The sequence below is a fragment of the Delftia sp. NA_296.1 genome (genome assembly GCF_052692095.1).
Window position 1 is genome coordinate 226,938 of record NZ_JBQZGF010000008.1, and the last position, 110,670, is coordinate 337,607.

Here is a 110,670-nt window from a genome sequence, read left to right on the forward strand (position 1 = left end):
GTTGACCGTGAAGCCCGCGGCGGCCGTGGCGCCGAAGGTTACGGCCGTGGCGCCGGAGAGGTTGGTGCCGGTGATGACCACGGAGGTTCCTCCTGCGGCTGGCCCTGCCGTGGGCGAGACGGAAGTCACCGTGGGCGCGGCCACATAGGTGAACTGGTCGGCCGCACTGGTGGCGCTGGTGCCGCCCACTGTGGTGACCCGCACGTCGATCGTGCCCGCTGCGTGGGCAGGCGCGGTGGCCGTGATCTGCGTGGCGCTGTTGACCGTGAAGCCTGTGGCGGCCGTGGCGCCGAAGGTCACGGCAGTGGTGCCGGAGAAGTTGGTGCCGGTGATGGTCACCGTGGTGCCCCCACTGGTCGGGCCGCTGGTGGGCGAGATGGAAGTCACCGTGGGTGCTGACACATAGGTGAACTGATCGGCTGCGCTGGTGGCGCTGGTGCCGCCCACCGTGGTCACCGTCACATCGACCGTGCCGGCGCTGCCCGCGGGCGCGGTGGCTGTGATCTGGGTGTTGCTGTTGATGGTGTAGGTGGCGGTCGTGGCGCCGAAGCGCACGGCGCCGGTGCCAGGTGCTGCGGCGAAACCGGTACCGGTGATGGTCACCGTGGTGCCGCCGCCGGTGGGACCTGCCGTGGGCGAGATGGAGGTGACCGACGGTGCCGCCACATAGGTGAACTGGTCGGCGGCACTGGCGGGACTGGTGCCGACGGAGTTGCTGACGCGGATGTCCACCGTGCCCGTTCCGGGTGGCGCCGTGGCCGTGATGCTGGTGGCGCTGTTGACCGTGAAGCCGGTCGCTGCCGAGGCGCCGAAGTTCACGCCCGTGGTGCCGATGAAGTTCGTGCCCGTGATGGTGACCGCCGTGCCGCCCGTCTGAGGGCCTGCCGTGGGCGCGATGCTGGTGATCGTGGGCGTTGCCAGGTAGCTGAATTGATCGGCCCCGCTGATGGCGCTGGTGCCGCCCGTCGTTGTGACGCGCACATCGACCGTGCCTGTACCCGCAGGCGAGGTGGCGGTGATCTGGGTGGCGCTGTTGACGACATAGCTGGCGGTTGTCGCGCCGAATAGCACGGCGGTGGCGCCGGACAGGTTGGTGCCGGTGATGACCACGCTGGTGCCGCCAGCCTGCGGGCCAAAGTTGGGCGAGACGGAGGTCACCGTAGGCGCGGGCAGATAGGTGAACTGATTGGCTGCGGCAGTGACGCTGGTGCCGCCTGCCGTCGTGACGGTCACGTTTACCGTGCCTGATCCTGCCGGTGCCGTGGCCGTGATCTGGGTGGCGCTGTCGACCGTGAAGCTGGTCGCCGGCGTGCCGCCGAAGCTCACTGCGGTCACGATGGAACTGCCGATCACGTTGGTGAAGTTGGCACCCGTGATGACCACGGAGGTACCGCCGGCGGCCAGGCCGGAGGTGGGCGCAAGCCCAGTGGCCGTGGGCGTGGCTGGGGGGAAGGGATCAACGGCCAGATCGTCGAAGGCGAAGTTGCCGCCTTCGCCAACCGTGGCGTCGTTGGATACCCGTACTTCGTCCACATCCGCCAGCGCGCTCAGATCGATAGGGACGAATTGCTGGGTCATGGCCGTCGTCTTGGTGACGATCACGATGGCACCGGACACGGGGCTGCCGCCGCGATAGCCCGCGAGTGTGAACTGGCTCATGGAGCCGTAGGCATGGATGCGCACCTGTGCAAGGCTGAAGCGGTCCGTGCCATTGGCCGCCTTGATGATGGCGTTGCCGTCAAGTGTGGCGGAGGTGATGGCGTCGCCGGACGTGATGATTCCCGGGCTGCCCGTCTGCAGGTCCGCTTCAGCGAAATAGGACCACTGGCCGGTGAAGCGAAGCCCGTTGTAGTCCGGGGCAACATCCAAGAAGGCGCTAGGCGCGGCTCCGGTCCCGAAGTCGATGATGCCCGAGGTCACTGCGGCATAGGCCGGAGCCGCCAGTGCCATCACCAACCCGATGAACCACGCAAACCACATGGACAGCATGCGTGAAGCGGACTTGGGCCTGGGGGTGTGGTTGGTGGGCATGGCGGGCAATGGCTGGAGGTGGAAGAACGTCAGGGCCTGACGGGGAATTCGCCGTACAGGCAGATGCAGAAATTCAGCGCCAGCACGGGTTGCATATTGCTGTGGGCCTGGTTGCCGCCGACGGGCAGCAGCGCTGTGGGCGCCATGGCCGAAGTGGCAGCTCCCGCTGCATAGGTGGGCCTGGCGCTGCCCCGGGGCGGTACGCCTTGCATGCCCTGCGCCAGCAAGTTGCCGCTGGGGATGGCCGCTGTGGCGCCGGCGCCCTGGGCGCTGATGCCGTGGCTGTGCGCCGGTATCTGCGCAAGGGTCAGCGTTTCGGTGGCTGTGCCCAGGGTTTCACCGATGTTGCGGGAGCTCAGTCCAGGTCCCGTGCCGGCGCCCATGGCGGCTCTGCCCTGCAGATTGGGCAGCATGAAGTTGGTGGTTCCGTTACCGCCGAACTGGTTTCCGATGACCGAAAAAAGCGCTGCATTCTGCTGTACCTGTATGGTCTGGCCTGCGCAAAAGGCCCAGTTGACAGGAGCGAAGGAGAAGCCGAATGCGCGGACCTCGCCGTAGAAGGGATCTGCCATATGGATGTTTCCTTGGGGGGAGGCTTGTTCAGTTGCGGGGCGGGAAGATCCCGGAGCTGGCGATGCACCAGTTGATGACCAGCGAGGGCTGCATGTTCTGGTGAGGCTGGCTGCCGCCGCTGGTGCTCACGGCGGGGGCAGCCATGAAGGAATTGGTGGGCGCGCCATAGGCAGACAGGCCATTGGCGGCCTCGGCCATCACATTGCCGCCGGGGACATTGGTGGTGGCCACTGCGGCGCTGGACAGCAGCTGGTGGGTGTGCAGGGGCATCTGGCTGGGCGTCAGCGTGACGTTTTCCGTACCGTCGATCAAGCCGAGCACAACGCCGCCACCGTATCCAATGGGCGCGCGACCACGCAGATCGGGCAGGCCGAAGTTCGTCGAGCCATTGCCGCCGTATTGGGTGCCCAGCAGCGCAAACAAGGCCTGGTTCGTATTGATCGGCAGAATCGCTCCGTTGCACAGCAGCCAGCCCCTTGGGACCTGGCCAAAGGCGAATGCGCGGATCTCTCCGAGAAAGGGTTCCATGAAATGCTCCTGCTATGTGAAGCTGGGGAAGATGCCGAAGAGGCAGATGATGTAGCTCAGCACCAGGCTGGGCATGACGTTGTTGTGCGGCTGCCCGCCGCCGACGATCTGCACCGAGCTGGGTCCCAGGGTGGCGGCAGTCGTGGCAGGTGAGGGGGCGTAGAGGTTGAACCCCGTGACGGCTGCCGGTACCTGCTGTTGTGGCTTGCTGGTGCTGGCGGCGCCGGCCGCCGAGAACGGGTGGGTGTGCCCGGGCAACTGGTTGATGTTCAGCGTTACGTCTTCCGCACCCATCTGCTGGCCCAGAACGCGGTTGCTCCCGCCCGGCAACTGGCCTTGACCAATAGGAAGTCGGCCCTGCAGGTTGGGCAGTGCGAAGTTGGTGACGCCGTCGCCGCCATAGGTGGTACCCAGCAGCGCGAAGAGTGTGTCGTTCTCGCTGATGGCAATCAGCCTGCCGTCGCACAATGCCCAGTTCTGGGGGGCAAAGTTGCCCGCAAAAAGACGGATTTCTCCAATATATGCCTCGCTCATGGCGTCTCCTCCTCCTTGATTGACGTGTTCATGCGTGTGATGAGTGCCTGGTAGCTGGTTTGCCCCGGCTCCGCATCCACGACGGGCCCCAGGAACAGAGCAAAGCGTCCCAGGCGTTCGTGGGAAAGAAGGTAGGTGTCGTGGGTCGGGCGGCCGATGTCAGGCCCCTTGAAGCGCAGCGAGCAGCGCGAGGCCAGCAATCCCTGCGTGACCGTGGCCTTTTCCAGGCGCAGCGCCACGGGCGCGGCACCGGGGAGCTGCAAAGCGAAATCGGTGCCGACCAGGCCGGTGAAATCCTCAAGGCCGGGCATGCGCGCAGGCTGCGGCGCGCGGCGCATATACCAGTACACGCCGCGATCGGCCTCGGTGGCAAAGCCCAGGCGCTGGTAGTGACCGAGGATGGGGTTGTTCTTCTCCACATGCAGGCCCAGGTCAATGCCCAGGGCATCTGACTCATCCGTCAAAGCCTGCAGCAACTGCCGCCCCACGCCCTGGCGACGGTGCCTGGGAAGCAGGGCGATATCCACCACGCGGATTTCCTGCGGGCTGCGGTCCACATACAGCCGGCCCGCTATCTCGCCATCGCGCAGCACCAGATCGAAACTGGGGTTGGCGTAGGCCGTCGAATACTGGGTGTGCTGCGCCATGAACTGCTGGCGAATGAAGGCATTCCATTGCTCCTCGGGCCAGCCGAATTGTTCGCGCTCCTGCTCGCGTGTGGAGGCGAAGATGGCCAGGAGAGCGGCTTCGTCGCCGGAACCAATGGGTTGAAGCGCCAGCGCACCGCAGGATTCGGGGTGAGGGCTGCGGAGACTGGTATTTGCAGGCGCAGTGCTCATGAATGGAAATCGACTGGAGCCGCAGGAGTTCCAGTCGTGAATAATTGAAAAGAGTTGTTAAATCATAGGCAGTTTTTGCAAAGGATTGTCAAATTTCTTTGAGAAAGGATTTTCAGTATGCCAAGAAATTCATGCGAAAGATGAGTGTTCCCATAGGGAAGGAACTGAATCGATTGATATTTGAAATTGACAATGCCCTATCAATGCATTGATGAGTGTTTATTGTTGATATTGATTGTTCATTCAAATACTACAGGATTGCCATTTTGAATATCCCTGAAATCAGTGATATTCAACTCAAACAGCGCGGCGCCGGGAAATCGATCACGCTGCGGATGATCTCGCGCATTTCCGTGATCAGCGGCCGGGCATCGTCGCGGCGCCATTGCACGGTGTAGGTCAGCGGGGCCAGCGCGCTGTGCTTTGCGGCCTCGGCGCTGCCGTCCAGCACGCGCAGGCGGCCGCGTTGCTGCAGGGCCAGTGCCCATTGCTCGGGCATGTAGGTGAAGCCCAGGCCGTCCACCACCATGCCCACCACGGCGCCCCAGCTGTTGCAGGAAAGGCGCCGCTCCACGGCCAGGCCGTGGCGGCCCAGCCAGTCGTCCAGCGTGCGCGTGGCGCCCGAGCCGGTGGGCAGGGCGATCAGCAGTTGCTCGCGCACCAGGCGCCGGGGCAGGCCGGTGCCGGCGCGGGCGATGAAGTCGTCGCTGGCGGCCCAGACAAAGCGCACCTGGGCGACCTGCTCGAAGGCCAGGCTGCTGCGCGAGGACGGCCCGGCAATGACCACGCAGTCCAGCTCGCCATCGACGATGCGCTGCTCCAGCACCTGGCCGATGTCGGTGTGGGGCTCCAGCTGCAGGTCGGGATGCAGCTCGGCCACCCGCTGCACCAGCCGGGGCAGCCAGGTCAGGCCGCTGAGCTCGCCAAAGCCGATGCGGCAGCGGCCCTGCAGGCCCACGCTGCGGCCCGCCGCCTCGCGCAGCTGGGCGGCGCCGTGCAGCAGCTCGCGGATGCGCGGCAGCAGCTGCTCGCCCTGGGGCGTGAGTTCGGCGGCGCGGCCGCTGCGGTCGAACAGCTGCACGCCCAGCGAGGCCTCCAGCTCCGCAATGCGCTTGGACAGCGATGAGACCGACAGGTGCACGCGGTCGGCGGCCACGGTGAAGTTCAGGCAGGTGGCGGCCCAGTAGAAGGCTTCGAGCTGTTTGAGGGTCATGGCGACATTCTTCCAAAATCGAAATATCGATTCCTATTTATTTCGCTTTTCTTTGCAGGTTGGCCCTTCTACATTGGCCGGCAATGCCTGCCAACACCGTCCCCTCCACCACCGCCACCGCTTCCGCAGCTGCTGCACCAGCCCCTGCCCGGCCGCCGCGTCGCCTGCGCCAGGTGCTGTCGCTCGATGATTTCGAGCGGCTGGCGCGGCGGCACCTGCCGCGCCCCATCCATGCCTACATCAGCGGGGCGGTGGAGGACAACGCCTCGCTGGCGGACAACCGCCGCGCCTTTGCCGAGCTGGCCTTCGTGCCGCGCGCGCTGGTGGGCGTGGCACAGCGCGACCCCTCCTTCGAGCTGTTCGGGCGCCGCTACGGCGCGCCGTTCGGCGTGGCGCCCATGGGCATTGCCGCGCTGTCGGCCTACCGGGGCGATCTGGTGCTGGCCCAGGCCGCACAGCAGGCGGGCGTGCCGGCCATCATGAGCGGCTCCTCGCTGATCCGGCTGGAGGAGGTGATGGCGGCCGCGCCCCACACCTGGTTCCAGGCCTACCTGCCGGGCGACCAGGGCCAGATCGATGCGCTGCTGGACCGCGTGGCCGCCGCCGGCGTGCAGACCCTGGTGATCACGGTGGACACGCCCGTGGCCGCCAACCGCGAGAACAATGTGCGCGCCGGTTTCTCCACGCCGCTGCGGCCCGGGCCGGGCCTGGCCTGGCAGGGCATCAGCCACCCGCGCTGGCTGTTCGGCAGCTTTCTCAAGACCCTGTGGCGCCACGGCATGCCGCATTTCGAGAACAACTATGCGCACCGGGGCGCGCCCATCCTGTCGGCCAGCGTGATGCGCGATTTCTCGGACCGCTCCCACCTGGCCTGGCCGCATCTGGCCGCCATCCGCCAGCGCTGGCAGGGGCAGCTCGTGGTCAAGGGCATTCTTTCGGCCGCAGACGCCGTGCTGGCGCGCGATCACGGCGCCGACGGCCTCATCGTCTCCAACCACGGCGGGCGCCAGCTCGACGGCTCCGTGGCACCGCTGCGCGTGCTGCCCGGCATCGTGCGCGCCGTGCCCGGCCTGCCCGTGATGCTGGACAGCGGCGTGCGCCGGGGCACCGACGTGCTCAAGGCCCTGGCCCTGGGCGCGCGCTGCGTCTTCGTGGGCCGGCCCTTCAACTACGCGGCCTCGGTGGCCGGACCTGCGGGCGTGACCCACGCCATGGCCCTGCTGCGCGAGGAGGTGCTGCGCGACATGGCCATGCTGGGCGCCACGCGCCTGGACCAGATCACGCCGGCCTGCGTGCGCCATGCGCAGGCCTGGGATGCGTTCTGAGCGGCAAGACAACGGTATCGGCACAGACAACAGACACAGACACAGACGGAGACACAGCAGTGAGCAAGATTCCCGGATTCCATATCCACGCCCGGCCCGAGGCCGCCCTTGGCGATGCGCTGCTGCAGCGCTACCGCGGCTTTCCGGTCGCCAATGTCAGCGACGCCATGAGCCGCACCACGGGCACCTCGGCGCTGCGGCCTTTTCACCGCCGCCAGGGACCGCTGGTGGGCCGTGCGCTGACCGTGCGCACGCGGCCCGGCGACAACCTCATGGTGCACCAGGCCATCGACATCTGCGGCCCCGGCGACGTGATCGTGGTGGACGCGGGCGGCGCCGGGCCCAACGCCATCATTGGCGAGATCATGCTGGCGCTGATGATGGCGCGCGGCGCGGCCGGCATCGTCATTGACGGGCTGATCCGCGACAGCGACACCATCGGCCAGCATGAGCTGCCCGTGTATGCGCGCGGCGTCTCGCACCGTGGCCCCTACAAGGACGGCCCCGGCGAGCTGCATGTGCCCGTGAGCATCGACGGCATGGTCGTCCACCCGGGCGACCTGGTGCTGGGCGACGGCGACGGCCTGCTGGCCGTGCCCGCCGCCGAGGCCGCCGCCATTGCCGACCGCGTGGAGGCCATACAGCGCGACGAGGCCGACGTGCTCGCCGCCATTGCCGCAGGCCGTGCCGACCGTTCCTGGGTGGCGCGCACGCTGGCCGCCAAGGGGGTGCTGTGATGGACCGCCGCGTTGTCCGCTTCGACTACTGGCTGGACGCGGCCTTCGACCGCATCGTCTCGGCAGCGCCCGGTGTGCAGCTGCTCACCTGCCGGCGCGAGGGCGACGATGCCGCCGCCTGGCAGGCCCTGGCCGGCGCACAGGTCTACCAGATCACGGCCGCCAAGGACGAGCTGCCGCGCCACTGGTTCGCCACGGCGGACCTGCTGGCACGCTGCCCCGAACTGCTGGCGGTATCTTCCAGCGGCTCGGGCTGCGACACCATCGACATCGAGGCCTGCACGCGCGCCGGCGTGGCCGTGATGAACCAGTCGGGTGGCAATGCGGACTCGGTGGCCGAGATGGCCATCGGGCTGATGCTGTCCGTGCTGCGCCGCATCAACGAATCCGACCGCCTGCTGCGCGCCCCGGCCCGGGGCTTCAGCCGCGAGGACGTTATGGGCCACGAGCTGCGCGGCCGCACCCTGGGCCTGGTCGGCGTGGGCGAGGCCGGCAGCCGCGTCGCGGCCCTGGGTCGGGCCTTCGGCATGCAGGTGATCGGCTGCGACCCGGCCTACGACGCAGCCGGCCTGGCGGCGCGCGGGGCCGAGGCCGTCGGCTTCGACGAGCTGCTGCAGCGCGCGGACATCGTCTCCCTGCACTGCCCGCGCGATGCCTCCACGCTGGGGCTGATGGACGCCGCTGCCTTTGCGGCCATGCGGCCGGGCGCCATCTTCGTGAGCACGGCGCGCGGCGGTATCCATGACGAGGCCGCCCTGCACGCCGCCCTGGCCAGCGGCCACCTGGCCGGCGCCGGGCTCGATGTCTGGGACCAGGAGCCGCCGCCCGCCTCCCATCCGCTGCTGGCCCTGCCCCAGGTGGTGGCCACCTTCCACACCGCCGGTGTCACGCACGAGGCCCGGCGCAACAACGCCGAGCTGGCTGCCACCCAGATCGTGCAACTGCTGGCCAATGGCCAGCGGCCCGCGCGCCTGATCAATCCCGAGGTCTGGCCGCATGCGCGCGAGCGCATCGCCCGGGCATTGGACCCGTCCCGTTCCCTGTCCTTTTCCCCGTCCCGTTAGCCGCTTCCTTCACCATGACTACAAAGCCTCTCAGACCACTGCAAGAGGCGACCCAGGAGACAAAGATGACACAGCAAGCAAGGCGCGCATTGTGCGCAGGCCTGGCCGCCGCCTGCATGGCGCTGCCGGCCCTGGCCCAGGCCCAGGCGCAGAGCGAGGCCCCCTATCCCTCGCGCAACATCGAGATGATCGTGGCCTACGGGCCCGGCGGCGGCACCGACCTGGTGGCGCGGCTGCTGGCCCGCCATCTGGAAAAGAAGCTGGGCGGCAGCGTGGTCGTGCTCAACCGCCCCGGCGCGGGCGGAGGCATCGGCTTTGGCGAACTGGCGCGCGCCAAGCCGGATGGCTACACCATCGGCTTCATCAACACGCCCAACGTGCTGACCATTCCCATCGAGCGCAAGAGCAGCTTTCACTGGAGCCAGTACGACCTGCTGGGCAACCTGGTGGACGACCCGGGCGGCTTTGCCATCCACAACAGCAACGCCATCACCACGCTGGCCGGCCTGGCCGCCTACGCCCGGGCCAACCCTGGCGCCGTGACCGTGGGCACCACGGGCACGGGCTCGGACGACCACCTGGCCATGCTGCTGTTCGCCAAGGCCACGGGCACGCAGCTCACCCATGTGCCCTACAAGGGCGCGGGCGAGGTGCGCGCCGCCGCCACGGGCCAGCAGATCACCATCGGCGCCATCAACGTGGGCGAGGTGCTGGCCTACCAGAAGGGCGGCACTCCCATCCGCCTGCTGGGCCAGATGTCGGCCGCGCGCAGCTCGCTGGCGCCGCAGGTGCCTACGTTCAAGGAGCAGGGTATTGATATCGAGCTGGCCTCCCTGCGCGGCCTGGCCGCGCCCAAGGGCTTGCCCGAAGGCGTGCGCAAAAAGCTGGTCGATGCCGTGGCCGCCATCGCGGCCGACCCGCAGTTCAGGCAGCAGGCCGAGGCCATGTACGCGCCGCTGCGCTACCTGGCGCCGCCCGCCTACGCGGCCGAACTGGAGCGCACCGAGGCCGGCTTTCGCAAGCTCTGGACCGAAATGCCCTGGCAGGACGGCAAGCCCTGAAGGCCATGCCCATGCCAACCTTTGAATTCACAAGGACGACCGCCATGCACTGTCTGCCGCGCCGCAGCCTGGCTGCGCTGGCCCTGTGCGCCCTGGCCCTGCCGGCCCTGGCGCAAGGCCCCATCACCCTCATCGTGGGCTGGCCTGCGGGCGGCCCCTCCGACAACGTGGCGCGGCTGGCGGCCACGCGCATGAGCGAGGCCCTGGGCCAGCCCATCACCATCGACAACCGGGCCGGTGCGGGCGGCAACCTGGGCAGCGACGCGGCGGCCCGCGCAAGGCCCGATGGCAACACCATCATGCTGGCCACCGTGGCCTCGCACGGCCTGAACTCCGCGCTCTATGCCAAGCTCAACCACGACCCGCTCAAGGACTTCGCGCCCATCGGCATGATCACCACCTCGCCCAGCGTGCTGCTGGTGCCCGTGGCCTCGCCGCTGCGCTCGGTCAACGATCTGCTGGAGGCGGCGCGCGCCAGGCCGGGCCAGCTCAACTACGGCTCGGGTGGCGTGGGCTCCAGCCAGCACCTGGCCGGCGCCAGCTTCAAGCAGCTCACGGGCGTGGATGTCACCCACATCCCCTACAAGGGCACGGCCCCGGCCATGACCGACCTGATGGCGGGCCGCGTGGACTTCGTGCTCACCACGGGCGCCATCCCCTTCATCCGCTCGGGCAAGCTGCGCGCCCTGGCCGTGGCCTCGCGCCAGCGCCTGCCGGCCCTGCCCGATGTGCCCACGTTCGAGGAAGCAGGCGTCAAGGGCTTCTACACCGACTCCTGGTACGGCCTGGTTGCCCCGGCCGGCACGCCGCGTGCGGCGCTGGAGCGCCTGAACGGCGCACTGGCCACGGCGCTGCGCAATCCCGAGGTGCAAAAGCAGTTCATCGACCAAGGCTCGCTGCCCGTCAAGCCCATGGGCGTGGACGCGTTCTGGCGCTTCGTGCGCGAGCAGATGCCCGTGGCGGCCGAGCAGGTGCGGGTGTCGGGGGCCAGAGCCGAGTGAGCGCAGCCGGGGGCGGCAGCGCAGGATCGGCACGGGGGCGACTGCACAGCCGCAATGCAGCCAGCGTGTCACTGGCAGGTCACTGGCAGGTCACTGGTAGTTGAGCGTGAAGGTGGCCCGTCCGTTGGCCAGGCCCGTGGTGACGGAGGGCTGGGTCTGGACATAGCGCGCCGTCAATGGAATCACGTGGTTGCTGGTGTTTGGGGTGATGATGCCCGCCTGCCACTGGTTGGGATTGCCGAAGTTGGCGGAGTCCTCGCCGTAGCTGATGACCTTGTCGCTGCTGCGGATCTGGATGCCGATGCCGGCAGCCCCTCCGGTCACCGTCAGCACATCGGAGCGGTTGGCGGCATCGTTGGCATCCGTGAGCGTGACGAACGGGCGCAGGGTGGAATTGGCATCGCCCCCGGTGCAGATCAGTTCCAGATCGAATGGCTGGGGCGCGGAGGTAGCGCCTATCCCGTTGAACTGTGACCTGTTGATTCGCTGCAGGTTCACGGCGATGTTGCTCGTCTTCACCCGGCAACTGGCGCCTGTGCGCACCACGGTGCTGCCGGCCGCCATCACGGACCAGATATTGCAAAGGCTATTGCAGTCAAACCGGGCGGTTGCATAGCTGCTGACGCTGAAAGTGCCCGATTGAACGGCGCCTGTCTTGATGAGTTGCATCCATATGGTTTGCTCATGTACATCATCCTTTTGCCATCCCGTGGCTCCTGAATTGTTGGACGTAGTGGTGATGGACATGGTTTTGCCATTGGGGAAATTCCTGGCTTTCCATGTGGCACGCCAACGGATTCCTATTCCGCGCAAAGATGTGGAGTAGATATCGCCGTCCAGCGTAGTGGGGTTCATGATTTGGGGCCATATTTCTGAAGATGGCCCCGAAAGCACACTGTAGGAAATTGTGTCGAGAGTGGATTTGAACATGGGCGATTCCCATAGCACTGATCCATTCATGATATTTCCTGCGGGAACGTTGATGATTTCCGGTAATTGGACGATGGATACTGCCGGGGTAAACATGCCTCCATAAATGGAGCTTACAGAAAAGCAAAGCGTTGCCGGAATGAGAAAATATCTGATTTTTTTCATATGAATGAAACCGGAAACGATGCAGAAGAGTTTGATGGGCGTGCTCCAAAGTCTATTCCTATGATTTATGAAAATCCATAGGATCATTCTTATTTTGGCAATGCTTTTTCATGACTCCAATGCCGTGTTCCGCCCGCTGCCGTGGCGCGGCATGGCCACCGGGGCCGGCATGCGGCACACCTGGCGCAAGCGGCGCCAGCGACGTGGCGGCCGCCTGGGCACGGCCGCCTGGGCATGGCCGCCACGGGCGACGCCTTTGCAAGACGCCTGGGCTGAGCCCGTGGCTCAACCCCGCCTGCGCGCCGCCAGCCCCTGCACCACGGCCGCCAGCCGGTCGATTTCCTCGGTGGTGTTGTAGAAGGCCAGCGAGGGCCGCACCGTGGTCTCCACGCCGAAGCGCCGCAGGATGGGCTGGGCGCAGTGGTGGCCGGTTCGCACGGCGATGCCTTCGGCGTTGAGCGCCTCGCCCACCTCGGCCGTGGTCCAGCCCTTGAGCACGAAGGACAGCACGCTGGCCTTGTCGGCCGCCGTGCCGATCAGGCGAAGGCCGGGGATAGGCGCCAGCGCCTGTGTGCCGTACTGCAGCAGATCGTGCTCGTAGCGCGCGATGCGCTCCATGCCCAGGGCCTGCACGTAGTCGATGGCGGCGCCCAGGCCCACGGCGTCGGCAATGTTGCCGGTGCCGGCCTCGAAGGTGTTGGGCAGGGGCTGGTAGACGGTTTTCTCGAAGGTCACGTCGGCAATCATGTTGCCGCCGCCCTGCCAGGGCGGCATGTCCTCCAGCACCTCGCGCCGGCCCCAGACCACGCCGATGCCCGTGGGGCCGAAGACCTTGTGGCCCGAGAACACGAAGAAGTCCGCACCGATGGCCTGCACGTCCACGGCCATGTGCGAGACCGACTGCGCGCCATCGACCAGGGCCCGGGCGCCCGCCTGGTGGGCCAGCTCCACGATCTGCTGCACGGGCACGACCGTGCCCAGCGCGTTGGAGACCTGGGTGACGGAGACGATCTTGGTGCGCGGGTTCAGCAGCCTGCGGTATTCATCGATGAGCACCTGGCCCGAGTCGTCCACCGGGATCACGCGGATCTTCGCGCCCTTGGCGGCCGCCAGCTGCTGCCAGGGCACGATGTTGGCGTGGTGCTCCAGGTGGGAGACGATGATCTCGTCGCCCTCGCCCACATGCTGCCAGCCCCAGCTCTTGGCCACGAGGTTGATGGCCTCGGTGGTGCCGCGCACGAAGATGACCTCGTTCACGTCGGGCGCGTTGATGAAGCGGCGCACGCGCTCGCGCGCGCCCTCGTAGGCGTCGGTGGCGCGGGCAGCCAGTTCATGGGCTGCGCGGTGGATGTTGGAGTTCTCGTGCTCGTAGAAGTGGCGGATGCGCTCTATCACCGCGCGCGGCTTGTGCGTGGTGGCCGCGTTGTCCAGCCAGGCCAGGGGCCGGCCGTTGACGCGCTCGGACAGGATGGGAAAGTCCCTGCGCACGGCATGCACGTCGAAGGGCGCCTGCACGCCGGCCGTGCCATGCCTTGCCCCGTGCGAAGCCTGCTGGCGCTGCAGGGGGTGGGCCGGCGTGGTGTAGCCGGCGGGCAGCACCACGGGATCGACAAAGTAAAAGCGCGGCTCGGCCGAAGGCACGGCGGACGCAATGCCGGGCCCTTCGGTGGGCACGCCGATGCGCGGCACGGCAGATGCCGCAGGTGCCGTGAACGGGAGCGCGGCCAGCGCATCCAGCGGATCGCCCTGGCGCTGGGGCACGCCCAGCACCTGCGATCCCAGGCGCGGCTCGTAGGCGGGCAGGGCGCTCACGACATGGTCGGGCACGCCGTTGCCGGCCTGGGCATGGGGCAGCAGCGCGGGCGCGCGGTGGGCCAGCGAGGCCAGCGGCGCGGGTGAGGCCGGCAGCAGGTTGCTGCCCGGCGCCAGGCCCTGCGGGATGGGCGTGCCCGGCACGCCGGGGCCCAGGCCTGCGGGGCTGGCCAGCGGCGAGCCGGGCGGCGCCACGTTCACGGGGGCCTGCACGCCAGCAGGCAGGCCGGGCAGGGCAGGAGCCGATCCCGGTGCGGCGGAGAACAGGGCGTTGGCCATGCGCGCCAGCGCCTCGGGGTCGAAGGGCGCCTGGGGCGCCACGGAGGTGATTGCAGACACGGTCAACGCCCGGCCTCTTTACTTGTAGGTGTCGGGATAGTCGTGGTACTTGCCGATCTCGACATCGTCGAGCACGGCTAGCGCGTCGGGCGTGAGCACGGCCAGCGAGCAGTACAGCGAGATCAGGTAGGACGCGATGGCATGGTTGTTGATGCCCATGAAGCGCACCGACAGGCCCGGGCTTTGCTCGCCCGGCAGGCCGGGCTGGTACAGGCCGACCACGCCCTGGCGCTTGTCGCCCACGCGCAGCAGCAGGATCTTGCTCTTGCCATCGGCCACGGGCACCTTGTCCGAGGGGATCAGCGGAATGCCGCGCCAGGTGATGAACTGCGAGCCGAACAGGCTGACCGTGGGTGGCGGCGTGCCGCGGCGCGTGGCCTCGCGGCCAAAGGCGGCAATGGCCAGCGGATGGGTCAGGAAGAAGGCGGGCTCCTTCCAGACCTTGGTCAGCAGCTCGTCCAGGTCGTCGGGCGTGGGCGCGCCGGTCAGCGGGAAGATGCGCTGCTCGTCCGTGACCTGGGCCAGCAGGCCGTAGTCGGGGTTGTTGATCAGCTCGCTTTCCTGGTTCTCCTTGATGGTCTCGATGGTCAGGCGCAGCTGTTCCTTGATCTGGTCATGCGGGCTGCTGTAGAGGTCGGAGATGCGCGTGTGCACATCCAGAATGGTGGAGACGGCGTTGAGGAAGTACTCGCGCGGCTGCTCCTCGTAGTCCACATAGGTGCGCGGCAGCTGGTTGTCTTCCTGCTTGGCCGTGCAGGTGACCTTGATGGCCTCCGGGTTCTTGACGCGGTTGAGGCGGTAGATGCCGGCCTCCACCGGCGACCATTGCAGCAGGTGCGTCAGCCAGCGCGGGCTGATGGTCGAAAGCTGGGGAACGGTTTTGGTTGCGTTGGCCAGTTGCCGCGCGGCGTTGTCGCCTAGCGCGGTCGTGCCGCCCACTGTTGCCGACATGTGCAGACTCCGTGATCAGTTCAGGAAAAAGGGAAGGGGAAGGAGGGGAAACAGGGCCAGTGTCCCGGCCCGCGCACATGTCTTCAACATGCTATAGCCGCCAAGCGCAGGCCGCGCACCAGCTGGTCGTGGGCCACGGTTTCGCCGCGCATGACCAGGGCCGAGGGCTGCACGCCCAGCGAGACGGCCAGCTTCTCCACGGTCAGCAGCGAGGCGATGACGCGGCCGCGCTCTATCTCGCCCACGTAGGAGCGGTTCAGGTCCGAGTGCTCGGCCAGCCGCTCCTGCGACCAGCCATGGGCCTCGCGCGCCTGGCGCACGGCAATGCCGAAGCTGGTGACAAGCCGGGTGCTCATAGGGCCACCTCCCGGGGCTGCTGCGCGTGCTCGCGCGCATGGGCCTGGGTGACATGGGCGCCGGGCGGCACGTCCTCGGTCACCCAGACATTGCCGCCGATGACGGCGCCGCGCCCCAGCGTGACGCGGCCCAGGATGGTGGCGCCCGCGTAGATGACCACGTCGTCCTCCACCACCGGATGGCGCGCCAGGCCCTTGCGCAGGTGGCCGTGCTCATCGGTGGGAAAGCGCTTGGCGCCCAGGGTGACGGCCTGGTACAGCCGCACGCGTTCGCCGATCACGGCGGTCTCGCCGATCACCACGCCCGTGCCGTGGTCCATGAAAAAGCCCCGCCCGATCTTCGCGCCCGGGTGGATGTCGATGCCCGTCTGCGCATGCGACAGCTCGGCCACGATGCGCGCCAGCAGCGGCTGCTCCAGCAGGTACAGCTGATGGGCCAGGCGGTGGTGGATCATGGCCAGCACGCCCGGATAGCACAGCAGCACCTCGTCCACGCTGCGCGCGGCGGGATCGCCCTGGAAGGCGGCCAGCACATCGCTGTCGAGCAGGCGGCGGATCTGGGGCAGGGACTCGGCAAAGGCGCGTGCGATGTCCAGCGCCATGGCGTCGGCGCCCGCTGCCGTGTGGGGCGCGGACAGCCGCAGCTCCAGCCGTATCTGGCCCAGCAGCGCATGCAGGGCCGAGTCCAGCTGGTGGGCCACGAAGATGTCCTCGCTTTCCTGGCGCAGGTCGTGCGGGCCCAGGCGCATGGGAAACAGGGCCGCCTTGAGCTGGTCAATGAGGGTGGAAAGCGCGTCGCGCGAGGGAAACTCGCGCGCCCCGGGCTCCTGGGTGCGGCCGTGGGCCTCGCGCCATTCGCGGCGCGCCGCATGCAGGTTCTGGGTGAGTCCGGCAATGTCGAAACTGGCCATCTGCGTGCTCCTTCAGTCTTGAATCCAGGGCAGGCCGTGGAAGCGCCAGCCGTCGTTTTTGCCGCGCTGCTGACGCGCGTCGATCTCGCCCTCGAAGCCTTCGAGCACGTTGAACACATGGGCGAACCCGGCCTGGGCGGCCGCCTGGGCCGCCAGCACCGAGCGCTTGCCGCTGCGGCACAGCAGCAGGGCCACGGCCTCCTTGCCGCCGTGCGGTGCCAGGCGCGCTTCCAGCTCGCGGGCAAAGCGCGGGTTGCGCGTCAGCGCCGTGCCCGTGGCCCAGGGCACGTGCAGGGTATCGGGCACCTGCCCGACGAACTTGCGTTCCTCGGCCGTGCGCACATCGACCAGCACGGCCTGGCCGGCCTGCACCAGCGCCCAGGCCACGGGCGGGCGCACGCCGCCTGCGTGGCCCAGCCCCTGTGCGCGGGCGTGTTCCTGCGCCTCTTCCAGAGCCTGGGGCAGGGCGGTTTCCAAAGTGAGGGCTGTCATGTCGTCGTCCTTGCGGAGAATTCGCGGGTTGGTGGCTATAGGCACCAATCTAAGAACTTCGCGGCAAGCCACCAACGAACAAGAGCGGCGTTTGATAGAAGCAAAACGTCTATGAAGGCGCCGCGTGGCGCCATGCACGGTTCGGGCGATCAGGCCGTCAGCAGCCGCTGCAGCATCCACAGGTTCAGCGACACCACCAGGGCCGCGCAGCCCCACAGCACCGCCGACATCCTGGGGCCAAAGGCCAGCTCGCCCAGCGTCTTGCGCCGCGTGGTGAACAGCAGCAGCGGCACGATGGCAAACGGCAATTGCAGGCTCAGCACCACCTGGCTGAACACCAGCAGGGCGCTGGCGCCGGTGCTGCCGTACCAGGCGGTGGCCACCACGGCGGGCACGATGGCAATGCAGCGCGTCAGCAGGGCGCGCAGCGCGGGCGACAGGCGGATCTGCAAGAAACCCTCCATCACGATCTGCCCGGCCAGCGTGCCCGTGACCGAGGAACTCAGCCCCGAGGCCAGCAGCGCCACGCCGAACACCGCGCTGGCGATGCCCACGCCCAGCAGCGGGGACAGCAGGTGGTAGGCGTCCGACAGCTCGGTCACCGGCGCCTGGCCGGGCCGGTTGAACGCGCCGGCCGCCACCACCAGGATGGCGGCGTTCACGAACAGCGCCAGCCCCAGCGCCACCGTGGAGTCCAGCGTGGCCAGGCGGATGGCCTGGCGCGTGCCCTGGGGCGTGGTGTCATGCCGGCGTGTCTGCACGATGGACGAATGCAGGTAGAGGTTGTGCGGCATCACCGTGGCCCCCACGATGCCCACGGCCAGGTACAGCATCTGCGGATTGGCCACGATCTCCATGCCCGGCAGCAGCCCGCGCAGCACGGCTGCCACGGGCGGCTGCAGCCACACCAGCTGGGCGGCAAAGCACAGGCCGATCACGGCCACCAGGGCGATCACCACCGACTCCAGGCAGCGAAAGCCCCGGCTTTGCAGCGCCAGGATCAGCATCACATCCACCACCGTGATGCACACCCCGGCCACCAGCGGCAGGCCGAACAGCAGGTTCAGGCCGATGGCCATGCCCAGCACCTCGGCCAGGTTGCAGGCCACGATGGCGATCTCGCAGAAGAACCACAGCACCAGGTTGATGCGCGGGGAAAACTGCGCGCGGCAGGCCTGGGCCAGGTCCCGCCCGCTGGCCAGGCCCAGGCGCACGGCCGCCGCCTGGAACAGCATGGCCATCAGGTTGGAGGCAAAGATCACCGCCAGCAGCGAGTAGCCGAACTGCGAGCCGCCCGCGATGGAGGTGGCCCAGTTGCCCGGGTCCATGTAGCCCACGGCCACCATGTAGCCGGGCCCGGCAAACGCCAGCACGCGGCGCGCGTTGTCCGAGCGGCTGTCGCCGCGCGGCACGGCAATGCTGCGATGCACCTGCGGCAGGCTGGGCGTGCCCGCGTGGCCGTGGTCCGGCTCGATGGCGCCGAAGCGGCCCTGTTCAGCCGCAAGCACGGTGTCGTTCATGGGGGCCTTTCCGCTGGCGGGGGCACGCGGTTGCAGGGGGGGATGCCTATCGGGCGGTTGGCACCAGGCCGCTGGCGGGTGCAATGGCTGCGGCGGCGGGTGCGGCATCGGTGCCTGCGCCGCGCCACAGCGCCACTAGATCTCCGGTCACGATGACCGCGCCGGCCAGCAGAATCAGGCTGCCCACGCAGCGGCGCGCCACGGTGGCAGGTTTCAGGCGCCGCGGCGTGCGGCCCGGAGTGTGAGCCGGAGTGCGGGGGGCGCAGGAGGAAGGCAGAAGGGACATCATGGCAACTCCTTTGCAGGGGAACGCTTGTCTCGGGCCAGCCCCGGGGAAGCCCGCCTGCCCCGGCCGGTGCGGGGCAGGCGGGCGGTCCGCGTCAGGCGTAGGCGCTGCTCATCACCAGCGAGCCGTTCACGCCGGCCGGGAAGAAGCCGCCCTTGGTCGCCGTGTCCTTGGTCAGGTACACGATGTTCAGCACGTCGCCCGGCGAGCGGCTGAAAGCGATGCCGTTGGAATCCAGCGGCACGATGTTGGACGTGGTGGCGTCCCCCGTGATGCCCTGGTCCACGTCGGTGGAGCCATCCAGGCTGTCGCGCGCATCCGAGATGGCGCCGGCCGCCGTGCGCAGCGCGGGCGTGGCCAGGCCCTTGGCGTACAGCACCGTGCGCACCAGACCTGCGTGGTAGGCCTCGGCGGCCAGGATGCCGGCGGCTGCCTCCAGATAGGTCTTGTTGGTGATCAGCGGCGATGCGCCCTTGTAGGCGGTGACGCCCACGTCCTCGAAGATGAAGGCCCCCAGCAGGAAGTTCTCGTCACTCGCATAGGGATCGAAGGCCGTGCCCGCGCCCACCAGCCCGGCCGCTCGCGCGGCCACCGAGAAGGCGCCGTTCGGGTCGGTTCCGCCGATGTCGATCTGCGGCTGCGCCACCGCGGCCGAGCCCAGCGCCGCGCGCAAAAAGGCCACGTGGGCGATCTCGTCCTGGGCGATCTCCTTGGCGTACTGCGCCACCACGGGGTCCTTGAAGGCCACGGCACGGCCCCCCGTGATGGCGCCCTGCGTGCCCACGCCCGACTGCAGGTTGGCGGGCAGGCCGGTGCCGAACACCGCGTAGTGATAGAACTGCGACTCCAGATACTCCAGGTTGAGGGCGAAGTTCAGGATCTCCGCATCCGTGGGCCCGTTGGCCTGCGCATTCGCGTCGCCCCCGCCGCCGCCGCAGGCGGACAGGATCACCCCGCCCGCCATGCCCACGGCCACGCCGCTGGTCTTGCGGAAGAACTGGCGCCTGTCCTCCAGCTTCTTGGCACGTTTTTGCAAAACCCCGATCAACACTGATTCGTCGGACATGATGGTTCCTCTCGGTTCGCGGCAGGCGCGAACGGTCAACGTGAAGAATGCGCCTCCGGCCGAAAGCACACGGGTGTGGCGAAAGCGCGTTCCACTGAAGAGGTGGCCACCTGCTCCAGGGGAATGGGATGCGTCCCCGCTATCCGGCAGTACGCAGGCCGCGCAGGTCTGGATGTGCCGCAATTGAAAGCGCAGGTAACGGTTTGCGGATGCAGCCGTTTCTTTTTCTTTTTTGAATCCAGACCCCGCTGCGCTGCGTATCCAGATCAGCCGGAATCGTTCGGCTTGTCATCAACCCGCTAGGAGCATTCCATGGTCTCGATTCAAAACACCCGCAAGCTGGCCTCGTTCGGCCTGGCCATCGTGATGTCGGCTGCCTCCGTGGCCGCCATGGCCGATGTGATGGTGGGCGGCGCACCCATGCTGCCGTCCAAGGACATCATCGACAACGCCGTCAACTCCAAGGACCACACCACCCTGGTCGCAGCCGTCAAGGCGGCGGGCCTGGTCGATACGCTCAAGGGCCCGGGTCCGTTCACCGTGTTCGCGCCCACCAATGCCGCCTTCGAGGCCCTGCCCGCAGGCACGGTGGACACCCTGCTCAAGCCCGAGAACAAGGGCACGCTGACCACCGTGCTGACCTACCACGTGGTGGCCGGCAAGTGGGATGCGGCGGCGCTGTCCAAGATGATCAAGGACGGCAAGGGAATGGCCAGCATCAAGACCGTCAGCGGCGGCACGCTGGTGGCCAAGTCCAGCGGCTCCAAGATCATGCTGACCGATGAAAAGGGCGGCACGGCCACGGTGACCATCCCCGACGTCTACCAGTCCAACGGCGTGATCCACGTGATCGACAAGGTGCTGCTGCCCAAGTGAGCGACACAGGCAGCGAGCGGGCCGGACACTGACCGCCGTGGTCAGTGGCCGGAGCCTTGCGCCTTCGCCATGCGCCTTGCGGGCGCTCCGCCGGAGGGCGCGCCGCCAGAGGGCGCCCCCCCATAGGTCGATCCCGCATAGATGGCCGCCAGCGTCAGCGCCATGCCGGCCAGCGCCATCGGCGTGGGCCGGGCGGTGAAGAACAGCACGTCGATGGCATAGGTGCCTATGGGCTCGGCCAGCAGGATGAGGCCGGCCAGCGAGGCCTTCACATGCGGCACGGCCGTGCTCACCATGAGCCAGGCCACGCCCTGCACCAGCAGGCCGTACAGCAGCAGCGTGCCGAAATCGGCCGCACTGGCAATGGCCAGCGACTCGCCCTCCAGCCACGCGGCCGCCAGCAGGCAGGGCGCGGCGGCGGCGCACAGCACGGCCATGTTGACGGCCGGATGCGTGGCGTGCGGCGGGGTCTGCCCCTTCTTGATGAAGACCACGCACAGCGCATAGGCCGCCGCCGAGGCCAGGCCCAGGGCCACGCCCAGCCAGTGCTCGGACGCCGAATCCGGGTCTGCGGCCACGGGCAGTCCCGCGCCTGACACCATGAGGATGCCGGTGGCCGCCAGCACCAGCGCCACGAAGTAGACGACCGTGATCCGCTCGCGGAACACCGCCCAGGCCAGCCCCGCCAGAAAGAACGACTGGCAGTTGGTCAGGATGGCGCCCAGGCCCGGCCCCACCATGCGTATGCTCTTGTGCCACCAGTACAGGTCCAGCGCCAGCGCGGCGCCGGCCAGGCAGGCGTACAGCAGGGCCTGGCGCGTCATGCGCCAGCGCAGGCCCCGCCACAGGGCATAGCCGGCCAGCCCCAGGCCGCCCAGCAGCATGCGGTAAAAGCCCATGGCGCTGGTGCCCATGCTGCTGAAAGCCACGGCCACGCCGGACAGGCTCAGGATCAGCCCGCCCACGGCCAGCAGCGCCAGGTAGCTTGTCTTTCCGTTCATGCGCATGGCCCCGTCACGCTTGCCGGTCGGCGGCATTGCGCCGCCGGTATTCGAGCTGGCGCGCCGTCTCGGCCGCGATCTCCGCGCCCAGCAGGCGCTCCACCAGGTGCAGGGCCATGTCGATGCCCGCCGCAAACCCGCCCGAGGTGACGATGGCGCCCTCATCGATCCACAGCCTGTCGGCGCTCACGCGGGCAGCCGGCGCAATGGCGCGCAGGTCTTCCGTGTCCTCGAAGTGCGTGGTGGCCTCGCGCTGGTCCAGGAGCCCTGCCCGCCCCAGCAGGAAGGATCCCACGCAAACGGAGCCCGTCACCTCGCTGCTGCCGGCCACCTGCCGCAGCCAGGCGGCAACCTCGGGTGCGGCCAGTTCGGCCTGCAGCGCGCCGCCGGCCACGATCAGCAGGTCCAGCGGGGGATGGTCCTGCAGGCTGGCCTGTGCCTGGATGCCCACGCCTTCGCGCGTGCGCACGGCGGCGCCGCTGCGGCTGATCATCACGGGCTGAAACGGGGGCGAGGCCGCCAGCCCGCGCCGCACGGCCACGCGCGCGGCCACGTCGAACACCTGCAGCGGCCCTGCAAACTCCAGCAGCACCACGCCATCAAAGACGAAAAATCCAACGGTCCGGGTCTTCATCCACCACTCCTGTCTGTCGAGGAGTGGCAGCTTAGGCAGGCCGCAGCGCGCGGTCTTGGACGGAATTGATCAGGCCGGGCCGCTCAGGGCCGCTCAAGGCCGCTCAGGGCCGCTCAGGGCCGCATGGCCTGGCGGTACTGCGAAGGCGCCACGCCATGCGCGCGGCGGAACCAGTTGGAGAAATGGCTCTGGTCGTAGAAGCCCAGCGACAGTGCCACCTCGCTCAGCGCCAGCGTGCCGCGCAGCAGGCCGCGGGCGCTTTCGGCGCGGCGGGCCTGGTGGTAGGCGTGGGGCGTGATGCCGTAGCGGCGGCTGAAGCTGCGGATGGCGTGCTCGGGACTGAGCCCGCAGACGGCGGCCAGCCGCGCGGCGCCCAGCTCCTGGTCCGCATGGGCGTCGATGAACTCGCGCAGCAGTGCCGCGCTGGCGCCATCGGGCGCATGCGGCCGGCCGGGGCTGTGCACCACGCGGCGCAGCAACGCCAGCAGGGCCTCGTCGGCGGCCAGGCCGTCCTGCGGGCCTTGCAGCAACTGCCGGGCGCAGGCCCGGGTCTGCGGGTCGCGCAGGCTGACGGCGTCGAACCAGCCATCGCGCACGCCCAGCAGCGCGTGCATGCGGGCGGGCTCGACATGCAGCATGTCGTAGGTCCAGCCCTGCTCGCCGCCCGGGCGCCCGTCGTGGATCTCGCCGGCGTTGAACAGCGCGATATCGCCACCCGTGAACTCGCGCTCGGCGCCCCGGCTCCAGCACAGCTCGCGCCCGCCGTGGATGACGGCAATGCCCATGGTGTCGTGGAAGTGGCGCGGATAGCGGTGCTGCACCGCATGGCCGCTGAGGATTTCCACACCGCCCAGCGCGCAGTGGCGGCGGTAGGTCAGGGCGCGTTGCGGGCGCTTGCCGGGTAGGGGCGCGGCCATGGCCGGTGTCAATCCGCGCCGGGGGCCGCTGCCGGCGTCCTGGCCTGCGCGGCCAGCTTGGACAGCCGCCAGCGCGTCAGGTCGTCCGCGCCGGGGCCGGCCTCCACGCGCAGCTCGGAAAAAGGCACGCTGCGGCCCGATTCCTCCTCCACCAGCGCCAGCCGCAGGGGCGTGCCCGATTGCGCGCGCACAAAGCGCATGGGCGGCTGGGCCTGCTGCTGCAGGCGCCACCGGTCGCCGACCTGGGCCAGCGCCTGGATCACCAGGGACAGGTCGCGGCCCTTGGGCGTGAGCAGGTACTCGTAGCGGTCCGGGCCGCTTTGGTAGAGGCGGCGCTCGACCAGGCCGGTCTGCTCCAGCTGGCGCAGGCGGTCGGTCAGCGTGGCATTGGTGATGTCCGTGGACTTTCTCAGGTCGTCATAGCGGCTCAGGCCCAGCATCAGGTCGCGCAGCACCAGCATGGCCCAGCGGTCGCCTACGGCCTCCAGCGCGGTGGCGATCGAGCAGGCCATGCCCTCGAAGCTCTTGGATCGCATGGGGTTTCCCTTGTGTGTTCGCGGTTGTCGCAGGCCTGGAGTGTCTCAGCAAAACGCAAGCCCGGCCCGCAAAGGTGGATTGCGCGCTTGTAACTCTAATGATTGGAGTTTATATTTGGAGCCACTATCAACCACGGCTTTTCAAGCAAGGACTTCCTTCATGAGCACGCATCAAGGCACCGCCATCGTCACTGGCGCCTCCTCCGGCATTGGCGCCGTCTACGCAGACCGCCTGGCCGCCAGGGGCCATTCCCTGATCCTGGTGGCCCGCCGCGAGGACCGGCTGCAGGCGCTGGCGCAGCGCCTGCGCAGCGCGCATGGCCGCGAGGTCGAGGTGGTGGCCGCCGACCTGGCCGACGCCGCCGGCCTGCAGCGCGTGGCGGCGCTGCTGTCGGGTGAGCGTGACATCCGCATGCTGGTGAACTGCGCCGGCCTGGGCGCCCTGGGCCCGGCCGCCCAGGTGGATGCGGGCGAGGTCGATCGCATGGTCATGGTCAACATCCATGCGCTGACGCGGCTGTCGCTGGCGGCAGCGCGGCTGTTCGCCACGCGCGGCCGGGGCACGCTGATCAACATCGGCTCCATCCTGGCCGTGATGCCGGTGCCGGGCGCCTCCAGCTACGGCGCCTCCAAGGCCTATGTGCTGAACTTCACGCGCTCGCTGCAGGCCGAGCTCGCTTCCAGCGGCGTCATGGTGCAGGCAGTGATGCCCAGCCTTGTGCACTCCGAATTCTTCGGCGGCAAGCCCGCGCCGTTTCCCGCGCACCTGTTCATGTCGCCCGAGGCCTTGGTGGATACGGCCCTGGTCGCACTCGATCAGGGCGAGGCCATCTGCTTTCCCACGCTGGGCAGCACGACCGCCTGGCTGGACTTTGACCAATCGCGCGCCAATCTCGTCAAGGCGCTGACGCTCAGCGGCGTGCCGGCAGCGCGCTACCAGGGCGCGGATGCAGGCCAGCCCGCCTGACGCCTGACGGCCCGCCGCGTCGCCACCCCGGATTTCCCGAAACCTCCTCTTTTTTGCACCCGGAGAAAACCATGCCCCTGTGGAAGATCTACCACCCCGAAAACGCCTTCAGCGATGAAGACAAACAGGCCATCGCCCAGCGCATCACGGCCGTCTACGGCGACCTGCCGCGCTTTTACGTGGGCGTGGTGTTCGAGGCCGTCGCCCGCACTTCGTTCTTCATCGGCGGCGAGCCTGCGGATGATTTCGTGCGCATCTCCGTGGACCACATCGCGCGGCAGATCCGCGACGAGGAGACCAAGACACGGTTCCTGGAAGGCGTGCGGCGGCAACTGTCCCCCTTCATCGCAGACCGGGGCCTGCGCTGGGAGATGCATGTGGACGAGACGCCCTTCAGCCTGTGGAGCATCCAGGGCCTGCGCCCGCCCGTGCCGGGCACGCCCGAGGGGGAGAAATGGCGCCTGGACAATCGGCCCTCTCCCCTCTGAGAGCCTGCCATCAGCGCAGCGACAGCCCCGCCGACTGGATCGCGCGGGCGTAGCGCGGGCGCTCGCTTTGCAGGCTCTGGCCCAGGTCGGCCGGGGAGCCGCCCGCCACCTTGAAGCCCATGTGCTCCAGCTGCGCGCGCACATCGGGGGCCTGCAGCACGGTCTGCAGGTCGCGGTTGATCTTGGCGACGATGGGCGCTGGCGTGCCGGCCGGCGCGAAGTAGCCCTGCCAGCTTTCCACCGAGAAGCCGGGCACGCCGGCCTCGGCCATGGTGGGCACCTGGGGCAGGGCTTCGGAGCGGTAGGGCGTGGTCACGGCAAGGGCGCGCAGCTTGCCGGCGCGCACGTACTCGGTCACGGCGGCCAGCGTGATCAGCGTGGCGTCGGTATGGCCGCCCAGCACGTCCAGCGAGGCCGGGCCACCGCCCGGGTAGGGGATGTAGTTGACCTTGGCGCCCGTCTCCTGCGTGAGGATTTCATGCGCCACATGGGCAATGCCGCCATTGCCGGGCAGGCCCAGGCTGATGCTATGCGGCTTGGCCTTGGCGCGCGCCAGGTAGTCGCCCAGCGTGTTCAGGCCCGTGGCGGGGTTGACCACCAGCACCTGCGGATTGACCACGGCCTTGATGATGGGCGTGAAGGCCTTTTGCGTGTCGTAGGGCAGCTGGGCGAACAGCAGGCCGTTGAGCGTGAGGCCCTCGCCCTGCTGCAGCAGGGTGTAGCCGTCGGGCGCGGCCTTGGCCACCTTGGCCGCGCCGATGGTGCCGCTGGCCCCGGCCACGTTCTCCACCACCACCGACTGGCCCCACAGCGCGGCCAGCTTGTCGGCCAGCGTGCGCGTGAGCTTGTCGGCGCTGCCCCCGGGCGCCACGGGCACGATGATGCGCACCGGCTTGTTCGGAAAGCTGTCGGCCGAGGCCAGGGCCGCAGGCGCGTGCAGGGCCAGGGCGGAGAACAGGGGAAGCAGCAGTGCGCGCAGCGCAGACGGGGTGCGGATCATGGTGGGAGTGCCGGAGTGCAGAGAGTCGATGCCCGCAGTCTGGGAGGCTCCTGGCGCGGCGTGAACTAAGCATTGCGGCTATGCATATGCGGCTGCCGCACAACGTGCGTCACGCTTGCGCCACGCATGCGCGCGCAGTGCCCAAAGCTCATATCCATATCTGCAATGCGTCGTTGGCGCCGGGGCGGGAGAGGCCTAACTTCGTGTCCTCCCGCGAACGTCCTCCCAGGCACTCCCATGACACAGACCCATCTCTCCATCGACTTCAGCGGCAGCGACGTGGCCAGCCGCCGCGCAGCCGCCATCACCGGCTTCATCGCCACGGCCCGGCGCCTGCTCCCCGATCCCGAGCGGGCCACGCCCGAGCAACTGCAGGCCGTGGCCCGCGAGCTGGAGGCGCTGGGCCTGCAGCGCGAACTGTTCCCGCACGCGCACTTCCCCGTCTCGGCCAGCAACCCGGCCCAGGTCTACCGGCTCAGCGAAGACCTGGGCGGGCGCTATGCGCTGTACCTTTCCACCGGCCTGCCGGGCAAGTCCCAGCCGCCGCATGACCACACCACCTGGGCCATCATCGCGGGCGTCGAAGGCGTGGAGCGCAACGTGTTCTTCACGCGCGGCAAGACCGACGACCCGCTGCGCGACACCCTGGCGGTGGGGCGCAGCGTCGATGTGGGCAGCGGAACCTCGGTGGTGCTCACGCCCACCGACGTGCACACCATCGAGCTGATCGGCGAGGAACCCGGCCTGCACCTGCATTTCTACGGGCGCGGCCTGGAGCGCATGCCCGATCGCGTGGTCTTCGAGAGCCTGGAGGGCGGCACGTTCCGCACCTTCGGCCCGCCCAAGTCCATTCGCCATGCGCTGGTCACGCCCGCCGCGCTCCGGCAGGCCCTGGCCGACGGCGAGGAAATCGCCGTGCTCGACGTGCGCGAGGCCGGCGTCTTCGCACACCGCCACATCCTGTTCGCGGCGCCCGCCCCGGCCTGGCGGCTGGAGCAGCTCATCGACCGCCTGGTGCCGCGCCGGGGCACGCGCATCGTGCTGGTGGATGGCGACGGCACGCTGGCCCATGAAGCCGCCGCCAAGCTCGTGCGCCTGGGCTGGCCCAATGTCTCCGTGCTGGAAGGCGGCACCGAAGGCTGGGCGGCCGAGGGGCTGGAAATCTTCAGCGGCACCAACGTGCCGAGCAAGGCCTTCGGCGAAGTCATCGAGCATGAAAAGCACACGCCCTGGATCACCTCGGACGAGCTGGGCGCGCGCGTGCAGCGCGGCGACAACATCGTCGTCGTCGACAGCCGCACGCCCGAGGAATTCGCGGCGTTCAGCCTGCCCTTTGCGCTCAGCGTGCCGGGGGCTGAACTGGTCTACCGCATCGGCGAAATCGCCCCGGACCCGCAAACCCTGGTCGTCGTCAACTGCGCGGGCCGCACGCGCTCCATCGTGGGCGCGCAGACCCTGATCGACGCCGGCATCCCCAACCCGGTCGTCTCGCTGCGCAACGGCACCATGGACTGGCTGCTCACCGGCCGCAGGCTGGCCCATGGCCGCCGCACCCCGCTGCCCGAGCCCGGCGCCGTCGCCCTGGCCACCGCACGCGAACGCGCAGCCAGCGTGGCACAGCGCGCGGGCGTGCAATCCATTGATGCGGCCGAACTGGCCCGCTTCGAGTCCGAAGCCACCGAACGCACGCTCTACCGCTTCGACGTGCGCACCCGCGAGGAATACCAGGCCGGCCACCTGCCCGGCTGGCGCTGGGCGCCGGGCGGCCAACTCGTGCAGGCCACCGACGAATACGCGGCCACGCGCGGCGCACGCATCGTGCTGGCCGACTGGGACGGCGTGCGCGCCCTCACCACCGGCGCCTGGCTGGCCCAGCTGGGCTGGGAAGTCTTCACCTACGTTCCGCCCGCGCTGGCCACCCTGGAAACCGGCGCCGAACCCGTGCGCGTGCTCGCCTCCCACGCACCCGCGCCCCAGCTGTCCGTGCAGCAGGCGCAGGAACTGCTGGGCGAAGGCCGGGCCATCGTCTTCGACGTGGACAGCCGGCCTGCCTTCGAGAAGCAGCACATCGCCGGTGCGCGCTTTGCCGTGCCTGATCGTCTGCCCTCCTTCGTGCAGGCCCTGCCGCCGGCCCAGGTCGTGGTGCTGACCTCGCCGGACGGCGTGCTGGCGCGCAGCGTGGCGGCCGAACTGGCGGCGCGCACGGGGCGCGATGTGCGCTCCGTGGTGGGCGGCACTTCTGCCTGGGCTGCTGCCGGGCTGCCGTTGGGGCAGGGGGATGCGGATGTGCTGACGGGGGATGATGACCAGTGGTACAGCCCTTATGCGCATCGGGATCTGGGGTTGAGGGATGCGGGGTTTCGGGCTTATCTGGATTGGGAGTTGGGGTTGGTGGGGCAGTTGGAGAGGGATGGGTGGGCTGCTGAGATTCGGCTGGTGCCTGTCTGAGTTGCTTTTTTTGTCCTTGCCGGGTGGTTGTTTTTCGAGGCCGGGTTTCGGCCCGGCGGCCGACTCCCTTTCTTATCGCGCGCCCTCTATGTCAGGATAGTTGTCGCCTCAGCTTCCCTTTGCAAAGCAGGCGGCACCATAGAGCGCAAGATGAAGCAGATCCGTTACACCCCTGAGCAAAAACTCTGGGCACTCGAGCAAATGAAGCCACCGCTGAACCGCACCGTGGTTGAGCTGGCCAAAGAAACCGGCATCACTGCCGTCACCCTGCGCACCTGGCGCGATGCGGCCCGCCAGGAAGGGCAATGCGTGCCCGCTGGCCAGCCCAGGGAGCGCTGGAGCAGCACCAGGAAATTCCAGGCTGTCCTGCAGACAGCGCCGCTCAGCGAAGAGGAGATCGCGACTTACTGCCGAACCAGGGGCATCCTGCCCGAGCAGCTGCAGCAATGGCGCCAAGCCTGCGAGCAGGCCAACGGCGGCGCAGGTCCTGTACATGAACAGGGCCGTGTGATCAGCGCTGACACGCAGCAGCAGTTACGCAATCTCGAGCGGGAACTGCAGCGCAAGACCGAGGCGTTGGCGGAGGCAGCAGCATTGCTGGTTCTCAGAAAAAAAGCGGATGCGATCTGGGGCAAGGACGAGGACGTCTGATCAACACCCAAGATCGCAAACAGGCCATGGAGTTGATCGACGAAGCCATTGGCAGTGGCGCCCGGCAAGGGCCGGCATGTGCTGTGCTGGGCCTGAGTCTTCGTACTATCCAGCGCTGGCGAACCCGGCCCTCGGATGGACGCCCAGGTGCCCGGCACGAACAACCCGCCAACAAGCTCAGCGAAGCCGAGCGTCAGGCTGTGCTCGATGCCGCCAACCGTGCCGACTGCGCCAGTCTCACGCCGCACCAGATCGTGCCCAAGCTGGCCGACGAGGGCCTGTACTTGGCCAGCGAATCGACGTTCTACCGCGTGCTCAAGGCCGCTGGCATGAATCGGCGACGGGGACGCAGCAAAGCGCCGGTGGCGCGGCCCTTGACCACGCACAGAGCGGACGCACCCAACCAGTTGTGGTGCTGGGACATCACCTGGATGCCCAGCACCGTCAAAGGCCGCTTCTTCTACTGGTACATGGTCAAGGATGTCTACAGCAGGAAGCTCGTCGCCAATGAAGTGCACGAAGCCGAATCCTCGCAGCATGCATCCCAACTGCTGCACAAGGCCTGCCTGCGTGAGCAAACGGCAGGTAGCCCGTTGGTGCTGCACTCAGACAATGGCTCGGTAATGAAGGGCTCGGACCTGCTGATGGCAATGCAGACACTGGGTGTGGTGCCGTCATACAGCCGGCCTCGGGTCAGCAACGACAACGCCTACGCCGAGGCCTTGTTCCGCACGGCCAAATACTGTCCGCTGTGGCCCGAGCGCCCGTTCGACAACGTGCGGCAGGCCAGGCAATGGGTGCTGCGCTTTGCAGATTGGTACAACGAAGAGCATCGCCACAGCGCGCTGAAGTATGTAACGCCAGGCCAGCGTCACAGAAGGCAGGACCGGCGGTTGCTGCAGCAACGCATGCAGCTGTACGCGCAGGCCAGAAAGCGCAACCCGCAGCGTTGGAGCGCGGGGCCGCGCAACTGGCATCTGCCGGATGAGGTGTACCTCAATCCGGAGCGTGCGCAACATGAGATGAGCAGGCGAGTGGCCTGACGACTGACGCGACAACTACCTTGACACACGCCGCGCCAAAGGAAAGTAGGCAAAGCAAAGGCGACCCGAATGTCCGCGACCCTCCGCTTCGCTACGGGCAACCTGCGTCGTGGCGGTTGCGGGGTTCGCCGTGAAACTCTCTTCGCGCTGCGCGCTACGTTCAGACATCACGGCGAGTCAGATCACGAAGCAAGCCTGTCCTTCGGCAGGCTTGCAACCCCGCAACCGCCACGACGCAGGCGCTGACATACGGGGGTGGGGAGAAGGGGGCGCGCTGCGCGCTGCTGGCGCTGGCGCTGGCGCTGCGGCTCAGGGGGTTGCCGTGCGCCGGTCCAGAACCTTGTCTATCAGGCCCCATTCGCGGGCTTCTTCTGCGGTCATGAAGCGGTCGCGGTCCAGGTCGCGTTCCACCTCTTCGTAGCTGCGGCCGCAGTGCTGTGCGTACAGGCGCGTCACGCGGTCCTTGGTGCGCAGCATTTCCTCGGCATGGATGCGGATGTCCGAAGCCTGGCCCTGCACGCCGCCCAGCGGCTGGTGCACGTGCAGGCTGGCGTTGGGCAGGGCCATGCGGTGGCCGGGCTCGCCGGCCATGAGCAGGAAGGAGCCCATGGAGCGCGCCGTGCCCATGCACAGCGTGTGCACGGGCGACTTGATGAACTGCATGGTGTCGTACATGGCCAGGCCGCTGGTGATCACCCCGCCCGGCGAGTTGATGTAGAGGTGAATGGGCTTGTCCGGGTTCTCCGCCTCCAGGAACAGCAGTTGCGCGCAGACCAGGGCAGAGACCGCATCGTTCACCTCGCCGTTGAGAAAGATCACGCGGTCGCGCAGCAGGCGCGAGTAGATGTCGAAGGACCGCTCTCCGCGCGCCGACTGTTCGACAACCATGGGGACGAGCATCATCGATTCGCGCATGGGCGAACTCCTGTGTGTGGTGGTGAAAAAGAAAGGGCTGCGGCCCTGCGCCGCGTGCCCCGTTGCCGGGGCCCTCAGGCCGCCTGCATCAGGTCAGGTGCATCAGGTTGCGTACATCAGGAAGCCGCCGTCGTTGGCCGCTTCCCTGGCGGGCTGCACCCGCGCATCGGTCAGCACATGGACGATGCGCAGCAGCGTGCCTCCATCGGCGCCGGGGCTGATCTGCAGGTCCACCGTGCTTTCAAGAAAGGGCGGCTCCGCCTCGCGCAGCCGCAGGCGCAGTTCCTGCTGTGGCACCTGCTGCAAAGGCTCGGCATGCTCGGTGCCCGGCAGCCACTGCGCGCGCAGCTCGGGAATGCTCAGCGCGCGCCAGACCTTCTCGGGCGGGGCGTCCAGCGCGTACTCCTGCACCAGCTCGCGGGCCGCATCGTCGGTGTCCATATTGCTCATCTTGTTCATTGGTCCATGTCCTTGAGCAAGCCCTTGAGTGCATCCACGCGCTGCGGCCAGTAGGCGCGGTACTTCGCCAGCCAGCCCGCAATCAGCGCCAGCCCTTCGGGATCGACCTCGTAATGCATGAAGCGCCCCTGGCGCTGCTCACTCACCAGCCCCGCATTGCGCAACACGGCCAGATGCTGGGACATGGCCGACTGGCTGATCTCCATCCCCTCGCGCAGCGCGCTGGCATGCATGCTGCCAGCGGCCAGCTTCTCGAAGATGGAGCGGCGCGTAGGGTCGGCCAGGGCCTTGAAAATGTCGTTCTCGGGCATGGCAACACTTTAGCAACCACTTATTTCAAACGCAAGCCCCGCACGCCAATCCCGCCGCCACGCCCTCATCCGCAAACCGCTTGGCCGCCTTCAGCAGATAGCTCACGGCATAGAGGATGGGGTCGTCGGCCTCATCCCCATTCAGATGGTCCACCACCTCGATGGCATAGCCCAGGTTCACCGCCGTGTCGTGCAGCAGGCCCAGCAATTCCTTGTCCTGCGGCTCCAGCGACTGCGCCTGATCGGCCTTCACGTAGTAGATGCGCAGCAGGTCCCGGCAGACGCAGTTGATGGCCGTGACCTTGTGGCTGGCGTGCAGCTCCAGCACTTCGAGGGCAGCGCCCAGGTGCAGGACGGCGTCTATGGCAAGGTCGTCGAGCCGAGGCGTGGCAGAAGCAGCCGTTGAAGGATCGGGATGATGAGGCATCCTGCGATGCTCGTTGAATCGGCGAGGGGCGTCTCTACGGAATTCGTAGAACGGAAGGCAAGCGGTGATGATTGTCTTCAGCCTGGATGCAAAGACTGCGGCCATTCGGAGGAGCAAATATGGAACGGACTACACGGCCGACCGTGGAGGCGTCGCATCGGATTGCGCAAGTTCTCGGCGTGCCTTCTTCTTACCCTTTACTGCCAGGACAATGACCTTGCCGAGGTGATCCTGGCGTGGAGCAAGCTGGCTCGCGGCAGTAGGGCGCAAGCGAAATAAAGCTCTGCTGGGTTTGGTGGCTGGGCGATGGGGTCGAACGGGCTGCCGGGGCCTTGCGCAGCCGTAGGGAGATCTGTTGGCAGGACTGAGCGGCAAGAGATGGCTGACTGCGTATTGATGTCGCTGATGGAGGCAGCTCTTCTCAGAGGGCCCGGCCGCAAACGGCCAAAACAGGTCAAGTGTTCGAACCCCATATGCGTCTTCTCAAACCAGCATCGACTGCTGGGCAGAGATTCCTGCCATCGCACCTTGCGATGAGGCCAAGGTGACCGAGTGCATGAGCGGGTTGGCAAGGTCGCCAGCGGCGTAGACGCCAGGCATGCTGGTTTCCCGGCGCTCATCCACTTTGAGGGCGGTGCCCAGGGGCGTATCGACCATGGCGAGGCCCAGCAATTCATGCAGACGTGCGGACGGCTTGTTGCGTGGATGCGCAAACAGGATATCGACCGCGACTGGGGGTCCGGCGTCGAGCTTGACAGTGGCGTTATGGCTCTCGTCATGATCGATTTCGGTGACTCGGCCATCGATGACAGGGATGCTGCGGCGCGCCAGATCGGCCCGGATATCGGGTGGAATGTCGTGACCATGGGCGAAGACCGTCAGCGTTTCGGTCCAGTCGTGGTACAGCCTGACGTAGTTGTGCGACGGAGGACCAGACCAGATTAGGCCCCAATGCCGACCGGCGACTTCAAAGCCGTCGCAATAGGGACAAGGCACGATTGATGTACCCCAGCCTTCGGCAAAGCCGGGAACTTCAGGCATCTGGTCGGTGACGCCATAGCTCAGGATGAGGCGCCGTGCCTTGAGGGTTACGCCATCGCCAGTGAGGACGGAGAAATCGTCAATGGCTCCAGACACACTCTCGGCGCGGGCATTGACCAGACGGACCGTGGGATACCGCGCCAGTTGCTGCCGAGCCTCGGCCAGGATGTCCAGCGGTGGCTTGTGATCGTGGCCGAGCAGGCCATGCGAGTGGTCAGCGAATCGATTACGCGGTAGGCCAGTATCTAGAACTGTGACCTTTCGGCGGGCACGACCGAGTTGCAGGGCGGCGGCGAGGCCGGCAAAGCTGCCGCCGATGATGATGACGTCATTCACGGTGATGTACTCCTTGTGGTGGATGGAAAGGATTGCGCGCCGTGACGATCCACGCCGCGCCGTCGGTCATCACTGACCGTTCAATGGTGAGGCCCTCAAAGGCAGCACGAATCGAGGCCAAAGCATGGGTACGGAGTTCGTTGGGCTGGTCAGCGAGCACGCGCGAAAGAGGACCCGCTTCGACCGCCAACTGCACTGCGTCGTCAATCGCTGCGTCCCGTGTCTCGCCTTCGCCGAAGGGCACAGAGGCGTCCAAGGGTGCGATAGCAATCTCGGTGAACCCAGCCGTCGTCAGAATGCGGGCCACCCGCCCCTGATCGCCGAAAGAAAATGGGCCGGGCGCTTCGGAGTGAGGCGCGGCGGTCGACGGGACTATTGCCTTGATCGCATCCATTGGGAGGCGCACCCACCCGTTCTCGGCCACGCCGCGCCAGCACACAAAAGCGACCCGGCCTCCTGGCCTGAGTGCCCGGCGCATATGCGCGAATGTCCCCGCTGGATCGTCGAAAAACATCACCCCGAAACGCGAAAACAGAATGTCGAATGCGCCCTCGGGCAGCTTGGCGCTGCTGGCGTCGGCTACCTGAAATCGGGCCGTCGTGTCTGGCGGTGCCAGCGCTCGCGCTCGTTCGATCAGCGACTCGGAGACGTCCACGCCCAGCACCCAGCCCTGCGCGCCAACGAGGCTTGCAAGCGCAAAACTCGACGCGCCTGAGCCGCAGCCGATATCCAGCACGCGCTCGCCCTTCACGGGTGCGGCTGCCTCAATAGCGGCCTGTCCAAAAACCGCCAGCATGGCGTCGAGCCGGGCCTGGTTGACGACCCATCGCTCCCCGCTTGGGCCGTTCCAGTCGGCGATCTGTTGGGCGTTTTGCTTTGCCATTGCAGTTTCCTCGTCTTGTTAAGGTTTTACCGGGGCCTTCCGTTGGACCGGCAAGGGGCGGAACAGACCGATGCAGCCCGCTGCTGCGAAGTCCAGTCCTGTGTTGGTTGCGCCATATGGCATCCTCGGATCGGCACCAATTTCTGTACTAGCATGTACATTAATGTGCATGGGATATATTGAACCGTCAAGTACATTAAATAGACCATGGCTCGCCCTCCTGTTTCTGACTCCAAGCCTCAACGCGGGCGACCGCGCGATCCCGAGCGCGGCAGGCGCATCCTGGAAGCGGCGCAAAAGCACTTCAACGAGCATGGCCTGGAACGTGCCAGCGTGGACGCCATCGCTGCGGACGCCGGGGTGTCCAAGATGACCGTGTACAGCAACTTCGGCTCGAAGGAAGGGCTCTTCCATGCCGTCGTGCGCGACAAGACGGTGGCAGTAATGGCAGGAGTCGCGGGCGCAGGAGAGCTGGACCCAAACCAGCCGGAACAGGCGCTTTTGGCGATCGGCGCCCGGTTTCTGGAGCTATCACGCGGGGAGGACGCTCTGGGGGCCTTGCGTTCCGTCTACGGCGTCGCGGGGGCGCAGCCAGAAGTGTGCCAAGGGCTCTACAAGGAAGGCCCGGAGCGTGTGAACGGCGAGCTGGCGGCCTACCTTCGCCTCGCCCATGCGGCAGGTACGCTGAAGGTGCGCAATCCCCTGCAGGCAGCTGACTTGTTTCTGTCGATGTTCATGGGCTCCGGGCACATCCGCGGATTGCTGAAGCTCAAGATGCCGGATTCCCGAGAAAACAAGGCTCTTCTGCACGAGGCCGTACGGGTCTTCATGGCGGCGTTCGGCACGTAGGCCACACAAGAGGACTGGGGTCGCGAACACGGGCGGGAAGCGAAGAGATCTCTAAGCAATATTCAGGAGGCAAGAGCCGTGTTCTGGAGCTGCTCAGCAGCTCAAGTCCAAAGGTTCCAACTTCCGCGTCAGAGCGATCTGAATTTCCGATATGGATCGCCAGCCGACTCCTGGCCGGCAACTTCAGGCTGGTTGCGTTCTGTTGGCACATACGCAACGAGCGACAACTACCGAGCCTGAACCTGACATAGCCTGCAAGCGCCACTCCTGTATCAACGGCAACCGGCTACGGAACAAGTTGCATCCATAGATCCGAAAGCTGAATTGACATGTGCCCTCAGGAATTCATCGGGCCACCACAACCAGGCGCGGCACCACCTCATCGTCATCGCCGGGCAGCAGTTCAAGGCCTTGAAGACCGCGCTCTCGACGCGCTTGGTCAGGTCTTCGTAGCTGAATGCAACAAGGCATTCGAAGCCGGATATGGCGAGTGGATCGCGGCGCAGAACGCCCGCGTTGAAGCCCACGGCATCCCCGGTGCCGACCTGCGTCCGTGGTGAGTCTGGACGACTCCGACGCCATCGCCAGCAGCCCCCATGTCAGACCTCGTGCCATCCATGGCGTCAACACCCCGCTGGCCGTCTTCTCGCACATGCCGGCAATGGCCCAGCAAGCCCCTGTTCTTTCTCAGTGACCAACGTGCCACACCTCGGTCTTGAGAGCGCCAAAACCAAAATGCCGCCATGACTGCACCCTCGGCCTCCCCCCCATTCCTTCGACAAACTTGCGCTTTCGCCTGTGACGCTCGTCAATCTTGAGCGGCTCGGCTACACCCGCGAGCAAGTGGGCAAGATCGACATCAACGAGTTCGCAACCTATGTGGCCGTGGATCGCAAGAGTGCGCATGAGGTGGTTGCTAGGCTCAATAGCGGGAAGATCAAGGGGCGAACGGTGAAGGGCGCTTGCTCAGGGATTGAGGGGTTGCAGGCACCGAGGCACGAACGACGACAACGGGTCGTTCCGCGCCAGCCACGGCCCATTCATGTTTCGTTGTGATCGACGACCAACGATGGTCCTGGTTGCTCCCCGGGTCCGTCGGCCGCGCCCTCGCTTTTAAAGATCTGGAAAGACCGAGCCTGTCATGGCTTCGCGGCGGTGCTGGCCGCCTTCGCCTTTTCTGCTGGCAGTTGCAGCCCGTCTGCCAGCGCCACACCCAGCGCGTCAATGACCGCCCGCACGCCCGGCACGTTGCGGCGGTCGCGGTGATAGGCCAGGTACACCGGGCAGGAAGGCAGTGGCGCGTCCACCTCCAGTCGCACCAGGCCGGGCACGGCATGGGCCATGGCGTCGGGCAGCAGGCAGATGCCCTGCCCTTGCTCCGTGGCCTCCTGGCGGGCCAGGTCGGAGCCGGATCGAAAGACGAATCGGGTGGCGCCCCGGCTGGCCAGCCACGGGTTGGAGGCGTCCTGCCGGCCGGTGGCCAGGTCCTGTCCCACGAAGTCGTGGCTGGCGAAGTCCTGCACGCGCAGGTGGCGACCCGGCAGGCGCTGCTCGACATAGCCGTGCGAGGCGTACAGGCCAAACGTCAGTTGCCCCACCCCTTTCTCTACCACCACGGCCGAGCTGGAGCGCCCGACCCTGAGCGCCACATCCACTTCGCGCCGCCCGACATCCGTGAAGCGCGACTCCACGGCCACTTCGATATGCAGGCCGGGATGCGCGCTTCTCAACTGCGAGAGCACGGCGGTCACGGGCTTCACGAAGCCCTCGCCCATGCTGACGCGGATGGTGCCGGTCAGCGCATGGGCCTTCTCATCGGGCCGGTCGTCGCGCTTGATGCCGCCCAGTCCCAGCTCGAATTGCTCGGCCAGTTCCACCAGTTCCATTGCATCGGGCTCGACCGTCGTCCCTGCGCTGCTGCGGTGTACCAGGGCGCGGCCCAGGGATTGCTCCAGCGCCTCGATGCGCCGCGCGACGGTGGAGGTGGACAGGCCCAGGGCAGCGCCTGCGGCAAGCAGGCTTTGGTGGCGGTGAAGCGCCAGGAGCACGCGCAGGTCATCCCAGGTGGTGGGCGGTTGGTTTTTCATTAATGCAAATCAGCTTACCAGCGCTGCCCATTCCCAGCCGGGCACCCCGTCGCAATACTCGAGTGCATGAAAACCCCCTTTGATTTCTCCCAGAAAACCGTCCTGGTGACCGGCGCCTCCATGGGCATCGGCGAAGTATTTGCCAGGGAGCTTGCCCGCCGTGGCGCCAAAGTCGTGCTGATCGCGCGCAGCCGCGACAGGCTCGAGAAGCTCGCCAGCGAATTGCCCGGCGCCGAATTCCTGGTGGAGGACCTGGCCGCACCCGGGGCGGCCAGGCGGGTCTTCGATGCCGTCAGCGCCAGGGACCTGCTGCCGGATCTGCTGGTGAACAACGCCGGCTTCGGCACCCACGGCAGGTTTGATGAACTGGCGCTGGCCATGCAGCGGGAGGCCATCGATCTGAATGTGGGCGCCCTGGTGGAGCTGACGCACCTGTTGCTCCCCGCACTGGAGCAGCGCCAGGGCGGCGTCATCAACATCGCCTCCACGGCAGCGTTTCAGCCGGTCCCGTACATGGCGGTCTACGCCGCGACCAAGGCCTTCGTCCTTTCGTTCAGCGAAGCGCTCTGGGCCGAATACCGGCCGCGCGGCGTGCGCGTGCTGGCGTTGTGCCCGGGGGCTACCGACACGGCGTTCTTCGCCCGCGCCGGCGAGGCCGCATCCTTCGGGAAAAAAGCGTCCAGCGAAGACGTGGTTCGCCTGGGGCTGAAAGCCTTCGACGACAACCGCGCCTCGGTGGTGCACGGTTGCGCCAACTACCTGACGGCCCTGGGCGCCCGCGTTGCCACACGCGAGTTCATGGCCCGGTTCACGGCGCGCGTGATGAGGCCTGCAGCGCAGCCGGCTTGAATGCCCCCGGTCTCAGGGATGCAAGCTTGCCGCGGCCCGGCCATTCCTGTCCCAGGCCTGCGTTCACCAGTCAGCCGCCACTGCCGTCAGCCCTTCGTGCGAGGGAAAGTGCGGCAGCACCTCCTGGGCCAGTTCCTCCAGCACCTCGGCGGGCGGGCGCTGTGACCACTGGATGCCCAGCGCCGCGTGGTTCACCCCCGCCGCCTGCCACTGTTCGAGCAATGCCACCAGTCCCTTGCGCCCGGTGCGCAGGACATAGCCCCCATGCAACGGGGTTGGGGGATGGCCGGGGTCATCGACCAGGTCGATCCACTCGTTCGTCATGTGCGGGCGGAATGCGCCTCCAGGGATCAGGTCACGCCAGGCACGGATTTTTTCCGCCAGGTGCTGGGGCCCCCGGGGGGTATGGGTGGCACCGGGGTAGGTCAGCCAGCCATCTGCATGCTCGGCAATCCACGCCAGCGACTGGCCTGACGATCCCGTCACCATCAGCGGAATGCTCCCCGCAACGGGCTGGGGGAGAAACTCGGCGCCTTCCAGGCGCCCCAGCGGGGAGTCGATGTCCAGGTGCCCGGGCTGCATGAGCTGGCGCATATAGGCAACCGCGTGGGAAAAGCGCTGTGCCCGGGCCGCGTGTTCCAGTCCGTAGGCGGGAAACTCCATCGGCCTGTCGCCAGAGGCCAAGCCCATCACCAGCCGGCCGCCGGAGAGCTGGTCAATGCTTGTGGCGGCCTTGGCCAGGTCGATCGGATGGCGCAGGGAGACGATGGCGCTGCCGGTGGCCAAGGCGATCTTGCGGGTACGGGCAGCCAGGAAGGACAGGTAGGTGAAGGGGTCGAACACCTGCCCAGCGTCCCCGAACGAGGGATCGAACAAGGGGACATCGCGCACCCACACGGCGGCAAAGCCATGCTGGTCGATGCGGGTGACCAGATCGGCCTGCCCGCGCAGCACCGACATGTCGCCCTTGTAGCTGCGCAGCGGCAGGAAGATGCCCACGGTCAGCCGGTCTGGTGCAAACATGCGCCGATAGCCAGGGTGTGCGTAGAACGAGGCATAGGAAGCCCCACCCGTGCGCGGGGAGAGAGGAGTTGCGTTCATTGTGTGGACCTGACTCGTGTTCATGCGCCGGTTGCCGGTGCCGGCAGCGCGATGCCCTTGCGCACCGCAGGCCGGGCCGCGACCCGCTCATGCCATGCGCTCAGATGGCGGTGCCGGCTGAAGTCGAAGTGGATGATTCGCGCGATGTGCATCCAGCCGAAGTGGGCAATGTCTGCAATGGAGTAGCAGTCGCCCGCCAGGTAGGGGCGGCCTTGCAACGCGTGGTCCAGCACCGTGAACGCATCCTCCGTCAGGCGCCGGTAGCGTTCGATGGCCGCAGGAACCGGGCTGTCCGCGAACAGCTCGAAGTGCACGCGCTGGCCCAGCAGCGGCCCGACACTGGACGCATGGAATTGCAGCCATTTGATCGCCTCCCAGCGGGCCTGCAGGTCCTCTGGCAGCAGCTGCCCGCTCCTGTCGGCCAGGTACAGAAGAATGGCCGCTGACTCAAACAACACCACACCCGTCTCGCTGTCCGTTAGCACGGGAATGCGGCCATGGGGATTCAACGCCAGAAAGGCCGACTGCCGGTGCTCGCCTTCATCGATGCGCACATGGTGCAGCTGGTAAGGCAGCGAAAGCTCTTCAAGCGCAATGGTCACCTTGAAGCCATTGGGGGAGCTGTCTGAATAGAGATGGAACATTTAAATTTTAGATAAACTGAATTCATAGAATCGCTGGAAAGACTTATTCTCAACAGATATACGTCTAATTTAAAGCGATGATTTCTGCTCCATGAATTTAGTAAATCTAAAAACAAAATGACCTACCCATTGCAGGCGCTGCGCACTTTCGTGGAAGTGGGGCAGCGCAAAAGCGTCAAGGCTGCGGCGCAGGCCCTGCACGTCACGCCCGGTGCCGTCAGCCAGCAGATCCGCGTGCTGGAAGACCGCCTGGGAGTGGTGTTGCTGGAGCGTGAGCGCCTTGGCATGCGGCTGACCGAGGCAGGCGCCAGCGTGTTCCCCAGGCTGCGTGAGGCGTTTCTTCAAATCGACCAGGCCATGCACGACCTGGAAAGCACCAAGGCAAGACGGAGCCTGACCGTCAGCACGGTCGCCACGTTCGCGGCATCGTGGCTGGTGCCCCGGCTGGGGCGTTTCAAGCAATTGCACCCGGACATTGAAATCCGCGTGGAGGCCACGTCGGAACTGGTGGACCTGCGGCGCGACCGGGTGGACGTGGCCTTGCGCCATGGGCTGGGAGACTATCCGGGGCTGGAGGTTATCCCCCTCATGGCGCCGGTTCTGACGCCCGTCGCCTCGCCGGGATTCCTGAAGGCGCACGGGGCAGTGATCCATGAGGCCGGCGATTGCCTGGGCTACCCCCTGCTGCATGACGGCGACCGCGCAGACTGGCCGCTCTGGCTGAAAGCGCATGGCGTGGCCGACGACATGCGCGCGGAGCGCGGCAGTGCCTTTGACGATGACTTCCTGCTGATCCGTGCGGCAGAGGCTGGCCAGGGCCTGGCGCTGGTGCCGCAGGCCTATGCCCAGGAAGAAATCGCGGCGGGCCGGCTCATCCAGGTGCTGGACAAGCCATGGCCCGCACGATTTGCCTACTACGCGGTGACGCGGCGCGGAGCGGCCGACCGCCCCGAAGTGCGCGCGTTCCTGGACTGGATTCGCGACGAGGCGGGAAAAAACCTGTCACCTCCCCAACCCTAGCCCAGCACAAGCCTTGCTAGCCTTGGCACATGCTGATCTCCGAACTCGCCCAGCTCACGGGCGTCTCCATCCACGCGCTGCGCCACTACGAGCGCGCGGGCCTGCTCAAGCCCCGGCGCCTGCCCAATGGCTACCGCGACTACCCGCGCTCGGCCCGGCGCGAGGTGGTGTTCATCGCCATGTCCCGCGCGCTGGGGTTCGGGCTGCCGCGCATTGCGGAGAACCTGCGCGCCTGGCGTGCGGGGCGCATAGGTCCCGGTGACCTGGCCGATGCCGTGCAGCAGCGCGTGCAGGAGATAGACGAGCAGATCTCCGCGCTGCAGGCCCAGCGCGCCCAGGCCCTGGACCATGTGCAGTGGCTGCTCGCCCGCCAGGCCGAGCGGGATCTGGCGCAGACGGCACCGGCCCCAGCCAGCACCCCCGACAAACCCGCCGCGCCCTGGCCGCGCGTGCGCCGTGCCGCTTCACCCACCACGAAGGAGACAAGCCATGACTGAGCCGACCACCCACTCCACCCCATCCACCCAGGCGCTGCAGAAGGCCGTGCTGGCCATGCCCATGGCGCGCACCCTGGGCCTGCGCTTCGTGCGGGCCGAGCCCGGCGCCACCGAGCTGGAAATGCCCATTGCCGATGCCCTGTGCTTTCAGCCGGGCCAGTTGCAGGCCACGGCGATCTTTGCGCTGGGCGACTTTGCGGCGGTGTCGGCCGCAGGTTCGCTGCTGCCTGCTGGCTGGGCCAATGCCACGGTGGACGGCAGCGTGAAGCTCTTCGCCCCCGCACGCGGCACCCACCTGCGGGCGCGCGGCCGCGTGGTGGATGCCGGCCGCGTGCTCAGCATCTGCGCAGCCGACCTGTACGCGGTAGCCGAGGATGGACATGAAACGCATTGCGCGACCTGGCTGGGGACGGCGCGCAATCTGGAGCCCAGGCCCGTGCGGGCCTGAGAACGATCCCCCGGCCTCCCCACCCCGTATGTCAGCGCCTGCGTCGTGGCGGTTGCGGGGCTGCGAGGTTGTCGAAGGGCAGACGACATCGCCAAGGCCACCACGGCTACAAGCTTTCCTTCAAACCAATCTTCTCTTCAGATAGAGACTCTCGCCTATTGTGAATAAGCAATACCAACATCACACAGGACACGAGAGAAGAAAACGAGAAAATATAGTTGATCATGGAATAACTGGAGCCATGGAAGCCCAATGACATTGGGGCAAAAAATATCACTGCATAAATAGTCCAAAAAATCATTCTTGATGACCAATAAAGACCTAGCCCTCCAGAAATTGCTGCCGCATAGAAGAACACCACATCCGTAGTTCCTTTGCACACCAAGGAAAGGAATCCCTCACCGACAATTTGAGAACCATTCGCTTCTGATATTTCATAGAACAGCATGAATACAGACAATGCAACAACTGGGATAATTGCACAAAAAATCATCAATGACGATGAATCTTTGATGAACTGAAATTGCACTGCCCATTTTCCACGATTTTTGGATATCTCCATTGCCAGAAGAGCACAGACCCCCATGGCAGGCAGTTCTGCCAACAGCAATATAGCAGAAGCTTGAGATTGAATTGCAGAATACATTGCACCCAGCCCTGCAACAGACATTGACAATATATAAAGCAGATATTTCCCAAAGAACGCATTGGCATAGCCAGGGATCAAAACGGAAAATATTCTTCTGCCAGGCAAAACCCGAAAATTGAATGAAAATCTGAATTGACAGTATTTCCGCATCAAAGCATATGCGGCAACGGAAAAAATGATGTCACTGAACAGATAGGCAAGAGCGACCGAATCATCACTCATCCACTCATTCTTCCCAAGCAGCGCCAGCACGACAATCAAACAGGCTGCATGGAAAAAAACCTGCCACATTCTGAATTTTGCAACGATGGCAGTATGTGATCTTGACTCAAGAACGCAGCCGCATACATTGATGATTCCGAAGAAGGGAATACACAGAATTATCAATCTTGTCTGGGATATGGCTCCATCCAACAGTTCCTCTGGCAAACCGGATATTAGGGTTTTCGAGATAACAGGAAGCCAATACACCAAAATAAAACAAAACCCGGTGTACAGGAATACCAGCCAAAACAGCAAACTGATGAGTGAGTCCGATTGCTCCTTATCTTTGCTGGCAGACATTTCCGAAAAAAAGATCGCACCAATACTCGCTGGCAACACAAAAAAAAGTGATGCAAAGGAAAGGGCTATGCTGAATTTGGCAACGAGAGTCGAGCTATAAAAACTAATGGCAAAAATGGTGACCATGGAGGCAAGCGGTGGGGCGGCGCGTCCAACTGCAAGATCAAATACCCGCTTTGCATCACCAGGCCTCATGCCTACCCCTCCTCCGCAGAATCAAAACCCATGATATATGACTCGAATTCTTTGAAATGAAGATCCTGCTCTTCTTTGATAGAGCCATTCATTTCCCTTGTCCTTCGCCCCTCTCATCCCGGAATATGGACCACCATAACAATGACGGCCAAATATATTGGTGCAATCCTCGAAATACATCTGGATGCAGCAATAGAAGAATTTTTTAATCCGATATGAATAAATCAATCATTCATTGCAAAAATGCATGATGCAATCGGACTGATCTGAAAGTCTTGATGCACAGCCTGTGCTGCACCAGCGCCTGAATGGAATTCGCAGTCTGCCAACCCTGCTTTTACATCGGCGGCTCATATGCATGCCACTGCGCTGTGGCGATTGCATTGCAGTCCTGCCGAAGGACAGGACTGCCCCATTGCCTGACGCGGGTCAAAAACAGACCCGGCCAGTCAACTCACCCTCGCAGCTTCGCCCGCCGCGCCTTCACCGCCGCAGCCAGCTGCTCCAGCACAGGCACGGTCTGCTCCAGGCTGATGCAGGCATCGGTCACGGACACGCCATGCGCCAGCGGCTGGCCGTCCACGATGTCCTGCCGCCCTTCCTGCAGGTGGCTTTCGATCATCAGCCCCGTGATGCGGGCATCGCCACCGGCGATCTGCTGGGCCACGTCGGCCGCCACGTCGATCTGGCGGCGGTGCTGCTTGCTGCTGTTGGCGTGGGAGACATCGATCATGACCTGCGGGCGCAGGCCTGCGCCTTCCAGCAGGGCGCAGGCGGCCTGCACATGCTCGGCGCCGTAGTTGGGCTGCTTGCCGCCGCGCAGGATGACGTGGCAGTCGCCATTGCCGCGGGTCTCGAAGATGGCGGACTGGCCCATCTTGGTCATGCCCATGAAGGCGTGGGGCGCGCTGGCCGCCTGGATGGCATCGCTGGCCACCTTGACGCCGCCGTCCGTGCCGTTCTTGAAGCCCACGGGGCAGGACAGGCCGCTGGCCAGCTGGCGGTGGCTCTGGCTTTCCGTGGTGCGCGCGCCGATGGCGCCCCAGCTGACCAGGTCGCTGATGAATTGCGGCGACAGCAGGTCCAGGAATTCCGTGCCCACGGGCAGGCCCAGGGCCAGCACGTCCAGCAGCAGGGCGCGGGCCATTTCCAGGCCTTCGTTGATGGCGAAGCTGCCGTCCAGGTGCGGGTCGTTGATGTAGCCCTTCCAGCCCACGGTGGTGCGGGGCTTCTCGAAGTAGACGCGCATGACCACGAGCAGCTCGCCGGCCAGGGGGTCGGCCTGGGCCTTGAGCTGGCGCGCATAGTCCATGGCCTGGTCGTGGTCGTGGATGGAGCAGGGTCCGACGACGACGATGAGCCGGTCGTCCCGGCCCTGCAGCACGTCCGAGATGGCGGCGCGGCTGGTTTCCACCAGTTGCTGCGCGGCCTCGGGCGCGGGCAGCCATTCCTGCAGCAGGGCCGGGGTGATCAGGGGGCGCACGGCCTTGATGCGCAGGTCGTCGATGCGGGTGGTGTCGTGCGTGCTCAGGGGCACGGCACTGCGTTGTACGTGGGTGGGGGTGGTCATGGCGCTATTGTCGCGCCTTGAGGTTTCCCGACCGGGGCGGGGCAAGTGGCTTGCCCGCCCCTTGGCCTCGACTTACTGAGCCGCCGCTGCCGGTGCCGGTGCCGGTGCCGGTGCCGGTGCTGGTGCCGCTGCTGGCGCAGGCGCAGGTATGGACTCTGGCGCAGCCGGCACAGCGGCCGGTGCCGCGCCGTACTGCCAGCCGGCGGGCAGCAGGCCATCGACCCAGTGCAGGCGCCAGGCCATCAGCGCCAGCAAGGCCACCACGGCCAGCGCCACCAGGGTGTTGCGCAGGCCGTTGCCTTCCGCATAGGGGTCGCCCGCCGTGCGCCGTGCGCCCACCGGCACCTTGGCGGTCTGCGAGAGGCTGCGGCCCAGCGGCAGGTTGATGCGCATGCGGCCGTTGATGGCCCAGCCGCTGGCGTCCAGGATGGGCCCCAGGCTGCGCTGGCGCAGCTTGAGCCAGGCAATCATCATGCTGGGCCCGGAGATGGCCGCGATGAGGCCGACCAGGGCCACGGGAATCCAGGGCCCCAGGTCGATGAACTTGCCGAAGATGCCCACCAGCACGGCGCTGATGGAGCCCAGGGCCACGCCCAGGGCGGCCACGGTGCCCACATCGGTCTTGCGCGATGCGGCCGCAGCGGTGGCGGCTGTGGCGGCTGTGGCGGCTGTGGCGTTGGCCGCAGCGGTACCGGGCGCCGTGACCAGCTGGCCGGCCTGCGTGCCCAGGCTGGCGGTCACGCCCTCTTCCTTGGCCGAGGCGCGCTTGGCCACCTGTTCCTCCACCATGCGCAGGAATTTCTTGTAGGGCAGGAAGAAGGCCTGGCCGATGCTGGTGGGGTTCTCGATGAGCTTGACGATGGTGGCGTCCCAGTCGTTGCCCGCGCGGTCATAGAACACGCCGTTGCGGCCCACGAAGAGAAAGTCCACATCGCCCGCCGTGAAGGCCGCGACGATGGCTTTCTTCTTGCCCTCGCGCCGCAGCTCGCAGTAGGCCAGGCAGGTCTTGGCACGGCCGGCCAGCGCGGCGTGGGCGGCGGTGTCGCTCACTTCCACGGTCAGGTCGCAGCTGCGCGCATCCAGGTAGAGCGTGCCGGCCTGGAAGGCCGCGCCCTCGCGCCGGTAAAAGAGGCTGAACGAGACGAAGTTGTTGAGCAGCGCCAGCAGGTCGCGCTGCAGGCGGATGAGCTTTTCCAGCGCCACAGCCTGCAGGCTGTGTTCCTTCTCGGACTCGTCCTGGGCGATGAGGTCCAGCAGCGCGGCTTCCTGCCCGCCGTCCAGCAGCGCCTGCACCTCCTGTTGAGGCAGGGCATCGAGCGGCGTGGCGGGCCGGGCCGCCAGCCATTGGCGGCAGGGCTGCAGGGCGGCCTTGACCTGCTCCCACTGCGCGGCGGTGATCTCCTGCAGGTCCTCGCCCAGCACGGGCTGCACGGCCTGCTCGCGCAGCGCCTGCAGCGCGCCGGCCCAGGCGGGGTTGACGCCCTGGGCCAGCGGCAGCGCGCGGTCGGCCGCCACGGCGGCCAGCGGCAAGGCGGCAATGGCCTGGGCGCCGCTGTCCAGCACTTCGCGGCCCAGGGCGGCATAGCCTTCGATGGAGGGGTTGAGCGGGTCCTGCGCGCGCGTGTCGAAGGCGGCCAGCCGCGTGCGTGCGAAGAAGTCGTCCACCTTGGCTTGCACCGCGTCCACGGCGCGGGCGGCGGCCAGGGCCTGGTCGCGCTCGGCAATGCCGCAGCCCAGGGCTTCGGCACCTGCATGCCAGTCGCGCAGGGAACGCAGGTCGGCATAGAAGGACTCGGCCTGCTTGCGTGCGATGCCGGCCACGCCATCGGCGCCCGCCGCCGTGCCATAGGCCTTGCCGATGCGCTCGACCAGCGCGGCCAGCGCCTTGTCGTCCCCGGCGGTGGCGGGGCTGACGATGCCGTCGCCATTGAAGCGCATGGCCGCCAGGGAGGCCAGGCGCTCGCGCACCTGTGCCAGGCTCAGCGCGGCGCCGCCGGCCTGGCCGGACAGGGCCAGCATGCGCTCGGCCTCGGCATGCAGCAGGGCGCCCTGCTCGCTGTCGCGCTCCAGGCTGGACAGTTGCAGCACGTCGCCGCCATCGGCCAGCACCTGGGGATCACGCACGCGCGCCACGGCCCATTGGCAGGCGGCGATCAGCTCGGGCGGGCGAATGCGGCCGTCCTTGTCCTCGTCGATCAGGTCCAGCGTGTCGCTGTCGAACTCGATGCCGCGCGTGGGGCAGGCCAGGGCCACCCACAGCTTCTGGTCCAGCTCGCCGATGTGCGCAATGTCCTGCCCGGTGCGGATGACCACCTGGTCCACTCCACCGGCGCGAAAAAACTCCCAAGCATGTTGCTGCTGCATGAAATACCCAACGGCCGCTCTGGCCAACATTCAAAAAACGAAAACGAAAAACCGAAAAAGGGCCGCAGTTTAAAAGTCATTCGGCCTGCTCAATTGAAGACATTTGTCAACGATGGGCGTCAGCACAGGCTGTCAGGGCTGGCGCTTTGTGTGAAAATAAAAGCACTGAATAGATACTTTATTGCCTCCATGCCCTCCAACTCCACCGCATCGGCCCCTCAACAAGGCCGGGACAAGCTGCACCTGCAGCTGGCGCGGCTGTTCCGCAGCAAGGTGTCCACGGGCGCCTGGCCCGTAGGCAGCGCCATTCCCACGGTGCAGGAGCTGGAGGCGCTGCATGGCGTGTCGCGCACCACGGTGCGCATGGCGCTGGGCGCCCTGGTGGCAGAGGGCCTGCTGCTCACGCGCAAGCGCGGCGGCACGCGGGTGATTGCGGCGCCCTACAAGCCGCCGTCCTTTCTGCTGCCCACCAGCTGGAAGGAGCTGGTGGCCTTTGGCGCCCACATCGGCCAGATCACCCTGCACACCGGGCGCGACTGCCTGCCGCCAATTCCCGAAGGCTTCCCCGACGTGGGCCGCATGGCCCCCGCCTACGTGCACCTGCTGCGCGTGTACGACCATGACGCGGCGCGGTTCTGCCTGTCGCAGCTGTACCTGGAGCAGGAACTGTTCCCCGAGATCGAGGCCCAGCTGGAGCGCAGCTCCCTGGCCGTGGCCCTGAGCAGCGACCCCTCGCGCATTGCCGTGGCGCGCCAGCACCTGAGCGTGGCGCCGGCCGACGAACTGGCCGCCGAGCACCTGGGCGTGGCCCTGGGCACGCCGCTGATGCAGGCGCTGCGCTGGGCCTGCAATGCCGACGGGCTGCTGATCTACTGGGCGCGGGTCCGCTTTCTCAGCGAGTACGTGCATATGGAAATGGATCTCCTGAAATGAACCCTACCCCCTCCTCCCCGGCTTGTCGCCCGCATGCGGGCCGCGTGGCCTGGATCACCGGCTCGACCAGCGGCATCGGCCTGGCCGTGGCGCGCCATCTGGCCAGCGAGGGCGCAGCCATCGCGCTGCATGGCCAGGCCGCCGCTTCTGCCGAGACCAATGCGCTGGTGCGCGAGATCGCCCAAACGCACGGCGTGCCGGTGCGCCACTACGGGCTGGACCTGCGCGACGCCAGCGCCATCGCACCGCTTGCGCAGCGCATTGCGGCCGAGCTGGGGCCCATCGACATCCTGGTCAACAACGCAGGCATGCAGCATGTGAGCCCGCTGCTCGAATTCCCGGCCGGCAAGTGGGACGAGCTGCTGGCCGTCAACCTGTCGGCACCCTTCCACGCCATCCAGGCCAGCGTGCCGCAGATGCTGGAGCGCGGCTGGGGCCGCATCATCAATATCGCCTCGGTCAGCGGGCTGGTGGGCGTGGCGCGCAAGCCGGCCTATGTGGCCAGCAAGCACGGGCTGATCGGCCTGACCAAGTCGGTGGCGCTGGAGTTCGCCACCACGCCCGTGACCTGCAACGCCATCTGCCCCGGCTGGGTGCTGACGCCACTGGTGCAACGGCAGATCGACGCGCTGGCCGCGCGCGAGGGGCTGGATGCCGACGCGGCGGCGCGCCAGCTGCTGGGCGCCAAGCAGCCCTCCCAGGCCTTCGTGACCGTGGAGCAGGTGGCGGCGCTGGCCGGTTTCCTGGCCAGCGAGCAGGCTGCCCAGGTGCGCGGCGCACACTGGAACATGGACGGCGGCTTTGCCGCCGCCTGACATCGCCACGCCTCGCCCTGCCCCGCCAAACCCCTTTTTCATACCAACGACAGACAAACCCAACCAGGAGAGACAGATGTCCTTGAACGAAACCCATGACGCAGGCCTGCGCAGCTGGGTGGCCTCGGCCAATACCGGCGCCAGCGACTTCCCCATCCAGAACCTGCCGTTTGCGGTGTTCCGCCGCGCAGGCAGCCAGGAGGCCTGGCGCGGCGGCGTGGCCATTGGCGACCAGGTGCTGGACCTGGCGCGCGCAAGCGCGATCAAGGCGCTGGGCGATGCCGTGCAGCCGCAGCTGGAAGCCGCTTCGCAACAGCACCTGAACGGCTTCATGGCCATGGGACCAGCCGCCTGGTCGGCCCTGCGCCTGGCGCTGTCGCGCGCGCTGCGCGAAGGCGCTGCCGCGCAGGCGGCCCTGCAGGATTGCCTGGTGGCCCAGTCCGACGTGGAGTACACGGTGCCGGCCCAGGTCGGCGACTACACGGACTTCTATACCTCGGTGCACCACGCCACCAACGTCGGCAAGCTGTTCCGCCCGGACAACCCGCTGATGGAAAACTACAAGTGGGTGCCGATTGGCTACCACGGCCGTGCGTCCAGCCTGCGCGTGTCGGGCGTGGACTTCCGCCGCCCCATGGGCCAGCTGAAGGCGCCCGACGCCGCCGCACCCGCGCTCAAGCCCTGCGCACGCCTGGACTATGAGCTGGAGATGGGCATCTACACCGGCGCCGGCAACGCCTGGGGCGAGGCGATTTCCATGGACGAGGCAGAGAACCACATCTTCGGCCTGTGCCTGCTCAACGACTGGTCGGCGCGCGACATCCAGGCCTGGGAATACCAGCCGCTGGGCCCCTTCCTGTCGAAGAACTTCGCCACCACGGTCTCGCCCTGGGTCGTGACGCTGGAGGCGCTGGAGCCCTACCGCACGGCCTTCACGCGGCCCGCCGCAGATCCCCAGCCCCTGCCCTACCTGAGCTCGGCCGCCAATTCCGAGCGCGGCGCGTTCGACGTGCAGTTGAGCGTGGCGCTGGAGACCGGCCGCATGCGCGCCGAAGGCCAGGCCGCCCAGCAGATCACCCACACCAGCTACCGCCACGCCTACTGGACCATGGCCCAGCTGGTGGCCCACCACAGCGTCAACGGCTGCGACCTGCAGCCCGGCGACCTGCTGGGCACGGGCACGCTGTCCGGCCCCACCTCCAGCGAGGCCGGTGCGCTGCTGGAGCTGACCGAAGGCGGCAAGAAGCCCGTGGCCCTGGCCAATGGCGAGAGCCGCACCTTCCTGCAGGATGGCGACGCCGTGATCCTGCGCGGCTGGTGCGAGAAGCCGGGCGCCGCGCGCATCGGCTTCGGCGAGTGCCGCGCCACCGTGCTGCCCGCGCGCCAGGCCTGATGGCAACGGCAGATCGATCGGGGCCGATGGATCGGCCCGATTGATCTGCGCGATTGATCTGCGCGATTGATCTGCGCGATTGGTCTGACCGATTGATTCACCCGATCGATCCGCCCGAATGTCGTGATTCCGACAGCCATGAGTGCATGACACAATTGCTGACATGCCCGCCCCATCGGAAGACGCCATCTCAGCACCTCCCGCCACCATCGACTTCGGAAGGCAGGCGGCCCCTGCCCGGCAGGAGCCCGCCTTTGCCGAGCCCGGCAGTGCCAGCAGGCCCGACACGGCCGACTCTCCCAAGAGCCCCAGCAAACTGCCGCCCTCGATAGCCAGCGCCTTCGCTGCCGCAGCCTATGCGCTGCAGCACGGCGACGACGCCGCTGCCCCCAACGAGCGGGCAGGCGCCGGCGCACATTCCGGCGCCACCAGCTTCACGGGCGGACAGGGCACCGGCCTGATGCCGGGCCTGTACGCCAGCCTGATTGGCGAGCCCTCACGCGACTACTACCTGCGCCTGTTCGAGCGCTTCGACGCGCTGGGCAAGCCCTTGCCTACCTGGAATCTGGCCGCAGGCCTGTTCACCCTGCCCTGGTGCGGGCTGCGCGGGCTGTGGCAAGAAGGCGGCCTCTATGCGCTGGCCGCCGGCGGCACGGGCCTGGTCTGGGGCCTGCTGCTGCGCCCCGCGCTGGGCCTGCCTCCGGCGATTGCCCACGGCATCGATGCCACGCTGATCCTGCTGGCCGTTGCCATTCCCGGCCTGGGCGCCAATGCCCTGTACTGGCACCATGTGCGCCGCCACACGCTGCAAGCCATTGGCGAGGCCCCCAACATGGCCGCAGCGCACGAACGCCTGGCCCGCCGCGCGGCCACGCCCCTGCGCAAGCGGCTGGCCGTGGCGGCCGGTGCGGTGCTTGCCGCCGCTGCCGGTGCAGGCATCTGGGCGCTGTCGGGCATGCCACATTTCATGGCGGCACAGACCGAGGTGATCCCGTCCGAAGCCATACCGGCCGCTGCACCAGTTTCGCCAGCCGTACCTGCCGTTGAAACGCCAAGGACGGAACCGGCGCCCACTCCCGCCCCCACGCCCCAGCCGCAAGAGCCGGCTACCCAGACCGAGGCGCGCCCTGATCCGCAAGCGCCCTTGCCCGCCGCCGGCAGCACTGTCTCCGGCACGGTCGAACCCATGCCCATCGTGGCAGCGGCCGGCGCTGCAGGTGCCGTAGCGGCCACTGCAGCGGCAGCCATTCCCGTCAAGGCCGCGTTGGTGCCAGCCAAAGCACCTGCACCTGCGCCTGCAACTGCACCAGCGTCCGTGCACGCAGCCACGCCAGCGCCCGCAAAGCCCTCCAAGGTGGCGGCTGAAACCAAACCAGCCAAGCCAGCCAAGCCCGCCGAACCCGTCGCAAAGGCCGCGGCACCTGCCAAGGCCGCCTCGGCGGCTCTGGAGCCGGGCAACTACTACATCAACATCGGCGTGTTCTCTGAAGCTGGCAATGCCGGGCGCGTGGTGGAGCGGCTGGAGAAAGCCAAGCTGCCCACGCTCAGCCAGACCCTGCACAGCAACAAGGGCGAGATCGTGCGCGTGCGCTCGGGCCCCTTTGCCAAGCAGCGCAGCGCCGATCAGGCGGCGGCCAAGATACGCGCCATGGGCATGGAGGCCACGGTCTTCCACCACGCCCCCGCGGAAGGCCGCAGCGCGCGGCGCTGAAGCCTTTGCTGCCACCTGTTACTTCCGCATGCCTTCGGCTTCGCCTTGGCCCGGCTCAGCCCGGCTAAGGTATGCGGCATTGTCCGAGGCAGCGCGCCCGCGCCCGCCCTGATACTGCGCAGCAACACCCCATGAATCGAGGAGACAGACCATGCCGATGACCGCCCCCGCCCTCCAACGCCGCCTTGCCGCCCTGGCCCTGCTGGGCGCCACCACCCTGGTGGCAGGCTGCGCCGGCATGAGCAATCCTTTTGGTGGCAGCGGCGGCGGCGCGGCGCAACCGGCCCCGCGCCCTGTACAGGTCTGCAATGCGGCATCGGCCCAGTCCTTTGTGGGCAAGAGCAATACATCGGCCACGCTGGAGGCCGCCCGCAAGCAGTCGGGCGCCTACATGGCCCGCGTGCTGCGCGAAGGCCAGCCAACGACGATGGAGTTCAACCAGGAACGCCTGAACCTGGTGGTCGACGGCACAGGCCGCATCGTGGCCGTGCGCTGCGGCTGATCGCCGACCGATTGCGCTGTGGCGCTGGATGAAAAAAGGACGCCGAGGCGTCCTTTTTCAATCGTCGTCGGCCCGCTCACTCCGCCAGGAACAGCTCCTGCAGGTCGCTGAGGAAGTCAAAGCCCCGCTCCGTGGGCACCACCCGCCCCAGGTCGCGCGTGATCAGGCCCTTGGCCTGTGCGGCGTCCAGCCCCTTGGCGATGGAGGACAGCGGCAGGCCCGTGCGCTCCATGAAGTCCTGCAGCGCAAAGCCTTCGCGCAGGCGCAGCGCGTTGAGCATGTACTCGAAGGGCAGGTCGGCACGGCGCACCTCGCCGTCCTGCGCCAGCGGCGCGCCGGCCAGGGCCTGGTCCATGTAGCGCGCGGGATCGCGAAAGCGCACCTGGCGCACGATGCGGTGCGCAAAGCTGAGCTTGCTGTGCGCGCCCGCGCCTATGCCCAGGTAGTCGCCGAACTGCCAGTAATTGCGGTTGTGCCAGCACTGGTGGCCCTCACGCGCATAGGCCGAGATCTCGTAGCGCTGCATGCCCGCGGCAGCGGTGCGCGCGGTGATGCGGTCCAGCATGTCGTAGGCCAGGTCGTCCTCGGGGATGGCCGGCGGAAACTTGGCGAAATACGTATTGGGCTCAATGGTCAGGTGATAGACCGACAGGTGCGGCGGGGCGAAGGACATGGCCACGTCCAGGTCCCGCGCCAGGTCCAGTTCGGTCTGGCCGGGCAGCGCGTACATCAGGTCGATGTTGAAGGTCTCGAAGCTGTCGGCCGCCTCGCGCACGGCCGCACGCGCCTGGGCGCCGTCGTGCACGCGGCCCACGGCCTGCAGCAGGCGGTCGTCAAAGCTCTGCACGCCAATGGACAGCCGCGTGACACCGGCCGCGCGGAAGGCGCGGAAGCGGTCGGTCTCGAAGGTGCCGGGGTTGGCCTCCATGGTGATCTCGCAGTCGGCCTCCATGCGCAGGCGCGCGCGGATGGCGGCCAGCAGCCGGTCGATGGACTCGGGCGCGAACAGGCTGGGCGTGCCGCCGCCGATGAAGATGCTGTGCACGGTGCGGCCCCAGATCAGCGGCAGCGCGCTCTCCAGGTCGGCGACCAGGGCGTCGATGTAGCGGTCTTCGGGCAGCTCGGGGCCGTCGCGGCCATGCTCGTGCGAGTTGAAGTCGCAGTACGGGCACTTGCGAATGCACCAGGGCAGGTGCACATACAGCGACAGCGGCGGCAGGCTGCCCAGCTGCAGCGTGCCGGGGCGCATGTAGTGCTGGATGTCGCGCTGCACGGCGGCCTGGGCGCCGGAGGCCGAATCCTGGGGCTGGATGGGAATCATCGCACCCAGCGCTCGCGCACGAGTTCGATCATCTGCAGCGTGGCGCGGCCGCGGTGGCTGTGCGCGTGCTTCACGGCCGGGTCCATCTCGGCAAAGGTCTGGCCCAGCTCGGGGATGTACATCACGGGGTCGAAGCCGAAGCCCTGCGTGCCACGGCGCTCGGTGGTGATCTCGCCGAGCACACGGCCCATGGCGATCAGCGGCTCGGGGTCCCTGGCGCTGCGCACGCCCACCAGGGTGCTGACCATGGCGGCGCGGCGGTCGGCCACGCCCTGCATCTGTTCCAGCAGGGCGCGCACGTTGTTGTCGTCGCTTTTCTCGTAGCCGAACTGCGTGCAGTAGTAGGCCGTATCCACGCCCGGCAGGCCGCCGAAGTGCGAGACGCACATGCCGGCGTCGTCGGCAATGGCGGGCAGGCCCGTGCGCTCGGCCGCGAAGCGGGCCTTGGACAGCGCGTTCTCCACGAAGGTGCAATGCGGCTCGGGCGCCTCGCCCTCGAACAGGTCGCCCTGGCGAATCAGTTCAACGCCCAGCGGGGCGAACATGGCTTGCAGCTCGGCGAGCTTGCCGCGGTTGTTGGAGGCCAACACAATCTTCATCGTAGAAATCCAGTCGGGCGCCCGTGCGCCCTTTGTCGTCAATAGGTTCGGTAGTCCATGCGCGCCACCGGCACCGCTGCTGCGGGCCGGCAGCGGCGTTCAGCGCTTGAACTGGCGCTCGGCCGAGCGGCGTATCGCCTCGTTGATCTCGGCGATGGAGCGCTCGATGGCGGCGTCATCCAGCTCATCTTCCAGGTCTTCGATTGGCCCCCCCTGGATCGTGGATTCAAACGCGTCGTTCTCGATGTCCTGGGTGGAGATGCCCATGGTGGACTCGAAGGCGTCGGGCGTCTCCCACTCCATGGCGATGGCCGTGACGTTGTCGCTGGCATCGCCCGCGTTGCGCAGCGCCGTTTCCACCAGCTGGGGGATGGCCTGGGAAACGGTGCGGCCGTGCAGGGTGCGCATCAGGTGCCCTTCGTCCACGCTGCCCCACAGGCCGTCGGAGCACAGCAGCAGCTTGTCGCCCTGCTCCAGCCGGCGCGGCTCGGTCACGTCGTAGATGGGCTTGGACGGCGAGCCCAGGCAGGTGAACAGCACATTGCGGCTGGATGTCTTGAGCTGCGCAGCGATCTCGCCCATCTCCAGATAGGAGTGGTCGCGCGTGCGCACCAGCAGCTCGCCACCGCGCACCAGGTACAGGCGCGAGTCGCCGCAGTGGATCCAGGTGATCTTGCCCTTCTGGATGACGGCCGCCACCAGCGTGGTACGCGGCGTATCGATCATGCCCTTGGCGCTGGCGTAGCGCAGGATCTGCCGGTGCGCATGCAGCAGCGCATCGACCAGAAAGCCCTGCGGATCGTCCAGCAGCGGCTTGGCCTGGCGCTGGAAATGCACGGACATCACCTGCAGCGCCAGCTGCGCGGCGACCTCGCCTTCGGGATGGCCGCCCATGCCGTCGGCCAGCACGAAGAGCACGGCCTCCCGCGTGTAGCAGTAGCCCATGCGGTCTTCATTGTGCGCCCGGCCGCCGCGGCGGCTCAGCTGAAATACCGAAAACCTCATGGCTTGCGCTCCTGGCCGACGGCCGGCAGGCCTGCCGCGCCGCTGATCTTCTGCATGTTCTTCTTGGCGTCGGTCACCAGCGTGTCCAGTTGCAGGCGCATGCGTTCGGAGACACTGAGCTTGGTGTAGCGGCGCTCACCCTCGCGGCTCAATTCCTTTTGCAGCGCAAACACCGACTGCGGGCGCGAGCCCGGGTCCATGGCCATGCACCACTCGACGACTTCGATGAGGTTGTCCGAGTACACGCCGCGCAGCTTGGTCAGCGCCAGCGTGAGCCTGTCCTTGTCCTGGCGCTGCGGCGCCTCGTTGGGCGGAAAGCCCTGCATGCAGGCATAGATGCAGGCGCCAATCGCGTAGATGTCGGTCCAGGGGCCGAGCGACGCATCGCGGCGGTACATCTCGGGCGCGGCAAAGCCCGGGGTGTACATGGGGCGGATGAAGTTGCCCTCCTTGGACAGCACCTCGCGCGCCGCGCCGAAGTCGATCATCACGGCACGGTCATCATTGGTGATGAAGATGTTGGCCGGCTTGATGTCCAGGTGCAGCATCTTGTGCTGGTGCACGATGCGCAGGCCGCGCAGCACCTCGTCGAACAGCGAGCGGATGGTCGATTCGCGGAACACCTTCTCGGCCTTGAGCTCGCGCGCGGTGACAACGAAGTCCTGCAGGGTGGCACCCTCCAGGTAGTTCATCACCATGTAGACGGTTTCGTTCTCGCGAAAGAAGTTGAGCACGCTGACCACGGAAGCGTGCGAGATCTGTGCAAGGGAACGCCCTTCCTCGAAGAAGCTCTTGAGGCCCAGGCGGTACAGTGAAAGCTTTTCGGGAGCCACGGCGGGCTGCAACTCTCCGGGGGCACGGGTGGCCAGCGATGCGGGCAGGTATTCCTTGATCGCAACCTGCTTGCCCTCTGCATCCAAGGCCAGGTAAACGACGCCGAAACCGCCGGAAGCAAGCCTGCGCACCACCCGATAGCCGCCGATCGTGCTGCCTGGCGGCAATGGCGCCGGCTTGATCTTGGAAGACATTTTTCTCCGGTGAGTCTCAGGGATGAGGCGAAACCCGGATAATCGGGCAATTGCAAGCATCCATCAAAAGTCCAATGCCAGTTTACAGCATGACCGGATACGCCAGTGCCCAGCACGGCGCGTCCGCAGAAGATGGGGGAGCGTCGGGCCGCAACAGCCGGCTCGGTCTGGAGATCCGCTCGGTCAACAGCCGCTTCCTGGATCTTTCGTTCCGCCTGCCCGACGAGTTGCGCGCCCATGAGCCGGCCCTGCGGGCCCTTCTGACCGCCCGCCTCAAGCGCGGCAAGGTCGAAGTGCGCGCCGCCATCGACAACGACGACGGCAACTCCCTGCCCGACCCCTCCACCGCCATGCTGCAGCGCCTGGCCATGCTCCAGGACACCGTCCAGTCATGGCTGCCCGACGCTCGCAGCCTGTCCGTCTCCGACGCACTGCGCCTGGCCAGCGGCGGCGCCAACTCGGCCATCGACTGGAGCAGCGTGCTGCCCACGCTGGCAGAGCAGGCCCTGACCGAACTGCTGGAAGCCCGCGCCCGCGAAGGCAAGCGCCTGGCCACCATGCTGCTGGACCGCATCGCCCAGTTGCGCAAGCTCGCGGCAGACGCCACGCCCCTGGTGCCCCAGCTTGTGGAGCAGCAGCGCCTGCGCTTCATGGAGCGCTGGAAGGAAGCGATGGCCCTGGCCGAAGGCGCCGTGGCGCCCGAAGCCGCCCAGGACCGCGCCCTGACCGAGGCCACGGCCTTTGCCATCCGCATCGACGTGGCGGAAGAAGTCACCCGCCTGGACTCGCACCTGGACGAGATCCAGAGCCTGCTCAAGAAGGGCGGCGAGATCGGCAAGCGCCTGGATTTCCTGATCCAGGAACTGCACCGCGAAGCCAACACGCTGGGCTCCAAGTCCGCCACGCTGGAGCTGACCCGCATCAGCGTGGACATGAAGGTGCTGATCGAGCAGATGCGCGAGCAGGTGCAGAACATCGAATAAGCCCATCACAGATGCCCATGCGTAACCAAACTGCGCACAAATCCATGGATTACCCCGGAAACCTCTTTGTCGTCTCGGCCCCCAGCGGGGCCGGCAAGTCCAGCCTGGTGCGAGCCCTGCGCGAGTTCGATGCGCGCGTCTCGCCCTCCGTCTCCCACACCACCCGCGCGCCGCGTGGCCAGGAAAAGCACGGCCGCGAGTACTACTTCGTCTCCGACCAGGAATTCGACACCATGGTGTCGAACAACGCCTTCGTCGAATGGGCGAATGTGCACAGCCGCCGCTACGGCACGGCCAAGAAGGCGCTGGAAGAGCGCATCCAGGTCGGCACCGACGTGCTGCTGGAGATCGACTACCAGGGCGCGCTGCAGGTCAAGGAAGCGTTTCCGAACGCCGTTCTGATCTTCATCCTTCCGCCCAGCTGGGACGAGCTTCGCGCACGCCTGGAAAACCGGGGCGAGGACGCGCCCGAGGTGATCGAACTGCGCCTGACGAACGCGGCCGAGGAGATGGCCCAGGTGGCGAAATTCGACTTCGTTATAATCAATGAATTGTTCGAGAGCGCACTGTTTGATCTCAAGACGATCATCCACGCCCAGCGCCTCAAGTATGCGGCTCAGCGCAGCCGCCGCGCAGAGACCTTCGAGTCTCTCAATATTTCTGTACCCAACTGACGTTTCCCGGAGATCCTGATGGCACGCATCACTGTTGAAGACTGCCTGGAGCAGATCCCTAACCGCTTTCAGCTCGTGTTGGCCGCCACCTACCGCGCCCGCATGCTGAGCCAGGGCCACACGCCCAGGATCGAAACCAAGAACAAGCCCGGTGTCACCGCCCTGCGCGAGATCGCCGAAGGCAAGGTCGGCCTGGAGATGCTGAAGAAGGTTCCGGGCTGATTTGCTGCAAAGCAACACAATGGCCCCACAAAGAGCACCGCACAGCGGTGCTTTTTTTACATGAAGCCTGCACAAACCCGCATGCACGCTACATTTAAGTCATGAAAGCGGCCTTGACTTCGTTCACAGCCCCCTCTGATCCCGTACCGACACCCCGGCCCGAGCGCATGTCTGCAGAGCAGGCAGCGAGCGTGTCGGCCAATGCCTTTGCCGGACTGATGGAGCACCTGGGTTACCTGGATGCCACCAGCATCGAGCAGGTGCGCGAAGCCTATGCCTTTGCCGACCTGGCCCACAGCGACCAGTGGCGCAGCAGCGGCGAACCCTACATCACCCATCCCATTGCCGTCACCGCGCTGTGCGCGAGCTGGAAGCTCGACGCCCCGGCCCTGATGGCCGCGCTGCTGCACGATGCGATGGAAGACTGCGGCGTCACCAAGGCGGACCTCGCCCAGCGCTTCGGCCAGGACGTGGCCGAGCTGGTCGACGGCCTCACCAAGCTGGACAAGCTGCAGTTCAACACGCGTGAGGAAAACCAGGCCGAGTCCTTCCGCAAGATGCTGCTGGCCATGGCGCGCGATGTGCGCGTCATCCTGATCAAGCTGGCCGACCGCACCCACAACATGCGCACCATGGGCGACATGCCGCGCAACAAGTGGGGCCGCATCTCGTCGGAGACGCTGGAGATCTACGCACCCATCGCCCACCGCCTGGGCCTGAACCAGACCTACCGCGAGCTGCAGGACCTGGCCTTCCGCCACCTGCATCCCTGGCGCTATGCCACGCTGGAAAAGGCCATCGCCCGCTCGCGCAAGCGCCGCCGCGACCTGGTCCAGCGCGTGCAGGACGAGGTCAATGCGGAGTTCGCCGGCGCAGGCCTGCAGGCACGCCTGGCAGGGCGCGAAAGCACGCTGTATTCGCTCTATCTGCGCATGGAGAAGAACCAGCTGAGCTTTGCCAAGGTGACGGACGTCTACGGGTTTCGCGTCATCCTGCCGCGCGTGATCGACTGCTACACCGCGCTGGGCGTGCTGCACCAGATGTACAAGCCCATGCCGGGCCGCTTCAAGGACTACATCGCCATTGCCAAGAACAATGGCTACCAGTCGCTGCACACCACGCTGGTGGGCCCCTCGGGCGTGAACATCGAGTTCCAGATCCGCACCGAGGAAATGCACATCGTCGCCGAGGCCGGCGTCGCCGCGCACTGGCTGTACAAGGCCCAGCCCGGCCACGATTCCGAACAGCTGGGCACGCAGTGGCTGCAGTCGCTGCTGGACATCCAGAACGAGACGCGCGATGCGGCCGAGTTCTGGGACCACGTCAAGGTGGACCTGTTCCCCGACGCCGTCTACGTGTTCACGCCCAAGAGCGAGATCATGGCCATGCCGCGCGGCGCCACCGTGGTGGACTTCGCCTATGCCATCCACAGCAAGGTCGGCAACCACATGACGGCCGCCCGGATCAACAACGAGGAAGTGCCGCTGCGCACCGAACTCAAGAGCGGCGACGTGGTGCAGATCGTCACCTCCGAGGACGCCACGCCCAACCCGGCCTGGCTGGGCTTCGTGAAGACGGGCCGCGCGCGCTCCAAGATCCGCCACTACCTGAAGTCGGCCGCGCAAAGCGAATCGGCCCGCCTGGGCGAGAACCTGCTGGCCCAGGCCATGCGGGCCGAAGGCATGGATGCCGTGCCGCCGGCCGACGAGGCCAACCAGGCACTGTGGGACGAGGTGCTGCGCATGGCCGGCAGCCGCAGCCGCGCCGACCTGATGGTGGACATCGGCATGGGCCGGCGCATTGCGTCGCTGGTGGCCTCGCGCCTGACGGCGCTGATGGCGCGCCACGGCCACCGGCCCGACGCCCTGCTGCTCACACGCGAACGCTTCAACTCCAGCAACCGACCCTTCCAGGGCGCCGTGCTGCTGGACGGCTCCAACCAGGGCTCCATCCACTACGCGCAATGCTGCCGCCCCGTACCGGGCGACCCCATCGTGGGCTACCTGGGCAGCGGCGAAGGCCTGATCGTCCACCATGCGCAGTGCAAGATCGCGCAGCGCCTGCAGGAAAAGGACAGGGACCGCTTCATCGTGGTCGAATGGGCCGATGACATGGATGCTGCGCGCCTGTTCGAGGCACGCATCGTGGTCACCGTCAACAACGGCAAGGGCGTGCTCGCGCGCGTGGCGGCCGAGCTGGCCGGCGCCGAGGTGGACATCCTGCGCGTGGACATGGCCGACGAGGCCGCCATGAGCACCACGGACCTGTGCTTCGTGATCTCGGTGCACGACAACCAGCAGGTGGAGTCCGCGCTGCGCAACCTGCGCCGCGTGCACTCGGTGGTGCGCGCATCGCGCGTCATCCCCTGATGAACACTGCCCCGCTCCTGCGGGGCTTTTTCATTGCGCCAGGTCCTGGACCAGCTGCTGCAGAAACGGGCCGCAGTCCTGCTCGATCTTGAGGGCCAGCAAATCCTCGGAGCGCATGCGGCCCTGGTTGATGGCGGCCACCGGCTTGCCCTGGGCCACGGCCTCATGCACGAAGCGCAGGCCTGAATACACCATCAGCGACGAACCGGCGACCAGCAGCCCGCCGGCCTGCTGCAGCATGGCGCGCACGGCCTGCACCCGCTGGCTGGGCACGCCCTCCCCGTAGAACACCACGTCGGGCTTGAGCACGCCGCCGCAGTGCGGGCAGGCCGGCACGTCGAAGCGGCTGAAGTCGCGCCCCTCCAGATCGGCATCGCCGTCGGGCGCGGCCTGGGCGCTCAGGCTGGCCCAGCCGGGGTTGCGCTCCAGCAGCATGGCCTGCAGCACGGCGCGCTCCATGCCGGCGCCGCAGCCCATGCAGCGCACGGCGGCGATGCGTCCGTGCAGGTCGATGACGCCATCGCTGCCCGCGACCGTGTGCAGGCCGTCCACATTCTGGGTGACCAGGCCTTCGATCCATCCGCGCTGCTGCAACTGCGCCAGTGCCGCGTGGGCCTGGCCGGGCCTGGCCTGCGCCATCACGGGCCAGCCCAGCAGGCTGCGCGCCCAATAGCGCTGGCGCGTGGCATGGCTGCCCATGAAGGCCTGCAGCGTCACTGGCTGGGGGCGTTTCCACTGGCCTTCCAGATCCCGGTAGTCCGGAATGCCGGAGCCCGTGCTGCAACCCGCGCCCGTCAGCACCAGCCAGCGCCGGCCGGGCGGCAGCAAGGCGCGCAGGGCCAGCCCGGCATCGTGCAGAACCGGGGATGGTGATGGCGGCGGGGCGATGGCAGTCATGGCCGCACAGCATAGCGGCCCCACGCGCCCAATGCAGAAACACCGTGTTGCACTCCGAGCCGGGGCGCAGCGGAGACAATGGCCGGATGCACCACGCACACGCCACCGCCCAAGCCGCCGCACACGCCACTGCCCAAGCTTTTCCCACCGCCCGCCATCCCGCCGCGCTCAACCGTGCCGCCCTGGCCACCGCCCTGGCCGCCGTGCTGCTGGCCGGCTGCGCGTCCCGGCCGGCGCCTGCGCCGGTCACGGTGCCGCCCTCCATGCCCGCCCCCACGGCGCCTGTCGCGCCCGTGCAGCCCGAACCGGCCACCGCGCCGGATGCCGCCCAGCAGGCCGAAGCCACCAGCTTCGAAGCGTGGAAGCGAGATTTCGCGCGCAAGGCGCTGGACGCCGGCATCTCGGAGAAAACCGTGCGCAGCGCACTGGAGCCTGCCCGGCTGCAGCGCCGCGCGGTGCAGCTGGACCGCTCGCAGCCTGAATTCACACGCACACCCTGGCAGTACCTGGACAGCGCCGTATCGGCCCAGCGCATTGCCCAGGGCCGCGCCAAGCTGCGCGAAGCGGCTGCACCGCTGCAGTCGGCCAGCCAGCGCTATGGCGTGCCGGCCGAGGTGATCGCCGCCATCTGGGGCATGGAAAGCAATTTCGGCAGCAACTTCGGCAACTTCCCCACGGTCGATGCGCTGGCCACGCTGGCCTTCGACGGCCGGCGCGCCGCCTGGGCGCAAAAGGAGCTGCTCGCAGCCCTGCGCATCATCGACAACGGCGATATCGATGCGGCCCACATGATCGGCTCCTGGGCGGGTGCCATGGGCCACACGCAGTTCCTGCCCTCCGTGTTCCTGGCCTATGCGGTGGATGCCGATGGCGATGGCCGCCGCGACATCTGGGGCAGCCTGCCCGATGTGACGGCCTCCACGGCGAACTACCTGGCCCATTCGGGCTGGAAGACGGGCGAGCCCTGGGGCGTGGAAGTGCGCCTGCCGGCAGGCTTTGACCATGCACGCGCCGAGACCAGCGTGCGCCAGGACAGCGCGCAATGGGCGGCCGAGGGCGTGCAGGCCGTGGACGGCTCCGCCCTGCCCGCCATGGCCGATGCCAGCGTGATCGCACCGGCCGGCGCGCGCGGGCCGGCCTTCATGGTGGGTGCCAATTTCCGCACCATCCTGCGCTACAACAACTCCGTGAATTACGCGTTGGGCGTAGGCCTGCTGTCGCAGCAACTGGCCGGGGGCCCGGGCGTGCAGGCGGCCTGGCCGCGCGATCTGGCACCGCTGTCGCGCGACCAGTTGCGCGCCTTGCAGGCTGCGCTCAACGAACGGGGATTTTCAGCCGGGACGGCCGATGGCGTGATGGGCCCGGCCACGCGCGCGGGCCTGCGCCAGTTCCAGCAAAGCCAGGGCCTGGTGGCCGATGGCTATCCCACGCTGGAGCTGCTGCAGAAACTGCAGCCCTGAACGCTCACCCGGCGGCGCTGCCCGGCTCCGGGTAGGTGACTTCCAGCACTTCCAGCGTGCGCACGCCTGCGGGTGTGGGCAGGGCCACCTCGTCGCCCACACGGGCCTTGAGCAGGGCGCGCGAGACGGGTGCGATCCAGCTGACCTGCTGGCGTGCGCTGTCGGCCTCGTCGATGCCCATGATGGTGATGGTGCGCTCCTCGCCCTCGTCATCGACATAGGTGACGGTGGCGCCGAAGTAGATCTGCTCGCTGCCGGCATGCACGGAGGGATCGACCACCTCGGCGATCTCCAGCCGCTTGGTCAGAAAGCGGATGCGCCGGTCGATCTCGCGCAGGCGCTTCTTGCCGTAGAGATAGTCGCCGTTCTCGGAGCGGTCGCCATTGCTGGCCGCCCAGTGCACGATCTCCACGATGCGCGGGCGCTCGTTGTCGATCAGGTCCAGCAGCTCCGTCTTCAGCCGCGCGAAGCCCTGGGGCGTGATGTAGTTCTTGCCGCCCGGCGGCAAGGGCGGCAGGCCGACTTCATCATCGTCGTCGCCGTCGGATTCCTTGGTGAAAGCCTTGCTCATAGGGAGCCGATCTTCACACAGATCACCGCAGCAGGCGAAGACGCCGCACAAACCTCAACACAAACTGCGGCACAAACGAAAAAGCCTCAGAACTTTGCAGTTCTGAGGCTTGTCGTTTTGGTGCGGCTGGCAGGAATCGAACCCACGACCCCTTGGTTCGTAGCCAAGTACTCTATCCAGCTGAGCTACAGCCGCCAAGACAACGATTGTATATCAATTTCCGGCCTCTCCGCAAAAATTGCAACCATCGCAAACTCCGGGCCCCGTGACGCACCGCGCTGGCCTATATTGGCCGGTCGCGGATGCAGGCCCTGCCCTGCACCTGCGCGGGAGACAAACACAGCGAGCGGCCCGCTGCAGCGGCGGGAACGACAAGACATGACAGACAAGCGCGCGGCCACGCAGCCGCAACCGCCCGAGGGCGCCATGTGGGGGCAGCTGTTTCGCCGCAGCGCCCGCCCCTCCCTGAGCCTGCAGGGCCAGATCCGCGAGATGCTGGTCGATGCCATCCTCTCGGGCATCCTCGCACCCGGCGAATCCATTCCCTCCAGCCGCGAGCTGGCGCGCCACCTGGGCGTGGCGCGCATCACCGTGGTGCTGGCCTACCAGCAGCTGGCCGAGGAAGCCTTTTTGCTGAGCCGCCAGCGCAAGGGCCACTTCATCCATCCCGACGTACTCAAGGGGCGCACGCCGGGCGGCGCTGCGGCCAGCAGCACCCCTGGCGAAGGCCGCCGCACCGACTGGTCGCGGCGCCTGTGGCTGCTGCCCAGCCAGCAGCGCAGCATCGTCAAGGAAGAGGACTGGCAGCGCTACCCCTATCCCTTCCTGTACGGCCAGTTCGACAAGGAGCTGTTTCCCACGGCCGCCTGGCGCGAATGCTGCCTCAAGGCCCTGGGCGTGCTGGACATACGCCAGTGGGCGCCCGACCAGATCGCGCGCGACGACGAGATGCTGATCCAGCAGGTGCAGACCAAGATCCTGCCCAGGCGCGGCGTCTGGGCCTCGGCCGACGAGCTGATCATTACCGTGGGTGCGCAGCACGCCCTCTACATGGTGGCAGACCTGCTGATGCGCGAGGGCACGGCCGTGGGCATCGAGGAGCCCGGCTACCCCGACGCGCGCAACATCTTCAGCAGCCGTACCTCCCAGGTCATCCCGCTGCCGGTGGACGGCCAGGGCCTGCCGGTCACGCCGCTGCTGCGCCAGCTCGACTACCTCTACGTGACCCCCAGCCACCAATGCCCCACGGGCGTGACCATGCCGCTGGCGCGGCGCGAGGCGCTGCTGGAGATGGCCGAGGCGCACGACATCATCCTCATCGAGGACGACTACGAGAGCGAGAGCAGCTTCGACGGCCAGCCCATCCCGGCGCTCAAGAGCCTGGACCGCAGCAACCGCGTGATCTACGTGGGCAGCCTGTCCAAGAGCCTGGCGCCGGGCCTGCGCGTGGGCTACATCGTGGCCGCGCCCGAGCTGATCCGCGAACTGCGCGCGCTGCGCCGGCTCATGATCCGCCACCCTGCCACCTTCGTGCAGCGCACGCTGGCCATGTTCATCTCCCTGGGCCATTACGAGGCCCAGCAGCGGCGCCTGGCCCAGGCGCAGAAGGAGCGGCACGCGGCGCTGACGGCCGCCATGGCCGAGCATGCCCCCGGCTGCCGCATCACGCCCGTGCGCGGCGGCGGCTCGTGCTGGGTGCAGTTGCCCGACCACATTCCTGTCGAAGCCCTGGCGCAGCGCGCCGCAGCGCACGGCGTGCTCATCGAGCCCGGCGATGTGTTCTTCGCCCGCCCGGGCACGCCCGGCAGCTACATGCGCATGGGCTACCAGTCCATACCCGCCAACGACATCGGCCAGGGCGTGAAGGCCCTGGCCGATGCGATCCGTGAGGAGCAGCCCGAGAAGTAACGCAAGGAATGGCCGGGACCGGCACTGCCGGTCCCGCCGCCCCTGGGTCAGTACTTCTGCGGCTCGGGCTGCGCGGCCTCGGACAGCGAGGACACCACCGGCGCCACGCCACGCTGCAGGAACTGCCGCACGCCATAGGCCAGCAGCAGGATGCACAGGCTGGCCACGCCCAGCGCCAGCGGTGTGCGCTGCTCGGGGATGAAGGCCATGGCGATGACGATGGACAGCATGCCGAAGATGGCGAACCAGGTCAGGTACGGATAGCACCACATGCGCACCTTGAGCAGGTGCGGCGCCTCACGCTCCAGGCGGGAGCGCAGGCGCAGCTGCGAGATGGCGATCAGGATGTAGACGAAGATCGCCACCGTGCCGTAGGAATTGACCAGGAAGGCGAACACCTTGTCGGGCGACACATAGGACATCACCACGGCGCCGTAGCCGAACACCGTGGCCACCAGGATGGCGCGCGTGGGCACGCCGTTGCGGCTGACCTTGGCCAGCGCCTGGGGCGCATCGCCGCGCCGCGTCAGCGCGAATAGCATGCGCGAGGATGCATACAGCCCCGAGTTCAGCGCCGACAGAACGGCCGTCAGCACGATGGCGTTCATGATCTGCGCGGCAGCCGGCACGCCCATGGTGTTCAGTGCGCTCACATACGGCGTGGCGATGCCAACCGCGTTCCAGGGCACCAGGCAGGCTACCAGGAAGATGGAGCCCACATAGAACACCAGCACGCGCGTGATCACCGAGCTGGTGGCCTTGGCCACGGCCTTCTGCGGCTCGGCAGTTTCAGCCGCCGCAATGGTCACGATTTCGGCACCGAAGTAAAAGCCCGTGGCCGCCACGGCCCCGGTCAGCACCGGCACGATGCCGTTGGGCATGAAGCCGCCATTGCCGGTGAGGTTGCCGAAGTGCATGCCCTGCGACGCAGGCGTCAGGCCCAGCACGTAGACGCCGGCCACGAACAGGAAGACCACGATGGCCGCCACCTTGATGGAGGCGAACCAGAACTCGAACTCGCCAAAGGACTTCACCGAGACCAGGTTGGTCAGCGTCAGCATCACCAGCAGCACCAGGCTGATGCTCCAGTTGGGGACATCGGGCAGCCAGTAGCGCACCAGGTCGGCACCGGCCACGGCCTCCAGCGCCACGACGATGACCCAGAAGTACCAGTACATCCAGCCCGTCAGAAAGCCTGCCAGCCGGCCCACGCCGGGGCGGTCGCGCCAGGCCTCTCGCGCATATTCGTAGAAGGACCCTCCGCCGGGCATGGAGCAGGCCAGCTCGCCCAGCATGCGCATGACCAGCACCACGAGCAGGCCCGTGATGAGGAAGGAAAGAATCGCGGCCGGCCCGGCCGACTTGATGACGACGCCGCTGCCCACGAACAGCCCGGCGCCGATGACGCCGCCCAGGGCGATCATGGTCATGTGCCGCTGTTTGAGCCCGTGTGAAAGCCCCGGCGAAGAGGCTTGCTGATGTCCGATCATGTCTTGTCTCCTGTTGCGTTCAGGCGCCACGGCTGATGCTCTGTTGTGGTGGCTGCGCAGGTGCGCGCCTTGCCGTGGCGTATCCGGTGTTCCCGGTGGCACGGGGCCGCAAGGCCCCGCGCCGTCAGGCGGCCGCCACCGGCGGGCGGTCCTTGCGGAAAGCGTTCTTCACGGCGATCTTTCCGTCCTTGAAGGTGAAGACATCCACCATGCGCGCTTCCACGCGCAGGCCGTCGGCCTTGGTGCCCTTGAAGGTGCTCTCGGACACGCCACGGTCGCCCTGCACGAAATGGTCTCCATCGAGCCAGGCCGCATCGGGGAAGGCCTGCCAGGCCATCTGGAAACCCTCGCGCACCGCTTGGCGGCCGACGAAGCTGCGGCCCATGAGATCGGGCCCGGCCACGGCGTGGAACTCGCACTCATCGGCCATGAAGCCCATCAGGGCCTCGATGTCGTGGCGGTTCCAGGCCTCGGCAAAGCGGGCCAGGAACTGGGCATCCGGAGGGTTGGTGTCTGCGCTCATGCTGTCTCCTTGTCTGTGGTGGGTACCACGGCGCCGGGCCCCGGGCAGGGCCGCCGCGCCGCGTCATCGAAATGTCGATGGGCCATGGTAGGTAGCAGGCACACGGACCCGTTAGAACCAGATGCCATCAATCGTTAGGTCCAGGCGCGCGCACCGGCCGCCACTGGCTCTATCGAAAGCTGGGCTGTGGCGCTAACTGGCTCCATGGCCTGCTGGCTATGCTGATTCCATCGTCGGCGCACCGCCTTGCAGGGCTTGCCGGCATTGGCCCCATTCCACCGAATCCATAGCAAAAAGCGGCAGATCCCAAACCGCCGCACCAGGAGACATCCGCCATGAAAGCCGAGGACATCCGCCCCAGCCACCTGCGTCCCTACGATCCTCAGTACGACCCGCTGGTGGCCGCCAACCCGGGCCACGGCACGGGCTATGCGCCCACCTACTGGGTCGGCACGGCGGGACGACCGCCAGACGATGACGGCCCGGTCACCGGCGACATGGACGTGGACGTGGCCATCGTCGGCTCGGGCTTCACGGGCCTGGCCACGGCCCTGTTCCTGGCGCGCGAACACGGCATACGCGCCGTGGTGCTGGACGCCAACCAGACCGCCTGGGGCTGCACCAGCCGCAATGGCGGCCAGGGCCAGAACGCCAGCGGGCGCCTGTACCGCTCGCAATGGATCGCGCGCTGGGGCAAGGACGTGGCGCTCAAGCTCGACGCCGAGATCCGCGAGGGCTTCCAGACCTTCAAGGACCTGGTGGCCGAATTCCCCGAGTGCGAGCCCCAGCCCGGCGGCCACCTCTACATCGCCCACCGCGAAAAGAAACTCGACTTCCTGCGCAACGAGACCCAGATCATGCGCGAGGTCTTCGGCTACGACGCCCGCATGCTCAGCCCCGAGGAGCTGCGCCGCGACTATGTGAACGACGCCGACAGCCACGGCGCCATGCACGAGCCCGACGGCATCGGCGTGCACCCGCTCAAGCTGGCCTTCGGCTACCTGCGCAAGGCGCGGGAGCTGGGCGTCAAGGTGCACCCGGCCAGCCCGGTGCTGGGCGTCGAGACGCGCAACGGCGTGCACCACCTGCGCACGCCCGGCGGCACCGTGCGGGCGCGCGCCGTGGGCTTTGCCACGGGCGGCTACACCAGCAACGCCCTGCATGGCAGCCTGCGCTCCAAGATCATGCCCATCCTCTCGAACTCGCTGGTCACGCGGCCGCTGACCGAGCAGGAGCTGGAGGCCACGGGCTTCAAGACCACCCAGGTCATCACCGACACGCGCACGCTGCGCTTTTACTACCGCCGCCTGCCCGACAACCGCGTGCAGATCGGCAGCCGCAGCGCCGTCACGGGTGCCGATGCGCCCAACCCCATCCACATGGCCAAGCTGGTGGACGGCCTGCACCGCAAGTTCCCGGCGCTCAAGGGCATCACCACCGACTACTCCTGGTGGGGCTGGGTCGATGTGAGCCACGACATGATGCCGCGCGTCTTCCAGCCCGATCCGGCCCAGAGCATCTTCTACGCCGTGGGCTATGGCGGCAACGGCGTCTCCTTCTCGGCCCACGCGGGCCGTCGCATGGCCGAGCGCATCGCGGGGCGCCAGAGCAAGACCTTCGAGCTGCCCATCTACAACTCGGAGCTGGAGTATCCGAACGTCTTCAACATGGTGCGCTCGCCCGCGTTTGCGCCGTTTCGCCGGCTGGGGCAGCGGTTCCTGTACCACTGGTACTACATGCGCGACGAAAAGCTCTGAACCCCAACAGATTGCTGCTTGGGCCGGCCTCCTGCAGGGGGCCGGCCCTTTTTTTCAGCAGCGCCGGGGGCAGCCACCTGCTACCGGTTCCGCATCCAGTCGGCCGTGTTCATGAAGCTGGCCTTGAGGCGCACGCGCAGCTCTTCGGGCACGCCGGTCTCGCCCATGGCCTGGTCCATGCAGGCCACCCACTGGTCGCGCTCCAGGATGCCGATGGAAAACGGCATGTGGCGCATGCGCAGGCGCGGGTGGCCGAAGCGTTCCTGGTAATGGTCGGGGCCGCCCAGCCAGCCGCACAGGAACCAGAACAGCTTCTGGCGCGCATCGGCCAGCGTGCTGCCGTGGGCGGCACGCAGTTCGGCATAGCCGGGCTCCAGGTCCATGAGATCGTAGAAACGGTCCACCAGGGCCTGCACCCTGGGCTCGCCGCCGATCCATTCATAGGGGGTCTGGGGGGCGTTGTTCTGGGATTCCTCTGACATGGCGAAAAGCGGCTGGCGGCTGAGTGAAACCCGCGATTGTCAGGCATGTGCCATGTCCGTGCCCGTACCGGTATCCGTGGGGGCCCCGGCACGCAGGAACCCGTACACCGCCAGCGCCGTGAGCACCGTGATGCCTGCCAGCACATCCAGCAAGGTGCCAAAGGCCTGGCCATAGGCCGCCAGCACGGCGGGTGCAGACAGGCCGGGCAGCAGGGCCATGGCCTCGGCGATGTTCCCCGTCACCAGCAACTGCGCCGCGCGGCCGGTGGCATGCACCGCCTGCGCCGCCTGGGGCGCCTGAGCTGCCAGGGCCGACAGACGCCATGCCAGCAATGCAGCCAGCCCCGCGCCCACCAGCGCCAGCGCCATGCCTTCGCCCGCCACGCGCACCGTGCTGAAAATGCCCGTGGCCATGCCGGCGCGCTCGCTGGGCACCACGCTCACGGCCAGGCCATCCATCAAACCCCAGGGCAGCCCGATGCCCAGGCCGATCAGCAGCAGCGGGGGCGCCATCTGCGCAAAGGCCGTGCCCGGCGCGCACCCGCCCAGCCACAGCAGGCCCGCCGCGCACACCAGCAACCCCGCCAGGCACAGCAGCGCGGCCGAGATCCAGCGTGTGAGCCAGCCCGCCAGCAACGGCACGAACAGCATGGGCAGGGACAGCACAAACATCAGCTGCCCCGCCTGCAGCGGCCCCATGCCCTCCACGCCGATGAAGCGCACCGGCAGCAGCACCAGCAGCACCACGAAGGCATAGGCCGGAGCACCCGCCAGCAACTGCACGCCCACGAAACGCGGATAGCGAAACAGCGACAGGTCCAGCATGGGCTGCCCCGTGCGCTGCTGCACGCGCCGCTCCACGGCCACAAAGGCCGCCAGCGCCAGCGCGGCACCGGCCAGCGGCAGCAGCGCCGCCCCGCTGGACCAGCCCGCCTCCGGCCCCTGCAGCACGCCCCAGGTCAGCAGCGCCAGGGCTGCGGTGAACAGCAGCGCACCCGCCCGGTCCAGCCGCTGCGCCTTCGGGTTGCGCGACTGAGGCATGCAGCGCAGCCCCAGCACCAGCGCGGCCAGCGCCACGGCGGCCACGCAAAGCACCACGCCGCGCCAGCCCGCCACGCCCAGCAACCAGCCCGACAGCAACGGCCCGAAGGCCAGGCCCACGCCGAACGACGTGCCCACGCCACTGAAGGCGCGCATGCGCCCCGCTCCATCGAACACCTGGGCCAGCGCCGCCGTGCCGCCCGCCAGCGCGGCGGCCGCGCCCAGGCCCTGCAGCGCACGCAGCAGGTTGAACACGACAATGGCCCCCTGCCCGCCCAGGCAGGCCTGGGCCAGCGCACTGGCCAGCACCACGCCCAGCCCGGCCAGGAAAACGCGCCGCCGCCCGTGCAGATCGGCCAGCGCGCCGGCCGCCATCAGCGTGGCGCCAAAGCTCAGCATGAAGGCATTCGTCACCCAGTTCAGCGCCAGCGGCCCGCCGCCCAGCGCCTCGCGCAGCGCAGACAGGGCCACGGCCGGCCCGGTAAAGCTCAGCGGCATCGCCAGCGCCGCAAGGCACACCGACAACAGCACCCAGACCGGGGACGCATGCGGTCGCGCTGTGCCGTGGAGCGCACCCGGTGCGCGGGAAGAAGTCAGGCAGGAGGACATGGTTGGCAAGGCTTTCGCAATTTCCCGGCCGCATATGGCCAAGCATGCATGAACGATAAAAGCGCTGCAATGCCGTGAAAATAGGCGCCAGACTCCCCACACTCCCAACCCAAGGTTGGCAATCGACATGGACAGCTTCAGCGGACTCGAATCCTTTGTGCGTGCAGCCGACCTGCTGAGCTTTGCCGAGGCCGGGCGCGCCCTGGGCATCTCGGCCTCAGCCGTAGGCAAGAACGTGGCGCGGCTGGAACAGCAACTGGGCCTGCGCCTGTTCCAGCGCACCACGCGCCAGGTGCGCCTCACGCAGGAAGGCGCACTGTTCCATGAGCGCTGCCGCCGCATCCTGGATGAACTGCACGATGCGCGCGCCACCATGCAGTCCGCCGCCGAGGCGCCGCGCGGACGGCTGCGCGTGAGCCTGCCCACCATCGGCTACCGCTTCCTGCTGCCCGTGCTGCCCGAGTTCCAGGCCCTGTACCCGGAGGTTGACCTGGACCTGGACTTCAACGACCACCTGGTGGACGTGGTCGAGGCCGGCCTGGACGTGGTCATCCGCAGCGGCGAACTGGCCGACTCGCGCCTGGTCGCGCGCCGGCTGGGGCCGTTCCGCTTCATCCTGGCCGGCTCGCCCGACTACCTGGCGGCACGGGGCATACCGCAATCCCCCGCCGAACTGGCACAGCACAGTTGCCTGCGCTATCGCTTCCTGAGCAGCGGCAAGCTGGAGGAATGGGTGCTGCCCGGCATGCCGCCCCACCTGCCCGCCGCCCTGGTCTGCAACAACATGGAAGCCATGCTGGGCGCGGCCGTGGCGGGCATGGGGCTGGCCTATATGCCGGACTTCCTGGCGCGCGATGCACTGGGGCGTGGCGAACTGCAGCGGGTGCTGGCGGAGGAGCTGACGCACACGGGGCAGTTTTCGGCGTTGTGGGCGTCGAGCCGGCAGTTGTCGCCTAAGGTGAGGGCGTTTGTGGATTTTGTGGGGGGGAGGTTGTTCAAGGAGTCTTGAACGCGTCCTTCCCCTGCTGTTGCTCGTTTCTGCCCCTGCCGGGTGGTTGTTTTTCGAGGCCGGGTCTCGGCCCGGCGGCCGACTGCCCTTTCTTGATTCGCCAAGAAAGGTCAGATCAAAGAAGGCGACCCGAATGTCCGCGACCCTCCGCTTCGCTGCGGGCAACCTGCGTCGTGGCGGTTGCGGGGTTCGCCGTGAAACTCACTTCGCGCTGCGCGCTACGTTCAAACATCACGGCGAGTCAGATCACGAAGCAGTCCTGTCCTTCGGCAGGACTGCAACCCCGCAACCGCCACGCCGCAGGCGCTGACATACGGGGAGTTGGCTCGGGCCTTCGCTTCGCTCGGCCATTTTTTGGGCGCGCTCGTCGTCCAAAGCATCTATCATTTCGACCGGCCCCCTGTTCAGGGGCTGGTGCTTCAAAACACCTTTATAGAGCGGTGCAGCCTCCCCGTCAGCGAGGCCTTGTCACGTCTGGATCATCGGACCGTGGGTGCCTGCCCACGTCCCTGCGGTTACGGACGGGATGGGGCTACCCGCAAGGGCGTCCGCACGGCTCTGTACGTGTTTTGAACATCCCGTCCACCTTCTTCGCGCTTCAAAACGTAAAGCGGGTGGCTTCCATCTCACAGAGGAGAGCGAAACCATGCACGCCATATGTCCCATCCTGGTTACCGTCACCTGCAGGGCCAGGCCATGAAGCAGGAAACACGATCCACCAGCGCCAGAACCACGCAGCTGAACTTCTCCATCACCGAGGTGAACCGAATGGTCCAGATGGGCTGCAACGAGATCTCCTCCATCTCCCAGCTCGCCCAGGCATGGCTGCTATCGCCCGAAGGCCTGCGCGACACGGACGTGGTGACCAACGCCTTGCGCACCATCCAGCACAGCGCCGAGCGGCTGGCCACCTACGTGGAAGACGAGATCTATCTCCTGCGCAACACCGCCAAGCCCGAGGCCTGAAGCAGTAGCCTCAGCCCACGAAAAACAGCCGAGCGCAACAATGGCGCATCGGCTGTTTTGCATTTCCGGCAGTCGGCTATTGGCTATTGGCTATTGGCTGTTCCCCAGCCTCCCCCCTTCTGCCCACGCCTGCGTTGGGCGGGATGCGGGGTGGCAGCCCTGCCGAAGGACAGGGCTGCTTCGTCATCTGACTTGCCGCAGTTGTTTGAGCGAAGCGCGCCAGCGCGCAGCGAGTTCTGCGGCACACCCCGCATCCCGCCCAACGCAGGTCGCCCGCAGCGAAGCGAAGGGTCGTGGGCAGTTTGGGGCGCGCTTCTTTGCCTACTTTCTTATCGCGCGATAAGAAAGTAGGTCGGCCGCCGGGCCGAAACCCGGCTCCCGCCGCCAGAGGCACAACAAAATCAAAAACAGGTCAACCAGAAATCAGCCAATCCGAGCAATCACAGCCCCCAGCACCTGCGCCTTCCCCGCCTCAGCCACCAACGCAACCACCCCACTGCGATGCGCAGTCACCTGCATCTCCATCTTCATGGCCTCCATGACGGCAATCACATCGCCCTCCTTGACGGTATCGCCATCCGCCACCTTCCACGCATGCAGATTGCCTGCAATGGGTGAGGTGACGGCAGCGGGGTCCACGGCAGATTCGGCAGCCGGCGCGGCAGCCACACCGCCGCCAGCCGATGCCAGCCCCTGCAGCAGCACCGCAGGCAGGCCCAGCGACACCCGGCGCCCGTCGATCTCGACCGCGCAGCGCACCAGGCTGGCGTCGGGCAGCGGCTCGGCGCGCACGGCGGCGGCCAGGGGTTCGGCGAAGTCGGATTCGATCCAGCGCGTGTGGACCTTGAAGCCGTCGTTGCCCACGAAGTCGGCATGGCCGATGACGGCGCGGTGGAAGGGCAGGACGGAGGACAGGCCTTCGATGCGGAACTCGGCCAGCGCGCGGCGGGCACGGGCCAGGGCCTGTTCACGCGTGGCGCCGCTGACGATGAGCTTGGCCATCAGCGAGTCGAAGCTGCCGGGCACGACCGAGCCGGTCTGCACGCCCGTGTCCAGGCGCACGCCGGGGCCCGAGGGCGGATCGAACCGCACCACGGGGCCGGGCGTGGGCAGGAAGCCCCGGCCCACGTCTTCGGCGTTGATGCGGAATTCGATGGAGTGGCCCAGCGGCGCCGGGGTTTCGGTGATGGACAGGGGCAGGCCGTCGGCCACGCGCAGCTGCTCGATCACCAGGTCCACGCCCGTGGTCTGCTCGGTCACGGGGTGCTCGACCTGCAGGCGCGTGTTGACTTCGAGGAAGGAGATGGCGCCCGTCTGGCTCAACAGGAATTCCACCGTGCCCGCGCTGACGTAGCCGGCCGCCGCGCAGATGTCGCGTGCGGAGCTGTGGATGCGGGCGCGCTGCTCGTCGCTGAGGAAGGGCGCCGGGGCCTCTTCCACCAGCTTCTGGTTGCGCCGCTGCAGCGAGCAGTCGCGCGTGCCCAGCACGACCACGTTGCCGTGGGTGTCGGCCAGCACCTGGGCCTCGATATGGCGGGGGCGGTCCAGGAATTGCTCGACAAAGCATTCGCCGCGGCCGAAGGCGGTGACGGCCTCGCGCACGGCCGAGTGAAAGAGTTCCTCCACCTCGTCCATGCGCCACGCGATCTTCATGCCGCGCCCGCCGCCGCCGAAGGCGGCCTTGATGATGATGGGCAGGCCGTGCTGCTGGGCAAAGGCCAGCACTTCGCCGGCATCCTTGACGGGGTCTGGCGTGCCGGCCACCAGGGGAGCGCCGACCTGCAGGGCGATCTTGCGCGCCTCGACCTTGTCGCCCAGCTTGGCGATGGTCTCGGGCGTGGGGCCGATCCAGCGCAGGCCCGCATCCAGCACGGCGCGCGCGAAGGCTTCGCTTTCGGACAGGAAGCCGTAGCCGGGGTGCACGGCGTCGGCGCCGCTCTTGTGCGCGATGGCGATGAGCTTGGCGATGTTCAGGTAGGTGTCGGCCGGGCGCTCGCCGTCCAGGCCATAGGCCTCGTCGGCCATGCGCACGTGCAGGGCGTCGATGTCGGCATCGGCGTAGACGGCCACGGATTTCACGCCGTAGTCGGCGCAGGCGCGGGCGATGCGGACAGCAATCTCGCCACGGTTGGCAATCAGGACTTTTTTCATGATCAGCTTCTTTCAGTTGCGGGCAGGCGCCACCGGGCGCTCCCCGCGTTCAGTTCTTGGAGCCTTGCGCGCAGGGGGTGTATTCCTCGAAGGCGCGGATGGGGTTGAAGCGGATCCAGGCACCCACGGGAATCTGGCCGGCCAGATCGAGGTGGTGCGGCGCCACGCAGCCGATGACGGGATAGCCGCCCGTCAGCGGATGGTCGGCCAGGAACAGCACGGGCTGGCCGCTGGGGGGCACCTGGATGGCGCCCAGCGGCGTGCCTTCGCTGGGCAGTTCGCCGGCCACGGCGCGCTCCAGGGGCTGCTCGCCCGCCACGCGCAGGCCCACGCGGTTGGACTGCGGCGTGACCTGCCAGCGCTGCGCGGCCAGCAGGGCCACGGCCTCGGGCGTGAACCAGTCGGTGCGCGGGCCCAGCTCCACGTCCAGCACCACGTCCTGCCCGGTGGTGGGCAGGGACTCGGGCGGCAACTCGGGTGCGGCCACGGCCTTGCGGTCTGCAGGCCGAACGGGCAGGACCTGGCCCACGGCCAGGGCGGCTGGGCCGACATTCGCCAGGGTGTCGGTGCAGGCGCTGCCCAGCACGGGCGTGACGGCAAAGCCGCCGCGCACGGCCACATAGCAGCGCGCGCCGGCCACGGGCTGGCCCACGGTCAGCTGGTCGCCATCGGCCAGGGCCACGGCCTGGTAGCGCGGCACGCTCCAGCGCTGGCCGGACCCGGTGGTCACGGTCAGGGGCGCATCGGCACCCGTGATGGCGACCACGGTCTCGCCCTGGCTTTGCAGCGACAGGCCACCGCCCACGGTCTCCAGCACGGCCAGGTCGCTGGCATTGCCGACCAGGCGGTTGGCAGCCTTGAAGGCTGCCTGGTCCATGGCGCCCGAGGCCGAGACGCCCTGCCCGGCCTGGCCCAGGCGGCCCCGGTCCTGGAACAGCGTCATCAGGCCCGTCGCCTTGACGCGCAGCGCGTTGCCTTCATGCGGCGCGGCCTGTGCCACGGCAGGCGCGGGCGCCTCATCCACCTGGGCCATGCCTGCCGCATCGACAAAGCGCACGCGGTAGCCGGGCTGCAGCAGCGCAGGCAGCTCGCGCGCCAGGTCCCACATGCGGGCCGAGGTGCGGCCTATCAGTTGCCAGCCGCCCGGGCTGGCCTGGGGATAGACGGCGCTGAACGTGCCGCCCAGCGCCACGGAGCCGGCCGGCACGCGCGTGCGCGGCGTGGTGCGGCGCGGCACGTTGAAAATCGGATCGCCCCCGCTGAGGTAGGCAAAGCCGGGCGCGAAGCCCGTGAAGGCCACGGCGTACTCGCTGCCCGTGTGGCGGCGCACGACTTCCTCGGGCGTGATGCCCAGCAGCTGCGCCACGTCGGCCAGGTCCTCGCCGTCGTAGTGCACGGGAATCTCGACCAGCACATTGCTGCGCTCGGCACGCTGGCCCAGGTCGCGCGCGGCAATGCGGCGCACCAGCTCGGCCACGCCCAGCCTGGCGGGAGCGAACTGCACGAGCACGGTGCGCGCGGCCGGCACCAGCTCCTGCACGCCATCGATGGGCTCGCGCTGCAGCGAGCCCAGCAGGGCCAGGGTTTCATCGAGATCGGCCAGCTCCACCATCAGGGCCTGCCGGTTGACGGGTAGAAAACGCATGGTGTGCCCTCAGCCCACGAAGGAGGAAATGCGCACGCCCTCCTGCTCGAAACGTTCGCGCAGGTGGCGTGCAATGGCCACGGCACCGGGGCTGTCGCCGTGCACGCAGATGGAGTCGGCGGCAATGCGCACCAGGCTGCCATCGACGGCCTCGACCACGCCGTCGCGCACCAGGGACAGCATGCGTGCGGCGATCTGGTCCACATCGTGCAGCACGGCGCCCGGATCGCGGCGCGAGACCAGGGTGCCCTCGGGCGTGTAGCCGCGGTCGGCAAAGGCCTCGGCCACCACGGTCAGGCCCGCATCGCGCGCCCAGTCGATCAGGGGCGAGCCGGCCAGCGCCACCAGCACCAGGCTGGGGTCGATGGCGCGCATGGCCGTGATCACGTCGGTGGCCTGGCGCCTGTCGTGGGCGATGGTGTTGTAGAGCGCGCCGTGCGGCTTGACGTAGCGCACCTCGGTGCCGGCCACGCGGGCCAGGCCCTGCAGCGCACCGATCTGATAGATGACGCCGGCCACCAGGTCGGCGCTGGCCACATCCATGTTGCGCCGGCCGAAGCCGACGAGGTCGGGATAGGACACATGGGCGCCCACCATGGCGCCGCGCTCGCGGGCGGCCTTGAGCGTCTCCAGGATGCCTGCCGGGTCGCCGGCATGGAATCCGCAGGCCACGTTGGCGCTGCTGACGATGTCGAGCATGGCGGCGTCGTCGCCCATGCGCCATCCGCCCAGGCTCTCGCCAAGATCACTGTTCAGGTCAATTTTCATCGTTCTCTCCTCGCCGGACTCGGTGCACAGGCTCTCAGTGCAGCTGGCCGGCGTTTTCCTTCAGATCCTGGGTCACGGTCAGGGCCGTGCGAATGGTCTCGCGCACGGCAGCCACCTGGTCGGCCAGGCACATGCTGGGCATGCCCGGCTTGCGCGCTGCCTGCTCGGGCAGGGCCGGCACGTGGATGAAGCCGCCACGCGCGCCCGGCGCCGCCTTGCCCTGGGCCAGCCAGTGCATGAGCGCGAAAAACACGTGGTTGCAGACAAAGGTGCCCGCCGTGTTGGACACGGAAGACGGAATGCCGCGCGCACGCAGGTTGTGCACCACGGCCTTGATGGGCAGCGTGGAAAAGTACGCGGCGGGCGCGCCCGGGATCACCACCTGGTCCACGGGCTGGCGCGCCGCATGGTCGGGAATGCGGGCGTCGTCGATATTGATGGCCACGCGCTCGGGCGTGAACTCGCTGCGGCCGCCGGCCAGGCCCAGGCTGATGACCAGCACCGGCTGCAGTTGTGCCAGTGCCTCCTGCAGCTGGCGCAGCGACTCGCCGAACACGCAGCGCAGCTGCAGGCCGTGGACGGTGGCGCCGGCCACGGTCTCGCCATGCAGGGCACGCGCCACTTCCCACGAGGGATTGACAGGGTCCTGCTCGAACGGCTCGAAGCCGGTCACCAGGATGCGCGGGGAAGTGGAATCGGTCATGGCAGGGGTCCGCTCTCAGCGGAACATCAGGAAGTACAGCAGGAAGACATTGGCGGTCAGCAGGGCCAGGGCCGTGGGCACCTGGGCGCGGATCACGGCATTCTTGTCGATCTCCAGCAGCGCGGCGGGCACCAGGTTGAAGTTGGCCGCCATGGGCGTCAGCAGGGTGCCGCAGTAGCCCGAGAGCATGCCGATGGCCGCCATCACGGCCGGGTCGCCATGGTAGACGCCCACCAGGATGGGCACGCCCACGCCGCCCGTCATCACGGGGAAGGCGGCAAAGCCGTTGCCCATGACCACGGTGAACAGCGCCATGCCCAGCACGTAGACGGCCACGGCCACGAAGCGGATGTCCATGTTGATATAGGTGGTGGTCACATAGGCCACGGCCTTGCCCACGCCGGCGTCCGAGAACACCAGGCCCAGCATGCCCAGCATCTGGGGCAGCACCAGGGCCCAGCCCAGCGCATCGGTCAGGCGGCGCGATTCGCGCATGCCCTGGGCCGGCGTCTCGCGGGTCAGCCAGCAGGCCAGGCCCAGCGCCAGCACGCAGCCCACGCCCAGGCTCACCAGCGTGGTGGCCTTGGGGTCCAGCAGGGGCGTGCCACCAAAGACCAGGTGCGAGGCGCTCAGCGTGCCGATCATGGTGATCAGCGGAATCGCCAGGGCCGGCACGAACAGCTTGTTGCCCAGGCGCTTGGCGCTGGCCAGGTATTCGGCATCGCTGCGCGGCGCATGGCGGCCACTGCCCACGCCGCCGAAGCCGGCGATCAGCGCCATGGCCACGGCAATCACGCCCACCACCATGGGGGGCAGCTCATGGCCCACCAGGAAGACGGCCGCATACAGCGCCCAGAACAGGCCGCTGGACCAGCGCTTGGGATTGCTGGCATCGCGCAGCGTCATCACGGCCGTGACGGCCAGGACGAAGCCGACCAGGTAGTACAGGTGTTGGATGGTCAGCGTCATTTCAGGCTCCCTTGGCTTGGGTGGCGTTGGCGTTGGCGTTGGCTGCGTCAGCTTCGACACCGGCCTTGTACTGGGCCAGCTCGCGCTCCAGCATGCGGTCCAGGCGGCCCAGGCGCCAGGCGTGGATCACGAAGGCGCAGATGGCCGTGGGAATGCCCCACAGCGCCACGTGGATGGGCTCGACCTCGATGCCGGCTTCCTTCAGGAAGGTGGTCATCAGCACGATGGCGCCGAAGGCCACGAAGATGTCCTCGCCGAAGAACAGGCCCACGTTGTCCGTGGCGGCCGAGTAGGCGCGCAGCTTGTCACGCACCTTGGCGGGCAGGATGCCGAATCGCGACTGGGTCGCACCTTCGGCCATGGGCGCCAGCAGCGGACGCACCATCTGCGGGTGTCCGCCCAGGCTGGTCAGGCCCACGGCGGCCGTCAGCTGGCGTGCGGCCAGGTAGACGATGAGCAGGCGGCCTGCGGTGGCCGACTTGATGGAGCTGATCCAGTTCTGCGCGTGCTGGCGCAGGCCATGGCGCTCCAGCAGGCCGATCACGGCCAGCGGCAGCAGGATGATCAGCGGCAGGTTGCGCGTCTTGATGAAGCCCGTGCCAATGGTGGCCAGCACCTTGTCGACGGGGAAGCCCGCCGCCAGTGCCGTGCCGATGGCCGTGACGATCACGACCAGCATGGGATTGAAGCGCAGCACGAAGCCCGCAACGATGATGGCCACTCCGATAAGCGGCCAGAGATTGACGTCAGTCAGCATGTTGATTCCCCCTTCACACCCCGCGGTGCGGTGCGGCCGTCAAGCCGCCCCGCAGGCCCAACCCGGTGGCGTGGAGTGCGCTGCCAACCTGGTTTTGTTCAACAAAACAAAGAATTTGTCTTACAGAAACGAATTGTGAATAAGACAATCAGCGCATGCTGATAGTACAAACCCGCATATCGTTGCCCAAGGATTGAGCACGCACGGGGTTTTCAAATGCCAAAAACTATCGGATATTGAACATCCATAGAAGGCATGAACACAACAATGCCCCTGCCCCGGTATCGCCTGTGACGAGGCCGCCTCCTACAATGGGCCGCCCTCCCGGCCTGCGGCGCACGCGTGGCAGTCGGCGTGAATGGCACCTTCCTGCTCCCATCCCTTTTGTCCGAGCTCTGAATCCATGCAACGCCGTCAACTTGTTTCCCTGCTTCCCCGTGCTGCAGCCATCGCAGCGGTTCCCGCGCTGGCGCCGGCCTTCGTGCGCAATGCCTTCGCCGATGAGGCAGGCCTGTCCGCCAAGACCATCACCATCGGCTGCTCGGCCGCCATGAGCGGCCCGCTGGCCGGGTTCGGCTCCGACATCAAGCTGGGCACGGAAGCGGCCATGGCGCAGATCAACGCACGTGGCGGCATCCAGGGCCGCACGCTGCAGCTGCAGATGGTTGACGACGGCTACGTGCCCCAGCGCTCGGCCGACAACGTGCGGCAGATGCTCTCCAAGGGCACGGCCTTTGCCCTGCTGTCCTGCGTGGGCACGCCCAACAACGCCGCCGTCATCCCGCTGATCGAGGAAGCCGGCGTTCCCTATGTGGCGCCGTTCACGGGCGCCTCGTCGCTGCGCAAGGGATCGCGCAACGTCTTCCATGTGCGCGCCAGCTACACCACCGAGGTCCGCCGCCTGGTCCAGCGCCTTGCGGGCATGGGGCTCAAGGGCATTGGCATCGTCTACCTGGACAACGCCTACGGCCGCGAAATGCTGGAGGACGCCACGCGCGCCCTGGAGGCCGAGAAGATGGCCCCCGCCGTGCAGGCGGCCATCGCCACCGATGGCAAGAATCTGGCCGATGTGTTGAACAAAGTGGACGCGGCCCACCCCTCGGCCGTGCTGCTGGCCACGGCTGGCACGGTGTCGGTCGATCTGGTGCGCGGCCTGCGCAAGAGCGCGCCCGGCGTGCTGCTCACCGGCCTGAGCGTGACCCTGCCCAACGACAGCCTCAAGCCGCTGGGCGAGGACGCCCGGGGCATTGCCCTGACCATGGTCGTTCCCGCGCCGCACCAGGCCAAGCTGCAGGTGGTGCGCGACTACCAGGCCGCCATGCGCGCCCACGGACAGCAGGAGTTCTCGCTGGGCACGCTGGAAGCCTATGTGAACACACGCGTGCTGGCCGAGGGCCTGGAACGCGCAGGCCGCGACCCCAGCCAGGCCAAGCTGCGCTCGGCACTGGCCGGCATCCGCAACTGGGACATGGGAGGCTTCGTCATCGACTACAGCGGCCAGACGCCCCATGTCGGCTCCAGCTTCATCGACCTGGGCGTGCTGGGCAATGCGGGGCGCTTCATCGGTTGATGAAGGCGGGTGGCTTGCGGGCCAGGCCGCTGGCGGATCGGCCCATCGTTTCTTCCTGTCGCTGCACCAAGGAGCCTTCGCCATGCCTGCCGAACGTCACCCACTTCCGCGCCCCGCCTTGCACCCTGCCTTGCACCCTGCCTTGCACCCTGCCTTGCACCCTGCCTTGCACCCTGCTGCACATCCCGCTTCGCACCGGGGCCTGCAGCGCCGCCTGCTCATCCTGGCAGCGGCTGCCCTGCCCGGTCTTGCCCTGGCGCAGAAATGGCCCGCACAGCCCGTGCGCATCGTCGTGCCCTACACGGCCGGAGGCGGCTCGGACAACATCGCCCGTGCGCTGGGCACGGAGCTGTCGCGCGAACTGGGCCAGCCCGTGGTCGTGGACAACAAGCCCGGCGCCTCGGCCATGCTGGGCGCCGAGCTGGTGGCACGCGCCGCGCCCGACGGCTACACGCTGCTCCTGGCCGACATGCCGCACACCATCACGCCCAGTCTCTACAAGACACCGTACGACGCGCTCAAGGACTTCACGCCCGTGGCCCTGCTCGGCTCCTCGCCGCTGGTGCTGGCCGTCAACCCCAAGCTCAAGGCGCAAAGCGTGAAGGAATACATCGCGATGGCCCGGGCCCGGCCCGGCCAGATCAACTTCGCCTCGGGCGGCACGGGCACGGCCACGCATCTGGCAGGCGAGCTGTTCAAGCAGCAGACGGACACCTTCATCACCCACATTCCCTACAAGGGCTCGGGCCAGGCCGTCGCCGACGTGGTGGCCGGCCATACCGAGAGCATGTTCTCCTCGGCCCCCACCGTGATCCCCCATATCAAAAGCGGCGCGCTGCGCGCCCTGGCCACCACGGGTGCCCAGCGCTCGCCGGCCCTGCCACAAGTGCCCACGATGGCCGAAAGCGGCGTGCGCGGCCTCACCGTGCTGCACTGGTTCGGCCTGCTGGCGCCTGCCCGGTTGCCTCCTGGCATACAGACCGCGCTGCACGATGCCGTGGCCCGCGCCATGGCCACGCCCGCGCTCCAGGCCAAGCTGCAGTCCCTGGGGCTGGAACTGACGCCCCGCACTGCGGCGGAGTTCGGCGCCCAGATGGAGACCGACGCCGCACGCTGGGCCCGCGTCATCAAGGAACGCAACATCAAGGCGGACTGAATGCCCTCCCTGCACCATCACCACGACGCCGTTGACCTGCGCAGCGACACCGTCACGCGCCCCACGCCGCAGATGCTCGAAGCCATGGCCTGCGCCCCGCTGGGCGACGACGGCCTGGACGGCGACCCGACGGTGCGTACGCTGGAAGAGACGGCGGCCCAGCGCTTTGGCAAGGCCGCAGGCCTGTTCGTGGCCAGCGGCACCATGGGCAACCTCGTGGCCGTGCTCGCCCATGGCCGCATGCCCGGCGAGGTGCTGGCCGAGGCCGGCAGCCATCTGCTGAACGCCGAGCGCGCAGCCGCGGGCCTGACCGGCATGCACTACCGCAGCCTGCCCGGCGACGGCGGCCTGATCGCCCTGCCCGCGCTGGAGGCGGCGCTGGACACCTCGGCATCCGCGCGCTGCCCCAGCGCCCTCGTGGCCGTGGAGAACACCCACAACGCACGGGGCGGCAGCGTCGCGGCGCCCGAGTCGCTGGCGGCCCTGCATGCCCTGGCCGCCCGCCATGGCGTGCCCGTGCATACCGATGGCGCGCGCCTGTTCAATGCCGCCGTGGCACTGGGCCTGTCCTGCCGCGAGATCGCCGCGCACACGGACTCGGTCACCGTCTGCCTGTCCAAGGGCCTGTCGGCTCCGGTGGGCTCGGTGCTCATGGGCCCGGCCGACTTCATCACGCGGGCGCGCGGCATACGGCGCATGCTGGGCGGCACCATGCGCCAGGCCGGCGTGATCGCGGCGGCGGGCCTGGTGGCGCTGGAGCACATGGTCGATCGCCTGGCCGAGGACCACGCACGCGCCCGCCGCCTGCACCAGGGCCTGCGCGCCATCCACCCGGCATGGTGCGCGGTCGAACTGCCGCAGACCAACATCGTGCAGGTGCGCGTGGGCACCAGCGCGGCCGATGCGCGCCTTTGGGAGGCACGCCTGGCCGAAGCCGGCGTGCTGGTGCGCACGGGCAGCGCGGGCCTGCTGCGCCTGGTCACGCACCGCCACATTGACGACAAGGCCGTGGACAGCACCCTGCAGACCTTCACGCGGCTGCACCACGACAACTGAGCACCACGCGAGGCCGGCAGGAGTGCCGGCCCTGGCTACACTGCCCATCGACCCTTGCATCCCCCATCACCATGACCCGCAGCACCGATATCCTCAACCTGACCGACCGCGTGACCGAGCAGCTGCGCAGCAAGCTCATCGATGGTGCCTGGGAGCCCGGGCAAAAGCTGTCGGAGGCCTCACTCAGCGAAAGCCTGCAGATCTCGCGCAACACGCTGCGCGAGGCCTTTCGGCTGCTGACCAAGGAGGGGCTGCTGGTGCACGAGCCCAACAAGGGCGTGTCGGTGGCGGCGCCCAGCATCGCCTCCATCATCGACATCTACCGCGTGCGCCGCATGGTGGAGTGCCAGGCGCTGGCCCAGGCCTATCCCATGCACCCGGCTCGCAGCCTGATGCGCGAAGCCGTGGAAGCAGCCCAGCGCCACCGCGAGGCCCAGGACTGGTCGGGCGTGGGCACGGCCAACATGAGTTTCCACAAGGCCGTGGTGCAGCTGGCCGACAGCGAGCGCCTGGACACCATGTTCGAGCATCTGCTGGCCGAGCTGCGACTGGCCTTCGGCCTGCTGCGCGACCCGCACTTCCTGCATGCCCCCTATGTGGACATGAATGCGCGCATCCTGCAGCAGTTCGAGGACGGCAAGCCGGCCGAGGCCGCTGCCGCGCTCAATGACTACCTGGTGCATTCGGAGCGGCTGATTCTGGCCGCCTACGCCCGCCGCCTGGCTGAGAAGGGCATCAAGGTGTGAAACAGGCGGCACCCCCTGAGCGGCTGACGCCGCTTCCCCCTCTCTACTCGCTTCGCGAGGGAGGGGGACGACACCCTCGGGGCGGGGCGGCGCGGCCGGCGTAGGCCCTTCCTCGGTGTCCCCGGCTTTGGGCAGTGCCGGTTTCATTGGCGGTGTTCAGCGCACAACACTGGCTCGCATTCAACGCCGCGCGTCCAGGCTCCAGCGCGCCACGGGCGCCAGCATCAGTTGCACGAATCCCCCGGCGATCGCCAGGTTCTTCAGGAACTGCACCAGCTGGCCCTTGTCGCCGAACTGGTTGTGGAACATCAGCGCCGACATGACGCTGAACACGGCCATCACGGCCGCGGCCTCGCGGGTGCGCCAGCCCAGCAGCAGGGCCGTGGCCACGCCCAGCTCCACCACCAGCGCCATGGCATACGACAGCATGGGCAGCGGCAGGCCCGCCTTGGCGATATAGGCCATGGTGCCCTCCGGCCCCATCAGCTTGCCGATGCCGCTGTAGATGAACAGCAGGCTCAGCAGCACCCGGGCCAGCAGCGGTGCGAAGTCGGCCCAGGGCGATGCTGCGGCGTGGGCAGCGCGATGCGTGGCGGCGCGCGTCATCGCATCAGCCCGGGACACGGCCGGAACCCTGGCCTTCGGCCGCCTTCACCGAGCCACCCAGGCGCTGCACTTCGGCCAGGTACTCGGGGCCGCTGCGCATGCGCTGGTACTGGGCCAGGCGCTGCTGGTAGTCGGCATCCCAGTGGTTCACGTCGGACTCGCGGTAGACGTTGAGGCCGGCGCGGTTCCACAGGGCCAGGTCGGCCTGCACTTCGGCGCGCGACAGCGCGGGGCCGGAGGCGGCGGGCTCGGCGCCGAACCAGGTTTCTGCAGATACCGTGGCGGCCGGTGCGGCCGAGGCCATGCCCGACCACAAGGCGGAGGAAAGGGAAACGATGGCGAAGAGGGTCTTTGCGTGCTTCATGGCGAATCCTTTGTCAAATCCTGCAGCGCGTGATTGCGTTCTGCATGGCTGCAGTCTCGTCTTCGCCCGCCTGCGCGTCAGTGCCTAAACGCACAGCTTTGCGCAAACTCTCCGGTTCCCGCGCTCACCGTCCACGCCCACCATCCGAGCTCAGGGCCACTGCAGGCCGGGCCGCGCCACATGCAGGGCCTGCAGGGGCTCGGAGCGCCCGCGCACCTGCACCTGCCGGACTTCGCCCAGGCCGTCGGCCACGCCCGCGCGGCGCGCCACCTCCAGCGACAGCACCAGCCGCGCCTGGGCGCTCTTGGTGTATTCCTGCAGGCGGCTGGCCGTGTTGACCACCTCGCCCACGGCCGTGAAGGTGGTGGTGTGCTCGAAGCCCACGCGCCCCACGGCGGCGCGCCCCGCATGCAGGCCCATGCCGAAATCCACCGGCTGGCCGAACTGCGCCTCGAAGGTGTGGCTCCATTGCTGCATGCGCCGGTCGATGAGGGCGCTGGCCTGCACGGCCTGGCGGCAGGCCGTGTCCAGGTCGGTATCCAGGCCGAAGATGGCCATCACGCTGTCGCCGATGAACTGGTTGGCCATGCCGCCGCTGTCGTGCACGGCCTGGCCCACGCGCTCGAAATACTGGTCCAGAACCCAGGACAGATCCACGGGCCATTGCCGCTCGGCCAGGCCCGACCAGCGGCGCAGGTCCACGAACAGGATGGCCACCGCGCGCACTTCGCGGACCTCGCGCTGCTCATCACCCCGCCCGGACTGGGCGGCTGCCGGCGAGCGGAACAGCGGCGCCACCTGCACATCGCCCGTGGGCCGCAACTGGCAGGCCAGCCGCACGTCCTGGGGCGCGCCCACGCGCTCCAGCGTGAGGCGCTCGTCCCGCCCCGGCGCGGGCAGGTGGGCCGCCGGGCCGGACACGCGCACCCGGCAGGTGGAGCAGCGCGCCCTGCCGCCGCACAGCGACAAATGGGCAATGCCATGCTCGCGGCTGGCTTCGAGCACGCTCATGCCCTGGGCCACCTGCACGGTGCGGCCCGGATAGTGCAGCAGCACCTGGCGGGCGCCGCGCAGGCGCATGCGCCGCCACAGCCAGGGGCCGGCCAGCAGCGCGGCCAGGCAGGCCAGCCAGCCCTGGCGCAGCCCGGTCGTCAGCGCGCGCAGCCACTGCGATGCCTCGGGCGAGGGGCCGGCCGGCGCTGGCAGGCCGGCCGCCGCGATCTCGCGCGCCATGGAGACGATGCCCAGCGCCGCCAGCACGGGCAGCAGCACGGCGGCCGTGAGCAGCAGCGGCTGCCAGCGCCGCCACCAGCCGCGCGCACGCAGGGCCATGTGCAGGCCCATGCAGCCATGGGTCCAGGCGGCCGTCATCAGCAGCAGCTGGATGGCCATGCTGGACGGATTCCAGGAAGAACGCACGATGCGCGCATACGAGGGGTCCACGCCCCAGGCCTCCTGTGCCAGCCGCGTGGCCGGCACGTGCAGGGCCAGCAGCAGCGGCAGGCCCAGCCCCAGCAGCAGCCGCACGGCCTCCAGCGCCGGCATGCGCAGGCTGCGCCGCCGCGCCAGCGCCTGCAGCGCCAGCCCCATGTGCGCGGCCAGCGCGCCATAGAGCAGCAGGCTGCCGGGCAGGGATCGCCACACGCCGTGGACCAGCTCGCGCACGGCCTCGGCCGTGCCCAGCGAGACCAGGCCCAGGGCGTGATTGAACAGGTGCAGCGCCGCATAGGTCCACAGCACCAGGCCGGTGGACCAGTGGAGGCTGCGCAGGGACGGCAGAGCCGGCAAAGCCGGATGAGGGACACGGGCCATGGAAAGCGATGATGCGCCCGACGGCGGAAGAAGACAGGAGAAGACCGCAAGAACGGCAGCTTGAAGGAACTTAGGCCGGGCCTGGCCGATCCAGAATCTTTGTACCTTACGCCCGCTATTGGTTCCATGGCCCACCCCACCCAGCCCTCCAGTTTCGCCCTGCGCGGCATCGCCCTGTTCGAGGGCCTGGGCAGCGCCAGCCTGGACCGCATCGCCGCCGACTGCGAATGGCGCCCGCTGCAGGCCCGCCAGCCCGTGTTCAGCCGCTGCTCCACGGGCAGCGACGTGTTCTTCCTGGTCAGCGGGCGCGTGCGCATCACCACCTATTCGCCGGGCGGGCGCGAGGTCAGCTTCCGCGACTACGGGCCCGGCGAGCACTTCGGCGACCTGGCCGCCATTGACGGCCAGGCCCGCTCCACCGATGTGGTCACCCTGGAATCCTCGCTGCTGGCCAGCCTCTCGCGCCAGGACTTCCTGGCCCTGCTGGCGCGCGAGCCCGCCATCGCCCTGCGCATGATGGAAGGCCTGGCCGGCCTGGTGCGGCGACTGACCGACCGCGTCATGGAGCTGAGCACCCTGGGCGTGCCCACGCGCCTGCACATGGAGCTGCTGCGCCTGGCGCGGGAGGCGGGCGTCTCGCCCGAGCACACGGCCCTCATCAGCCCCGTGCCTTCGCACTCGGTGCTGGCCAGCAAGATCAGCACCAACCGCGAGCAGGTCACGCGCGAGCTGGGCGCCCTCACCCGGCGCGGCCTGCTGCGCAAGGAGGGGCGCCAGGCGCTGCTGGTGACCGATGTGCGCGCACTGCAGGCGCTGATAGCGCAGGAAAGCTAGGCGGACTCCATTCGCCAGCCCTGCGGCGACCACACCAGGCGGTCGGTCAGCCCGATGGCCTGCAGAAAATCCTCGTCATGCGAGACCACGACCAGCGTGCCGGCGTAGCCGCGCAGCATGGCCTCCAGCGCCTGCAGGGAAGGCAGGTCCAGGTGGTTGCAGGGCTCGTCCAGCAGGAGCAGGGGCGCGGGCGGCTCGGCATGCAGCGCGCAGGCCAGGGCAGCCTTGAGCTGCTCGCCGCCGCTGAGCCGGCCCGCGGGCTGCTCCACCTGCCGGGCCGCCAGCCCGAGCCAGGCCAGCCGCGTGCGCAACACATCCACGGGGGTGCCGGGGCAGGCGTCCTGCAACTGCTCCATCACCGTGCGCCCGGGCTGCAACAGGGACAGGCGCTGGTCCAGGTAGGCACAGGCCTGCATGCGGCGCACCTCGCCCGCCTGGGGCGCAAGGCGGCCCGACAGCACATCGAGCAGGCGCGTCTTGCCGCAGCCGTTGGGACCGGTCACGGCCAGACGCTGGCCGCCGTACAGAGACAGGTTCAGGCGCGGCCCCGTGGACAACGAAAACGGCAGCAGCACATCGTCCAGCAGCGCCACCACGTCGCAGGCAGCGCCGGCCGGTGGCGGCGCCTGCATGCGGATGCCGGCCTGCAGGTCGATCTGGCGCGCCGCCTCGCGCACGCGCTGGTCCAGCGCCTCGCGCGTGTCTGCATGCTGGCGGCGCAGGCGGCCGGCCGACGCCTCGCTGCGCTCCTTTTGCCGGTCCAGCAGAATGCGCGCCTGGTTGGCCTCCTGGCCCTGGCGGCGGCCGCGTGCCTCGCGGCGCTGCTGGCGCTCCTGCTGCTCGCGCAGCTGCTGCGTTTCGCGGCGGCGCTCCAGCTTGCGCTGCTCCAGCAGTTGCACCGCCGAGGCCATCTCGCGCGCCTTGGCTTCGGCATAGAAGGCGTAACCGCCGCCGTAGCTGCGAAGCCCCTGCGGCGACAGCTCCACGATGCGTTCCATGCCATGCAGCAGACTGCGGTCATGGCTGACCACGACCAGGCCACCGGGCCAGCGCTGCAGTTGCGCGGCCAGGGCCTGGCGGCTTTCACCGTCCAAGTGGTTGCTGGGCTCGTCCAGCACCAGATGGTCGGCGCCCGACAGCAGCGCGCCCGCCAGGGCCACGCGCATGGCCTCGCCGCCGCTGAGGGCGTGGCCCGGCGTATCGGCACGCAGATGGCCCAGGCCCGCCAGCTCCAGCTGGGCCTGCAGGCGCTGGCGCAGATCCCAGCGGTCGGCCAGCACTTCGAAGTCGCGGGGCTCGCAACTGCCGCCCTCGATGCGCGCCAGCGCATCCAGTGCAGGCTGCAGCCCGGCCAGCGCCGCCACCGAAGGCTGGTCATGCCAGTCCGTGCGCTGGGCCAGGTACAGCACCTGCCCCGAGCGCAGGCAGCGGCCCTGCGAGGGCGCATCCAGCCCGGCCAGGATGCGCGCCAGCCGCGACTTGCCCACGCCGTTGCGCCCCACCAGGCCGGTGCGGCGGTGATCAAGGGTTTCGGAAAGATCGGAGAAAAGGGGGCTGCCATCGGGCAGCACGCAGGAAACGCCGTCGAGCGTGATCGTGGTATTCGTCATATCGCGGTTCATGGATGCCAACGCAGTTCCTTGCCGCTTTGCATGCATTGCGCGTGCGGTGGGCAGGGTCGGGAAAAGCGGGCCGCTGGGACAGCGGCAGCATCAATGGCGCATGGGACGAATACCTCCTGCAATGGCTAACGAAACCGCCATTATAGAAATCATGGGCCGTTCGTGCCGGCCACCGTGGCACCGGCGCCGCGTGCGAAGGCGCCGGCCTGCTCCGCTGGCGGCCCGGAACCGGTGGAGCCGGCGGAGCCGGACTGCCGGGCCGGGTTCGCAGGCGCCGGTGGCGCGCAGGGATTCAAAGACTGTGCCGGCGGGCGGCCCTGAAAGCACAGGGCGTTGAGCGCGATCCAGAGAGGCATGTTTCTTATGTTCCGGTATCCGCAGCGGGCGGGGGACGGCCCGCGCTGCCGCGCGGCCCGGCGATGCGCCGCTGCCATTCAAGGACGAAGACGAAGAAGACGGGCACGAAGAACACCGCCAGCACCGTGCCGCTGACCATGCCGCCGAACACGCCCGTGCCGATGGCGTGCTGGGTCTCGGCGCTGGCGCCCGATGCCAGCATCAGCGGCACCACGCCCAGCGCAAAGGCCAGCGAGGTCATGAGGATGGGCCGCAGCCGCAGGCGTGCGGCCTTGATGGCGGCCTCGCGCAGGTCCTGGCCTTCCTCGCGCAGTTGCTTGGCGAATTCCACGATCAGGATGGCGTTCTTGGCCGACAGGCCGATGATGGTGATCAGCCCCACCTTGAAGAACACATCGTTGGGCATGCCGCGCAGCAGCACGGCCGCCACCGCGCCCAGCAGGCCCAGGGGCACGACCAGCATCACCGACAGCGGGATGGACCAGCTCTCGTACAGCGCGGCCAGCACCAGGAAGACCACCAGCATGGACAGGGCCATGAGCAGGGGCGCCTGCGCGGCCGATTGGCGCTCCTGCAGCGACTGGCCGGTCCAGGCCACGGCAAAGCCGGGCGGCAGCTGGGCCACCAGCCGCTCCATCTCGGCCATGGCCGCGCCGCTGGACGTGCCGGGCGCAGGCGTGCCCGAGATACGCGACGCCAGAAAGCCCTGGTAGCGCACCAGCTGCAGCGGCGTCTCCGACCACACGGGCGTGGCGAACTCGGCCAGCGGCACCATGCCGCCCGAGGCATTGCGCACATTCAGCCTGAGCACGTCATCGATCTGCATGCGCGCGGGCGCGTCGGCCTGCACGATGACCTGCTGCATGCGCCCGGCATTGGGGAAGTCGTTGACATACAGCGAGCCCATGGCCGTGGACAGCGTCTCGCTGATGGCGGCAAAGCCCACGCCCAGGGCCTGGGCCTTCTGGCGGTCGATCTCCAGCCGCACGCTGGTGCCCGAAGGCAGGCTGTCCTGGTAAGCCGAGCCCAGCACGCTGCTGCTGCCGGCCAGCGCCAGCAACTGGTCGGTGGCCGACTTGAGCGCGGCATGGCCCTGGCCCGTGCGGTCCTGCAGGTACATGGTGAAGCCCGAGGAGGTGCCCAGCTCGTCGATGGCCGGGGGCTGCAGCACCATGATGGCGCCCTCGGGCGCATGCTCCATGGCCTTTTGCGCGAGCGAGACTTCCTCGCCCGCCGTGGCACCGTTGCGCTGGTCCCAGTCCTTGAGCGTGGTGAAGGCCATGGCCGCGTTCGGGCCCGAGCCCGCGAAGCTGAAGCCCAGCACCGAGATGCTGGAGGCAATGCCGGGGCGCTGCGCCACATGCTCCTCATAGCGCTTGACCACGTCCAGCGTGCGCTCGGCCGTGGCATCGGCCGGCAGCTGGATGGACGCCATGAAGTAGCCCTGGTCCTCCTCGGGCAGGAAGGCCGAGGGCAGCTGGCGCAGCGCAAACACCAGGATGGCCACGATGGCCGCGAACAGCAGCATCATGCGGCCCGTGCGCCGGACCAGGCCCGTGACATGGGCCTCGTATCGGTTCGTCAGCCGCTCGAAGCCGCGGTTGAACCAGCCGAAGAAGCCCTTCTTCTCGTGGTGGCCCGCCGCCACCGGCTTGAGCAAGGTGGCGCACAGCGCCGGCGTCAGGCTCAGGGCCAGGAAGGCCGAGAACAGGATGGACACGGCCATGGACAGCGTGAACTGCTGGTAGATCACGCCCACCGAGCCGCTGGCGAACGCCATGGGAATGAACACCGCCGTCAGCACCAGGGTGATGCCGATGATGGCGCCCGTGATCTCCTTCATGGCCTTGAGCGTGGCCTCGCGCGGGGACAGGCCTTCCTCGGCCATGAGGCGCTCCACGTTCTCGACCACGACGATGGCGTCGTCCACGATGATGCCGATGGCCAGCACCATGCCGAACATGGTCAGCACGTTGATGGAAAAGCCCGCCACCAGCATCACGGCGAAGGTGCCCAGCAGCGCCACGGGCGCCACGATGGCCGGGATCAGCGTGTAGCGCAGGTTCTGCAGGAACAGGTACATCACCAGGAAGACCAGCACCATGGCCTCGACCAGGGTCTGCACCACCTTCTCGATGGAGATCTTGACGAAGGGCGCGGTATTGAACGAGATGGTGTGCTCCATGCCCCGCGGCAGGATGGAGGCCAGCTCGGCCATGCGCTTTTGCACGGCGGCGGCCGTGCGCACGGCATTGGCGCCCGGCGACAGCTGCACGGCGGCGCTGGTGGCGGGCTTGCCATCCTCGCGGTTGGAGAAGGCATAGGACTGCGCGCCCAGCTCCACGCGCGCCACGTCGCCCAGCACCAGGCGGGAGCCGTCGGCATGGGCGCGCAGCACGATGGCCGCGAACTGCTCGGGCGAGGTCAGCTGGCCCTGCACGGTGAGCGGCGTGGTCACGCGCTGGCCCGGGGCGATGGGCGCATCGCCCACGCGGCCCGGGGCGATCTGCATGTTCTGCTGCTGGATGGCCTGGGTGAGGTCGCCCATGGACAGCCCGTAGGAGATCAGCTTGGCCGGATCGACCCAGACGCGCATGGCGCGCTCGGTGCCGAACAGCTGCACGCGGCCCACGCCCTCGATGCGCCGCAGCTCTTCGACGATATTGCGCGCCATGTAGTCATTGAGTGCCAGCTCGTCGAACTCGCCGCCCGGCGAGATCAGGCCCACCAGCAGCAGAAAGCTCGACGTGGCCGACTCCACCTGCAGGCCGTTCTGGCGCACGGCCTGCGGCAGGCGCGGCTCCACGGCCTTGATGCGGTTTTGCACATCCACCTGGGCCAGCTCGGGGTTGGTGCCGGGCTTGAAGGTGGCCTTGATCTCGGCCGAGCCCGAGGTGTCCACCGAGGACTCGAAGTACAGCAGGTGGCGGACGCTGGACAGCTCGCGCTCGATCAGCGAGACCACGGAGTCATTGAGCGTCTTGGGCGTGGCGCCCGGATAGGTGGCATACAGGCTCACCGTGGGCGGCGCCACCGTGGGATAGCGCGAGATCGGCAATTGCGGAATGGCGAGCACGCCCAGCAGCACGATGAACAACGCGATGACCCAGGCAAAGACGGGCCGGTGAATGAAGAACTGTGGCATGGACGCGAGGTCTGGTTTTCAATGCACGCCAGGGCGCGCTGCGGAAAAAATACGGCGCCTGGCGCCGACACATCTGAGGGGCCATCCGGATGCAAATCCAGATTGCCAGGAGGCATGGGGATGGAGGAAACTCCTGCCGGTGCGGCTTCGGCCTGCGGCGTGTTGCCGCCAGGGCCATTCATCCATGGAGCCGCTGCAAAGCTAACAGCTCTCCCACCCGCTCATACGGCATTGCCGCTGTGACTTCATATTCAGGGATTTGTTTCGCATGCCGGCCAATTGCGGCGGCACAGGGAAACAGCTTGCGTTCTTTCGATGGCATTTCGGCCCGGGAAATGTGGAAGAACGATGGAGATGAACACAGCCCCCGCCGCGACCCCAAAATGGCTTCTATCATTGCCCAGCCCTTGCCTTTCCAGCCATCGACATCGCTCATCCTCGTCGCCGAGGACGAGCCCGAGATCGCAGACATCCTGTGCGCCTACCTGGCCCGCAGCGACCTGCGCACCGTGCATGCCGCCGATGGCCAGCAGGCCCTTGAACTGCACCACCACTTGAAACCCGATCTCGTTCTTCTCGACGTGCAGATGCCACGCCTTGACGGCTGGCAGGTGCTGTCCGAAATCCGCCGGCGCGGCGACACGCCCGTCATCATGCTCACCGCCCTCAACCAGGACGTGGACAAGCTCATCGGCCTGCGCATTGGCGCGGACGACTACGTGGGCAAGCCCTTCAACGCGGCCGAGGTCGTGGCGCGCGTGCAGGCCGTGCTGCGCCGCTGCGGCCAGGGCCGGCTCCGCGATACCAAGCTGCTGCAGGCCGGCCCCTTTCGCGTGGACCTGGACAGCCGCGAGGTCAGCGTGCAGGTGCAGGGCGCCACGCATGTGCCCGAACTCACCGTGACCGAATTCAACCTGCTGGCCAGCCTGGTGCGTTCGCCCCGGCGCGTGTTCAGCCGCGCCGAGCTGCTGCTGAGCTGCCTGCCCGAAGGCCACACGCTGGAGCGCACCGTGGACAGCCACATCAGCAAGCTGCGCAAGAAGCTCGAAGGCCTGGGCCTGCAGGGCATGCCCGACAGCGTGCGCAGCGTGGGCTACCGGCTGGGGATGGACCCATGAGCGCTGCACAGGCCGCAGGCCGGGGAGTGCCGTCATGAGCGCAGCGGCCGGGCTGCGCCGGCAGGTGGTGCTGACCATGTCGGCCGTCACGCTGGCCGTGGTCGTGCTGTGCGTGCTGGGCTCGTACGCCTTCTATGCGCTGCTGCTGACCTTTCACCCGGCCAGCGTCTCCGACGGCTGGATGCCCTCCAGCGTGGAGCTGGCCTGGGTGCTGCTGACCCTGGTGGTGGCCATGCTGATCGCCATCTTCGTGGCCACGCGACTGTCGCGGCGCATCCTGCCCTCGCTGGACTCGGTGGCCATCAGCCTGCGCCAGCTGGCCGAGGGCGACCTGTCGGCGCGCGCCAGCACGGACGACAGCGCGCTGCACGAGGCCGCGCAGCTGGTGCACGACTTCAACAGCCTGGCCCGGCGCCTGGAAGGCATGGCGCAGGAGCGCGCCTTCTGGAGCGCGGCCATCGCCCATGAGCTGCGCACGCCCGTGACCATTCTCAGCGGGCGGCTGCAGGGCCTGTCCGACGGCGTCTTCCTGCCCAGCAAGGACATGCTGGCCAGCCTGATGACCCAGGTCGAGGGGCTGACCCGCCTGATCGACGACCTGCGCCTGCTGGGCCTGCAGGAAAACGGCCATCTGCAATTGCAGCTGCGCCAGACCTGCCTGGCCGGCGAGGTGCGCTCGGTGGCCCTGGCCGTGGGACCGGCGCTGGAGCAGGCGGGCCTGCAGCTGGCGATGGAGCTCGATGACCAGCCCGTGGTCTGCGACCCCGTGCGCATACGCCAGGCCCTGCTGGCCCTGCTGGAAAACGCCATGCAGTACGCGCAGCCCGGCCCCCTGCTGGTGGCCGCGCGCGTGCGCCACGGCCTGTGCACCGTGCGCGTGGAAGACAGCGGCCCCGGCGTGGCGGCCGACCTTGCGCCGCGCATCTTCGACGCTTTCCAGCGCGGTGAAGGCGCCCGCAGCCGAAGGAATGCCAGCGTGGGTGCAGGCAACGGCAGCGGACTGGGCCTGGCCGTGGTGCAGGCCATTGCCCAGGCCCACGGCGGGCGGGCGCAATGCCTGCCGGGCGAGCGTGGCGGCGCGCTGTTCGAGCTGAGCTGGCCGGCCTGATCTCGTCAGAGCCGCAGATCAGCCTGCGAAATCATCGGCCCGCACATGGCGTGCGTCCCAGGCGGCAGCCAGCGCAGCGGCCCGGCCCAGGCGCACGCGGCCCGATTCAAAGTCCACGATGCCCGCCTCCTGCGCCGCCGCAGGCCGCGCAGGCCGCTCGCGCGTGCGGCCGTCGGTGAGCAGCCACAGCCAGCCCTGGCAGGAGGCGTCTGCGCCGCAATGGCGCTGCAGCAACTGGCCCGCCTGTTCCACGGCCGCCTGCAGCGGCGTGCCGCCGCCCCCGCCAATGGGAGCGATCCAGTCGTCATTCCAGGCCGCAGCCTTGCGCGGTGGCAGGCGCAATTCCACGCGCGTGCCCGCAAAGCAGATCAGCGCCACCTGCTCGCGGCGGCGGTAGGCCTCTTCCATCAGCGACAGCAGCACGCCCTTGGCCCGCGCCAGTGCGCCGCTGCCGGCCATGGAAGCCGAGCAATCGAGCACAAAGCAATGCAGCCGCGTGGCCTGGGGCGGCTCGCGGCGGCGCTGCAGATGTTCAGGCGCCAGTGCCTGGGCGCCGCGCGCGGCCAGCGTGCGCGGCCAGTCCCAGCTGCCGGTGGGCGGCCCGCCTTGCGCCTGGGCCAGCCGGGGCTGGCTGGCGGCCTGCTGGCCCGCCCCCGCAGCCCTTGCCTGTGGCGCGGGGCCGCGGGGGCTCAGGCTTTTTTTGTGGCGGGCGCTCCCGCCTTTGCGGCCTCGCGGGCCAGCAATGAGGGCACTGCGACACGCAGCAGGCCCACGGGCTCGGGCGGCATGGCGCCCCAGTCAGCCTCGGAGGGCGGGCTGTCGCCTGCGCCGTTGGCCGTGGATTCCGCAGGCGGCCGGATTTGTGCCGGCGACTGCGAAGGCGGATTCGATGGCGCTTGCTGTGGGGATGGCTGCTGCTGCTGCGGCTGCGGCTGTGGCTGTGGCTGCGGCGCCCCCGGCTTACGGCGGTGCACCAGCACCAGCTCGGCCACGGCCTGCACATGGTCGGGCCTGACCTCGGCATCGCCCAGCCAGGCGGCCCAGGCGCGGGCGGCGCGCAGCAGCACCAGGTCGGCGCGCAGGCCGTCCACCTGGGCGGCAATGCACAGCGCGCCTGCGGCCTGCAGCACCGCGTCGGACCAGGGCAGCGCGCCGGCCGGCTGCAGGCGCTCGCGTGCCGTGCGCAGCTGCGCGGCCAGCGCGGCCTGGGCGTCTGCATGGCGGGCGCGGAAGGCGGCCGGGTCGGCATCGAACAGCAGCCGCGCGCGCACGATGGCCTGGCGCTGGGCCGCATCCTGCACATTGGCCAGGCGCACGCACAGGCCCAGGCGGTCCAGCAGTTGCGGGCGCAGCTGGCCTTCCTCGGGGTTCATGGTGCCCACCAGCACAAAGCGCGCCGCGTGGCGGTGCGAGATGCCGTCGCGCTCGACCACGTTGACGCCGCTGGCAGCCGCATCCAGCAGCACATCGACCAGAGCATCGGGCAGCAGGTTGATCTCGTCCACATAGAGCACGCCGCCATGGGCGCGCGCCAGCAGGCCGGGCGCGAACTTGAGCGCATGGCCGGCCATGGCCTGGCCCAGGTCCAGCGAGCCGGCCAGATGCTCCAGCGAGGCGCCCAGCGGCAGCGTGACGAAGGGCGCGGCATCGATGAGCTCGGCCAGCGCCCGCGCGGCCGTGGACTTGGCCGTGCCGCGCGGCCCCTCGATCAGCACGCCGCCCAGTTGCGGGTCGATGGCGGCCAGCAGCAGCGCCTGGCACAGCAGAGGCTGGCCGGCAATGGCGGCAAAGGGAAACAGCGGCGGCAGCGCGGGCTGGGCGCCGCTGCCCAGGTCAGGAGATGCGGTCATCCGCGCAGTCCTTCGAGATGGTTTTCATGTTCCAGCAGCAGGTCTTCCAGCTGCTGGCGATAGTCGCCGGGCTGCTCCCACAGGCCGCGCTGCATGGCTTCGAGCAGGCGCTCCAGCATGTCGCGCAGGGCCTGCGGATTGTGCTGCACGAGAAAGTCGCGCGTGGCCGCATCCAGCACATAGGCGTCGGCCACCAGGGCGTACTGGTGGTCGCCCACCTGCTGCGTGGTGGCGTCGAAGCCGAAGAGGTAGTCCACCGTGGCCGCCATCTCGAAGGCGCCCTTGTAGCCGTGGCGCTTGGCGCCGTCCATCCACTTGGGATTGGTGACGCGCGAGCGCACCACGCGCGCAATCTCCTCCTTGAGCGAGCGCACGCGCGGCTGGGCCGGGTTGGCGTGGTCGCCGTGGTAGAGCGCGGGCTGGCGACCCGAGAGGTGGCGCACGGCCGAGGCCATGCCGCCCTGGAACTGGAAGTAGTCGCCCGAGTCGAGGATGTCGTGCTCGCGGCTGTCCTGGTTGTGGGCCACCACGTCGAGCTCGCCCAGGCGGCGGCGCAGCGCGTCGCCTGCGGGCACGCCCTCGGCGTCCTGGCCGTAGGCGTGCTGGCTCCAGCCCAGGTAGGCCTGGGCCAGGTCGGCATCGCCCTGCCAGTCGCCGCTCTGGAACAGTCCGCCCAGGCCCGATCCATAGTGGCCGGGCGGCGCGCCGAACACGCGCCAGCCGGCCTGCAGGCGGGCCTGCACGGCGTCCATGCCCTGCGCCTGCAGTTGCTCGGCCTCGGCCAGGATGCGCGCGCGTATGGGGTTGTCCTCGGCGTCCTCGTCCAGCGCGGCCACGGCCTGCACGGCCGCGTCGAACATCTGCACGGCGCCCGGGAAGGCATCGCGGAAGAAGCCCGAGATGCGCAGCGTCACATCCACGCGCGGCCGGCCCATGCCCACGCGCGGCACCACCTCGAAGTCCACCACGCGCTGGCTGCCGGGCGCCCATTTGGGGCGCACGCCGATCAGCGCAAAGGCCTGGGCGATGTCGTCGCCGCCCGTGCGCATGGTGGCCGTGCCCCAGACCGACAGGCCCAGGGTGCGCGGGTACTCGCCATGCTCCTGCAGATAGCGCTCCAGCAGCCTGAGCGTGGCCTGCTGGCCCAGCTCCCAGGCGGCCTGCGTGGGAATGGCGCGCGTGTCCAGCGTGTAGAAATTGCGCCCCGTGGGCAGCACGTCGGGTCGCCCGCGCGAGGGCGATCCGCTGGGCCCGGGCGGCACGAAGCGGCCCTGCAGGCCGCGCAGCAGCTGGCGCAGTTCCTCGCCGCCACAGGCATCCAGCGCGGGCGCCAGCACGGCATGCACCTGTTCCAGCGCGGCGCGTGTCTGCGTCCAGTCACCGGCCGGGGCCTCACCTTCCAGCAGTTGCTGCGCCAGCAGCTCCAGGCGCTCGCGCGTGTCGCCTTCATGGCGCCAGGGCTCGTCGCTCACGGCCTGCAGGGCGGCGGGGCGCGCGCCGGTCCAGGGGCGTGCGGGCTCCATGCGCAGCGGGTCGAACCCGGGGCTGTCCAGCAGGTCGGCGGCCAGCGCCTGTATCAGGCCCTGGCCTTCGTCCGATGGGAAGCGCGCCAGCGCCAGCAGCGTGTCGCGGCGCTGGCGCCCTTGAGGCGATGCGCCGAAGACATGCAGGCCGTCGCGGATCTGGGTTTCCTTGAGCTCGCACAGGTAGGCGTCTATGCGTTCGAGCACGGCATCGTCGTCCTGCGCGGCACCGGGCGCCAGGTCCAGCTCCTGGTCCAGGTGCTGGCGGCGCACGATGTCCAGGATCTGGCGGCGCAGCAGCGCGCCGCGCCGCGCATCGACCAGCAGGGCGTCGTAGTACTCGTCCACCAGGCGCTCCAGGTCCTGCAGCGGGCCGTGGTTTTCAGCGCGCGTCAGCGGCGGCATCAGGTGGTCGATGATCACGGCCTGGCTGCGGCGCTTGGCCTGGGCGCCTTCGCCGGGATCGTTGACGATGAAGGGGTACAGGTGCGGCAGCGGGCCCAGGATGGCATCGGGCCAGCACGCGCCCGACAGCGCCAGGCTCTTGCCCGGCAGCCATTCGAGGTTGCCATGCTTGCCCACGTGGACCATGGCGTCCACGGCAAAGCGGTCGCGCAGCCAGAAGTAGAAGGCCAGGTAGCTGTGGGGAGGCACCAGCTCGGCATCGTGGTAGCTCGCATAGTCCTGCGCGCCCATGCCTTTACCGACCAATGCACGCGCCGGCTGTATGCCGACAAAGACATGGCCCAGGCGCAGGCCCGCGATCATGAATCGGCCCTGGCGCAGCAGCGGGTCGGCCTCGGGCGCGCCCCAGCGCGCCGTGATGGCGTCGGCCATGCCGTCCGGCAGCGCGGCCAGGCGTGCCAGGTACTCGTCCAGCGCATAGCTTTGCCAGGCCGGGCGCAGCGGCCACTGGGCCGGGTCGTTGGCAATGCCCTGCTGCAGGGTGTGCATCAGCGCCTGGCCATCGGCGGGCAGCTGCGCGGGGTCGCCCAGCTCATGGCCTTCGGCCGCCAGGTGCTGCAGGATGGCGATCACCGAGGCCGGCGTATCCAGCCCCACGCCGCTGCCGATGCGGCCTTCGCTGCCCGGATAGTTGGCCAGCACCAGGGCCAGGCGCTTGTCGCGCGCGGGCAGGCTGCGCAGGCGGCACCAGCGCCAGGCCAGGTCGGCCACGAAGTCCACGCGGTCGGGCTCGGGCTGGTAGGCCACCACGTCGGCCTGGGTGAAGGCGCAGCGGTGGGACAGGCCCTTGAAGCTGATGGCGCGCGTGATGATGCGGCCATCCATCTCCGGCAGCACCACCTGCATGGCGATGTCGCGCGGGCGCAGGCCCTGGCTGTCGGCCCACCAGTCTTCGCGGTTGCCGCCGCTGGCGATCACCTGCAGCACGGGCGCATCGCCGGCCAGGGCCGTGCCCGATTCCAGGGCCGAGAACGCCGTGGTGTTGAGCACCAGCTGCACGGCATGGTCTTCGCAGAGCTGGCGCAGCGTGGCCAGGCACAGCGGGTCCTTGAGCGAGTCCAGCGCCACGGGCAGCGGGTTCATGCCACGCTGCTGCAGCGACAGGGCCATGGCGTCGAAGGCCGCCGTATTGCCCGCCAGCAGGTGGGAGCGGTAGAACACCAGGGCCACGGTGGGCGCGCCCGGCGTCCAGGCGCGCTGCAGGTCGTCGATGCCGGCCACGTCATGGGCCTGGACCTGGGCCTGGACCTGGGCCTGGACCTGGACCTGGGCATGGCTCCTGGCAGCGAACAGCGCGGGGGGAACGTGGACAGCCGCCTGCGGCAGGGTGCGCGGCGGCAGCGGCGCATCGCCCCGGTCCAGCCCGTGGTAGACGGTGGCCTTGAGGAATTCGCGCGCATTGGCCGCGCCGCCCGAGCGCAGGTACTGCCACAGCTGGCGGCAGGCGGCGGCCGGCAGCGTGCTGCGCGCCAGCAAGTGCGGGTCTTCCTGCAGGTCACCCGAGAACATGGCCAGGCGCTGGCCCTTGCGGCGCGCCAGAGAGCCGATCTGCTCGATGCCGTAGGGCCAGGCCGACTCCGAGCCCAGGTGGTCCACGATGACCACGCGCGCATGGCGCAGCACCTCGTCCACATACAGGTCCAGCGAGGCGGGCTGGCGCAGGTACAGCAGATTGGCCAGCCGCACCGAAGGGAAGTCCGCCGACGCCCCGGCCAGCGCGGCCACGGCCGAGGACAGCAGGGCCAGCGTGGTGTCGGCCGAGCTCAGGATGACGATGTCGGCTGGCGTCTGGTCGAGGCGGGTGACGATGCTCTCGTCCTCGACAAAGCCGCCGGGGCGCGTGGACAGCAGGTGCATGGAACAGGTTTCAGTGCGGAATCGGAAGGTCAGGCGGCCACATTCTCCAGGCCCTTGCGCAGCGCTGCTTCGTCAAGGTCTTGCCCGATGAACACCAGGCGCGTGCCGCGTGCCTCGCCCTCGCGCCAGGCGCGGTCGAAGTGGTGGTCGAAGCGGCGGCCCACGCCCTGCAGCAGCCAGCGCATGGGCTTGCCCGGGATCTCGGCAAAGCCCTTGACGCGCAGGATGCTGTGCTGCTCCACCAGCGTCTCCAGCGCGGCCAGCAGGCGGTCGCGGTCCACGGCGGGCAGGTCGATCACGTAGGAGTCGAAGTCGTCGTGGTCATGGTCCTCGTCGTGGTCATGGTGGCTCACGCGCTGGTCGATGGTGGTCTCGGCCGCCTTGGCCAGGCCCAGCACCACGTCCAGCGGCAGGCGGCCCTGGGACGATTGCACGATCTTGACCTCGGGCGGCAGCTCCTCGCGCACCAGGGCGGTCACGCGCGCCAGGGCATCGGCATCGGCCAGGTCGGTCTTGTTGAGCACCACCAGGTCGGCCGCGCCCAGCTGGTCCTCGAAGAGTTCGTGCAGCGGCGATTCGTGGTCCAGGTTGGGGTCGGCGCGGCGCAGCTCGTCCACGGCCTGGGGATTGGCGGCGAACTGGCCGCTGGCGGCCGCTGGCGTGTCCACCACGGTGACCACCGCGTCCACGGTGAACACGTTGGCGATCTCGGGCCACTGGAAGGCCTGGACCAGGGGCTTGGGCAGGGCCAGGCCCGAGGTCTCGATGATCACGGCGTCGATCTGGTCGCGGCGCTCGGCCAGCGCGCGCATCACGGGGAAGAACTCTTCCTGCACCGTGCAGCACATGCAGCCGTTGGCCAGCTCGTACAGCGCGCCTTCGCGCTCGTTGCCCTCGTCGTCGCAGCCGATGCCGCAGCCCTTGAGGATCTCGCCGTCGATGCCCAGCTCGCCGAACTCGTTGACGATGACGGCAATGCGCCGGCCATCGGCGTTGTCCAGGATGTGGCGCAGCAGCGTGGTCTTGCCGCTGCCCAGGAAGCCGGTGACGATGGTGGCGGGAATCTTGGCGGTTTGCATGGAAGGTTCTCCAGAAAAAAGAGGAAGTCAGACGGTGGCGAAAGGCACGGCGCTGCGCAATGAAGGGAGAACCTCCTGCGCAAACAGTTCCATGCCGGCGAGGGCCTGGGCATCGCTCCACAAGCCGTTGGCGTTGAAGACGCAGCGCAGCTGGCCAATGCCCGTGCGCTCGCGCAAGGCGGTGATCTGCCCATGGCACTGTTCGGGCGTGCCATGGATGAATTGCTCGGCCAGCACGCGCGGCACATCGATGGGCAGCACCTGGTCGGCCGGCACGCCGCGCTTGCCCGCAAAGTACACGCGGCGCTGGTACAGCTGCGGCCACAGCGTGGCCAGCTGGGCCTGCACGGCGGCCTCATCGGCACCGATGCAGACATAGCGCGCCAGCGATGAACGCGCACGCAGCGCGGCGGCATCGCGCCCGCGCTCTCGGGCAGCGGCCTCCAGGCGCTCGAGCTGCATGCCTTCGGGCGGCTCCAGGCTCAGCAGCAGGGGCAGATTCTGATCGACGGCAAAGCCCAGGGTCTCAGCCGTGGAGCCGGCCACATACAAGGGAGGATGCGGCCGCTGCACGGTCGAAGGCAGGGCGGGCCGGTCCTCAAAGCTCCACGGCCCCTGCCCCGCCACGATGGGCCTGCCGGACAGCGCCTCCACCAGGATGCGGCAGGACTGCTCGAAGCGCTCGCGCGTGCTGTCCGCATCGATCTGCAGGGCGCGCAGCGCGGCCGGCTCCGTGCCCCTGCCAACGCCCACGTCGATGCGGCCGGCGCTTTGCAGGTCCAGCTGGGCAATCTCCTCGGCCAGCATCAGCGGATGGTGCAGCGGCAGCACCAGCACCGAGGTGCCCACGCGCAGCCGCTCGGTGCGCGCCAGCACGGCGGCGGCCAGCAGCAGGGGCGAGGGATAGGGCCAGGCGGTATCGGGCACGCGGAATTCGTTGAACCAAACGCCTTCGAAACCCAGGCGCTCGGCGCGCTCGAACAGTGCCAGGAATTCACGGTGGTCGCCGCGCGTGGCGTCGCGCGTCCAGCCGGCCAGATCGATGCGCATGGGGTCAGTTCTCCTGTTTCAGCCGCGCGCGCAGCAAGGTTTGCGGAGGTGCGTCGATGCGCTCGAAATCCACGCCGAACACGGCATCCAGCCCCGGCGCATGCAGCAGCTCGGCAGGGGCTCCATCGAGCGCAATGCGCCCCTGGTCCAGCACGATGACGCGCCCGAAGTGCGCCAGCGCCAGGTCCAGGTCATGCATGACCACCAGCACCAGCCGCTCGCGCCCACGCTGCGCCAGCGCCTGCACCAGGGCCAGGCGGTGGCGCACGTCCAGCGCGGCGCCGGGCTCGTCGGCCAGCAGCACGGGCGGGTCGGTGGCCAGCACGGTGGCCAGCAGGGCACGCGCCTGCTCGCCGCCGGACAGCGTGGACCAGCGCCTGCGCGTGAAGTCCTGCAGTCCGGCGCCGGCAATGGCCGCCTCGACATCACCCCTGCCCGCCAGCCGCATGTGCATGAGCTCGGCCAGCGTCAGGTCCCAGTGCGGCGCAAAGCGCTGGGGCATGTAGCCCACGCGGCGTGCGCGCTCGGCCACGGGCAGGGTTGCAATGTCTTGCCCGTCCAGCAGCACGCTGCCGGATGCAGGCGCCTGCAGCCCCGCCAGCAGGGACAGCAGGCTGGACTTGCCCGCGCCATTGGGTCCGACCAGGGCCACGGCGCCGCAGGCGGGCAGCTGCAGCGAGACGGCGTCCAGCACACTGCGGCCACGGTGGCGCAGCGTGAGAGACCGGGCCTGCAGGCGCGGTGTGACGGAAGGGATGGCACCGTTCATGCGGACCTCAGCCTGCGCGCCAGCAGCACGATGAAGAAGGGCCCGCCGGCCACGGCCGTGACCAGGCCCAGCGGGATCTCGGCCGGCGGCAGCACGCTGCGCGCAATGGCATCGGCCAGCGTGACGATGATGGCGCCCGTGAGCGCCGACGCCGGCAGGGCCGCGCGGTGCAGCGGTCCCGCCATCCAGCGCGCGATGTGCGGCGCAGCCAGGCCCACGAAGGCCACCAGCCCGCCATAGGCCACGGCCACGGCCACCACCAGCGAGCCGGCCAGCACGGCCAGCGGCGTGAAGCGCGCCACATCCAGGCCGAAGCCCTGGGCCGCATCCTGCCCCAGGCCCAGCAGGTCCAGCCCGCGCGCCAGCGCCATGGCCCCAGCCAGGCAGGCGATGGAGGCGCCGGCCAGCAGGCCCAGGCCACTCCAGGACGGCGTCTGTATGCCGCCCAGCACCCAGCTGAGCACCACCTGCAGGCTCACCGTCTCATCGGACAGCGCCAGCATCAGGAACGAGCGCAGCGCGCCCAGCACGGCCGCCAGCGCCACGCCGGCCAGCAACATGCCGGCCGCATCGGTGGCACCGGCCACGCGCGAGACGGCCAGCACCAGCACGGTCGAGCCCCAGGCGCCCGCAAAGGCCAGCACGGGCAGCGTCCAGGCCTGGGGCAGGCCGAACAATAGATGCATGGGCACCAGCAGGGCCACGGTGGCGCCCAGCGCCGCGCCGCCCGAGGCGCCCAGCAGATAGGGCTCGGCCAGCGGATTGCGGAACACGCCCTGGAAGATGGCGCCCGACAGGCCCAGCAGCGCGCCCACCAGGGCGGCTGCCAGCACGCGCGGCACGCGCCACTGCAGCAGCAGCCGGCTGCGCAGGCTGTCTTCGCCGCCCAGCGCGGCCAGCAGGTCGGCCGGGCTGGCCCACTGGTGGCCCGCGCAGGCGGCGATCAGCAAGCTGGCCAGCAGCAGCAGGACCGCACCGGCCCAGGGGCGCCACGCAGGTGGATGTGAAAGGGAATTCATGCGGTCTCCCCGGCCCAGGCCGCAGGGTGCAGCCAGCGCGAGAGTTTTTCCACGCCGCCGAAGGTGCGCGGCCCGGGAATCAGGAACTCGGCACGCGCCACCGTGGTGGCCCGGCCGCCGCGCACGGCACGCAGGTCGCGCCAGCCGCGCTGGCCGATCAGGTCCTGCATGGCCTCCTGCGTGCCTGCGAACAGCAGCACATCAGGGTCGGCGGCCAGCACGGCCTCGGGCGAGACCTGGGGCACCGTGCCCAGGCCGTCCAGCGCGAACGCGGCGCCCGCGCGCACCATGGCCTCGCCGGTATAGGTGCCCGGCCGGGCCGCCAGCAGCATGCCGTTGCCCAGCCGGCCCGTGACCATGAGGGCGCGCGGCCGGGGCTGGTCGGCCACCTGCCGGTCCACGCGCAGCAGCCGCGCTTCCTGCGCCAGGGCCAGCGCCTGGCCGCGCGCCTGCACGCCCGTGGCGCGGGCCACCAGGCGCAGGTTGTCCATCACCTCGGCCAGCGAGCGGCTGAGCAGCACCATCACCGGCACGCCGATGCGCTCCATGGGATCGACCAGCTGGTGCGCCGCCTGGCGCGCGGGCGTGACGATGACCAGGTCCGGCTGGCGCGCCACCACGGCGTCCACCGAGAACCCCAGCCGCCCGCCCACCTTGGGAATGCGCTCCACGCCCGGTGGAAAGCGCGTGAAATCCTCCACGCCCACCACGCGGTCCAGCAGGCCCAGCGCGGCCACCAGCTCGGTGTTGGAGGCAAAGATGGAGACGATGCGCTGCGGCGGCGCGGCAATCTCCACGCGCCGGCCCAGCGCATCCTGCAGCACAACCGGACCGCCTGCAGCGACGGTGTCGGCCCATGCCGCGGGCAGGCCGCAGGCCAGGGCCGCCGCCGCGCCCTGGCGCAGCAACTGGCGGCGCGTGGTGCTGGATTGCCTCATGCCGTGGTCCTCAAAACTCCGCCTGGAGGCCGACCATGAGTTCGCGCCCCGCCATCGACGTTCCGCAGCCGCCGTTCTGGTACGCCGGGTTGGCGATGCAGGGCGCGCGGTCCAGCGCGATGAAGATGGGATGGCGGTTCAGGTCGAACAGGTTGTTGACGGCTGCGAACAGCTTGACGCCCGGCGACACGCGGTAGTCGGCCCGCAGGTTCCAGATGGTGAAGGCGCCCTTGCGGTGGATGAAGGTGCTGCTGGGCTCGCCCTGCGGGATGAGCAGCGCCTCTTCCGTGTCGTACCACATGGGACCGCGCAGCAGCGTGGACAGCTGCAGGCTCCAGTCGCCCTGCAGCCGCCCGCTGCCGCGCCCGTAGCGCACGCCGGCCGAGGCCTCGTAGCGGTACATGCGCTGCACCTTGTCGGTATTGGCCGACGCTGGCGATCCCTTGTCCCGCATGCTGAAGTGGTAGTAGCCGCCAGCCCAGGCCTTGAGCTGGTGGCCCGTCAGGTTCAGCGCCCGCGCCAGGTCCATGTCGGCCTGCATTTCCAGGCCGCGCGCCACGATGTCGGCCGCGTTGTTGGCGTAGTCCGAGGTGTTGGTCGTCGCCCCGCGCGAGACGGTGATGATGCGGTCGCTGATGGTGTTCTGGAACAGGGCCGCATCCACGCGCCAGCCGGGCTGCTGCAGCGCGGCGCCGACCTCGATCTGGCGGCTGGTCTCGGGCTTGAGGTTGGGATTGCCGAAGGTGCGGCCACCGCCGACGGCCGTGAAGTCCGAAGCCAGCTCCGTGGCCGTGGGCGCGCGGAACCCCGTGGAGGCCGCAGCGCGCAGCGTGAGCCGGTCCGTGGCCTTCCAGGTGGCGCCGGCCGACCAGGTGTGGTTGTCGTAGTCGCGCGTGCTGGCCTGGGCCAGCGCCAGGTTGGGCGTATCGTCGAAGCGCGTCGTGCCCCAGGTCTTGCGCAGGCCGGCGCGCAGAGTCAGGCGATCGTCGAACAGGGTCTGCGCGTCCTCGAAGTACAGCGCGTGCACCTGCTCGGTCTGGTTGTTGTCGTAGGGCGCGACCTGGCCCGCCGGGCCGCCCGGCATGGCCACGCGCAGGCGGTCGGAGCGCAGCTTGCTGCGCTCCCAGTCGAAGCCCATCAGCAGGTCATTGGTCTGGCTGACACGCAGGCGCGGCTGAAAGCGCAGGCCCGTGGCGTCCAGCTGGCGGTGGTTGTAGTCGCGCGCCGTGCCGGGCACGGCGCTGTTGCCCGAGCGGATCACGGGCGAGGCCCAGTTGAACTCATCGGTATCGACCAGGCTGTAGAGGTGGGTCGTCCAGCTCAGGCGCTGGCCGGGCAGCGCGCCTTCGTAGGTCAGGTCCAGCGAGCGGTTGCTGCGGTTGTCGCGGCTGTAGATGTTGGCGCCCGATCCGCGAAAGCCTGCGTTGTAGATGCCGTCCGTGCGCAGCTGCAGCTCCACGCGGTGCAGCTCATGCAGCTGCCAGCCCAGGGCGCCGCTGGCGCCGCGCCGCTTCCAGCCCGTGTTCTCCATGCGCGTGCCGCCATCGCCCGACTCGTAGTCGCCGCGCCCGCCTGCGCTCACGCCGAAGTACCAGTCGAAGCGGTCATTGGCGCCGGCCGTCTGCGCATCGGTGCGCCACAGGTCCCATGAACCGGCCTGGACCTGGGCACGCGTGCCGGGCGCCGTCGCCCCGGTTTTCATGATGATGTTGACCACCCCGCCCATGGCCTGGCTGCCGTAGATCACCGAGGACGGGCCGCGCACGATTTCGATGCGCTCCACATCCGAGGGGCTGAGCTTGGACAGGTTGGCCGTGCCCGCGCGCCGGCCGTTGACCAGCACCAGCACCTGGCTGCGGAAGTCGCGCCCCTGGCCGTCGGTGGAGGCGCCGCGCAGGTTCATCGAGGTCTGGGCCGCCGTCCATTCGCTGAGAAAGCCCACGGCGTTCTCGGCCAGCAGGTCGGTGACCGAGCGCGCGCTGGAGCGCTCTATGGCCTCGCGGTCGATGGTCTGCGTGGTGCCCGCGATGCGGCTGCGCGCCTCGGGCCGCGCGGTGGCGGTCACGAAGACGGCGTCCAGCGCATCGTCGGCGGAGTCCGTGGATCGGCCAGCCGGCTCCTGCGCGGCGCCGGCCGCTGCAGCGCAGCTGGCCAGCAGGGCCGCAGCCGCTGCGGGCCGCAGGCTGGAGACAAGAGGGAGAACAGAGAGAAGGCCGGAGGAATCGGCGGCCGAGGAAGCGAAGCGCATGCGTTGACCCAACTGCCCCACTCACCCGTGGGGCCTATCGTCTGAACCACGCCGCACAGCGCGCACGCCGGAGCCGGCCACGGCAGCGCAGGCTGGGGCCGGACCGGACAGGCGCACTCCCGCGGCGTCCGAAAGCAATGCAGAAGGCCGGTATCCGGGCTTGCGGAACGCTGCGGCGCGCAGGGTGGGCGCGCTGCGGCAGGCATCCCCGCCTTCCCATGCCCGAGAAGGGCACAGTGGCTTGCAGCGCGCGACCTGTGGATAGCGCGCCAGCGTGGGGAGTTGTATTCCGCTGACCGTTGCGGGGGCAGCGCAGGCATTGCGAGCGACCACCTCGATGGCATCGCGCACCTGCTTCCCGTTGAACCCCTGGCCGGTGAACGGCATGGGGCACCTTCAGCAACAGCGCACCGCCACGGCCCAGGGGCTGCGGCGGTGCGCCAGCGGCGGATTATCGCTGATGCTGTCTAGAGCCAGAAGCCCGGCACCCGGGCCAGCGCCCGCAGCGCGCGGCGGCTGCTGCGCGCGCTGGTGGCCAGGCGGGCCTGCAGGTAGCCGGCCGCGAACCAGGCGCGCGGGTCGCGCGCGGCCTCGGCATGGAAATGCTCGGCCGCCACGGCCATGTCGTTGTGCAGGCCCAGCGCGTCCTGGGCGGGCACCAGCGCCTCGGCAAAGCGCCGGCCCTTTTTGCCGGGCCACATTCCGGGCGCGAATTCCCGCGCAAAGTCCGCCAGATAGCGCAGGCGCTTGAGCCGCTTGCGCACGCGGTGCTGCTGCGCCAGCGGCAGGCGGTCGAAGTGCCGGCCGTCGCGCAGCACCTGGCGGTGCAGGCGCGCCAGCCGCCGTGCCAGGTACTTGCGCGTGCCTGCGGCGGACAGGTGGGCAAAGCGGGCCGATGGCTCTGCCTGCGGCGCCTGCGCCAGCGCCTGGATCTCGGCCAGCGCGTGCTGGAACGGCGGCTCGCGCACGGCAGCGGCTGCATCCGCCTGCACGGCCTGCGGCGCCTGCCAGTCGCACAGGGGCGCATGGGCGGCCTGCAGCAGCGGGCGCACCACATCGGCCAGCGTATCGGCATCGCGCAGCGTGCCCAACTGCGCAAAGGCCTGGGCCAGGGGGTCATCCCATTCGGCGCGCATGCCGGGCGCCAGCCCCGCGCACTCACGCAGCACGGTGCGCAGGCGCCGCAGGGCCACGCGCAGCTGGTGAATGGTCTCGGCATCGCTGCCACCGCCCTCCAAGACCGCCAGATGCGACTGCACCTGGGCCAGGGCAGCAGCCAGCGCCGCACGCACAAAGCCGGCCGCATCGGGCCGGTCAGGGTGCTGCTTCGCAGGGGTGGACATGGTCAGGCAAGGAGATGTGGACGTTGCCGACGATTGTGGGCGCAGCCCCGCGCCAGGGTCAATCCATGGTCAATCGGCGCCCTCCCCGCTCAGGCTGTGCAGCGCGGGCCGGGCAATGCGCACATAGTCGGCCGAGTCCAGCACGATGGAGCGGTCCAGCCGGCCCGCGTTGAAGGCGATCTCGCCAAAGCGCTCGACCAGGGCCGGGTCCACCACCAGGCGCACCTGCGGGTTGAAGGAGAACGGCGGCACCGATCCCATCACGCAGCC

At 68.3% G+C, this 110,670-nt stretch carries 100 protein-coding genes, 1 tRNA gene, 1 pseudogene and 1 riboswitch (2 of these 103 running past the window's edge); of the genes and pseudogenes, 37 read left to right on the forward strand and 65 right to left on the reverse strand.

The window, feature by feature from the left end; translation table 11 throughout:
- From ACUTR7_RS20480 to ACUTR7_RS20505, 6 genes are all read right to left on the reverse strand, one after another.
- Positions 1 to 2,031, reverse strand: the start of a protein-coding gene (locus ACUTR7_RS20480; protein ID WP_445609694.1) for an IPTL-CTERM sorting domain-containing protein. The gene continues 2,232 nt to the left of window position 1, outside the view; the window shows 2,031 of its 4,263 coding nt (coding positions 1-2,031); it begins with the start codon at positions 2,029 to 2,031; the stop codon falls past the left edge of the window.
- A 29-nt stretch (positions 2,032 to 2,060) separates the two neighbouring features.
- Complete coding sequence (locus tag ACUTR7_RS20485; protein ID WP_445609695.1) at positions 2,061 to 2,603, reverse strand: phage tail protein; 543 nt, start codon at positions 2,601 to 2,603, stop codon at positions 2,061 to 2,063.
- 28 nt (positions 2,604 to 2,631) lie between these two features.
- Positions 2,632 to 3,132, reverse strand: coding sequence for a phage tail protein (locus tag ACUTR7_RS20490; RefSeq protein WP_445609696.1), 501 nt, complete (start codon positions 3,130 to 3,132; stop codon positions 2,632 to 2,634).
- Positions 3,133 to 3,144: 12 nt separating this feature from the next.
- On the reverse strand, positions 3,145 to 3,666 hold the full coding sequence (locus ACUTR7_RS20495) for a phage tail protein (RefSeq protein ID WP_099752664.1): 522 nt from the start codon (positions 3,664 to 3,666) through the stop codon (positions 3,145 to 3,147).
- Positions 3,663 to 4,505, reverse strand: coding sequence for a GNAT family N-acetyltransferase (locus ACUTR7_RS20500; RefSeq protein ID WP_445609697.1), 843 nt, complete (start codon positions 4,503 to 4,505; stop codon positions 3,663 to 3,665). The genes ACUTR7_RS20495 and ACUTR7_RS20500 overlap by 4 nt, the downstream gene beginning before the upstream one ends.
- A gap of 292 nt (positions 4,506 to 4,797) precedes the next feature.
- Positions 4,798 to 5,718, reverse strand: coding sequence for a LysR family transcriptional regulator (locus ACUTR7_RS20505; protein WP_319076460.1), 921 nt, complete (start codon positions 5,716 to 5,718; stop codon positions 4,798 to 4,800).
- 83 nt (positions 5,719 to 5,801) lie between these two features.
- On the opposite strand from ACUTR7_RS20505, the gene ACUTR7_RS20510 reads away from it, so the two are divergent.
- The 5 genes from ACUTR7_RS20510 (at position 5,802) to ACUTR7_RS20530 (ending at position 10,906) form a co-directional block, all read left to right on the forward strand.
- Positions 5,802 to 7,043, forward strand: a complete 1,242-nt coding sequence (locus ACUTR7_RS20510) for an alpha-hydroxy acid oxidase (protein ID WP_445609698.1) — start codon at positions 5,802 to 5,804, stop codon at positions 7,041 to 7,043.
- A gap of 59 nt (positions 7,044 to 7,102) precedes the next feature.
- Positions 7,103 to 7,780 (forward strand): RraA family protein, encoded by a 678-nt coding sequence (locus ACUTR7_RS20515; protein ID WP_034400240.1) that lies wholly within the window; start codon positions 7,103 to 7,105, stop codon positions 7,778 to 7,780.
- Positions 7,780 to 8,844: a hydroxyacid dehydrogenase gene (locus ACUTR7_RS20520; RefSeq protein ID WP_445609699.1), complete on the forward strand. Its 1,065-nt coding sequence runs from the start codon at positions 7,780 to 7,782 to the stop codon at positions 8,842 to 8,844. The genes ACUTR7_RS20515 and ACUTR7_RS20520 overlap by 1 nt, the downstream gene beginning before the upstream one ends.
- A gap of 65 nt (positions 8,845 to 8,909) precedes the next feature.
- Complete coding sequence (locus ACUTR7_RS20525; RefSeq protein WP_063328435.1) at positions 8,910 to 9,905, forward strand: tripartite tricarboxylate transporter substrate binding protein; 996 nt, start codon at positions 8,910 to 8,912, stop codon at positions 9,903 to 9,905.
- Between the two features lie 44 nt (positions 9,906 to 9,949).
- Positions 9,950 to 10,906 (forward strand): Bug family tripartite tricarboxylate transporter substrate binding protein, encoded by a 957-nt coding sequence (locus ACUTR7_RS20530; RefSeq protein WP_034363353.1) that lies wholly within the window; start codon positions 9,950 to 9,952, stop codon positions 10,904 to 10,906.
- Between the two features lie 90 nt (positions 10,907 to 10,996).
- Here the strand turns inward: ACUTR7_RS20530 and ACUTR7_RS20535 are convergent, their stop codons facing one another.
- From ACUTR7_RS20535 to ACUTR7_RS20575, 9 genes are all read right to left on the reverse strand, one after another.
- Positions 10,997 to 12,001, reverse strand: a complete 1,005-nt coding sequence (locus ACUTR7_RS20535) for a fimbrial protein (protein ID WP_445609700.1) — start codon at positions 11,999 to 12,001, stop codon at positions 10,997 to 10,999.
- Positions 12,002 to 12,286: 285 nt separating this feature from the next.
- On the reverse strand, positions 12,287 to 14,158 hold the full coding sequence (locus ACUTR7_RS20540; protein ID WP_445609701.1) for a family 2A encapsulin nanocompartment cargo protein cysteine desulfurase: 1,872 nt from the start codon (positions 14,156 to 14,158) through the stop codon (positions 12,287 to 12,289).
- A 12-nt stretch (positions 14,159 to 14,170) separates the two neighbouring features.
- Positions 14,171 to 15,103: a family 2A encapsulin nanocompartment shell protein gene (locus tag ACUTR7_RS20545; protein ID WP_013800566.1), complete on the reverse strand. Its 933-nt coding sequence runs from the start codon at positions 15,101 to 15,103 to the stop codon at positions 14,171 to 14,173.
- Positions 15,104 to 15,186: 83 nt separating this feature from the next.
- Complete coding sequence (locus ACUTR7_RS20550) at positions 15,187 to 15,459, reverse strand: helix-turn-helix domain-containing protein (RefSeq protein WP_012207587.1); 273 nt, start codon at positions 15,457 to 15,459, stop codon at positions 15,187 to 15,189.
- Entirely contained in the window at positions 15,456 to 16,370 is a 915-nt protein-coding gene (epsC, locus tag ACUTR7_RS20555) for a serine O-acetyltransferase EpsC (RefSeq protein WP_013800567.1), read from the reverse strand. Before epsC ends, ACUTR7_RS20550 begins: the two co-directional genes overlap by 4 nt.
- 12 nt (positions 16,371 to 16,382) lie before the next feature.
- Entirely contained in the window at positions 16,383 to 16,862 is a 480-nt protein-coding gene (locus ACUTR7_RS20560) for a rhodanese-like domain-containing protein (protein ID WP_043790997.1), read from the reverse strand.
- 149 nt (positions 16,863 to 17,011) lie between these two features.
- A complete protein-coding gene (locus ACUTR7_RS20565) occupies positions 17,012 to 18,382 on the reverse strand; it encodes an Nramp family divalent metal transporter (protein WP_012207584.1) in 1,371 nt (456 codons plus the stop codon).
- 46 nt (positions 18,383 to 18,428) lie between these two features.
- Entirely contained in the window at positions 18,429 to 18,671 is a 243-nt protein-coding gene (locus tag ACUTR7_RS20570; protein ID WP_445609702.1) for a hypothetical protein, read from the reverse strand.
- 91 nt (positions 18,672 to 18,762) lie between these two features.
- On the reverse strand, positions 18,763 to 19,734 hold the full coding sequence (locus tag ACUTR7_RS20575) for a ferritin-like domain-containing protein (protein WP_012207582.1): 972 nt from the start codon (positions 19,732 to 19,734) through the stop codon (positions 18,763 to 18,765).
- A 312-nt stretch (positions 19,735 to 20,046) separates the two neighbouring features.
- On the opposite strand from ACUTR7_RS20575, the gene ACUTR7_RS20580 reads away from it, so the two are divergent.
- Entirely contained in the window at positions 20,047 to 20,610 is a 564-nt protein-coding gene (locus ACUTR7_RS20580) for a fasciclin domain-containing protein (protein WP_013800571.1), read from the forward strand.
- A gap of 41 nt (positions 20,611 to 20,651) precedes the next feature.
- On the opposite strand, the gene ACUTR7_RS20585 is transcribed toward ACUTR7_RS20580, so the two are convergent.
- The 4 genes from ACUTR7_RS20585 to ACUTR7_RS20600 all read right to left on the reverse strand — a co-directional run bounded on the left by ACUTR7_RS20585 (position 20,652) and on the right by ACUTR7_RS20600 (position 23,698).
- A complete protein-coding gene (locus ACUTR7_RS20585; protein ID WP_445609703.1) occupies positions 20,652 to 21,611 on the reverse strand; it encodes a DMT family transporter in 960 nt (319 codons plus the stop codon).
- Between the two features lie 13 nt (positions 21,612 to 21,624).
- Positions 21,625 to 22,245: a GlxA family transcriptional regulator gene (locus tag ACUTR7_RS20590; RefSeq protein ID WP_445609704.1), complete on the reverse strand. Its 621-nt coding sequence runs from the start codon at positions 22,243 to 22,245 to the stop codon at positions 21,625 to 21,627.
- Positions 22,246 to 22,358: 113 nt separating this feature from the next.
- Complete coding sequence (locus ACUTR7_RS20595) at positions 22,359 to 23,162, reverse strand: helix-turn-helix domain-containing protein (RefSeq protein ID WP_012207578.1); 804 nt, start codon at positions 23,160 to 23,162, stop codon at positions 22,359 to 22,361.
- 8 nt (positions 23,163 to 23,170) lie between these two features.
- Positions 23,171 to 23,698 carry a winged helix-turn-helix transcriptional regulator gene (locus ACUTR7_RS20600; protein WP_043824381.1) on the reverse strand — a complete coding sequence of 176 codons (528 nt, stop codon included), beginning with the start codon at positions 23,696 to 23,698 and terminating at the stop codon, positions 23,171 to 23,173.
- 160 nt (positions 23,699 to 23,858) lie between these two features.
- Between ACUTR7_RS20600 and ACUTR7_RS20605 the strand changes: the two genes are divergently transcribed.
- A complete protein-coding gene (locus ACUTR7_RS20605) occupies positions 23,859 to 24,665 on the forward strand; it encodes an SDR family NAD(P)-dependent oxidoreductase (protein ID WP_198821103.1) in 807 nt (268 codons plus the stop codon).
- A gap of 71 nt (positions 24,666 to 24,736) precedes the next feature.
- Positions 24,737 to 25,153, forward strand: coding sequence for a tautomerase family protein (locus tag ACUTR7_RS20610; RefSeq protein WP_013800576.1), 417 nt, complete (start codon positions 24,737 to 24,739; stop codon positions 25,151 to 25,153).
- Positions 25,154 to 25,163: 10 nt separating this feature from the next.
- Here ACUTR7_RS20610 and ACUTR7_RS20615 read toward each other — a convergent pair whose 3' ends face one another.
- Positions 25,164 to 26,153: a tripartite tricarboxylate transporter substrate binding protein gene (locus tag ACUTR7_RS20615; protein ID WP_445609705.1), complete on the reverse strand. Its 990-nt coding sequence runs from the start codon at positions 26,151 to 26,153 to the stop codon at positions 25,164 to 25,166.
- Positions 26,154 to 26,390: 237 nt separating this feature from the next.
- On the opposite strand from ACUTR7_RS20615, the gene ACUTR7_RS20620 reads away from it, so the two are divergent.
- Together ACUTR7_RS20620 and ACUTR7_RS20625 are read left to right on the forward strand one after the other, a co-directional pair.
- Positions 26,391 to 28,601 (forward strand): rhodanese-like domain-containing protein, encoded by a 2,211-nt coding sequence (locus ACUTR7_RS20620; RefSeq protein ID WP_445609706.1) that lies wholly within the window; start codon positions 26,391 to 26,393, stop codon positions 28,599 to 28,601.
- Positions 28,602 to 28,751: 150 nt separating this feature from the next.
- Positions 28,752 to 30,295 (forward strand): IS3 family transposase gene (locus ACUTR7_RS20625; protein WP_249320393.1). Its coding sequence is split into 2 segments (ribosomal slippage): positions 28,752 to 29,220 and positions 29,220 to 30,295, totalling 1,545 coding nucleotides; the frame shifts between segments, so codons are not numbered across the junction.
- Positions 30,296 to 30,604: 309 nt separating this feature from the next.
- On the opposite strand, the gene ACUTR7_RS20630 is transcribed toward ACUTR7_RS20625, so the two are convergent.
- From ACUTR7_RS20630 to ACUTR7_RS20655, 6 genes are all read right to left on the reverse strand, one after another.
- The gene (locus ACUTR7_RS20630) at positions 30,605 to 31,210 is read right to left on the reverse strand and encodes an ATP-dependent Clp protease proteolytic subunit (protein WP_012203975.1); all 606 of its coding nucleotides are present in this window, start codon (positions 31,208 to 31,210) and stop codon (positions 30,605 to 30,607) included.
- 102 nt (positions 31,211 to 31,312) lie between these two features.
- Positions 31,313 to 31,669, reverse strand: coding sequence for an SRPBCC family protein (locus tag ACUTR7_RS20635; protein ID WP_034391021.1), 357 nt, complete (start codon positions 31,667 to 31,669; stop codon positions 31,313 to 31,315).
- Positions 31,666 to 31,980: an ArsR/SmtB family transcription factor gene (locus ACUTR7_RS20640; RefSeq protein WP_043825505.1), complete on the reverse strand. Its 315-nt coding sequence runs from the start codon at positions 31,978 to 31,980 to the stop codon at positions 31,666 to 31,668. Before ACUTR7_RS20640 ends, ACUTR7_RS20635 begins: the two co-directional genes overlap by 4 nt.
- A 25-nt stretch (positions 31,981 to 32,005) precedes the next feature.
- Complete coding sequence (locus ACUTR7_RS20645; protein ID WP_445609707.1) at positions 32,006 to 32,407, reverse strand: hypothetical protein; 402 nt, start codon at positions 32,405 to 32,407, stop codon at positions 32,006 to 32,008.
- 483 nt (positions 32,408 to 32,890) lie between these two features.
- A complete protein-coding gene (locus ACUTR7_RS20650; RefSeq protein WP_141829764.1) occupies positions 32,891 to 33,784 on the reverse strand; it encodes an NAD(P)/FAD-dependent oxidoreductase in 894 nt (297 codons plus the stop codon).
- Complete coding sequence (locus tag ACUTR7_RS20655) at positions 33,777 to 34,667, reverse strand: class I SAM-dependent methyltransferase (RefSeq protein ID WP_445609708.1); 891 nt, start codon at positions 34,665 to 34,667, stop codon at positions 33,777 to 33,779. Before ACUTR7_RS20655 ends, ACUTR7_RS20650 begins: the two co-directional genes overlap by 8 nt.
- 207 nt (positions 34,668 to 34,874) lie before the next feature.
- On the opposite strand from ACUTR7_RS20655, the gene ACUTR7_RS20660 reads away from it, so the two are divergent.
- A complete protein-coding gene (locus tag ACUTR7_RS20660; RefSeq protein WP_445609709.1) occupies positions 34,875 to 35,516 on the forward strand; it encodes a TetR/AcrR family transcriptional regulator in 642 nt (213 codons plus the stop codon).
- An 822-nt stretch (positions 35,517 to 36,338) separates the two neighbouring features.
- Positions 36,339 to 36,493, forward strand: a pseudogene (locus ACUTR7_RS20665) (DbpA RNA binding domain-containing protein); the annotation flags it as partial.
- Positions 36,494 to 36,655: 162 nt separating this feature from the next.
- Here ACUTR7_RS20665 and ACUTR7_RS20670 read toward each other — a convergent pair.
- Positions 36,656 to 37,603 carry a LysR family transcriptional regulator gene (locus tag ACUTR7_RS20670; protein ID WP_445609710.1) on the reverse strand — a complete coding sequence of 316 codons (948 nt, stop codon included), beginning with the start codon at positions 37,601 to 37,603 and terminating at the stop codon, positions 36,656 to 36,658.
- Between the two features lie 66 nt (positions 37,604 to 37,669).
- On the opposite strand from ACUTR7_RS20670, the gene ACUTR7_RS20675 reads away from it, so the two are divergent.
- Positions 37,670 to 38,452: an SDR family NAD(P)-dependent oxidoreductase gene (locus ACUTR7_RS20675; RefSeq protein WP_445609711.1), complete on the forward strand. Its 783-nt coding sequence runs from the start codon at positions 37,670 to 37,672 to the stop codon at positions 38,450 to 38,452.
- Positions 38,453 to 38,515: 63 nt separating this feature from the next.
- Here ACUTR7_RS20675 and ACUTR7_RS20680 read toward each other — a convergent pair whose 3' ends face one another.
- Positions 38,516 to 39,553, reverse strand: coding sequence for an LLM class oxidoreductase (locus ACUTR7_RS20680; RefSeq protein ID WP_445609712.1), 1,038 nt, complete (start codon positions 39,551 to 39,553; stop codon positions 38,516 to 38,518).
- A 20-nt stretch (positions 39,554 to 39,573) separates the two neighbouring features.
- The gene (locus ACUTR7_RS20685) at positions 39,574 to 40,197 is read right to left on the reverse strand and encodes a glutathione S-transferase family protein (RefSeq protein ID WP_445609713.1); all 624 of its coding nucleotides are present in this window, start codon (positions 40,195 to 40,197) and stop codon (positions 39,574 to 39,576) included.
- A 117-nt stretch (positions 40,198 to 40,314) separates the two neighbouring features.
- Here ACUTR7_RS20685 and ACUTR7_RS20690 point away from each other — a divergent pair, with 117 nt between their 5' ends.
- From ACUTR7_RS20690 to ACUTR7_RS20700, 3 genes are read left to right on the forward strand one after another with little or no spacing between them, the layout of a single operon-like run.
- A complete protein-coding gene (locus ACUTR7_RS20690; protein WP_123692660.1) occupies positions 40,315 to 41,217 on the forward strand; it encodes a LysR substrate-binding domain-containing protein in 903 nt (300 codons plus the stop codon).
- A 29-nt stretch (positions 41,218 to 41,246) separates the two neighbouring features.
- A complete protein-coding gene (locus ACUTR7_RS20695; RefSeq protein ID WP_445609714.1) occupies positions 41,247 to 41,714 on the forward strand; it encodes a MerR family DNA-binding transcriptional regulator in 468 nt (155 codons plus the stop codon).
- On the forward strand, positions 41,707 to 42,162 hold the full coding sequence (locus ACUTR7_RS20700) for a PaaI family thioesterase (RefSeq protein ID WP_445609715.1): 456 nt from the start codon (positions 41,707 to 41,709) through the stop codon (positions 42,160 to 42,162). Before ACUTR7_RS20695 ends, ACUTR7_RS20700 begins: the two co-directional genes overlap by 8 nt.
- 106 nt (positions 42,163 to 42,268) lie before the next feature.
- Here ACUTR7_RS20700 and ACUTR7_RS20705 read toward each other — a convergent pair whose 3' ends face one another.
- The 3 genes from ACUTR7_RS20705 to ACUTR7_RS20715 all read right to left on the reverse strand — a co-directional run bounded on the left by ACUTR7_RS20705 (position 42,269) and on the right by ACUTR7_RS20715 (position 47,504).
- Positions 42,269 to 43,570, reverse strand: a complete 1,302-nt coding sequence (locus ACUTR7_RS20705) for a multidrug transporter MatE (RefSeq protein ID WP_445609716.1) — start codon at positions 43,568 to 43,570, stop codon at positions 42,269 to 42,271.
- Positions 43,571 to 44,024: 454 nt separating this feature from the next.
- Positions 44,025 to 45,140: a 3-deoxy-7-phosphoheptulonate synthase gene (locus ACUTR7_RS20710; RefSeq protein WP_445609717.1), complete on the reverse strand. Its 1,116-nt coding sequence runs from the start codon at positions 45,138 to 45,140 to the stop codon at positions 44,025 to 44,027.
- Between the two features lie 72 nt (positions 45,141 to 45,212).
- Positions 45,213 to 47,504: a hypothetical protein gene (locus ACUTR7_RS20715; RefSeq protein WP_445609718.1), complete on the reverse strand. Its 2,292-nt coding sequence runs from the start codon at positions 47,502 to 47,504 to the stop codon at positions 45,213 to 45,215.
- A 189-nt stretch (positions 47,505 to 47,693) separates the two neighbouring features.
- On the opposite strand from ACUTR7_RS20715, the gene ACUTR7_RS20720 reads away from it, so the two are divergent.
- From ACUTR7_RS20720 to ACUTR7_RS20740, 5 genes are all read left to right on the forward strand, one after another.
- Positions 47,694 to 48,437, forward strand: a complete 744-nt coding sequence (locus tag ACUTR7_RS20720; protein ID WP_012203963.1) for a GntR family transcriptional regulator — start codon at positions 47,694 to 47,696, stop codon at positions 48,435 to 48,437.
- On the forward strand, positions 48,434 to 49,252 hold the full coding sequence (locus tag ACUTR7_RS20725; RefSeq protein WP_445609719.1) for a 3-hydroxybutyrate dehydrogenase: 819 nt from the start codon (positions 48,434 to 48,436) through the stop codon (positions 49,250 to 49,252). Before ACUTR7_RS20720 ends, ACUTR7_RS20725 begins: the two co-directional genes overlap by 4 nt.
- Positions 49,253 to 49,328: 76 nt before the next feature.
- Complete coding sequence (fahA, locus tag ACUTR7_RS20730; RefSeq protein WP_065347550.1) at positions 49,329 to 50,645, forward strand: fumarylacetoacetase; 1,317 nt, start codon at positions 49,329 to 49,331, stop codon at positions 50,643 to 50,645.
- A gap of 163 nt (positions 50,646 to 50,808) precedes the next feature.
- Positions 50,809 to 52,356 carry an SPOR domain-containing protein gene (locus ACUTR7_RS20735; RefSeq protein WP_445609720.1) on the forward strand — a complete coding sequence of 516 codons (1,548 nt, stop codon included), beginning with the start codon at positions 50,809 to 50,811 and terminating at the stop codon, positions 52,354 to 52,356.
- Positions 52,357 to 52,507: 151 nt separating this feature from the next.
- Positions 52,508 to 52,858 (forward strand): I78 family peptidase inhibitor, encoded by a 351-nt coding sequence (locus tag ACUTR7_RS20740; protein WP_013803790.1) that lies wholly within the window; start codon positions 52,508 to 52,510, stop codon positions 52,856 to 52,858.
- A gap of 76 nt (positions 52,859 to 52,934) precedes the next feature.
- Here the strand turns inward: ACUTR7_RS20740 and hemW are convergent, their stop codons facing one another.
- The 4 genes from hemW to ACUTR7_RS20760 form a co-directional block, all read right to left on the reverse strand.
- Positions 52,935 to 54,179 (reverse strand): radical SAM family heme chaperone HemW, encoded by a 1,245-nt coding sequence (hemW, locus tag ACUTR7_RS20745; RefSeq protein WP_012203958.1) that lies wholly within the window; start codon positions 54,177 to 54,179, stop codon positions 52,935 to 52,937.
- On the reverse strand, positions 54,176 to 54,778 hold the full coding sequence (gene rdgB / locus ACUTR7_RS20750; RefSeq protein WP_012203957.1) for an RdgB/HAM1 family non-canonical purine NTP pyrophosphatase: 603 nt from the start codon (positions 54,776 to 54,778) through the stop codon (positions 54,176 to 54,178). Before rdgB ends, hemW begins: the two co-directional genes overlap by 4 nt.
- A gap of 99 nt (positions 54,779 to 54,877) precedes the next feature.
- The gene (locus ACUTR7_RS20755) at positions 54,878 to 55,783 is read right to left on the reverse strand and encodes a PP2C family protein-serine/threonine phosphatase (protein ID WP_445609721.1); all 906 of its coding nucleotides are present in this window, start codon (positions 55,781 to 55,783) and stop codon (positions 54,878 to 54,880) included.
- A complete protein-coding gene (locus tag ACUTR7_RS20760) occupies positions 55,780 to 56,811 on the reverse strand; it encodes a serine/threonine protein kinase (RefSeq protein WP_012203955.1) in 1,032 nt (343 codons plus the stop codon). The genes ACUTR7_RS20755 and ACUTR7_RS20760 overlap by 4 nt, the downstream gene beginning before the upstream one ends.
- Before the next feature lie 89 nt (positions 56,812 to 56,900).
- On the opposite strand from ACUTR7_RS20760, the gene ACUTR7_RS20765 reads away from it, so the two are divergent.
- From ACUTR7_RS20765 to ACUTR7_RS20780, 4 genes are all read left to right on the forward strand, one after another.
- Positions 56,901 to 57,794, forward strand: a complete 894-nt coding sequence (locus tag ACUTR7_RS20765; protein WP_063326985.1) for a YicC/YloC family endoribonuclease — start codon at positions 56,901 to 56,903, stop codon at positions 57,792 to 57,794.
- 44 nt (positions 57,795 to 57,838) lie between these two features.
- Positions 57,839 to 58,468 (forward strand): guanylate kinase, encoded by a 630-nt coding sequence (gmk, locus tag ACUTR7_RS20770; RefSeq protein ID WP_013803794.1) that lies wholly within the window; start codon positions 57,839 to 57,841, stop codon positions 58,466 to 58,468.
- A gap of 18 nt (positions 58,469 to 58,486) precedes the next feature.
- Complete coding sequence (gene rpoZ, locus ACUTR7_RS20775; RefSeq protein ID WP_012203952.1) at positions 58,487 to 58,690, forward strand: DNA-directed RNA polymerase subunit omega; 204 nt, start codon at positions 58,487 to 58,489, stop codon at positions 58,688 to 58,690.
- A gap of 101 nt (positions 58,691 to 58,791) precedes the next feature.
- The gene (locus ACUTR7_RS20780) at positions 58,792 to 61,059 is read left to right on the forward strand and encodes a RelA/SpoT family protein (RefSeq protein ID WP_012203951.1); all 2,268 of its coding nucleotides are present in this window, start codon (positions 58,792 to 58,794) and stop codon (positions 61,057 to 61,059) included.
- Between the two features lie 30 nt (positions 61,060 to 61,089).
- Here the strand turns inward: ACUTR7_RS20780 and ACUTR7_RS20785 are convergent, their stop codons facing one another.
- The gene (locus ACUTR7_RS20785; RefSeq protein WP_445609722.1) at positions 61,090 to 61,956 is read right to left on the reverse strand and encodes an NAD-dependent protein deacetylase; all 867 of its coding nucleotides are present in this window, start codon (positions 61,954 to 61,956) and stop codon (positions 61,090 to 61,092) included.
- An 86-nt stretch (positions 61,957 to 62,042) separates the two neighbouring features.
- Between ACUTR7_RS20785 and ACUTR7_RS20790 the strand changes: the two genes are divergently transcribed.
- Positions 62,043 to 63,416: a lytic murein transglycosylase gene (locus tag ACUTR7_RS20790; RefSeq protein ID WP_445609723.1), complete on the forward strand. Its 1,374-nt coding sequence runs from the start codon at positions 62,043 to 62,045 to the stop codon at positions 63,414 to 63,416.
- A gap of 4 nt (positions 63,417 to 63,420) precedes the next feature.
- On the opposite strand, the gene greB is transcribed toward ACUTR7_RS20790, so the two are convergent.
- Both greB and ACUTR7_RS20800 read right to left on the reverse strand, forming a co-directional pair.
- Positions 63,421 to 63,987, reverse strand: coding sequence for a transcription elongation factor GreB (gene greB, locus ACUTR7_RS20795; protein ID WP_013803797.1), 567 nt, complete (start codon positions 63,985 to 63,987; stop codon positions 63,421 to 63,423).
- A 118-nt stretch (positions 63,988 to 64,105) separates the two neighbouring features.
- Positions 64,106 to 64,182, reverse strand: a tRNA-Arg gene (locus ACUTR7_RS20800).
- 183 nt (positions 64,183 to 64,365) lie between these two features.
- Between ACUTR7_RS20800 and pdxR the strand changes: the two genes are divergently transcribed.
- Positions 64,366 to 65,895 (forward strand): MocR-like pyridoxine biosynthesis transcription factor PdxR, encoded by a 1,530-nt coding sequence (pdxR, locus tag ACUTR7_RS20805; RefSeq protein ID WP_280048446.1) that lies wholly within the window; start codon positions 64,366 to 64,368, stop codon positions 65,893 to 65,895.
- A 47-nt stretch (positions 65,896 to 65,942) separates the two neighbouring features.
- On the opposite strand, the gene ACUTR7_RS20810 is transcribed toward pdxR, so the two are convergent.
- Entirely contained in the window at positions 65,943 to 67,385 is a 1,443-nt protein-coding gene (locus tag ACUTR7_RS20810) for an amino acid permease (protein ID WP_012203946.1), read from the reverse strand.
- 124 nt (positions 67,386 to 67,509) lie between these two features.
- Positions 67,510 to 67,908: a nuclear transport factor 2 family protein gene (locus tag ACUTR7_RS20815; protein WP_013803799.1), complete on the reverse strand. Its 399-nt coding sequence runs from the start codon at positions 67,906 to 67,908 to the stop codon at positions 67,510 to 67,512.
- Positions 67,909 to 68,243: 335 nt separating this feature from the next.
- Here ACUTR7_RS20815 and ACUTR7_RS20820 point away from each other — a divergent pair, with 335 nt between their 5' ends.
- The gene (locus tag ACUTR7_RS20820) at positions 68,244 to 69,665 is read left to right on the forward strand and encodes an NAD(P)/FAD-dependent oxidoreductase (RefSeq protein ID WP_445609724.1); all 1,422 of its coding nucleotides are present in this window, start codon (positions 68,244 to 68,246) and stop codon (positions 69,663 to 69,665) included.
- An 80-nt stretch (positions 69,666 to 69,745) separates the two neighbouring features.
- On the opposite strand, the gene ACUTR7_RS20825 is transcribed toward ACUTR7_RS20820, so the two are convergent.
- Together ACUTR7_RS20825 and ACUTR7_RS20830 are read right to left on the reverse strand one after the other, a co-directional pair.
- Positions 69,746 to 70,147 (reverse strand): group II truncated hemoglobin, encoded by a 402-nt coding sequence (locus ACUTR7_RS20825; protein WP_016450756.1) that lies wholly within the window; start codon positions 70,145 to 70,147, stop codon positions 69,746 to 69,748.
- Between the two features lie 39 nt (positions 70,148 to 70,186).
- Positions 70,187 to 71,719 (reverse strand): MFS transporter, encoded by a 1,533-nt coding sequence (locus ACUTR7_RS20830; protein WP_445609753.1) that lies wholly within the window; start codon positions 71,717 to 71,719, stop codon positions 70,187 to 70,189.
- Between the two features lie 205 nt (positions 71,720 to 71,924).
- Between ACUTR7_RS20830 and ACUTR7_RS20835 the strand changes: the two genes are divergently transcribed.
- Both ACUTR7_RS20835 and ACUTR7_RS20840 read left to right on the forward strand, forming a co-directional pair.
- Positions 71,925 to 72,806: a LysR substrate-binding domain-containing protein gene (locus ACUTR7_RS20835; protein WP_445609725.1), complete on the forward strand. Its 882-nt coding sequence runs from the start codon at positions 71,925 to 71,927 to the stop codon at positions 72,804 to 72,806.
- A gap of 657 nt (positions 72,807 to 73,463) precedes the next feature.
- Positions 73,464 to 73,772, forward strand: a complete 309-nt coding sequence (locus ACUTR7_RS20840) for a hypothetical protein (protein ID WP_230356511.1) — start codon at positions 73,464 to 73,466, stop codon at positions 73,770 to 73,772.
- 423 nt (positions 73,773 to 74,195) lie between these two features.
- Here the strand turns inward: ACUTR7_RS20840 and ACUTR7_RS20845 are convergent, their stop codons facing one another.
- Genes ACUTR7_RS20845 through ACUTR7_RS20870 form a run of 6 tightly spaced genes read right to left on the reverse strand, consistent with a single transcriptional unit; the run spans position 74,196 to position 80,765 of the window.
- The gene (locus ACUTR7_RS20845) at positions 74,196 to 75,923 is read right to left on the reverse strand and encodes an acetyl/propionyl/methylcrotonyl-CoA carboxylase subunit alpha (RefSeq protein ID WP_315530804.1); all 1,728 of its coding nucleotides are present in this window, start codon (positions 75,921 to 75,923) and stop codon (positions 74,196 to 74,198) included.
- 49 nt (positions 75,924 to 75,972) lie between these two features.
- Complete coding sequence (locus ACUTR7_RS20850; protein WP_445609726.1) at positions 75,973 to 77,568, reverse strand: 5-oxoprolinase subunit B/C family protein; 1,596 nt, start codon at positions 77,566 to 77,568, stop codon at positions 75,973 to 75,975.
- A gap of 9 nt (positions 77,569 to 77,577) precedes the next feature.
- Positions 77,578 to 78,336, reverse strand: a complete 759-nt coding sequence (locus ACUTR7_RS20855) for a LamB/YcsF family protein (RefSeq protein WP_012207525.1) — start codon at positions 78,334 to 78,336, stop codon at positions 77,578 to 77,580.
- Positions 78,337 to 78,370: 34 nt separating this feature from the next.
- Positions 78,371 to 79,039 (reverse strand): pyroglutamyl-peptidase I, encoded by a 669-nt coding sequence (pcp, locus tag ACUTR7_RS20860; RefSeq protein ID WP_013800620.1) that lies wholly within the window; start codon positions 79,037 to 79,039, stop codon positions 78,371 to 78,373.
- Positions 79,040 to 79,054: 15 nt separating this feature from the next.
- Entirely contained in the window at positions 79,055 to 80,008 is a 954-nt protein-coding gene (locus tag ACUTR7_RS20865; RefSeq protein WP_216295640.1) for a DUF979 domain-containing protein, read from the reverse strand.
- Position 80,009: 1 nt separating this feature from the next.
- Positions 80,010 to 80,765 (reverse strand): DUF969 domain-containing protein, encoded by a 756-nt coding sequence (locus tag ACUTR7_RS20870; protein WP_141835460.1) that lies wholly within the window; start codon positions 80,763 to 80,765, stop codon positions 80,010 to 80,012.
- Between the two features lie 403 nt (positions 80,766 to 81,168).
- On the opposite strand from ACUTR7_RS20870, the gene ACUTR7_RS20875 reads away from it, so the two are divergent.
- The 4 genes from ACUTR7_RS20875 to ACUTR7_RS20890 all read left to right on the forward strand — a co-directional run bounded on the left by ACUTR7_RS20875 (position 81,169) and on the right by ACUTR7_RS20890 (position 85,293).
- Positions 81,169 to 82,335: an ABC transporter substrate-binding protein gene (locus tag ACUTR7_RS20875; RefSeq protein ID WP_043825611.1), complete on the forward strand. Its 1,167-nt coding sequence runs from the start codon at positions 81,169 to 81,171 to the stop codon at positions 82,333 to 82,335.
- Between the two features lie 166 nt (positions 82,336 to 82,501).
- Entirely contained in the window at positions 82,502 to 83,491 is a 990-nt protein-coding gene (locus tag ACUTR7_RS20880) for a tripartite tricarboxylate transporter substrate binding protein (RefSeq protein ID WP_445609727.1), read from the forward strand.
- Positions 83,492 to 84,547: a threonine aldolase family protein gene (locus ACUTR7_RS20885; protein WP_445609728.1), complete on the forward strand. Its 1,056-nt coding sequence runs from the start codon at positions 83,492 to 83,494 to the stop codon at positions 84,545 to 84,547.
- 71 nt (positions 84,548 to 84,618) lie between these two features.
- Entirely contained in the window at positions 84,619 to 85,293 is a 675-nt protein-coding gene (locus ACUTR7_RS20890) for a GntR family transcriptional regulator (RefSeq protein WP_012207532.1), read from the forward strand.
- 180 nt (positions 85,294 to 85,473) lie between these two features.
- Here ACUTR7_RS20890 and ACUTR7_RS20895 read toward each other — a convergent pair whose 3' ends face one another.
- The 3 genes from ACUTR7_RS20895 to ACUTR7_RS20905 all read right to left on the reverse strand — a co-directional run bounded on the left by ACUTR7_RS20895 (position 85,474) and on the right by ACUTR7_RS20905 (position 88,075).
- Entirely contained in the window at positions 85,474 to 85,917 is a 444-nt protein-coding gene (locus ACUTR7_RS20895; protein ID WP_227468487.1) for a DoxX family protein, read from the reverse strand.
- The gene (locus ACUTR7_RS20900; protein ID WP_445609729.1) at positions 85,904 to 86,263 is read right to left on the reverse strand and encodes a DUF4148 domain-containing protein; all 360 of its coding nucleotides are present in this window, start codon (positions 86,261 to 86,263) and stop codon (positions 85,904 to 85,906) included. The genes ACUTR7_RS20895 and ACUTR7_RS20900 overlap by 14 nt, the downstream gene beginning before the upstream one ends.
- A gap of 150 nt (positions 86,264 to 86,413) precedes the next feature.
- Positions 86,414 to 88,075 (reverse strand): adenylate/guanylate cyclase domain-containing protein, encoded by a 1,662-nt coding sequence (locus ACUTR7_RS20905; protein WP_445609730.1) that lies wholly within the window; start codon positions 88,073 to 88,075, stop codon positions 86,414 to 86,416.
- Between the two features lie 126 nt (positions 88,076 to 88,201).
- Here ACUTR7_RS20905 and ACUTR7_RS20910 point away from each other — a divergent pair, with 126 nt between their 5' ends.
- Entirely contained in the window at positions 88,202 to 88,909 is a 708-nt protein-coding gene (locus ACUTR7_RS20910) for a Crp/Fnr family transcriptional regulator (RefSeq protein WP_099752885.1), read from the forward strand.
- On the opposite strand, the gene ACUTR7_RS20915 is transcribed toward ACUTR7_RS20910, so the two are convergent.
- Entirely contained in the window at positions 88,906 to 90,531 is a 1,626-nt protein-coding gene (locus ACUTR7_RS20915; RefSeq protein ID WP_445609731.1) for an ABC-F family ATP-binding cassette domain-containing protein, read from the reverse strand. The genes ACUTR7_RS20910 and ACUTR7_RS20915 overlap by 4 nt on opposite strands.
- Before the next feature lie 361 nt (positions 90,532 to 90,892).
- Positions 90,893 to 94,033, reverse strand: a complete 3,141-nt coding sequence (locus ACUTR7_RS20920) for a multidrug efflux RND transporter permease subunit (RefSeq protein WP_445609732.1) — start codon at positions 94,031 to 94,033, stop codon at positions 90,893 to 90,895.
- A gap of 383 nt (positions 94,034 to 94,416) precedes the next feature.
- Here ACUTR7_RS20920 and ACUTR7_RS20925 point away from each other — a divergent pair, with 383 nt between their 5' ends.
- Together ACUTR7_RS20925 and ACUTR7_RS20930 are read left to right on the forward strand one after the other, a co-directional pair.
- Complete coding sequence (locus tag ACUTR7_RS20925; RefSeq protein WP_016448779.1) at positions 94,417 to 95,151, forward strand: response regulator; 735 nt, start codon at positions 94,417 to 94,419, stop codon at positions 95,149 to 95,151.
- Between the two features lie 34 nt (positions 95,152 to 95,185).
- Positions 95,186 to 96,259, forward strand: a complete 1,074-nt coding sequence (locus tag ACUTR7_RS20930; protein ID WP_013800609.1) for an ATP-binding protein — start codon at positions 95,186 to 95,188, stop codon at positions 96,257 to 96,259.
- 18 nt (positions 96,260 to 96,277) lie between these two features.
- Here the strand turns inward: ACUTR7_RS20930 and ACUTR7_RS20935 are convergent, their stop codons facing one another.
- The 11 genes from ACUTR7_RS20935 to ACUTR7_RS20985 form a co-directional block, all read right to left on the reverse strand.
- On the reverse strand, positions 96,278 to 96,739 hold the full coding sequence (locus ACUTR7_RS20935) for a vWA domain-containing protein (protein ID WP_082848303.1): 462 nt from the start codon (positions 96,737 to 96,739) through the stop codon (positions 96,278 to 96,280).
- A gap of 209 nt (positions 96,740 to 96,948) precedes the next feature.
- On the reverse strand, positions 96,949 to 98,109 hold the full coding sequence (locus ACUTR7_RS20940; RefSeq protein ID WP_445609733.1) for an ATP-binding protein: 1,161 nt from the start codon (positions 98,107 to 98,109) through the stop codon (positions 96,949 to 96,951).
- Positions 98,106 to 101,954, reverse strand: coding sequence for a cobaltochelatase subunit CobN (gene cobN / locus ACUTR7_RS20945; RefSeq protein ID WP_445609734.1), 3,849 nt, complete (start codon positions 101,952 to 101,954; stop codon positions 98,106 to 98,108). Before cobN ends, ACUTR7_RS20940 begins: the two co-directional genes overlap by 4 nt.
- 29 nt (positions 101,955 to 101,983) lie before the next feature.
- The gene (gene cobW / locus ACUTR7_RS20950) at positions 101,984 to 103,033 is read right to left on the reverse strand and encodes a cobalamin biosynthesis protein CobW (RefSeq protein ID WP_199959051.1); all 1,050 of its coding nucleotides are present in this window, start codon (positions 103,031 to 103,033) and stop codon (positions 101,984 to 101,986) included.
- A gap of 27 nt (positions 103,034 to 103,060) precedes the next feature.
- Entirely contained in the window at positions 103,061 to 104,083 is a 1,023-nt protein-coding gene (locus ACUTR7_RS20955; protein ID WP_445609735.1) for an LLM class flavin-dependent oxidoreductase, read from the reverse strand.
- A 4-nt stretch (positions 104,084 to 104,087) separates the two neighbouring features.
- Positions 104,088 to 104,852 carry an ABC transporter ATP-binding protein gene (locus ACUTR7_RS20960; protein WP_445609736.1) on the reverse strand — a complete coding sequence of 255 codons (765 nt, stop codon included), beginning with the start codon at positions 104,850 to 104,852 and terminating at the stop codon, positions 104,088 to 104,090.
- Positions 104,849 to 105,871: a FecCD family ABC transporter permease gene (locus tag ACUTR7_RS20965; RefSeq protein WP_445609737.1), complete on the reverse strand. Its 1,023-nt coding sequence runs from the start codon at positions 105,869 to 105,871 to the stop codon at positions 104,849 to 104,851. The genes ACUTR7_RS20960 and ACUTR7_RS20965 overlap by 4 nt, the downstream gene beginning before the upstream one ends.
- Entirely contained in the window at positions 105,868 to 106,809 is a 942-nt protein-coding gene (locus ACUTR7_RS20970; protein WP_445609738.1) for an ABC transporter substrate-binding protein, read from the reverse strand. The genes ACUTR7_RS20965 and ACUTR7_RS20970 overlap by 4 nt, the downstream gene beginning before the upstream one ends.
- A 10-nt stretch (positions 106,810 to 106,819) precedes the next feature.
- Entirely contained in the window at positions 106,820 to 109,057 is a 2,238-nt protein-coding gene (locus tag ACUTR7_RS20975; protein WP_445609739.1) for a TonB-dependent receptor, read from the reverse strand.
- Between the two features lie 128 nt (positions 109,058 to 109,185).
- A riboswitch (cobalamin riboswitch) is annotated at positions 109,186 to 109,470 on the reverse strand.
- Between the two features lie 54 nt (positions 109,471 to 109,524).
- Entirely contained in the window at positions 109,525 to 110,400 is an 876-nt protein-coding gene (locus tag ACUTR7_RS20980; RefSeq protein ID WP_445609740.1) for a CHAD domain-containing protein, read from the reverse strand.
- Positions 110,401 to 110,469: 69 nt separating this feature from the next.
- Positions 110,470 to 110,670, reverse strand: the end of a protein-coding gene (locus tag ACUTR7_RS20985; protein WP_012207551.1) for a YbaK/prolyl-tRNA synthetase associated domain-containing protein. Its footprint extends 291 nt past the window's final position; 201 of the gene's 492 nt are visible here — the last part of the coding sequence; its start codon lies off the right edge, out of view; it ends in the stop codon at positions 110,470 to 110,472.

Excerpts from the sequence above, each read along its gene's own strand:
- ACUTR7_RS20785 (WP_445609722.1), bottom strand. The coding sequence starts at position 61,956 with ATGACTGCCATCGCCCCGCCGCCATCACCATCCCCGGTTCTGCACGAT.
- ACUTR7_RS20610 (WP_013800576.1), top strand. The coding sequence starts at position 24,737 with ATGCCCCTGTGGAAGATCTACCACCCCGAAAACGCCTTCAGCGATGAA.
- ACUTR7_RS20680 (WP_445609712.1), bottom strand. The coding sequence starts at position 39,553 with ATGAACGCAACTCCTCTCTCCCCGCGCACGGGTGGGGCTTCCTATGCC.
- ACUTR7_RS20635 (WP_034391021.1), bottom strand. The coding sequence starts at position 31,669 with ATGAACAAGATGAGCAATATGGACACCGACGATGCGGCCCGCGAGCTG.
- ACUTR7_RS20790 (WP_445609723.1), top strand. The coding sequence starts at position 62,043 with ATGCACCACGCACACGCCACCGCCCAAGCCGCCGCACACGCCACTGCC.
- ACUTR7_RS20690 (WP_123692660.1), top strand. The coding sequence starts at position 40,315 with ATGACCTACCCATTGCAGGCGCTGCGCACTTTCGTGGAAGTGGGGCAG.
- ACUTR7_RS20710 (WP_445609717.1), bottom strand. The coding sequence starts at position 45,140 with ATGACCACCCCCACCCACGTACAACGCAGTGCCGTGCCCCTGAGCACG.
- ACUTR7_RS20695 (WP_445609714.1), top strand. The coding sequence starts at position 41,247 with ATGCTGATCTCCGAACTCGCCCAGCTCACGGGCGTCTCCATCCACGCG.
- ACUTR7_RS20840 (WP_230356511.1), top strand. The coding sequence starts at position 73,464 with ATGTCCCATCCTGGTTACCGTCACCTGCAGGGCCAGGCCATGAAGCAG.
- fahA (WP_065347550.1), top strand. The coding sequence starts at position 49,329 with ATGTCCTTGAACGAAACCCATGACGCAGGCCTGCGCAGCTGGGTGGCC.
- ACUTR7_RS20640 (WP_043825505.1), bottom strand. The coding sequence starts at position 31,980 with ATGCCCGAGAACGACATTTTCAAGGCCCTGGCCGACCCTACGCGCCGC.
- ACUTR7_RS20905 (WP_445609730.1), bottom strand. The coding sequence starts at position 88,075 with ATGGCCCGTGTCCCTCATCCGGCTTTGCCGGCTCTGCCGTCCCTGCGC.
- ACUTR7_RS20565 (WP_012207584.1), bottom strand. The coding sequence starts at position 18,382 with ATGAACGACACCGTGCTTGCGGCTGAACAGGGCCGCTTCGGCGCCATC.
- ACUTR7_RS20765 (WP_063326985.1), top strand. The coding sequence starts at position 56,901 with ATGACCGGATACGCCAGTGCCCAGCACGGCGCGTCCGCAGAAGATGGG.
- ACUTR7_RS20655 (WP_445609708.1), bottom strand. The coding sequence starts at position 34,667 with ATGGCAAAGCAAAACGCCCAACAGATCGCCGACTGGAACGGCCCAAGC.
- ACUTR7_RS20845 (WP_315530804.1), bottom strand. The coding sequence starts at position 75,923 with ATGAAAAAAGTCCTGATTGCCAACCGTGGCGAGATTGCTGTCCGCATC.
- hemW (WP_012203958.1), bottom strand. The coding sequence starts at position 54,179 with ATGATTCCCATCCAGCCCCAGGATTCGGCCTCCGGCGCCCAGGCCGCC.
- ACUTR7_RS20670 (WP_445609710.1), bottom strand. The coding sequence starts at position 37,603 with ATGAAAAACCAACCGCCCACCACCTGGGATGACCTGCGCGTGCTCCTG.
- ACUTR7_RS20890 (WP_012207532.1), top strand. The coding sequence starts at position 84,619 with ATGACCCGCAGCACCGATATCCTCAACCTGACCGACCGCGTGACCGAG.
- ACUTR7_RS20930 (WP_013800609.1), top strand. The coding sequence starts at position 95,186 with ATGAGCGCAGCGGCCGGGCTGCGCCGGCAGGTGGTGCTGACCATGTCG.
- ACUTR7_RS20915 (WP_445609731.1), bottom strand. The coding sequence starts at position 90,531 with ATGAACCGCGATATGACGAATACCACGATCACGCTCGACGGCGTTTCC.
- ACUTR7_RS20815 (WP_013803799.1), bottom strand. The coding sequence starts at position 67,908 with ATGAGCGCAGACACCAACCCTCCGGATGCCCAGTTCCTGGCCCGCTTT.
- ACUTR7_RS20500 (WP_445609697.1), bottom strand. The coding sequence starts at position 4,505 with ATGAGCACTGCGCCTGCAAATACCAGTCTCCGCAGCCCTCACCCCGAA.
- ACUTR7_RS20980 (WP_445609740.1), bottom strand. The coding sequence starts at position 110,400 with ATGTCCACCCCTGCGAAGCAGCACCCTGACCGGCCCGATGCGGCCGGC.
- ACUTR7_RS20530 (WP_034363353.1), top strand. The coding sequence starts at position 9,950 with ATGCACTGTCTGCCGCGCCGCAGCCTGGCTGCGCTGGCCCTGTGCGCC.
- ACUTR7_RS20715 (WP_445609718.1), bottom strand. The coding sequence starts at position 47,504 with ATGCAGCAGCAACATGCTTGGGAGTTTTTTCGCGCCGGTGGAGTGGAC.
- cobN (WP_445609734.1), bottom strand. The coding sequence starts at position 101,954 with ATGCACCTGCTGTCCACGCGCCCCGGCGGCTTTGTCGAGGACGAGAGC.
- ACUTR7_RS20720 (WP_012203963.1), top strand. The coding sequence starts at position 47,694 with ATGCCCTCCAACTCCACCGCATCGGCCCCTCAACAAGGCCGGGACAAG.
- ACUTR7_RS20550 (WP_012207587.1), bottom strand. The coding sequence starts at position 15,459 with ATGAGCACCCGGCTTGTCACCAGCTTCGGCATTGCCGTGCGCCAGGCG.
- ACUTR7_RS20605 (WP_198821103.1), top strand. The coding sequence starts at position 23,859 with ATGAGCACGCATCAAGGCACCGCCATCGTCACTGGCGCCTCCTCCGGC.
- ACUTR7_RS20955 (WP_445609735.1), bottom strand. The coding sequence starts at position 104,083 with ATGCGCATCGATCTGGCCGGCTGGACGCGCGACGCCACGCGCGGCGAC.
- ACUTR7_RS20735 (WP_445609720.1), top strand. The coding sequence starts at position 50,809 with ATGCCCGCCCCATCGGAAGACGCCATCTCAGCACCTCCCGCCACCATC.
- ACUTR7_RS20520 (WP_445609699.1), top strand. The coding sequence starts at position 7,780 with ATGGACCGCCGCGTTGTCCGCTTCGACTACTGGCTGGACGCGGCCTTC.
- ACUTR7_RS20600 (WP_043824381.1), bottom strand. The coding sequence starts at position 23,698 with ATGCGATCCAAGAGCTTCGAGGGCATGGCCTGCTCGATCGCCACCGCG.
- ACUTR7_RS20620 (WP_445609706.1), top strand. The coding sequence starts at position 26,391 with ATGACACAGACCCATCTCTCCATCGACTTCAGCGGCAGCGACGTGGCC.
- ACUTR7_RS20700 (WP_445609715.1), top strand. The coding sequence starts at position 41,707 with ATGACTGAGCCGACCACCCACTCCACCCCATCCACCCAGGCGCTGCAG.
- ACUTR7_RS20975 (WP_445609739.1), bottom strand. The coding sequence starts at position 109,057 with ATGCGCTTCGCTTCCTCGGCCGCCGATTCCTCCGGCCTTCTCTCTGTT.
- ACUTR7_RS20725 (WP_445609719.1), top strand. The coding sequence starts at position 48,434 with ATGAACCCTACCCCCTCCTCCCCGGCTTGTCGCCCGCATGCGGGCCGC.
- ACUTR7_RS20760 (WP_012203955.1), bottom strand. The coding sequence starts at position 56,811 with ATGTCTTCCAAGATCAAGCCGGCGCCATTGCCGCCAGGCAGCACGATC.
- ACUTR7_RS20850 (WP_445609726.1), bottom strand. The coding sequence starts at position 77,568 with ATGCGTTTTCTACCCGTCAACCGGCAGGCCCTGATGGTGGAGCTGGCC.
- ACUTR7_RS20525 (WP_063328435.1), top strand. The coding sequence starts at position 8,910 with ATGACACAGCAAGCAAGGCGCGCATTGTGCGCAGGCCTGGCCGCCGCC.
- ACUTR7_RS20545 (WP_013800566.1), bottom strand. The coding sequence starts at position 15,103 with ATGTCGGCAACAGTGGGCGGCACGACCGCGCTAGGCGACAACGCCGCG.
- ACUTR7_RS20535 (WP_445609700.1), bottom strand. The coding sequence starts at position 12,001 with ATGAAAAAAATCAGATATTTTCTCATTCCGGCAACGCTTTGCTTTTCT.
- ACUTR7_RS20820 (WP_445609724.1), top strand. The coding sequence starts at position 68,244 with ATGAAAGCCGAGGACATCCGCCCCAGCCACCTGCGTCCCTACGATCCT.
- rpoZ (WP_012203952.1), top strand. The coding sequence starts at position 58,487 with ATGGCACGCATCACTGTTGAAGACTGCCTGGAGCAGATCCCTAACCGC.
- ACUTR7_RS20590 (WP_445609704.1), bottom strand. The coding sequence starts at position 22,245 with ATGAAGACCCGGACCGTTGGATTTTTCGTCTTTGATGGCGTGGTGCTG.
- pdxR (WP_280048446.1), top strand. The coding sequence starts at position 64,366 with ATGACAGACAAGCGCGCGGCCACGCAGCCGCAACCGCCCGAGGGCGCC.
- ACUTR7_RS20645 (WP_445609707.1), bottom strand. The coding sequence starts at position 32,407 with ATGCCTCATCATCCCGATCCTTCAACGGCTGCTTCTGCCACGCCTCGG.
- ACUTR7_RS20900 (WP_445609729.1), bottom strand. The coding sequence starts at position 86,263 with ATGAAGCACGCAAAGACCCTCTTCGCCATCGTTTCCCTTTCCTCCGCC.
- ACUTR7_RS20960 (WP_445609736.1), bottom strand. The coding sequence starts at position 104,852 with ATGAACGGTGCCATCCCTTCCGTCACACCGCGCCTGCAGGCCCGGTCT.
- ACUTR7_RS20485 (WP_445609695.1), bottom strand. The coding sequence starts at position 2,603 with ATGGCAGATCCCTTCTACGGCGAGGTCCGCGCATTCGGCTTCTCCTTC.
- ACUTR7_RS20510 (WP_445609698.1), top strand. The coding sequence starts at position 5,802 with ATGCCTGCCAACACCGTCCCCTCCACCACCGCCACCGCTTCCGCAGCT.
- ACUTR7_RS20885 (WP_445609728.1), top strand. The coding sequence starts at position 83,492 with ATGCCCTCCCTGCACCATCACCACGACGCCGTTGACCTGCGCAGCGAC.
- ACUTR7_RS20910 (WP_099752885.1), top strand. The coding sequence starts at position 88,202 with ATGGCCCACCCCACCCAGCCCTCCAGTTTCGCCCTGCGCGGCATCGCC.
- ACUTR7_RS20685 (WP_445609713.1), bottom strand. The coding sequence starts at position 40,197 with ATGTTCCATCTCTATTCAGACAGCTCCCCCAATGGCTTCAAGGTGACC.
- ACUTR7_RS20925 (WP_016448779.1), top strand. The coding sequence starts at position 94,417 with ATGGCTTCTATCATTGCCCAGCCCTTGCCTTTCCAGCCATCGACATCG.
- ACUTR7_RS20675 (WP_445609711.1), top strand. The coding sequence starts at position 37,670 with ATGAAAACCCCCTTTGATTTCTCCCAGAAAACCGTCCTGGTGACCGGC.
- ACUTR7_RS20570 (WP_445609702.1), bottom strand. The coding sequence starts at position 18,671 with ATGATGTCCCTTCTGCCTTCCTCCTGCGCCCCCCGCACTCCGGCTCAC.
- ACUTR7_RS20825 (WP_016450756.1), bottom strand. The coding sequence starts at position 70,147 with ATGTCAGAGGAATCCCAGAACAACGCCCCCCAGACCCCCTATGAATGG.
- ACUTR7_RS20920 (WP_445609732.1), bottom strand. The coding sequence starts at position 94,033 with ATGCCACAGTTCTTCATTCACCGGCCCGTCTTTGCCTGGGTCATCGCG.
- ACUTR7_RS20810 (WP_012203946.1), bottom strand. The coding sequence starts at position 67,385 with ATGATCGGACATCAGCAAGCCTCTTCGCCGGGGCTTTCACACGGGCTC.
- ACUTR7_RS20505 (WP_319076460.1), bottom strand. The coding sequence starts at position 5,718 with ATGACCCTCAAACAGCTCGAAGCCTTCTACTGGGCCGCCACCTGCCTG.
- ACUTR7_RS20495 (WP_099752664.1), bottom strand. The coding sequence starts at position 3,666 with ATGAGCGAGGCATATATTGGAGAAATCCGTCTTTTTGCGGGCAACTTT.
- ACUTR7_RS20875 (WP_043825611.1), top strand. The coding sequence starts at position 81,169 with ATGCAACGCCGTCAACTTGTTTCCCTGCTTCCCCGTGCTGCAGCCATC.
- ACUTR7_RS20755 (WP_445609721.1), bottom strand. The coding sequence starts at position 55,783 with ATGAGGTTTTCGGTATTTCAGCTGAGCCGCCGCGGCGGCCGGGCGCAC.
- pcp (WP_013800620.1), bottom strand. The coding sequence starts at position 79,039 with ATGACCGATTCCACTTCCCCGCGCATCCTGGTGACCGGCTTCGAGCCG.
- ACUTR7_RS20870 (WP_141835460.1), bottom strand. The coding sequence starts at position 80,765 with ATGCTGACTGACGTCAATCTCTGGCCGCTTATCGGAGTGGCCATCATC.
- ACUTR7_RS20580 (WP_013800571.1), top strand. The coding sequence starts at position 20,047 with ATGGTCTCGATTCAAAACACCCGCAAGCTGGCCTCGTTCGGCCTGGCC.
- ACUTR7_RS20865 (WP_216295640.1), bottom strand. The coding sequence starts at position 80,008 with ATGACGCTGACCATCCAACACCTGTACTACCTGGTCGGCTTCGTCCTG.
- ACUTR7_RS20560 (WP_043790997.1), bottom strand. The coding sequence starts at position 16,862 with ATGACAGCCCTCACTTTGGAAACCGCCCTGCCCCAGGCTCTGGAAGAG.
- ACUTR7_RS20855 (WP_012207525.1), bottom strand. The coding sequence starts at position 78,336 with ATGAAAATTGACCTGAACAGTGATCTTGGCGAGAGCCTGGGCGGATGG.
- greB (WP_013803797.1), bottom strand. The coding sequence starts at position 63,987 with ATGAGCAAGGCTTTCACCAAGGAATCCGACGGCGACGACGATGATGAA.
- ACUTR7_RS20940 (WP_445609733.1), bottom strand. The coding sequence starts at position 98,109 with ATGACCGCATCTCCTGACCTGGGCAGCGGCGCCCAGCCCGCGCTGCCG.
- ACUTR7_RS20595 (WP_012207578.1), bottom strand. The coding sequence starts at position 23,162 with ATGGCCGCGCCCCTACCCGGCAAGCGCCCGCAACGCGCCCTGACCTAC.
- ACUTR7_RS20705 (WP_445609716.1), bottom strand. The coding sequence starts at position 43,570 with ATGAGGCCTGGTGATGCAAAGCGGGTATTTGATCTTGCAGTTGGACGC.
- ACUTR7_RS20965 (WP_445609737.1), bottom strand. The coding sequence starts at position 105,871 with ATGAATTCCCTTTCACATCCACCTGCGTGGCGCCCCTGGGCCGGTGCG.
- gmk (WP_013803794.1), top strand. The coding sequence starts at position 57,839 with ATGGATTACCCCGGAAACCTCTTTGTCGTCTCGGCCCCCAGCGGGGCC.
- ACUTR7_RS20835 (WP_445609725.1), top strand. The coding sequence starts at position 71,925 with ATGGACAGCTTCAGCGGACTCGAATCCTTTGTGCGTGCAGCCGACCTG.
- rdgB (WP_012203957.1), bottom strand. The coding sequence starts at position 54,778 with ATGAAGATTGTGTTGGCCTCCAACAACCGCGGCAAGCTCGCCGAGCTG.
- ACUTR7_RS20970 (WP_445609738.1), bottom strand. The coding sequence starts at position 106,809 with ATGAGGCAATCCAGCACCACGCGCCGCCAGTTGCTGCGCCAGGGCGCG.
- cobW (WP_199959051.1), bottom strand. The coding sequence starts at position 103,033 with ATGCAAACCGCCAAGATTCCCGCCACCATCGTCACCGGCTTCCTGGGC.
- ACUTR7_RS20740 (WP_013803790.1), top strand. The coding sequence starts at position 52,508 with ATGCCGATGACCGCCCCCGCCCTCCAACGCCGCCTTGCCGCCCTGGCC.
- ACUTR7_RS20585 (WP_445609703.1), bottom strand. The coding sequence starts at position 21,611 with ATGAACGGAAAGACAAGCTACCTGGCGCTGCTGGCCGTGGGCGGGCTG.
- ACUTR7_RS20780 (WP_012203951.1), top strand. The coding sequence starts at position 58,792 with ATGAAAGCGGCCTTGACTTCGTTCACAGCCCCCTCTGATCCCGTACCG.
- epsC (WP_013800567.1), bottom strand. The coding sequence starts at position 16,370 with ATGGCCAGTTTCGACATTGCCGGACTCACCCAGAACCTGCATGCGGCG.
- ACUTR7_RS20630 (WP_012203975.1), bottom strand. The coding sequence starts at position 31,210 with ATGCGCGAATCGATGATGCTCGTCCCCATGGTTGTCGAACAGTCGGCG.
- ACUTR7_RS20660 (WP_445609709.1), top strand. The coding sequence starts at position 34,875 with ATGGCTCGCCCTCCTGTTTCTGACTCCAAGCCTCAACGCGGGCGACCG.
- ACUTR7_RS20575 (WP_012207582.1), bottom strand. The coding sequence starts at position 19,734 with ATGTCCGACGAATCAGTGTTGATCGGGGTTTTGCAAAAACGTGCCAAG.
- ACUTR7_RS20615 (WP_445609705.1), bottom strand. The coding sequence starts at position 26,153 with ATGATCCGCACCCCGTCTGCGCTGCGCGCACTGCTGCTTCCCCTGTTC.
- ACUTR7_RS20490 (WP_445609696.1), bottom strand. The coding sequence starts at position 3,132 with ATGGAACCCTTTCTCGGAGAGATCCGCGCATTCGCCTTTGGCCAGGTC.